The 115,343-nt window shown below is 68.9% G+C and carries 93 protein-coding genes, 1 other RNA gene and 1 riboswitch (1 of these 95 cut by a window edge); of the genes, 46 read left to right on the forward strand and 48 right to left on the reverse strand.

The window, feature by feature from the left end; all coding sequences use genetic code 11:
- The 8 genes from GGR71_RS03765 to GGR71_RS03800 form a co-directional block, all read right to left on the reverse strand.
- Nucleotides 1-204, reverse strand: partial view of a DUF4381 domain-containing protein gene (locus GGR71_RS03765; protein ID WP_160957223.1) — the 5' end (the start) only. 264 nt of this gene lie to the left of the window's left edge; the window shows 204 of its 468 coding nt (coding positions 1-204); the start codon lies at nucleotides 202-204; its stop codon lies beyond the left edge, outside the window.
- Nucleotides 201-1,139, reverse strand: coding sequence for a DUF58 domain-containing protein (locus tag GGR71_RS03770; RefSeq protein WP_160957222.1), 939 nt, complete (start codon nucleotides 1,137-1,139; stop codon nucleotides 201-203). Before GGR71_RS03770 ends, GGR71_RS03765 begins: the two co-directional genes overlap by 4 nt.
- 58 nt (nucleotides 1,140-1,197) lie before the next feature.
- The gene (locus tag GGR71_RS03775; protein ID WP_017914104.1) at nucleotides 1,198-2,217 is read right to left on the reverse strand and encodes an AAA family ATPase; all 1,020 of its coding nucleotides are present in this window, start codon (nucleotides 2,215-2,217) and stop codon (nucleotides 1,198-1,200) included.
- Between the two features lie 152 nt (nucleotides 2,218-2,369).
- Nucleotides 2,370-4,283, reverse strand: a complete 1,914-nt coding sequence (locus GGR71_RS03780) for a type IV pilus secretin PilQ (protein WP_160957221.1) — start codon at nucleotides 4,281-4,283, stop codon at nucleotides 2,370-2,372.
- A gap of 20 nt (nucleotides 4,284-4,303) precedes the next feature.
- Nucleotides 4,304-4,825 carry a pilus assembly protein PilP gene (locus GGR71_RS03785; protein WP_160957384.1) on the reverse strand — a complete coding sequence of 174 codons (522 nt, stop codon included), beginning with the start codon at nucleotides 4,823-4,825 and terminating at the stop codon, nucleotides 4,304-4,306.
- Nucleotides 4,826-4,839: 14 nt separating this feature from the next.
- Nucleotides 4,840-5,514 (reverse strand): type IV pilus inner membrane component PilO, encoded by a 675-nt coding sequence (locus GGR71_RS03790; RefSeq protein ID WP_048491955.1) that lies wholly within the window; start codon nucleotides 5,512-5,514, stop codon nucleotides 4,840-4,842.
- Complete coding sequence (locus GGR71_RS03795; RefSeq protein ID WP_160957220.1) at nucleotides 5,511-6,308, reverse strand: PilN domain-containing protein; 798 nt, start codon at nucleotides 6,306-6,308, stop codon at nucleotides 5,511-5,513. Before GGR71_RS03795 ends, GGR71_RS03790 begins: the two co-directional genes overlap by 4 nt.
- Nucleotides 6,308-7,366, reverse strand: a complete 1,059-nt coding sequence (locus GGR71_RS03800; protein WP_017908825.1) for a pilus assembly protein PilM — start codon at nucleotides 7,364-7,366, stop codon at nucleotides 6,308-6,310. The genes GGR71_RS03795 and GGR71_RS03800 overlap by 1 nt, the downstream gene beginning before the upstream one ends.
- A 218-nt stretch (nucleotides 7,367-7,584) precedes the next feature.
- On the opposite strand from GGR71_RS03800, the gene GGR71_RS03805 reads away from it, so the two are divergent.
- Nucleotides 7,585-10,011, forward strand: a complete 2,427-nt coding sequence (locus tag GGR71_RS03805; protein WP_160957219.1) for a penicillin-binding protein 1A — start codon at nucleotides 7,585-7,587, stop codon at nucleotides 10,009-10,011.
- Between the two features lie 156 nt (nucleotides 10,012-10,167).
- A complete protein-coding gene (locus tag GGR71_RS03810; protein ID WP_048491952.1) occupies nucleotides 10,168-10,812 on the forward strand; it encodes a hypothetical protein in 645 nt (214 codons plus the stop codon).
- Between the two features lie 186 nt (nucleotides 10,813-10,998).
- Here GGR71_RS03810 and GGR71_RS03815 read toward each other — a convergent pair whose 3' ends face one another.
- From GGR71_RS03815 to GGR71_RS03855, 9 genes are all read right to left on the reverse strand, one after another.
- A complete protein-coding gene (locus tag GGR71_RS03815) occupies nucleotides 10,999-12,288 on the reverse strand; it encodes a citrate synthase (RefSeq protein WP_160957218.1) in 1,290 nt (429 codons plus the stop codon).
- 285 nt (nucleotides 12,289-12,573) lie between these two features.
- Nucleotides 12,574-12,816 (reverse strand): type B 50S ribosomal protein L31, encoded by a 243-nt coding sequence (locus tag GGR71_RS03820; protein ID WP_010341537.1) that lies wholly within the window; start codon nucleotides 12,814-12,816, stop codon nucleotides 12,574-12,576.
- Between the two features lie 154 nt (nucleotides 12,817-12,970).
- Entirely contained in the window at nucleotides 12,971-13,909 is a 939-nt protein-coding gene (locus GGR71_RS03825; protein ID WP_160957217.1) for a nucleoside hydrolase, read from the reverse strand.
- Between the two features lie 252 nt (nucleotides 13,910-14,161).
- Entirely contained in the window at nucleotides 14,162-16,309 is a 2,148-nt protein-coding gene (recG, locus tag GGR71_RS03830; protein ID WP_160957216.1) for an ATP-dependent DNA helicase RecG, read from the reverse strand.
- Between the two features lie 9 nt (nucleotides 16,310-16,318).
- Nucleotides 16,319-16,702 carry a RidA family protein gene (locus tag GGR71_RS03835; protein ID WP_010341827.1) on the reverse strand — a complete coding sequence of 128 codons (384 nt, stop codon included), beginning with the start codon at nucleotides 16,700-16,702 and terminating at the stop codon, nucleotides 16,319-16,321.
- Between the two features lie 283 nt (nucleotides 16,703-16,985).
- A complete protein-coding gene (locus GGR71_RS03840; RefSeq protein WP_048491749.1) occupies nucleotides 16,986-19,157 on the reverse strand; it encodes a RelA/SpoT family protein in 2,172 nt (723 codons plus the stop codon).
- Between the two features lie 101 nt (nucleotides 19,158-19,258).
- Nucleotides 19,259-19,558, reverse strand: coding sequence for a DNA-directed RNA polymerase subunit omega (rpoZ, locus tag GGR71_RS03845; RefSeq protein WP_010343101.1), 300 nt, complete (start codon nucleotides 19,556-19,558; stop codon nucleotides 19,259-19,261).
- A gap of 112 nt (nucleotides 19,559-19,670) precedes the next feature.
- Nucleotides 19,671-20,297: a guanylate kinase gene (gmk, locus tag GGR71_RS03850; protein ID WP_160962192.1), complete on the reverse strand. Its 627-nt coding sequence runs from the start codon at nucleotides 20,295-20,297 to the stop codon at nucleotides 19,671-19,673.
- Nucleotides 20,298-20,449: 152 nt separating this feature from the next.
- A complete protein-coding gene (locus GGR71_RS03855; protein WP_160962190.1) occupies nucleotides 20,450-21,310 on the reverse strand; it encodes a YicC/YloC family endoribonuclease in 861 nt (286 codons plus the stop codon).
- A gap of 108 nt (nucleotides 21,311-21,418) precedes the next feature.
- Between GGR71_RS03855 and rph the strand changes: the two genes are divergently transcribed.
- The 7 genes from rph (at nucleotide 21,419) to pepQ (ending at nucleotide 29,023) form a co-directional block, all read left to right on the forward strand.
- Nucleotides 21,419-22,144, forward strand: coding sequence for a ribonuclease PH (gene rph / locus GGR71_RS03860; protein ID WP_160962188.1), 726 nt, complete (start codon nucleotides 21,419-21,421; stop codon nucleotides 22,142-22,144).
- Nucleotides 22,141-22,530 (forward strand): VOC family protein, encoded by a 390-nt coding sequence (locus GGR71_RS03865; protein WP_160962186.1) that lies wholly within the window; start codon nucleotides 22,141-22,143, stop codon nucleotides 22,528-22,530. Before rph ends, GGR71_RS03865 begins: the two co-directional genes overlap by 4 nt.
- Nucleotides 22,527-23,138, forward strand: coding sequence for an RdgB/HAM1 family non-canonical purine NTP pyrophosphatase (gene rdgB / locus GGR71_RS03870; protein WP_160962183.1), 612 nt, complete (start codon nucleotides 22,527-22,529; stop codon nucleotides 23,136-23,138). The genes GGR71_RS03865 and rdgB overlap by 4 nt, the downstream gene beginning before the upstream one ends.
- A gap of 133 nt (nucleotides 23,139-23,271) precedes the next feature.
- A complete protein-coding gene (hemW, locus tag GGR71_RS03875; RefSeq protein ID WP_160962181.1) occupies nucleotides 23,272-24,501 on the forward strand; it encodes a radical SAM family heme chaperone HemW in 1,230 nt (409 codons plus the stop codon).
- An 87-nt stretch (nucleotides 24,502-24,588) separates the two neighbouring features.
- Nucleotides 24,589-26,970, forward strand: coding sequence for a DUF1631 domain-containing protein (locus tag GGR71_RS03880; RefSeq protein ID WP_160962179.1), 2,382 nt, complete (start codon nucleotides 24,589-24,591; stop codon nucleotides 26,968-26,970).
- Nucleotides 26,967-27,308 carry a PilZ domain-containing protein gene (locus GGR71_RS03885; protein ID WP_160962177.1) on the forward strand — a complete coding sequence of 114 codons (342 nt, stop codon included), beginning with the start codon at nucleotides 26,967-26,969 and terminating at the stop codon, nucleotides 27,306-27,308. The genes GGR71_RS03880 and GGR71_RS03885 overlap by 4 nt, the downstream gene beginning before the upstream one ends.
- Before the next feature lie 392 nt (nucleotides 27,309-27,700).
- On the forward strand, nucleotides 27,701-29,023 hold the full coding sequence (pepQ, locus tag GGR71_RS03890; RefSeq protein WP_160962175.1) for a Xaa-Pro dipeptidase: 1,323 nt from the start codon (nucleotides 27,701-27,703) through the stop codon (nucleotides 29,021-29,023).
- Between the two features lie 143 nt (nucleotides 29,024-29,166).
- Here pepQ and GGR71_RS03895 read toward each other — a convergent pair whose 3' ends face one another.
- Nucleotides 29,167-30,513, reverse strand: a complete 1,347-nt coding sequence (locus GGR71_RS03895) for an aminopeptidase P N-terminal domain-containing protein (RefSeq protein ID WP_160962173.1) — start codon at nucleotides 30,511-30,513, stop codon at nucleotides 29,167-29,169.
- Nucleotides 30,513-31,058, reverse strand: coding sequence for a YecA/YgfB family protein (locus GGR71_RS03900; RefSeq protein ID WP_160962171.1), 546 nt, complete (start codon nucleotides 31,056-31,058; stop codon nucleotides 30,513-30,515). Before GGR71_RS03900 ends, GGR71_RS03895 begins: the two co-directional genes overlap by 1 nt.
- Nucleotides 31,059-31,268: 210 nt before the next feature.
- Here GGR71_RS03900 and GGR71_RS03905 point away from each other — a divergent pair, with 210 nt between their 5' ends.
- The 10 genes from GGR71_RS03905 (at nucleotide 31,269) to GGR71_RS03950 (ending at nucleotide 38,898) form a co-directional block, all read left to right on the forward strand.
- Nucleotides 31,269-33,452: a GGDEF domain-containing phosphodiesterase gene (locus GGR71_RS03905; protein ID WP_160962202.1), complete on the forward strand. Its 2,184-nt coding sequence runs from the start codon at nucleotides 31,269-31,271 to the stop codon at nucleotides 33,450-33,452.
- A 67-nt stretch (nucleotides 33,453-33,519) separates the two neighbouring features.
- Nucleotides 33,520-33,741, forward strand: coding sequence for a TIGR02449 family protein (locus GGR71_RS03910; RefSeq protein WP_048491762.1), 222 nt, complete (start codon nucleotides 33,520-33,522; stop codon nucleotides 33,739-33,741).
- The gene (locus GGR71_RS03915) at nucleotides 33,738-34,031 is read left to right on the forward strand and encodes a cell division protein ZapA (protein WP_048491763.1); all 294 of its coding nucleotides are present in this window, start codon (nucleotides 33,738-33,740) and stop codon (nucleotides 34,029-34,031) included. Before GGR71_RS03910 ends, GGR71_RS03915 begins: the two co-directional genes overlap by 4 nt.
- Nucleotides 34,032-34,129: 98 nt before the next feature.
- Nucleotides 34,130-34,314: non-coding RNA, 6S RNA (ssrS, locus tag GGR71_RS03920), on the forward strand.
- Nucleotides 34,315-34,465: 151 nt separating this feature from the next.
- Entirely contained in the window at nucleotides 34,466-35,245 is a 780-nt protein-coding gene (locus tag GGR71_RS03925; protein WP_160962169.1) for an acyl-CoA thioesterase, read from the forward strand.
- Nucleotides 35,246-35,523: 278 nt separating this feature from the next.
- Complete coding sequence (locus GGR71_RS03930) at nucleotides 35,524-36,117, forward strand: 5-formyltetrahydrofolate cyclo-ligase (protein WP_160962167.1); 594 nt, start codon at nucleotides 35,524-35,526, stop codon at nucleotides 36,115-36,117.
- Nucleotides 36,114-36,584, forward strand: a complete 471-nt coding sequence (locus GGR71_RS03935; protein WP_017915860.1) for an EVE domain-containing protein — start codon at nucleotides 36,114-36,116, stop codon at nucleotides 36,582-36,584. The genes GGR71_RS03930 and GGR71_RS03935 overlap by 4 nt, the downstream gene beginning before the upstream one ends.
- Before the next feature lie 93 nt (nucleotides 36,585-36,677).
- Complete coding sequence (rpiA, locus tag GGR71_RS03940) at nucleotides 36,678-37,325, forward strand: ribose-5-phosphate isomerase RpiA (RefSeq protein ID WP_017915859.1); 648 nt, start codon at nucleotides 36,678-36,680, stop codon at nucleotides 37,323-37,325.
- 156 nt (nucleotides 37,326-37,481) lie between these two features.
- On the forward strand, nucleotides 37,482-37,934 hold the full coding sequence (locus GGR71_RS03945) for a DUF192 domain-containing protein (RefSeq protein ID WP_160962165.1): 453 nt from the start codon (nucleotides 37,482-37,484) through the stop codon (nucleotides 37,932-37,934).
- Nucleotides 37,935-37,983: 49 nt separating this feature from the next.
- Nucleotides 37,984-38,898 carry a SirB1 family protein gene (locus GGR71_RS03950; RefSeq protein ID WP_456362584.1) on the forward strand — a complete coding sequence of 305 codons (915 nt, stop codon included), beginning with the start codon at nucleotides 37,984-37,986 and terminating at the stop codon, nucleotides 38,896-38,898.
- A 181-nt stretch (nucleotides 38,899-39,079) separates the two neighbouring features.
- Here GGR71_RS03950 and GGR71_RS03955 read toward each other — a convergent pair whose 3' ends face one another.
- Nucleotides 39,080-39,271 carry a rubredoxin gene (locus tag GGR71_RS03955; RefSeq protein WP_160962163.1) on the reverse strand — a complete coding sequence of 64 codons (192 nt, stop codon included), beginning with the start codon at nucleotides 39,269-39,271 and terminating at the stop codon, nucleotides 39,080-39,082.
- A gap of 72 nt (nucleotides 39,272-39,343) precedes the next feature.
- Here GGR71_RS03955 and thiE point away from each other — a divergent pair, with 72 nt between their 5' ends.
- Nucleotides 39,344-39,967 carry a thiamine phosphate synthase gene (gene thiE / locus GGR71_RS03960; RefSeq protein ID WP_160962161.1) on the forward strand — a complete coding sequence of 208 codons (624 nt, stop codon included), beginning with the start codon at nucleotides 39,344-39,346 and terminating at the stop codon, nucleotides 39,965-39,967.
- A 237-nt stretch (nucleotides 39,968-40,204) separates the two neighbouring features.
- Nucleotides 40,205-41,497, forward strand: a complete 1,293-nt coding sequence (gene hemL / locus GGR71_RS03965) for a glutamate-1-semialdehyde 2,1-aminomutase (protein WP_160962159.1) — start codon at nucleotides 40,205-40,207, stop codon at nucleotides 41,495-41,497.
- A gap of 73 nt (nucleotides 41,498-41,570) precedes the next feature.
- On the opposite strand, the gene azu is transcribed toward hemL, so the two are convergent.
- Nucleotides 41,571-42,002, reverse strand: coding sequence for an azurin (gene azu, locus GGR71_RS03970; protein ID WP_184451693.1), 432 nt, complete (start codon nucleotides 42,000-42,002; stop codon nucleotides 41,571-41,573).
- A gap of 251 nt (nucleotides 42,003-42,253) precedes the next feature.
- Here azu and GGR71_RS03975 point away from each other — a divergent pair, with 251 nt between their 5' ends.
- A complete protein-coding gene (locus GGR71_RS03975; RefSeq protein WP_456362576.1) occupies nucleotides 42,254-42,880 on the forward strand; it encodes an HAD-IA family hydrolase in 627 nt (208 codons plus the stop codon).
- Nucleotides 42,881-42,889: 9 nt separating this feature from the next.
- Here GGR71_RS03975 and GGR71_RS03980 read toward each other — a convergent pair whose 3' ends face one another.
- The gene (locus tag GGR71_RS03980) at nucleotides 42,890-44,122 is read right to left on the reverse strand and encodes an acetylornithine transaminase (RefSeq protein WP_160962155.1); all 1,233 of its coding nucleotides are present in this window, start codon (nucleotides 44,120-44,122) and stop codon (nucleotides 42,890-42,892) included.
- 322 nt (nucleotides 44,123-44,444) lie between these two features.
- Here GGR71_RS03980 and GGR71_RS03985 point away from each other — a divergent pair, with 322 nt between their 5' ends.
- A complete protein-coding gene (locus GGR71_RS03985; protein ID WP_160962153.1) occupies nucleotides 44,445-45,314 on the forward strand; it encodes an ion transporter in 870 nt (289 codons plus the stop codon).
- Nucleotides 45,315-45,318: 4 nt separating this feature from the next.
- Here GGR71_RS03985 and GGR71_RS03990 read toward each other — a convergent pair whose 3' ends face one another.
- The 5 genes from GGR71_RS03990 to GGR71_RS04010 form a co-directional block, all read right to left on the reverse strand.
- The gene (locus tag GGR71_RS03990; RefSeq protein ID WP_048491776.1) at nucleotides 45,319-45,741 is read right to left on the reverse strand and encodes a VOC family protein; all 423 of its coding nucleotides are present in this window, start codon (nucleotides 45,739-45,741) and stop codon (nucleotides 45,319-45,321) included.
- Between the two features lie 117 nt (nucleotides 45,742-45,858).
- The gene (locus GGR71_RS03995) at nucleotides 45,859-47,019 is read right to left on the reverse strand and encodes an ROK family transcriptional regulator (protein WP_184451631.1); all 1,161 of its coding nucleotides are present in this window, start codon (nucleotides 47,017-47,019) and stop codon (nucleotides 45,859-45,861) included.
- 1,926 nt (nucleotides 47,020-48,945) lie between these two features.
- A complete protein-coding gene (locus GGR71_RS04000; protein ID WP_160962149.1) occupies nucleotides 48,946-51,147 on the reverse strand; it encodes a hypothetical protein in 2,202 nt (733 codons plus the stop codon).
- Nucleotides 51,148-51,515: 368 nt separating this feature from the next.
- Nucleotides 51,516-52,331: an SDR family oxidoreductase gene (locus GGR71_RS04005; protein ID WP_160962147.1), complete on the reverse strand. Its 816-nt coding sequence runs from the start codon at nucleotides 52,329-52,331 to the stop codon at nucleotides 51,516-51,518.
- A gap of 154 nt (nucleotides 52,332-52,485) precedes the next feature.
- Complete coding sequence (locus tag GGR71_RS04010) at nucleotides 52,486-53,148, reverse strand: serine/threonine-protein kinase (RefSeq protein WP_160962145.1); 663 nt, start codon at nucleotides 53,146-53,148, stop codon at nucleotides 52,486-52,488.
- Nucleotides 53,149-53,477: 329 nt separating this feature from the next.
- Between GGR71_RS04010 and GGR71_RS04015 the strand changes: the two genes are divergently transcribed.
- On the forward strand, nucleotides 53,478-55,490 hold the full coding sequence (locus GGR71_RS04015) for a bifunctional DedA family/phosphatase PAP2 family protein (RefSeq protein WP_160962143.1): 2,013 nt from the start codon (nucleotides 53,478-53,480) through the stop codon (nucleotides 55,488-55,490).
- Nucleotides 55,491-55,580: 90 nt separating this feature from the next.
- On the opposite strand, the gene GGR71_RS04020 is transcribed toward GGR71_RS04015, so the two are convergent.
- The 4 genes from GGR71_RS04020 to GGR71_RS04035 form a co-directional block, all read right to left on the reverse strand.
- On the reverse strand, nucleotides 55,581-56,057 hold the full coding sequence (locus GGR71_RS04020; RefSeq protein WP_160962141.1) for a protease inhibitor I42 family protein: 477 nt from the start codon (nucleotides 56,055-56,057) through the stop codon (nucleotides 55,581-55,583).
- A gap of 278 nt (nucleotides 56,058-56,335) precedes the next feature.
- Nucleotides 56,336-56,917: an LON peptidase substrate-binding domain-containing protein gene (locus GGR71_RS04025; RefSeq protein WP_048491782.1), complete on the reverse strand. Its 582-nt coding sequence runs from the start codon at nucleotides 56,915-56,917 to the stop codon at nucleotides 56,336-56,338.
- 28 nt (nucleotides 56,918-56,945) lie between these two features.
- Nucleotides 56,946-58,385 (reverse strand): UDP-N-acetylmuramate:L-alanyl-gamma-D-glutamyl-meso-diaminopimelate ligase, encoded by a 1,440-nt coding sequence (mpl, locus tag GGR71_RS04030; RefSeq protein ID WP_160962139.1) that lies wholly within the window; start codon nucleotides 58,383-58,385, stop codon nucleotides 56,946-56,948.
- Nucleotides 58,386-58,924: 539 nt separating this feature from the next.
- Nucleotides 58,925-59,488 carry an adenylate kinase gene (locus GGR71_RS04035; RefSeq protein WP_160962137.1) on the reverse strand — a complete coding sequence of 188 codons (564 nt, stop codon included), beginning with the start codon at nucleotides 59,486-59,488 and terminating at the stop codon, nucleotides 58,925-58,927.
- A 145-nt stretch (nucleotides 59,489-59,633) separates the two neighbouring features.
- On the opposite strand from GGR71_RS04035, the gene GGR71_RS04040 reads away from it, so the two are divergent.
- The gene (locus GGR71_RS04040; protein ID WP_160962135.1) at nucleotides 59,634-60,890 is read left to right on the forward strand and encodes a 6-phosphofructokinase; all 1,257 of its coding nucleotides are present in this window, start codon (nucleotides 59,634-59,636) and stop codon (nucleotides 60,888-60,890) included.
- Nucleotides 60,891-61,133: 243 nt separating this feature from the next.
- Here the strand turns inward: GGR71_RS04040 and GGR71_RS04045 are convergent, their stop codons facing one another.
- Nucleotides 61,134-62,438 (reverse strand): energy-coupling factor ABC transporter ATP-binding protein, encoded by a 1,305-nt coding sequence (locus GGR71_RS04045; protein ID WP_160962133.1) that lies wholly within the window; start codon nucleotides 62,436-62,438, stop codon nucleotides 61,134-61,136.
- 5 nt (nucleotides 62,439-62,443) lie between these two features.
- Between GGR71_RS04045 and GGR71_RS04050 the strand changes: the two genes are divergently transcribed.
- Nucleotides 62,444-62,773, forward strand: a complete 330-nt coding sequence (locus tag GGR71_RS04050) for a DUF6434 domain-containing protein (protein ID WP_237474458.1) — start codon at nucleotides 62,444-62,446, stop codon at nucleotides 62,771-62,773.
- Nucleotides 62,774-63,023: 250 nt separating this feature from the next.
- On the opposite strand, the gene GGR71_RS04055 is transcribed toward GGR71_RS04050, so the two are convergent.
- The gene (locus GGR71_RS04055) at nucleotides 63,024-63,563 is read right to left on the reverse strand and encodes a hypothetical protein (RefSeq protein WP_160962131.1); all 540 of its coding nucleotides are present in this window, start codon (nucleotides 63,561-63,563) and stop codon (nucleotides 63,024-63,026) included.
- Between the two features lie 255 nt (nucleotides 63,564-63,818).
- On the opposite strand from GGR71_RS04055, the gene GGR71_RS04060 reads away from it, so the two are divergent.
- Nucleotides 63,819-65,846: a sodium-translocating pyrophosphatase gene (locus tag GGR71_RS04060; protein WP_160962129.1), complete on the forward strand. Its 2,028-nt coding sequence runs from the start codon at nucleotides 63,819-63,821 to the stop codon at nucleotides 65,844-65,846.
- A 56-nt stretch (nucleotides 65,847-65,902) separates the two neighbouring features.
- Here the strand turns inward: GGR71_RS04060 and GGR71_RS04065 are convergent, their stop codons facing one another.
- A complete protein-coding gene (locus GGR71_RS04065; protein WP_160962127.1) occupies nucleotides 65,903-66,391 on the reverse strand; it encodes a hypothetical protein in 489 nt (162 codons plus the stop codon).
- A gap of 198 nt (nucleotides 66,392-66,589) precedes the next feature.
- Here GGR71_RS04065 and ppa point away from each other — a divergent pair, with 198 nt between their 5' ends.
- The gene (ppa, locus tag GGR71_RS04070; protein WP_160962125.1) at nucleotides 66,590-67,123 is read left to right on the forward strand and encodes an inorganic diphosphatase; all 534 of its coding nucleotides are present in this window, start codon (nucleotides 66,590-66,592) and stop codon (nucleotides 67,121-67,123) included.
- Between the two features lie 158 nt (nucleotides 67,124-67,281).
- Nucleotides 67,282-68,397 carry an HDOD domain-containing protein gene (locus GGR71_RS04075; protein WP_048491792.1) on the forward strand — a complete coding sequence of 372 codons (1,116 nt, stop codon included), beginning with the start codon at nucleotides 67,282-67,284 and terminating at the stop codon, nucleotides 68,395-68,397.
- A gap of 531 nt (nucleotides 68,398-68,928) precedes the next feature.
- On the opposite strand, the gene GGR71_RS04080 is transcribed toward GGR71_RS04075, so the two are convergent.
- The 6 genes from GGR71_RS04080 to GGR71_RS04105 form a co-directional block, all read right to left on the reverse strand.
- Nucleotides 68,929-71,784 carry a TonB-dependent receptor gene (locus GGR71_RS04080; RefSeq protein ID WP_160962121.1) on the reverse strand — a complete coding sequence of 952 codons (2,856 nt, stop codon included), beginning with the start codon at nucleotides 71,782-71,784 and terminating at the stop codon, nucleotides 68,929-68,931.
- Nucleotides 71,785-71,833: 49 nt separating this feature from the next.
- Nucleotides 71,834-72,730, reverse strand: a complete 897-nt coding sequence (locus GGR71_RS04085; protein WP_160962119.1) for a helix-turn-helix transcriptional regulator — start codon at nucleotides 72,728-72,730, stop codon at nucleotides 71,834-71,836.
- Between the two features lie 120 nt (nucleotides 72,731-72,850).
- Nucleotides 72,851-75,166 (reverse strand): winged helix-turn-helix domain-containing protein, encoded by a 2,316-nt coding sequence (locus tag GGR71_RS04090; protein WP_184451634.1) that lies wholly within the window; start codon nucleotides 75,164-75,166, stop codon nucleotides 72,851-72,853.
- Nucleotides 75,167-75,430: 264 nt separating this feature from the next.
- A complete protein-coding gene (locus GGR71_RS04095; protein ID WP_160962115.1) occupies nucleotides 75,431-76,096 on the reverse strand; it encodes a two pore domain potassium channel family protein in 666 nt (221 codons plus the stop codon).
- 188 nt (nucleotides 76,097-76,284) lie between these two features.
- On the reverse strand, nucleotides 76,285-78,162 hold the full coding sequence (gene thiC, locus GGR71_RS04100) for a phosphomethylpyrimidine synthase ThiC (RefSeq protein ID WP_160962113.1): 1,878 nt from the start codon (nucleotides 78,160-78,162) through the stop codon (nucleotides 76,285-76,287).
- 111 nt (nucleotides 78,163-78,273) lie between these two features.
- Nucleotides 78,274-78,374, reverse strand: a riboswitch (TPP riboswitch).
- Between the two features lie 213 nt (nucleotides 78,375-78,587).
- Complete coding sequence (locus GGR71_RS04105) at nucleotides 78,588-80,444, reverse strand: methyl-accepting chemotaxis protein (protein WP_160962111.1); 1,857 nt, start codon at nucleotides 80,442-80,444, stop codon at nucleotides 78,588-78,590.
- Nucleotides 80,445-80,784: 340 nt separating this feature from the next.
- Between GGR71_RS04105 and GGR71_RS04110 the strand changes: the two genes are divergently transcribed.
- Complete coding sequence (locus tag GGR71_RS04110; RefSeq protein ID WP_160962109.1) at nucleotides 80,785-82,362, forward strand: BCCT family transporter; 1,578 nt, start codon at nucleotides 80,785-80,787, stop codon at nucleotides 82,360-82,362.
- A 63-nt stretch (nucleotides 82,363-82,425) separates the two neighbouring features.
- Here the strand turns inward: GGR71_RS04110 and ggt are convergent, their stop codons facing one another.
- Nucleotides 82,426-84,147 carry a gamma-glutamyltransferase gene (ggt, locus tag GGR71_RS04115; RefSeq protein ID WP_160962107.1) on the reverse strand — a complete coding sequence of 574 codons (1,722 nt, stop codon included), beginning with the start codon at nucleotides 84,145-84,147 and terminating at the stop codon, nucleotides 82,426-82,428.
- A gap of 491 nt (nucleotides 84,148-84,638) precedes the next feature.
- Between ggt and ilvC the strand changes: the two genes are divergently transcribed.
- From ilvC to leuB, 9 genes are all read left to right on the forward strand, one after another.
- The gene (ilvC, locus tag GGR71_RS04120; protein ID WP_048491801.1) at nucleotides 84,639-85,646 is read left to right on the forward strand and encodes a ketol-acid reductoisomerase; all 1,008 of its coding nucleotides are present in this window, start codon (nucleotides 84,639-84,641) and stop codon (nucleotides 85,644-85,646) included.
- Between the two features lie 43 nt (nucleotides 85,647-85,689).
- Nucleotides 85,690-87,411: an acetolactate synthase 2 catalytic subunit gene (gene ilvG / locus GGR71_RS04125; protein WP_160962105.1), complete on the forward strand. Its 1,722-nt coding sequence runs from the start codon at nucleotides 85,690-85,692 to the stop codon at nucleotides 87,409-87,411.
- Nucleotides 87,395-87,643: an ACT domain-containing protein gene (locus GGR71_RS04130; protein WP_017910519.1), complete on the forward strand. Its 249-nt coding sequence runs from the start codon at nucleotides 87,395-87,397 to the stop codon at nucleotides 87,641-87,643. The genes ilvG and GGR71_RS04130 overlap by 17 nt, the downstream gene beginning before the upstream one ends.
- 177 nt (nucleotides 87,644-87,820) lie before the next feature.
- A complete protein-coding gene (locus GGR71_RS04135) occupies nucleotides 87,821-88,921 on the forward strand; it encodes a threonine dehydratase (RefSeq protein ID WP_160962103.1) in 1,101 nt (366 codons plus the stop codon).
- Nucleotides 88,918-90,477 carry a 2-isopropylmalate synthase gene (locus tag GGR71_RS04140; RefSeq protein ID WP_160962101.1) on the forward strand — a complete coding sequence of 520 codons (1,560 nt, stop codon included), beginning with the start codon at nucleotides 88,918-88,920 and terminating at the stop codon, nucleotides 90,475-90,477. Before GGR71_RS04135 ends, GGR71_RS04140 begins: the two co-directional genes overlap by 4 nt.
- Before the next feature lie 84 nt (nucleotides 90,478-90,561).
- Nucleotides 90,562-91,977 carry a 3-isopropylmalate dehydratase large subunit gene (gene leuC / locus GGR71_RS04145; protein WP_160962099.1) on the forward strand — a complete coding sequence of 472 codons (1,416 nt, stop codon included), beginning with the start codon at nucleotides 90,562-90,564 and terminating at the stop codon, nucleotides 91,975-91,977.
- Nucleotides 91,977-92,159 carry a hypothetical protein gene (locus GGR71_RS04150; RefSeq protein ID WP_160962097.1) on the forward strand — a complete coding sequence of 61 codons (183 nt, stop codon included), beginning with the start codon at nucleotides 91,977-91,979 and terminating at the stop codon, nucleotides 92,157-92,159. Before leuC ends, GGR71_RS04150 begins: the two co-directional genes overlap by 1 nt.
- A complete protein-coding gene (gene leuD, locus GGR71_RS04155; RefSeq protein WP_160962095.1) occupies nucleotides 92,159-92,737 on the forward strand; it encodes a 3-isopropylmalate dehydratase small subunit in 579 nt (192 codons plus the stop codon). Before GGR71_RS04150 ends, leuD begins: the two co-directional genes overlap by 1 nt.
- On the forward strand, nucleotides 92,727-93,788 hold the full coding sequence (gene leuB / locus GGR71_RS04160) for a 3-isopropylmalate dehydrogenase (RefSeq protein ID WP_160962093.1): 1,062 nt from the start codon (nucleotides 92,727-92,729) through the stop codon (nucleotides 93,786-93,788). Before leuD ends, leuB begins: the two co-directional genes overlap by 11 nt.
- A gap of 448 nt (nucleotides 93,789-94,236) precedes the next feature.
- Here the strand turns inward: leuB and GGR71_RS04165 are convergent, their stop codons facing one another.
- Nucleotides 94,237-97,245, reverse strand: coding sequence for a ligand-binding sensor domain-containing diguanylate cyclase (locus GGR71_RS04165; RefSeq protein ID WP_160962091.1), 3,009 nt, complete (start codon nucleotides 97,243-97,245; stop codon nucleotides 94,237-94,239).
- 232 nt (nucleotides 97,246-97,477) lie between these two features.
- On the opposite strand from GGR71_RS04165, the gene GGR71_RS04170 reads away from it, so the two are divergent.
- The 3 genes from GGR71_RS04170 to GGR71_RS04180 all read left to right on the forward strand — a co-directional run bounded on the left by GGR71_RS04170 (nucleotide 97,478) and on the right by GGR71_RS04180 (nucleotide 100,320).
- Nucleotides 97,478-98,140, forward strand: a complete 663-nt coding sequence (locus GGR71_RS04170) for a TetR/AcrR family transcriptional regulator (RefSeq protein WP_184451636.1) — start codon at nucleotides 97,478-97,480, stop codon at nucleotides 98,138-98,140.
- 134 nt (nucleotides 98,141-98,274) lie between these two features.
- Nucleotides 98,275-98,934, forward strand: coding sequence for a protein-L-isoaspartate O-methyltransferase family protein (locus tag GGR71_RS04175; RefSeq protein WP_160945352.1), 660 nt, complete (start codon nucleotides 98,275-98,277; stop codon nucleotides 98,932-98,934).
- A gap of 18 nt (nucleotides 98,935-98,952) precedes the next feature.
- Nucleotides 98,953-100,320: a TolC family outer membrane protein gene (locus GGR71_RS04180; RefSeq protein WP_160962089.1), complete on the forward strand. Its 1,368-nt coding sequence runs from the start codon at nucleotides 98,953-98,955 to the stop codon at nucleotides 100,318-100,320.
- 528 nt (nucleotides 100,321-100,848) lie between these two features.
- Here the strand turns inward: GGR71_RS04180 and waaA are convergent.
- Nucleotides 100,849-102,168, reverse strand: a complete 1,320-nt coding sequence (gene waaA / locus GGR71_RS04185; RefSeq protein WP_160962087.1) for a lipid IV(A) 3-deoxy-D-manno-octulosonic acid transferase — start codon at nucleotides 102,166-102,168, stop codon at nucleotides 100,849-100,851.
- 103 nt (nucleotides 102,169-102,271) lie between these two features.
- Here waaA and GGR71_RS04190 point away from each other — a divergent pair, with 103 nt between their 5' ends.
- A complete protein-coding gene (locus GGR71_RS04190; RefSeq protein ID WP_184451637.1) occupies nucleotides 102,272-103,219 on the forward strand; it encodes an LpxL/LpxP family Kdo(2)-lipid IV(A) lauroyl/palmitoleoyl acyltransferase in 948 nt (315 codons plus the stop codon).
- Between the two features lie 4 nt (nucleotides 103,220-103,223).
- On the opposite strand, the gene GGR71_RS04195 is transcribed toward GGR71_RS04190, so the two are convergent.
- Genes GGR71_RS04195 through GGR71_RS04205 form a run of 3 tightly spaced genes read right to left on the reverse strand, consistent with a single transcriptional unit; the run spans nucleotide 103,224 to nucleotide 105,880 of the window.
- Nucleotides 103,224-104,579, reverse strand: coding sequence for an O-antigen ligase family protein (locus tag GGR71_RS04195; protein ID WP_160963946.1), 1,356 nt, complete (start codon nucleotides 104,577-104,579; stop codon nucleotides 103,224-103,226).
- Entirely contained in the window at nucleotides 104,560-105,672 is a 1,113-nt protein-coding gene (locus GGR71_RS04200) for a glycosyltransferase (protein ID WP_160963944.1), read from the reverse strand. Before GGR71_RS04200 ends, GGR71_RS04195 begins: the two co-directional genes overlap by 20 nt.
- 10 nt (nucleotides 105,673-105,682) lie before the next feature.
- Nucleotides 105,683-105,880 carry a zinc-finger domain-containing protein gene (locus GGR71_RS04205; protein ID WP_010344507.1) on the reverse strand — a complete coding sequence of 66 codons (198 nt, stop codon included), beginning with the start codon at nucleotides 105,878-105,880 and terminating at the stop codon, nucleotides 105,683-105,685.
- A gap of 193 nt (nucleotides 105,881-106,073) precedes the next feature.
- On the opposite strand from GGR71_RS04205, the gene GGR71_RS04210 reads away from it, so the two are divergent.
- Entirely contained in the window at nucleotides 106,074-106,322 is a 249-nt protein-coding gene (locus tag GGR71_RS04210; protein WP_456362577.1) for a helix-turn-helix domain-containing protein, read from the forward strand.
- Nucleotides 106,323-106,786: 464 nt separating this feature from the next.
- Here the strand turns inward: GGR71_RS04210 and GGR71_RS04215 are convergent, their stop codons facing one another.
- Both GGR71_RS04215 and GGR71_RS04220 read right to left on the reverse strand, forming a co-directional pair.
- Entirely contained in the window at nucleotides 106,787-109,072 is a 2,286-nt protein-coding gene (locus GGR71_RS04215) for an NADP-dependent malic enzyme (protein WP_160963942.1), read from the reverse strand.
- A gap of 150 nt (nucleotides 109,073-109,222) precedes the next feature.
- Nucleotides 109,223-110,563, reverse strand: a complete 1,341-nt coding sequence (locus GGR71_RS04220; protein WP_160963940.1) for a dicarboxylate/amino acid:cation symporter — start codon at nucleotides 110,561-110,563, stop codon at nucleotides 109,223-109,225.
- A 445-nt stretch (nucleotides 110,564-111,008) separates the two neighbouring features.
- Between GGR71_RS04220 and GGR71_RS04225 the strand changes: the two genes are divergently transcribed.
- Nucleotides 111,009-112,181: an OprO/OprP family phosphate-selective porin gene (locus GGR71_RS04225; RefSeq protein WP_048490877.1), complete on the forward strand. Its 1,173-nt coding sequence runs from the start codon at nucleotides 111,009-111,011 to the stop codon at nucleotides 112,179-112,181.
- 320 nt (nucleotides 112,182-112,501) lie between these two features.
- Nucleotides 112,502-115,147 carry a hybrid sensor histidine kinase/response regulator gene (locus GGR71_RS04230; RefSeq protein WP_160963938.1) on the forward strand — a complete coding sequence of 882 codons (2,646 nt, stop codon included), beginning with the start codon at nucleotides 112,502-112,504 and terminating at the stop codon, nucleotides 115,145-115,147.
- Nucleotides 115,148-115,343: the final 196 nt, after the last annotated feature.

Here is a 115,343-nt window from a genome sequence, read left to right on the forward strand (position 1 = left end):
GGGCGGCTCGCCCGTGCGCGTCGCCGCGTCGAACTGGCGTTGCCAGCGCTGCACGCGCTGGCGGCGGCGCAACCACACCAAGAGCACCGCGCCGATCACCAGCAGCAGTACCGCCGCCAGCATCCACCAGCCCGGCGCGGGCGGCCACCAGGCCGGTGCCGGCGGCAGATGCACATCGCGCAGGGGCAGTTGCTGCGGGCTCATGCCGTCGCCCCCCGTTGCACCGGCAGCAACCACGATTCGCTGGGCGCGTCGCTCAGCAGCACCCGCACCTGCACGCCGCGGCCCGGCAGCTCTGCCGCCAGGGTTTCCAACGGCTGCACGAACTGCGCGCGCCAGCGCTGTTGCGCGGCGCTCGCCAGCAGATCCACTTCCACGCGGCGGCCGCTCGCCCAGAACGGCAGGGCCGCGCGCGGCGGCTGCACTTCCAACGGATCGGCGAGCAGCAGCAGTTCCACTTCGTTGTGCAGCGCCAAGCCGGCCCAACGTGCCGCGGGTACCGCCTGCGCGCTGGCAGGATCGGCCAGCACGGTCAAACGCGATCCTGGGCGCAGCAGCTTGGCCGCGTGATCCAGGGCCATGCCCAGGCCGGCGTCGTCCTGCGGCGGCTGCGCGTACCAGCGCACCAACGCATCGAGCACGCGCAGCACGCCGCGCGGCCCGGAGGCGGGCGGCACCGGCGCTTCGCTCCTGCTGCCGCGCAGGGCGGCCAGGCGATCGCCCTGGCGCTGCGCCGCCCACGCCGCGACCGCCCCGGCGCGGGCCGCCTGCACCGACTTGAAGCGGACGCGGGTGCCGAAATACAGCGATGGCGCGGTATCGGCGACGATCAGGCTGAGCCGTTCGCGCTCTGCCTGGAACAATTTGGTATGAGTGCGGCCGCTACGCGCGGTCAGCCGCCAATCGATGTGGCGGACATCGTCGCCCACCACATACTCGCGCGATTCGGCGTATTCCATGCCGCGCCCGCGCATCGGCGACGGGGCAGCCCCACTGAGGCCATGGCGACCGCGCCGCGGCGGCGGCATGCGCGCGACCGCGGCGCGCAGGGCCACCAGCTCGGCCAGGCTGGGACGGATCCCCGCCTCGGCCGGCGCGGCGGCGTGCGGCGTGCCCGGCGCGGTCGGCTGCGGTGCCATCGTCGTTACTCCGCGCGTCGGCGGTCGGCGGGCAACAGCCGTGCTTGGTGACACCCGGTCACGGCGGCGGCACCTTGTCCAGCAGCGCGGCGACCAGGCGATCGCCGTCCCAGCCCTCGGCGGTGGCTTCGTAGCTGGGCAGCACGCGATGGCGCAGCACATCGGCAGCGACCGCGCGCACGTCGTCGGGCGTGACGAAATCGCGCCCGGCCAGCCAGGCCCTGGCGCGCGCGCAGCGTTCCAACGCGATCGAACCGCGCGGACTTGCGCCCCAGGCGATGCGCCGCGCCAACGCGGCGTCGTAGCCGCTGGCATCGCGCGAAGCCAACACCAGCTCGATCAGATAGCGCTCCAGCGGCGGCGCCATGTGCAGCGCCAGCACCGCGCGGCGCGCCGCGAACACGTCTTCCAGCGGCATGCGCGGCGGCGGCGCCTCGCCGGCCTCCAGCGTCTCGCGTGCGCGCTCGCGCGCCAGGCGCAGGATCTCCGCTTCCGCTGCCGCTTCCGGATAACCGATGCGCACGTGCATCAGGAAACGGTCCAGCTGCGCCTCCGGCAGCGGGAAGGTGCCTTCCTGCTCGATCGGGTTCTGCGTCGCCATCACCAGGAACAGCTTCGGCAGCGCATAGGTATGCCGGCCGACGGTGACCTGGCGCTCGCCCATCGCTTCGAGCAGCGCCGATTGCACCTTGGCCGGGGCGCGGTTGATTTCGTCGGCGAGCAGGATCGGATGGAAGATCGGCCCGGGCAGGAACTCGAATCGGCTCTCCTGCGGACGCCACACCTCGGTGCCGGTGAGATCGGCCGGGAGCAGGTCGGGCGTGAACTGGACGCGGGCGAAGTCCGCCTCCAGGCGCGAGGCCAGTGCGCGGATCGCCGTGGTCTTGGCCAGACCGGGCGCGCCTTCGACCAGCAGATGGCCGTCGGCGAGCAGCGCGATCAGCAGGCGCTCCACCAGCGCCGACTGGCCGACGATGGTCTGGGACAGGCCGTCGCGCAGGGCGACGAACGCGGCGTGCAGGCGCTGCTGCTCGGGCGCGGCCGGCGGGGAATCGAGGGTCGGGGATGGCGTGTTCATTTGCGCAGTCTGACCGATCACTGGTGAAAATGGTTCCGCGCGCGGCCGACGCCGCGTGCTGCGAATTCAGGATTTCCTCATCCACGCGGCGTAAACGACGACGGGAGAGGCCTGCGCCTCTCCCGTCGGAGGATCCCGCCTGTCCGCGCCGATCAGCCGGCGCGCTTGGCCACGCGCATCACCTTCGGGGTCACGAAGATCAGCAGCTCGGCCTTGCTCTTGCTGCGGCCGCGCTGCTTGAACAGGTTGCCCAGGAACGGGACGTCCCCCAGGAACGGCACCTTGGACACGCTGCTGCGATCGGTGAACTCGTAGACGCCGCCGATCACCACGGTCTGCCCGTCGTCGACCAGCACCGCAGTATTGATTTCGCGGCGATTGATTTCCGGCACGGTGCCGTAGTTCTGCAGGGTGACGTAGCGCTCCACCTCGTCCTTCTTGACGTTCATGTTCAAGAAGATGCGGTTGTCGTCGGTGATCGTCGGGGTCACCTTCAGCTCCAGCAGCACTTCCTTGAACTGAACGTTCGGGGTGGCGGCGGTGCCGCCGGTACCGCCGGTGATGGTGACGTAGCCGATTTCCTTACCCTGCTTGATCACTGCCTCGCGCTGATTGGAGGTCACGATGCGCGGGTTGGAGATCACCTCGCCACGCCCTTCTTCCTGCAGCGCCGACAGTTCCATGTCCAGCGAGAAATTGGCACCCAGCAAGGTGTAGGCGATGGCACCGGGCGTGCCGGTGGTGAAGGTGCCGGCGGGCATGTTGAAGTTCAGCCCGCCCGGAATGTTGTGCACGTTGTTGTTGATGATCGAGGTGTTGTTGGCCAGGTTGCCGCTGACCACACCGGTATTGCCGCCGTACTGCCGGCGGCCGGCAATGCCGAAGCGCGCACCCAGATCGCGGGCGAAGGTATCGGTGGCGATGACGATGCGGCCTTCGATCAGCACCTGATCGACCGGCCGGTCGATCACGTTGATCAGCTCGCGCATCTGCGCGACCTTCTTCGGGATGTCGCTGATCATCAGCGTGTTGGTGCGCTCGTCGGCGACGAGCCGACCGCGCGGCGACAGGAAGCCGTTGTCGTTCTGGCTGTTGCCGTTGCTGCCGCCATTTCCGCCGCCACCACCGCCACCACCGCCGATGCCCTTGGCCTCGGTCAGCGCCTTGAAGATCGCCGTGGCGCTGTGGTAGTTGATCTGCACGTAGTCGGTGATCAGGTCCTCGCGATTCTCGATCGCGATGCGCGCGTCTTCCTTGTCCTGCTCGAACTTGGCCAGTTCCTGCTGCGGCGCGACCCAGATCACCTTGCCGTCGCGGCGCTTGTCCAGGCCCTTGGCGCGCAGCACGATGTCCAGCGCCTGGTCCCACGGCACGTTGACCAGGCGCAGGGTGACGCTGCCCTGCACGGTGTCGGAGGCGACGATGTTGAGATTGGATTCCTCGGCGATCAGCTGCAGCACCGTGCGCACCGGCACGTCCTGGAAGTTGAAGGTCACCGGCTTGCCGCTGTAGCCACGCTCGGCCACCTGCGCGGCGGCCTGGCTGACCGTGGCCGCGGTGACCGCGCCGACGGCCGGCGCGGCGGCGCGCGGGGTGATCTCGACCACGTACTCGTTGCCCGACTGGTAGGCCAGCGACTCGAACGGGCCATTGGTGCTCAGCGTCAGCTGCGCGCCACCCGCATAGGGCTTGGCATCGATGCGCTGCACCGGGGTGGCGAAATCGGTGACGTTGAGCGGCCGCTGCAGTTCCGGCGGCAGCATCGCGTTGCCGACGTCGACCACCACGTTGTTGCCCTGGGTGCGCAGGTCGGGGCTGGCGCCGGTGCCGTTGAAGGACAGGATCAGTCGTCCCGCACCGCCATCACCGCGCTTGAAGTCGACCTTCGACACCGTGAGCTTGGCCGGCGCCGTCGCGGATGCCGCAGGCGCAACAGCAGGCGCGGCAGGCGGCGCCGCGCTGGCGACGACCGCGTTCCCGAGCATCGCCGCCAACCCCAACGCGCATAGCCGCATCGTCGCGTGGCGCCGGATGGGGCGCAGGCTCAGGGCTTTGGAAAAAGTCATCGTGCTATCCCCATAATCAATCATTGATCGTCCAGCGCGACGGAGGCAGGACGTTCCAGCCAGCCGCCGGCGCCATCCGGCACCAGTTCAATCAAATCGATGCGATCCTCGTGCACCCCGGTCACGCGGCCATCGCTCTGCCCCATGTACACGCCCGGACGCACGCGGTAGGTCACCTTGTCCGGCGCCATCACCAGCGCGACCTGGCCCGCGCCGCTACCCAGCGTGCCCACCATGTTGAGGCTGTCCAGCGGGAACTGCTCCAGCGGCTCCTTGCGGCGGTTCGGATCCGGACGCAGTCCGCTGCTGCCGTCGGGATTGGCCCAGGCATCGCTGAACGGATCGCGCAGGCCCTGCGCGGCGTACTCGAAGGTCTCGAACTGCTGCATCACCGGCAACGGCTCCAGCGGCTGCGCCGGTCGCGCGCGCACTTCCTTCACCCAGTTCTCCAGGTTCGGCGCATCCCCCGGCGTGCTGGTGGTGGTGCGGCCGCAAGCGCCGAGCACGAGCGCCAGCGCGCCCGCGGCGAACATCCTGACCATCCGCTGCTGCCGGCTCATGCGCCACCGCCTTGCTTGCCCGCCTTCTTCGCGGCCGCCGCGGCCTGCTCCTGGTCCGCCATTTCCTTGTCGTCCAGGTAGCGATAGGTCTTGACCGTGCCGGACAGCTCCAGTTCGCCGCGTGCGGTGATGCCGTTGCTCTTGTCGCGCGGTTTCAGATTGATGTCGTGCATGGTCAGGATCACCACCCGCGGCAGCGACGCCACGCCGCTGACGAAGGCGCCGAACTGGTGGTAGCTGCCGACCATGCGCAGGGCGATCGGCTTCTCCGCGTAGAACTCCTTCGGCGACTCCGGACCCGGCTGGAACAACTCGTTGGTCAGGCCGCTGGACAAGGCGGTCTGCGAGATGTCGATGATCAGGTCGGGCATCTCGGTCTTGCTCGGCAGCTGCCGCAGCATCTGCTGCAGCACCTGTTCCATCTGCACCAGTTGCTGCTTCAGCGGCTGCAGGTTCACCGCACGGCTCTGTTCCTTCTCGAAGGTGGCGCGCAGCTCGGTTTCCTTCTGTTCCAGCGCCTGCAGTTCGTCGCTCTTGCTGCTGATCAGCAGGAACCACGACAGGGTCAGGATGAACAGCGTCACCAGCACGCAGAACACGATCTTGGCCTGCTGCGGCCAGTTGCCGATGTTGTTGAAATCCAGCTCTTTGATGTTGAATTTCTTGCTCATGACGCCGGTCCCTGTTGCGCTGGCTTGGCGGCGGGTGCCGGCGGCGCGGCCGGAGCCGGTGCGGCAGAGTTGCCGGGGGCAGGTGCAGCCGCAGGTGCTGCGCCCGGGGCCTGCGCAGGCGATGGCGTGCCAGGCGCGCCACCGGCGGGTACTGCGGCAGGGGTTCCGGACGGAGCGGCTCCGGCCGGTGCCGTCCCGTCGGCCGCCGGATCGGTGCTCTCACCCGGCACCGGCAGCTTGACCCGCAGCGTGAACACATACGGCAGCGCCTTGGTGTCGACGATCGGGCCCTTGGCTTCCTTCTCCTGGGCCTTGGCCTCGATCACCGTCAGTTCCGGATTGGTCATCCAGCCCGAGCCTTCGAGATTGCGCATGTAGGTACTGACCCGCGCGTTGGACTGCGAGCGGCCCTCCAGGGTCAGCATGTCGCCTTCCTGCTTCACCGAGGTCAGCACCACGCCGTCGGGAATGGTCCGCACCAGCGAGTCGAACAGGTGCACCATCTGCGAGCGCTTGGCCTGCAGTTCCTCGATGACCTGCTTGCGCGCCAGCAGCCGACGCTTCTTCTCGTCGAGGGTGTCGATTTCCTTGTTCTGCGCCTGGACCTTCTCGATCTCGGTCTGCAGATACGCGTTGCGTTCGTTCTGGCCGCTGATCTGCAGGTCGTAGTAGAACCAGATCAGCCCCGCCAGCAGCACCCCGGCGAACGCGGCCAGGCCAAGCATCGAATAGAACTCGCGTTCGCGCTGCTTGCGCCGTTCCGCCCGCCAGGGCAGCAGATTGATCTTCGCCATCAGTCGAAGCTCCTCAGCGCCAGGCCGGTGGCGATCATCAGCGCCGGCGCATCCTGGGCCAGCGCATGCGCCTGGACCTTCGGCCCCAGGGTCATCTGCGCCAACGGGTTGGCGACCACCGTGGCCACGCCCAGTTGCTCCTCCACCATCTCCGGCAACCCGGCCAGGGCGGCGCAGCCGCCGGCTAGGACGATGTGGTCGACCCGGTTGAATTCGCTGCCGGCGTAGAAGAACTGCAGCAGGCGGCTGATCTGCTGCACCGTGGCTTCCTTGAACGGTTCCAGCACCTCGACCTCGTAGCTCTCCGGCAGCCCGCCCTGGCGCTTGGCCATGCCGGCTTCCTCGTAGGTCAGGCCGTAGCGGCGCATCACTTCGTCGGTCAGCTGCTTGCCGCCGAACACCTGCTCGCGGCTATACAGACTGCGCCCGCCGCGCAGGACATTGAGGGTGGTCATGGTGGCGCCGATGTCGACCAGGGCGACGATGCCGTCGGCGGCCACCGGCAGCTCGCTGGCCACCAGCGCGAAGGCGTTCTCGACCGCGAAGGCCTCCACGTCCATCACCTTGGCCACCAAGCCGCCCAGCTCCAGGGCCGACTGGCGCAGTTCCACGTTCTCCGAGCGGGAGGCGGCCAGCAGCACCTGCACCATCTCGGGGTTGTTGGGGATGACGCCCAGCACCTCGAAATCCAGGTTCACTTCGTCGATCGGATACGGGATGTAGTTCACCGCCTCCAGCTCGACCTGGGCTTCCAGTTCGCTCTCGTCCAGCTCGGCCGGCATCGGGATCACCTTGGTGATCACCGCCGAACCGGCCACGGCGGCCGCGGCATGCTTGGCGCGGGTGCCGGAACGGGTCACGGCGCGGCGGATCGCCTCGCCCACCGCCTCGACCTCGACGATGTTCTTTTCGACCACGGCATTGGGCGGCAAGGGTTCGACGGCGTAATGCTCGACGCGGAACCGGTTGCCGTTACGCGAAAGCTGCAGCAGCTTGACCGCGGTCGAGCTGATGTCGATGCCGATCAGCGGTTGCTGACTCTTTGGGATAAGCCCCACGGATTTTCCCCTGCCGGCGGGCACTTGGACGCCAATGTTGCGCCAGCGCATTAATAACAAATTTTTTGCAATTGGCAACCGCCCGGTTGCATGTCGCGATCCGTGTCACGGCATGACCTGCGGCAGCAAACCCGTCGCATCCCCGGAACCGGCCCCAGCCGTTCCCCGGCGTACTCTATACTCTGCGCCCAAGAAATCTGCAATCGGAATCTCTCGCGATGCCCCGTTTTCGTCGTTGGCTGCGCTGGGCGCTGGTCATGTTGGTCCTCCTTGGCCTGGTCGGCGCCGCCGTGGCAGGCGGGCTGTACTACGTCGTCTCTTCCAAGCTCCCGGACGTGCAGACCCTGCGCAAGGTCGAGCTGCAGGAGCCGATGTACGTCTACTCCAGCGACGGCAAGCTGATGGCGCTGTTCGGCGAGACCCGGCGCTACCCCATCACCATGAAGGACGTGCCGGAGCGGCTGAAGCAGGCCTTCCTGGCCACCGAGGACGCCCGCTTCTACGAGCATGGCGGGGTCGACTACAAGGGCATCGCGCGCGCGGTATGGCTGCTGGCCACCACCAACGACAAGCGCGTACCGGGCGGCTCCACCATCACCCAGCAGGTCGCCCGCCAGTTCTTCCTGAGCTCGGAGTACAGCTACACCCGCAAGCTGGCGGAGATCCTGCTGGCGCGCAAGATCGAGGCCGAGTTGAGCAAGGACGAGATCTTCGAGCTGTACCTGAACAAGAGTTTCTTCGGCAACCGCGCCTACGGCATCGCCGCCGCCGCCGAGTACTACTACGGCAAGAAGCTCAACGAACTGAGCCTGGACGAGATGGCCTCGCTGGCCGGCATCCCCAAGTTCCCCTCCAGCGGCAACCCGATCAGCAACCCCGAGCGCGCCAAGCAGCGCCGCGACAACTATGTGCTCAGCCGCATGGCCGCGCTGGGCTTCATCACCCCGGCCGAGGCCGAGGCGGCCAAGGCGGTGCCGATGCACGCCGCGCCGCACGAGCGCCCGGTCGAGGTCGAGGCACCCTACGTGGCCGAACTGGTGCGCCAGGAGATGATCGCGCGCTTCGGCGGCGACGTGCTGGACAAGGGCTACCACGTCTACACCACGATCGATGCGACCCTGCAGACCGCCGCCAACCATGCGGTGCGCCAGGGCCTGGTCGTCTACGACCGCCGCCACGGCTGGCATGGGGTTGAGAAGCATTTCGACGTGCCCGCCAATGCCGATGCGGCAGCCCTGGCCAGCCACCTGAGCGGCGTCTACGCGCAGGGCGGGATGCTGCCGAGCATCGTCGCCAGTACCGGCAGCGACGGCAGCGCCACCGTGGTGCTCGCCAACAAGACCGAGCTGGTGCTGCCGGTCGCCGCCAGCCGCTGGACCGGGCGCAGCCCGGCCACCCTGCTCAAGCGCGGCGACCTGGTGCGCATCCAGGCTGGCGACAAGCCGGGCGAATGGGAGATCACCCAGATCCCGCGCGGCCAGGCCGCGCTGGTCTCGCTGGACGCCAACAACGGCGCGCTGCGCGCCATGGTCGGCGGCTTCAGTTATGCCGGCAACAAGTTCAACCGCGCCACCCAGGCGCGTCGCCAGCCGGGCTCCAGCTTCAAGCCGTTCCTGTACGCGGCCTCGTTCGAGAAGGGCTTCAATCCGGCCTCGATCGTGCTCGACGCGCCGGTGGTGTTCCGCGACCGCCGCGGCAAGACCTGGTCGCCGCAGAACGACGGCGGCGGCTTCCGCGGCCCGATGCGCCTGCGCGAGGCGCTGGTGCAGTCGCGCAACCTGGTCTCGGTGCGCCTGCTGGACGCCATCGGCGTGGACTTCGCACGCAAGTACATCAGCCAGTTCGGTTTCCAGGAAGCCGAGCTCCCGCCGAACCTGTCGATGTCGCTGGGCACCGCCTCGCTGACCCCGCTGTCGGTGGCGCGCGGTTACACCGTGTTCGCCAACGGCGGCTCGCTGGTCAACACCTGGATCATCGACAAGGTCACCGACCGCGACGGCAACGTGCTGTTCCAGGAGCACCCGCTGACCGCCTGCCGCAGCTGCGGCAGCCTTGGCGGCAATGCCGCCCCGGTCAGCCAGGTGGTGGACGGCTTCAACTTCGGTGCGGCCACACCCCCGCCGGCGGCCAAACCGGCCGAGACCGCGGCCACGGCGGCCGCAGCGGAGAAGCCTGCCGACCCCGAGGCCAAGGTAGCGCCGCGCGCCATCGACGAGCGCACCGCCTATCAATTGGTGTCGATGATGCGCGACGTGGTCCAGCGCGGCACCGGCACCGCGGCCAAGGTGCTCGGCCGCGAGGACGTGGGCGGCAAGACCGGCTCCACCAACGACCACCGCGACGCCTGGTTCTCCGGCTTCGGCGGCCCATACGTGACCACGGTGTGGGTCGGCCGCGACGACTACCGCTCACTCGGCTACCGCGAGTACGGCGGCAAGGCGGCGCTGCCGATCTGGATCGACTACATGCGCGTCGCATTGAAGGACCAGCCGATCGCCCGCAACGACCCGCCGGGCGGCATGGTCCAGGTCAGCCTCAACGGCGCCACGGAATGGGTCAAGACCGAGGACATGGACCGCATCCAGCAGTTCGACGAAAGCCTGCAGGACCAGAAGACCGACGACGCGGCATTCGACATCTTCTGATCACCCCGCCTCCCCGGCCCCCGGCGCTCGCCGGGGGGCATTGTTCGGCCGGGCGCGCCTCGCTCGACGGACACCGCATCACGCAGTCGTGCCGGGTACACCTGAATTTCGCAAGGCTGCGGTACAGTCGGGTCAGGCTTTGAGGGGAGGCGCACCATGCACCACGCTCGGCAACATGCCCGGACCCGCACGCACGAACGCCGTCGCCGGCTGGCGCACGAAGCCGCCCGCCTGATGGCCGAAGGCGGCATCCGCGATTTCCACCAGGCCAAGCTCAAGGCCGCCGACCGGCTCGGCATCCACGACGATGCCTCGTTGCCGCGCAACAGCGAGATCGAGGACGCCCTGCGCGAATACCAGCGGCTGTTCGCCGGCCCGGACCATGCCGGCGAGCTGCGCCGGCGCCGCGAGGCGGCGCTGCGCGCGATGGACTTCCTGCACGCGTTCGCGCCGCGCCTGGCCGGACCGGTGCACGACGGCACCGCCGACGCCAACAGCCCGGTGCAACTGCACCTGCACAGCGACGACGCCGAGGCGGTGGCGCGCTTCCTCGAAGAGCACCGGATCCCGGCCGAACTGCGCAGCCGCCGTCTGCGCCTGGACCGCGAGCGCAGCGAGGACTTTCCGGTGTGGCTATTCGCCGCCGAGGAACTGACCTTCGACCTGACCGTGCTGCCCTACGACGCGCTGCGCCAGGCGCCGCTGTCGCAGGTGGACGAAAAGCCGATGCGGCGCGCCTCGATGCCGCAACTGCGGCAACTGCTGACCGAGCAGGACATCGCCGACTACCAGTACGGCTAGCGCGTACCGCGCCGCGTCGCGGATGCGGCAGTGGATGCGACGGGCACCGTATGACCGCGTCGAAGCCGGTGCTCCGATGCGCAGCGGACGCAACGAGGCGCCCGCGCCCTCTTTCTGTTTCGGCGCTGCCCAACGAAAAACGCCCCGCGCAAGGCGGGGCGTTCCGGACAACCTGACGGCGATCGATCAGCGCTTGTCGGCGCCGGTGTAATCGCGCTTGTCGTAGCCGGTGTAGATCTGGCGCGGACGGCCGATCTTCATTTCCGGGTCGACCTGCTGTTCCAGCCAGTGCGAGACCCAGCCGGCGGTACGGGCGATGGCGAACATCACGGTGAACATCTCCACCGGGATGTTCAGCGCCTTGTAGATGATGCCCGAGTAGAAGTCGACGTTCGGGTACAGCTTGCGCTGCACGAAGTAATCGTCCTTCAGCGCGGCCTCTTCCAGCTTCAGCGCGACTTCCAGCAGCGGGTCGTTGACGCCCAGCTCGCCCAGCACCTTGTGGGTCATCTCGCGGATGATCTTCGCGCGCGGGTCGAAGTTCTTGTACACGCGGTGGCCGAAGCCCATCAGGCGGAAGCTCGAGTTCTTGTCCTTGGCCTTGGCCACGGCGCTCTCGACGTTGTCGGCGGTGCCGATCTCCTCCAGCATCTTCAGCACGGCTTCGTTGGCGCCGCCGTGCGCCGGGCCCCACAGCGCGGTGATGCCGGCGGCGACCGAGGCGTACGGATTGGCGCCGGTGGAACCGACCAGGCGCACGGTCGAGGTCGAGGCGTTCTGCTCGTGGTCGGCGTGCAGGATGAACAGCAGGTCCAGGGCCTTGGCCACGACCGGGTTCATCTGCAGCTGCTCGCTCGGCACCTCGAACATCATGTGCAGGAAGCGCTCGACATAGCCGAGGTTGTTGCGCGGATAGCGGATCGGCCAGCCGATCGAGTAGCGATAGGCGGCGGCGGCGATCGTCGGCACCTTGGCGATCAGGCGGATCGCGGCCAGACGGCGCTGCTCCGGATCGTTGAGGTCGAGGGTGTCGTGATAGAACGCCGACAGCGAGGCGACGGTACCGGCCATCATCGCCATCGGGTGCGCATCGTGGCGGAAGCCTCCGAGGAAGTTCTTCAGCGACTCGTGCATCATCGTGTGATGCGTCACTTCGTGGTCGAACTTCTTGAACTCGTCGGCGGTGGGCAGCTCGCCGTTCATCAGCAGGTAGGCCACTTCGAGGAAGTTGGACTTCTCGGCCAGTTGCTCGATCGGGTAGCCGCGGTACAGCAGCACGCCGTTGTCGCCGTCGATGTAGGTGATCGCCGACTTGCAGCTGGCGGTCGCGGTGAAGCCCGAGTCGTAGGTGAAGAGACCGGTCTCCTTGGTCAACTTGGAAATGTCGACGCAATCGTTGCCCAGGGTGGGCTTGAGTACCGGAAGAACGACCGACTTGTCGCCGGCGTTCAACGTGACCTGATCAAGATCGGACACAGTGTGCGCTCCTCGATGGAAGGCGCCTGTCCGATTACGTTGCGAACAGACGCGTGAAGGAAGTCCACGGCAATCGCCACGGATCGCGCCATTATCGCACAGCAGCATTTGCGTCGTCGCTCACCACCCACGCTGCACGATGGCGGCAGGAAAGCGACACAGCGTTGCGTCCTCGCCGTATTTTCACGGAAGGATGACACCGGCGCGTCGACGCCGGGAGGAGACAGCGGATAGCAAAACGGCCGCGCAAGCGGCCGTCGCTCTACATCCGTTCGACGGTTCCGATCAGCGCGCGTAGCGCTTCTGGAACTTGTCGATGCGGCCGCTGGTGTCGATGACCTTGTGCTTGCCCGTGTAGAACGGATGCGAAGCCGAGGAGATTTCGACCTTGATCAGCGGATACTCTTCGCCGTCCTCCCACTTGACCGTCTCTTTCGAGGACATGGTCGAACGGGTCAGGATCTTGAAATCGGAGGTGACATCGTGGAACACGACGTCGCGGTACTGGGGATGGATGTCGGCCTTCATGGGCTCGCACCGTAGGTGGCTGCTGGACAAGAGGGAAACTATAACAGCCCTCCTGCCCTGCACGCAACGTTTACGTATCGGCAGATGGAGCGGACGTCACCTGGGACGTCCTGCTCCCGGGAGAGTCCGCCCGAGCACGGGCGGGACTCCAGGCTCAGCCGGCGCCGACCGCCGTGCGGGCCAGGCCCAGGAACCGCGCGTGGTCGTAGCGGATGAGCATGGTCACGTTGTCCGCCAGGCCCAACTGGCGGTTCCAGTCGACCAGGGTGGCGCCGCGGGTGTGCGCCCCGGACAGCTCGATCTGCATCGGCCGCGACTGCACCTCCTGGGCACCCTCGGGCTGCAGCGCCCAGGCCATCGCCAGCGCATCGGCGGCATACCAATGCTCGCCGCGCGCGTCTTCCGACCATAGCCGGGTCTTGCGCGAAATCAGCTCGTAGAAGCGCGCCTTGGGCGCATCCACCGCCAGCCACTGCTCGACCTCGCGGTGCGGCAGGCCATGCGCCACCGTCGCTTCCCAGTCGGCGACCTCGATGTGCGGGAACGCCTTGAACACGATGTGCGCCGCCTCCGGATCGAAGGCGATATTGAACTCGGCAGCCGGAGTGATGTTGCCGTGGCAGGTGATCGCCCCGCCCATCACCAGGAAGCGGCCGACGCGCTGCGGCAGGGTCGGGTCCAGTTTCAGCGCCAACGCGATATTGGTCAGCGGCCCCAGCGCGACCAGCAGCAGGCGCCCGGCGTACTGGTGCGACAGGCGCAGGATCGCCAGCGCGGCATGCTCGGCCTCCGCGCCACGCGCGGCGGGCGGCAGGTCGACGTCGCCGAAGCCGTCCTGGCCATGCACGTGCCCGGCGTCCACCGAGGGATGCAGCAGCGGATCGGCGCAGCCGGCGAACACCGGCACGTCCTCGCGCCCAGCCACTTCGCACAGCTTCAGCGCATTGCGCACGGTGTGGCGCAGCCCGACGTTGCCGGCGGCGATGGTCAGCCCGACCACCTCATGGCGCGGATCGGCGAACGCCATCAGCAGCGCCAGCGCATCGTCCACGCCGGGGTCGGTATCGATCAACAGGGGAATCTTGTCGCTCATGCGTCGCTTCGCTCGTCCGTTCGGCCGCCGAGTCTGGCACTGCGGCGCAGGCATGGGAAGGCGCGGGGATTGGGGAGTCGGGATTGGGGATTCGCAAAAGCGGCATCGCCACGTCTTCGTTCGAAGGGGCGGCTTTAGCCGCGATCGGGTCTCCTGATCACGCCCGGTGGCGACCGAAGCCGCTTCCTACAACAGCAGGCGGACGGCCGCTTCTAACGAATCCCCAATCCCGAATGCCGAATCCCGGCCCCATCACGCCCCGGCGAACCGCACCGCGCCACCGACCCAGCGCGCGACGATGCGGTCGGCCAGGACAGGCGCCTCCTCCAGCAGCCGGTCGGCCAGGGCGTGCACGCGCGGCAGCAGGCCGGCGTCGCGCGCCAGGTCGGCCACGCGGAACGCGGCCAGGCCGGTCTGGCGGGTGCCGAGCAGCTCGCCCGGACCGCGCAGTTCCAGATCCTTCTCGGCGATGACGAAGCCATCGTTGGTCTGGCGCATGGTCTCCAGGCGCTGCCGCGCCATCGCCGACAGCGGCGCCTGGTACATCAGCACGCAGCTCGACGCCGCCGCGCCGCGCCCGACCCGGCCGCGCAACTGGTGCAACTGCGCCAGGCCCAGGCGCTCGGCGTTCTCGATGATCATCAGCGAGGCGTTGGGCACGTCCACGCCGACCTCGATGACCGTAGTGGCGACCAGCAGGTCGATCTCGCCCTGCTTGAACGCGCGCATCGCCGCCTGCTTCTCCGCCGGCTTCATGCGTCCGTGCACCAGGCCCACGCGCAGTTCCGGCAACTGCGCCGACAGCGCCTCGAAGGTGGCCTGCGCGGCGCTGGCCTCGAGCCGGTTGCCGGCACCGCCCTGCGCGGGCTTCTCGCTGTCCTCGGCCTCTTCGATCAGGGTGCAGACCCAATAGGCCTGGCGACCTTCGGCGCAGGCCACGCGGATGCGCTGCACCAGCTCGGGACGGCGATCGGCGTTGAGCACGATGGTCTGCACCGGCGTGCGTCCCGGCGGCAGTTCGTCGATGGAGGAGACGTCCAGATCGGCATACGCGGCCATCGCCAGCGTGCGCGGGATCGGCGTGGCGGTCATCACCAGTTGGTGCGGCACGCCCGCACCGGAAGCGCCCTTGTCGCGCAGCGCCAGGCGCTGGTGTACGCCGAAGCGGTGCTGCTCGTCGACGATGGCCAGCGCCAGGTCGTGGAAGCGCACCGCCTCCTGCATCAGCGCATGCGTGCCGACCACCACCTGCGCCTCGCCCGAGGCGATCTGCGCCAGGGTCGCGCTGCGCGCCTTGCCGGTGACCTTGCCGGCCAGCCAGGCCACGCGCACGCCCAGCGGCTCCAGCCAACCGCGCAGGTTGGCCAGATGCTGTTCGGCGAGCAGTTCGGTCGGCGCCGCCAGCGCCGCCTGCTTGCGCTTGTCCACCGCCAGCATCGCCGCCAGCGCGGCGACCACGGTCTTGCCGCTGCCGACATCGCCCTGCACCAGCCGCAGCATCGGCGCCGGCCGCTCCAGGTCGGCGCGGATCTGCGCGAACACGCGCTGCTGCGCGCCGGTCAGTCGGAACGGTAGCGACTGCTGCAGGCGCTTGGCCAGCAGCCCGCGGCTGCGCAGCGACGGCGCCGGCTGACACTGCATGGCGATGCGCTGGCGCCGCAGGCTCAGGTGATGCGCGAGCAGTTCCTCCAGCGCCAGGCGCTGCTGCGCCGGATGCAGGCCGGCGGCGAGCGCGGCCAGGTCGGCCTGCGGCGGCGGCCGGTGCGCGACCAGCAGCGCGCTGCGCAGCGACGGCAGGCCGAGTTCGGCCAGCAGCGACGCCGGCAGCAGTTCCAGCGCCGCCTCCTCCGGCAGCCGGTCCAGCGCCTGGCCGATCAGCCGGCGCACCGTCGCCGGGCCGACGCCCTCCACTGCCGGGTATACCGGATCCAGGCGATCGCCCAGCGCCGCGGCGTCGTCCTCGCCGAGGATCTGATAGCTGGGATGCACGAACTCCAGGCCGTGCTGGCCCGGCTTGGGCGTGCCGAAGGCGCGCAAGCGCGCACCGACCGCGAACTGCGCCGCCTGTGCGGCACGGAACTGGAAAAAGCGCAGCACAAGTGTGCCGCGCGAGTCGTCGGCCACCGCCACGCGCAGCATCGGCCGATAGCGGAAGCCGCGATCCACCGCCTGCACCCGCCCTTCGACCTGCGCCGGCACGCCCGGCTGCAGCGCCGCCACGGTAGTCAGGCGGGTGCGGTCCTCATAGCGCAGCGGCAGGTGCAGCCACAGGTCCTGCAGGGTGGACAGGCCGCGCGCGGCGAATTTCTCCGCCAGCTTGGGACCGACGCCGGGCAACGTGGTCAACGGCACCTCGCCTGCCGCCGACAGCGCCGGCGCCGGAACCTGCACGCGCGGCACGGCGGGGGATCAGTCCAGCACCATCACCGCATCCACTTCGAAGCCCGCGCCTTTGGGCAGCGCCGAGACTTCGATGGTGGAGCGCGCGGGGAACGGCGCCTGGAAGTAGTCCTGCATCACCGCGTTGACCTGTGCGAACTGCGCCAGGTCGGTGAGGTACAGCCCCAGGCGCACGATGCGATCCAGCGAGCCGCCGGCCGCCTCGGCCACCGCCTGCAGGTTGTCGAAGGCGCGACGCGCCTGCGCGGCGATGTCGCCGGCGACGATCTCGCCGGTGGCCGGATCCAGCGGGATCTGCCCGGAGAAGTACACGGTGTTGCCGGCACGCACGGCTTGCGAATACGGGCCGATCGCGGCCGGTGCACGGTCGGTATGGATGATCTGGCGGGACATGGCGACTCCGTTGGAAGAATGTCCGCCTAGTTTAGCTGGCGTGCGCGGTTGGGGATTGGGGATTGGGGATTGGGGATTGGGAATCGGGAATCGGGAATCGGGAATCGGGAATCGGGAACAGCGTGCCCGCCGGGGATGCCGGCCATGCGCTTCGCCCCTTTCGCAGGAGCGGCTTCAGCCGCGACGCTTCATCGGTAAGGCGTCGCGGCTGAAGCCGCTCCTACGACGACAACGCCAGACCCGCTCCGAATCCCCAATCCCGACTCTCCAATCCCGGCACCACCTATTGACGCCGCACGCTCTGCACCGCGTGCAGGCGCCGCAACCGGCGCATCACCTCGGCCAGGTGGTTGCGGTCGCGCACCTGGATGTTGAAGCGCAGCACCGCGGCGTTGAAGTCGCGGTCCAGGTAGTCGACGCGCTCGATGTTGGACTGGCTCTGCGCGATCGCCGCGGCGAGTTGCGCCAGCACGCCGGTGCGGTTCTCCACGTCCACCACCAGCGCAGTGTCGTAGTCGCCGATGACGCTGCTGTCCCAGCCGATCGGCACCCAGCGCTCGGGCGACTTGCGCAGTTCGGCCAGGTTCGGGCAGTCCAGGCGATGCACCACGATGCCCTTGCCGGCGGTGTGGTAGCCCATGATCTCGTCGCCGGGAATCGGCTGGCAGCAGTTGGCGAAGCTGACCACGCCGCGCTCGGTGCCGTTGATCAGGATCTTTTCCTGCGAGTGCTTGGAATGGCCGCCGCCGCGCAGTTCCGCATACGCCATCAGCGCCTGCGCGGCCTGGTTGGGCATCCAGTTGCCCAGCGCCACGTCGGCCAGCAGCGCCTCCAGGCGCGGATAACGGTGCTCGCTGAGGAACGAATCCAGGCGCCCCTTGGGCAACCGCTCCAGCGAACTGTCCATCGCCTCCAGCGCGCGATCGAGCATGCGATGGCCGAGCTGCACCGCGTCCTCGTGTTCGAGCTGCTTGAGCTGGTGGCGGATCGCGGTGCGCGCCTTGCTGCTGACCACGAACTCCAGCCACTGCGGCTTGGGCGTGGCGGAGCGCGCGGTGATCACCTCGACCGTCTGTCCGCTGACCAGCTTGGTGCGCAACGGCACCAGCTTCTTGTCCACGCGCGAGGCCACCGCGCGGTTGCCGACGTCGGTGTGCACCGCATAGGCGAAGTCCAGCGCAGTCGAATTGCGCGGCAGCGCCAGGATCTTGCCCTTGGGCGTGAACAGGTAGACCTCGTCCGGGAACAGGTCGACCTTGACGTTGTCCAGGAACTCCAGCGACGAGCCGGCGGCACGCTGGGATTCGATCAGTTCGACGATCCACGCATGCGCGCGGCTCTGCGCGCTGTTGGGCGAATCGCCGCCGAACTTGTAGGTCCAGTGCGCGGCGACGCCGCGTTCGGCGATCAGGTCCATCTCCTCGGTGCGGATCTGCACTTCGATCGGCGAGCCGTAGGGCCCGAACAGCACCGTATGCAGCGACTGGTAGCCGTTGGCCTTGGGAATGGCAATGAAGTCGCGGAAGCGCGCATCCAGCGGCTTGAAGGTGGCATGCACCGCGCCCAGCGCGTGGTAGCAGTCGGGCACGCCGCGTACCACCAGGCGGAAGCCGAACACGTCCATCACCTGGTCGAAGGATTTGTTCTCGTCGCGCATCTTGTTGTAGATGCTCCACGGCGTCTTGATCCGGCTCACCAGCCGGTGCTCCAGCCCCTCCTTGGCCAAGCGCTGCGACAACTGCACTTCCACCTGCGCCATCGACTCGCGGCGCACTACCGGCTGGCTGCGGATGTGCTTTTCGATGATCGCGTGTCGCCACGGATGCAGCGCGCGGAAGCCGAGGTTCTGCAGCTCGGACTTCATCAGGCTCATGCCCAGGCGCTGGGCGATCGGCGCGTAGATCTCCAGGGTCTCGCGGGCGATGCGGCTGCGCGCCTCGGCGCTCTGCGCGCCCAGCGTGCGCATGTTGTGCAGGCGATCGGCGAGCTTGATCATGATCACGCGCAGGTCGCGCGACATCGCCAGCAGCATCTTGCGGAAGCTCTCGGCGGCCGCTTCCTGGCGATCGCGGAACTTGAGCTTGTCCAGCTTGGTGACGCCGTCGACCAGTTCGGCCACCGCCTCGCCGAACTCGGCGGCCAGCTCGGCGCGGGTCAGCGGGGTGTCTTCGATGGTGTCGTGCAAGATCGCCGCGATCAGCGCTTCCACGTCCAGGCCGAGCTCGGCCAGCACGCCCGCCACCGCCACCGGATGGGTGATGTAGGGTTCGCCGGACTTGCGGGTCTGCCCCGCGTGCGCGGCCGCACCGACCTCCCAGGCGCGGCGCAGCAGCGGGATCTGCTCGGCGGGCAGATAGCTGGCGCTGCGTTCGAGCTGCAGGACGTAGTCGGGGACCGCCTCGTCGGCCGACGACGGCGCGGCGTGGGCGACCTGGGCAGAAGGGCCTGGGTTCATGCGGAAAGACTATGCCAGCGGCGCGTGGACGGCAAACCCGCAAAACGAAACAGCCCGCAGATGCGGGCTGTTCGCAGGACGATCGCGACGCGGGGACGCGATCAGTCGTCGTTCTTGGACATGTCCTCGTCGGCGACGACTTCGGCCGCGGCCCATTCCAGGGCCTCGCGCTCGGCGCGCTCGCGCTCGGCCTTCTCGACCTCGTCGATCAGGGCGTTGTCGATCTTGCGCGCAGCGATCTCGCGCAGCGCCAGCACGGTCGGCTTGTCGGCCGATTCGGTGTTGTCGAGGGTGGCCTGCACGCCGTTGGCGAGCTGGCGGGCGCGCTTGGACGCCATCATGACCAGTTCGAAACGGTTGTTAACGACTTCCAGGCAATCTTCTACGGTGATGCGGGCCATGCGGGCTCCCGGCGGGCCGGCGGCGGCCACGCGTTCGAATGAGGGAAAGGGCGGGGATTGTAGGGCGGCAACCGCCCGAGAGCAACCCCACCCCATTCAGTTCCCTTTGGAATCAGCCAGTTGGCTGTTCCTGCAGGAGGGTGTCGATCAGCCCGGCGTGGCGCTGCTGCTGCGGCAGCCGGCGCAGGCGGCTGGCGACGAAGATCGCGCACATCTCGTCCACCGCGGTGTCGAAGTGCTCGTTGACGATCACGTAGTCGAAGTCGGCGTAGTGCGACATTTCCTCGCGCGCGGCGGCCAGCCGCTGCGCGATCACCGCCTCGCTGTCCTGGCCGCGCTTGCGCATGCGCTGCTCCAGCGCCTCGCGCGAGGGCGGCAGGATGAACACGCTGACCGCGTCCGGCACCTTGGCCCGCACCTGCCGCGCGCCCTGCCAGTCGATCTCCAGCAGCACGTCGTGGCCGGCGGCCAGTTGCGGCTCCACCGACTGCCGCGCCGTGCCCTTCCAGTCGCCGTGGACGCGGGCGTACTCGAAGAAGTCGCCGGCATCGATCATCCGCTGGAACTCGTCGGCGGAGACGAAATGGTAATGCTCGGCATGGCGTTCGCCCGGGCGCGGCGCGCGCGAGGTGAACGAGATCGACAGCGCGATCTGCGGGTCGCGCGCCAGGGTGGCGTTGACGATGCTGCTCTTGCCGGCGCCAGAGGGGGCCGCCACGATGTAGAGAGTGCCGCGCATAGGATCAGGGATTCGGAATTGGGGAGTCGGGACTCGCGAACGGAGCCGCGGGCCGATACCCACGGGGTCGATATGCTACCCGGTATGGACGTGACCCGCCCGGCGCCCGGGTCCGCCGCGCCAATCCCCACTCTCGAATCCCGCCATCCCGGCTACTCCAGGTTCTGCACCTGCTCGCGGATCTGGTCGATCAGCACCTTCAGTTCCACCGCGGCGTTGGAGGTGCGGCTGTCCACCGACTTCGAGCCCAGGGTGTTGGCCTCGCGGTTGAATTCCTGCAGCAGGAAGTCCAGGCGCCGGCCCGCCGGTTCCGGCTGGCGCAGCACCCGCCGCAATTCCTTGATATGGCTGCCGAGCCGGTCCAGTTCCTCATCCACGTCCAGCTTCTGCAGCCACAGCACCAGTTCCTGCTCGGCACGGCCGGGGTCGACCGGATGCGGCAGGTCGGCCAGGCGCGCCGCCAGCTTGGCGCGCTGGCCATCGCGGATGGCCGGGATCAGCGTGCGCACCTGGCCGGCGATGCGTTCCACCGCATCGACCCGCTCGACGATGGCCGCGGCCAGCTTGCCGCCCTCGCGCTCGCGCGCGGCGACGAACTCGGCCAGCACCTCGTCCAGCAGTTCCAGCGCCTGCGCCTGCAGCGCCGCCGGATCGGCGCTCTGCCCCTGCAGCACGCCGGGCATCTGCAGCAGGTCGACGAACTGCACCTGCATCTGCGGGAAACGCACACCCAGTCGCTGCGCGAGCACGCCCAACTGTTCGACCAGGGCCTCGTTCACCGCCAGGGTCTGCGCCGCCTCCGGCGCGCGCAGGCGCAGCATCAGGTCGAGCTTGCCGCGGCTGATGCGCGCGGCCACGCGTTCGCGCAGTTGCGGCTCCAGCGCGCGCAGTTCCTCGGGCAGGCGCACGCCCACTTCCAGGAAACGGTGGTTGACCGAGCGCAGCTCGCACCCCAGCGTGCCCCAGGGAGTGATGCGCTCGGCGCCGGCGTAGGCGGTCATGCTGCGGATCATGCGGTGTTCCAGTGCGGGCAAGGGGCGGATGTTAACCTAGCGCCCTTTCCTGCCTTGCCGAACGCGGTCACATGCCGCGCACGGCCCCGCCCTTCCCGGAACCCCTGCATGTCCTTCTCCCGTCCCAGCGGCCGCACGGCCGATCAGTTGCGCCCGGTCCGCATCGAACGCGCCTTCACCCGCCATGCCGAAGGCTCGGTCCTGATCAGCTTCGGCGACACCCGCGTGCTGTGCAACGCCAGCGTCGAGAACCGCGTGCCGGGCTTCCTGCGCGGCAAGGGCGAAGGCTGGGTGACCGCCGAATACGGCATGCTGCCACGTGCCACCCATTCGCGCTCCGATCGCGAGGCCGCGCGCGGCAAGCAGGGCGGACGCACCCTGGAGATCCAGCGCCTGATCGGCCGCGCGCTGCGCGCGTGCGTGGACCGCACCGCGCTGGGCGAGCGCACCATCACCCTGGACTGCGACGTGCTGCAGGCCGATGGCGGCACCCGCACCGCCGCCATCACCGGTGCCTACGTGGCACTGGTGGATGCGGTGAACTGGCTGCAGAAGCGCGGCGACCTGAAGAAGCCGGTGGTGCTGGGCGCGGTCGCCGCGGTGTCGGTCGGGGTCTACCGCGGCGTGCCGGTGCTGGACCTGGACTACGCCGAGGACAGCGACTGCGATACCGACATGAATGTGGTGATGAACGACGGTGGCGGTTTCATCGAGCTGCAGGGCACCGCCGAGGGCCACGCCTTCCGCCGCGACGAACTGGACGCGCTGCTCGGCCTGGCCGAGCGCGGCATCGGCGAGTTGCTGGCGGCGCAGCGCGCGGCCCTGGCGCAATGAACCGGCGCCTGGCCCTGGTCACCCTGGTGGTGGCCGACTACGACGAGGCCATCGCCTGGTACACCGGCAAGCTGGGCTTCCAGTTGCTGGAGGACGTGGACCAGGGCCACAAGCGCTGGGTCGTGGTCGGGCCTGGCGATGCGCGCGGCGCGGCGTTGCTGCTGGCGCGCGCCAGCGACGACGCCCAGCGCAGCCGCATCGGCGACCAGACCGGCGGTCGGGTCGGCTTCTTCCTGCACACCGACGACTTCCAGCGCGACCACGCGGCGATGCTGGCCGCCGGCGTGGAGTTCCTGGAAGCCCCGCGTCACGAACCCTACGCCACGGTCGCGGTGTTCCGCGATCTGTACGGCAACACCTGGGATCTCCTGGAGCCCACCGCATGAAACTGGTTCTGGCCAGCAGCAACGCCGGCAAGCTCGAAGAACTGCACGCCCTGCTCGACGACGTCGGCGTCGAGCTGATCGCGCAGTCCACGCTCGGCGTCAGCGATGCCGACGAAACCGGCCTGACCTTCGTCGAGAACGCGCTGCTCAAGGCGCGCCACGCCGCCCGTGTCACTGGCCTGCCGGCGCTGGCCGACGACTCCGGCATCTGCGTGGACGCGCTGCACGGCGCGCCGGGGTTGTACTCGGCACGCTACGCCGGCGAACACGGCAACGCGCAGGCCAACATCGACAAGCTGCTGGACGCGCTGCGCGATGTCCCGGACGCGCAGCGCGGCGCGCATTTCTACTGTGTGCTGGTGCTGCTGCGGCATGCCGAGGATCCGCAGCCACTGCTGGTGGAAGGCCGCTGGCGCGGCCGCATCGCGCATGCGCGTGCCGGCACCGGCGGGCATGGTTACGACCCGGTGTTCCTGGATCCGGACCACGGCCAGACCGCGGCCGCGATGCCGTTGGCGCTGAAGAACCGCATCAGCCATCGCGCCCTCGCCCTGCAGCAGCTCAAGCAGCGCCTGGCGGACCTGCTGGCGGCGCAGCCGGCCGGATGAACGCGTCGCGGGCGGGCGCCGGGTCAGTCCAGGCACCGCGGCGCGCGCAGACTGCCCTGCGCCGCCGCGCCAAGCCCTGAGCCATCCAGCGCCCGCACCGCCCGCAATCTCTGTTTCCAGATTCCCACCCGCCATGCCGCACGCCCACGACCATTGCCAGCATCCGCCCGGCACCGCCTGTCCGGACCCGTCCGCGCACGCCGACGGCCCGTCGCTGGTGCCGCCGCCGCTGTCGCTCTACGTGCATCTGCCGTGGTGCGTGCGCAAATGCCCGTATTGCGACTTCAACTCGCACGCGGCCAAGGGCGCGCTGCCGTTCGACGCCTACGTGGATGCGTTGATCCGCGACCTGGACCAGGACCTGCCGCTGGTCTGGGGCCGGGTGGTCAACAGCGTGTTCTTCGGCGGCGGCACGCCCAGCCTGTTCCCGCCCGAGGCGATCGACCGCTTCCTGCAGGCGGCCAGCGCCCGGCTGCGCTTCGCGCCGGGCCTGGAGATCACCCTGGAGACCAATCCCGGCACCGCCGAGCACGGCCGCTTCGACCGCTACCTGGCGGCCGGGGTGAATCGCCTCAGCTTCGGCATCCAGAGCTTCGACGATGCGGCGTTGCAGCGGCTGGGCCGCATCCACGACGGCGCCGAGGCCGAGCGTGCGGTGAAGCTGGCGCAGGATGCCGGCTACACCAACTTCAACCTGGACCTGATGTACGCGCTGCCGCAGCAGACCCTGGCCGAGGCCGAGCGCGACATCGTGCGGGCGCTGGCGCTGCAGCCGACCCACATGAGCCATTACCAGCTCACCCTGGAACCGAACACCGTGTTCGCCGCGCGGCCGCCGCAGGGCATTCCCGAGGACGACGACGCCTGGGACATGCAGGAGCGCTGCCAGGCGCTGCTGGCCGAGGCCGGCTACGCGCAGTACGAGGTCAGCGCCTACGCGCGCGCCGGCTACCGCTGCGCGCACAACCTCAACTACTGGACCTTCGGCGACTATCTCGGCATCGGTGCCGGCGCCCACGGCAAGATCAGCTCAGGCGCCGAGCAGAACATCCTGCGGCGCTGGAAGCACAAGCATCCGCAGGCGTTCCTGGACGCGGCGGGGACACCGGCGGCGATCGGCGGCGACGAGTGGATCGCGCCGGAGCGGCGCCCGTTCGAGTACATGCTCAACGCGCTGCGCCTCAACGACGGCTTCGCGCTGCGCGACTTCAGCGCCCGCACCGGCCTGCCGCTGCAGGCGATCGCCCCTGCCCTGGACACCGCGCAGGCCCGCGACTGGCTGCGGGTGGACGCAGGCCACGCCGTGCCGACCGAGCTGGGACGGCGTTTCACCAACGACGTCGTCGCCCTGTTTCTGCCCTGAGGTACGCCCTGGTGAATGCCGCCCGCCTTGGTTGCGGCGGCGGATCGTGCTACATACCGCGCAGAAAAGTATAACGGCGATCACAGGATGCCCCTGTCTGCGACCATGTCGGCCCCACCGGCGACGCTTGCCAGCGCCGCCCTGCCGGCGCGCGTGCGCGATCTCCTGCTGGCCCTGAACGACCTGCTGTGGCAGGCCCTGGAGGCGCCGTTGCAGGCGACCCTGGACGACCTGGAGCAGACCCTGTTCGAGCAGGCCCAGCGTGCCCGCAACGGCCAGGTGCAGCAGGACATCTACCAGGAAGCGCAGCGCCTGCGTGCGCAGCGCGCGCGCTTCGCGCCGTTCTATCAGGCGCACCTGGAGGCCGAGTTGGCCGGCATCCGCAGCCCGGCAGCGGCCGCCGCCGCGCCGCGCGCGGCCAGAGCCGGTGCCGCCGCGCAGATGCTGACCCTGGTCGCCGACGTGGATATCGACCGCGACATCGTGCTGCACGAAATCGCCCGCCGCGAAGCCACCCGCTGCAATATCCCGCTGCAACTGCTCGGCCAGCGCTTCGGCGTGCTGGCGGCGCGGCCGGCCTTCGAGATCGAGCAGTTGCCGCTGGGGCCGCACACGCTGTGCCGGCTGCTGCGCGATGCCGGCGAAATACTGGGCCTGGGCCTGGACACGCAACTGGCGCTGTACCGCGCCTTCGAACGCCACGCGCTGTCGCGCTACGGCGAGATCGTGGAACGGGCCAACGTCATGCTCACCCACGCCGGGGTATTGCCGGGCCTGATCTACCTGCCCTACGTGGCGCGCAGCACCAGCGTGGAACCGGGCGCGCGCCGCGTCGCGCGCATGCCCGCAGGAGCCGATCCAGCCGCTGCCGCAAACGGGCCCAGGGATCACGGCACCGCCCCCGGCCAGGCCATGCCCGCCATGGGCAGCGCGTCGCCGCCGGCCGCCGCGCCGCCGCTACCGCCATTGGGTGCGGCGGCGGCCGCTGCCGAGCCAGGCGCCAGCGGCCCGGATCTGGCCACGCTGCGCCAGTTGCTCACGGCCGCACGCGCGCATGCCACACCCGCCGCCACGTCCGCGGCCCCGGCCGCCGGTACCGCCACGCTCCCGCCGCTGCCGGCGAACGCCGCCGGCACGGCGCCAGTCCCGACCGCCAGCCTGCTGGAGGCCCTGGGCGAACTGCAGGCGCAGCCGCCGGCGCACAGTACGCTCGGCGGGTTGCGCGGACGCCGCCACCTGCGCGACGTGCAGACCGCCCTGCTGCAGGCGCTGCGCGCCACCCATGGTGCGCAGGCGACGCTGGCAGCGCAGCAGGCCGACACCTTCGACCTGCTCGGCCTGCTGTACGGCGAGATCGAACGCGAGGTGCGTCCCGATGCGCCCGCCGCGGCACTGCTGGAACGCCTGCAGGTGCCGCTGGTGCGCGCCGCATTGCAGGATCCGGCGTTCTTCGCACGCAGCAGACACCCGGCGCGGGAACTGCTCAACGCCGTCGCCGAATCGGGCGCGACCTGGCTGGGCGAAGAGGACAGCGACCCGACACTGCTGCTCAAGCTCAACCAGGCCGTGGACCGCGTGGTCGAGGAATACGAAGGCGACGAGGTCGTCTTCGAACAGGCCCACCAGGACATCCAGGCGCAGCAGCGCAGCCTGGCGCACAAGGCCGAGATCGCCGAGCGCCGGCACGTCGAGGCCGCCCGCGGCAAGGAACGTCTCGAACTGGCCAAGCAGACCGCGAACGCCACCCTGGAGGCGCTGTGCAGCGCCCGGCAACCGCCCGGCTTCGTGCAGACCCTGCTGCAGCAGGCCTGGTCCGACGTGCTGGTGCTGACCCTGCTGCGCCAGGGCGAGGACTCGGAGACTTGGCGCGAGCGCATCGCCCTGGCCGAGCGCATCGCCGAGGTCACCTGCCGCAGCGAGGGCGCTTCCGATGCCGCCCTGGCCGAGCGCGTCTGCCAGGCGCTGCTGCAGGTGGGCTACCACCAACAGGAAGCCGAGGCCATCGCCCGGCGTCTGTCCACGCCCGGCGGCACCGACGCCACCACCTCGCGCACCGAACTCAGCGTGCGGCTGAAGGCGCGCACCCGCCTCGGCGACCAGGGCGAGGACGGCGAACGGCCGGCGCTGCCGCCGCGCAACGAGACCGAACAGGCGGCGTATGCGCGGCTGCGCACGCTGGCGTTCGGCACATGGTTCGAATTCGTCGTCAATCAGCAGGGCGACCTGAAGCGGCAGCGCCTGTCCTGGTACAGCCCGATCACCGATCGCGCGCTGTTCGTCAACCAGCGGGGGCAGAAGGTCGCCGAGCACACCCTCGACGGGCTGTCGCGGCTGCTGGCGCAGGGCCAGGTCCGCATCGTCAGCGAAGACCGCGCCCGCCTGATCGACCGCGCCTGGCAGGCCGCGGTCCGCGCGCTGCGCACCCTGGCCGGGGCGCCCGCGGCCGACGACGCGATGGAGGGCGCATGAGCGTCGACGCCCGCCGTTCGCCTCGCCGCCAGGTCCCGGAGATGGTGCCGGTGCTGGACCTGATGGAAGACGCCGTGGTCGGCCGCCTCGGCAACGTCTCCGAACAGGGCATGCTGCTGCTGGCCTCGGCGCCGCTGCACGAAGACGCGCTGTACCAGTTGCGCTTCGCGATGCCACACGCCGACCGCGAGGTGCAGATCGACGTCGGCGCGCACCTGTTGTGGAGCGAACCCTCGCACGCACCGGGCCAATCCTGGGCTGGCTTTCGCTTCCTGACCATTTCCCCTGCGCATCGCGAGCTGCTGCGGCAGTGGATCAACGCCGCTCCCGGCGGCTAACGGCGGCCACCGCCCAGGAGTGGCTGCCGTCCCACTTTCGGGATCAGCCGCGCCCCTCCCGGGAACGCCTCGGTCGCGGCTGAAGCGGCCGCCACAGGGATGGGCTAGGCATCCTTGTGGGAGGGACTTCAGTCCCGACGACGGAGCGTGTCAGTCGGCTTTCAGCGTCGCTTGTCGCGGCCGCATGACAGTTGACTCTCACAGTGGCCATCTCACCTGCGTGGCGCGGCCGGACGGAACGAAGATCCGACGCAATCGCAAGGACCGCCGCGGTGCCAATGCGGCGTCACGGCGTGCGCGCGCATGCGCGTCGTGCACGCATGTCCGCACGCCCGTACCGTTTCCGGCAAACTGGGCGTCCACGTTTCCGCATCGCCGAACGAGCCACCGCCATGTCCCAGCACGACCCGAGCGCCCTGTATGCCGACCACCTGCGCACCCTGACCCGACGCGCCGACGAGGCGCTGGCGCGCGGCGGCTTCGACCACCTGGTGGTCCCCAGCGGCAGCCTGCACTACCAACTGTTCGACGATCGCGACTATCCGTTCGCGGTCAACCCGCAGTTCAAGGCCTGGCTGCCGCTGACCCGGGTGCCGAACAGCTGGCTGGTGTACACGCCCGGGCGCCGGCCGCAGGTGATCTTCCACCAACCGCGCGACTACTGGCACGTGGTGCCGGACGCGCCCAGCGGCTGGTGGGTGGAGCACTGCGACATCCACCTGATCCGCGCCCCGGACGAGGCGCTGGCGCTGCTGCCGGATGTGGCGCGCAGTGCGATCCTGGGCGAGCCGCAGAGCGCGCTGGGCGCCTACGTGCCGAATAATCCGGAAAGCGTGCTGCAGTATCTGGAGTACCACCGCGCCTACAAGACGCCCTACGAGCTGGCGCTGATGCGCCAGGCGCAGCACTCGGCAGTACGCGGCCATCGCGCCGCCGAGGCCGCATTCCGCGACGGCCGCAGCGAGTTCGAGATCCATATGGCCTACTGCGCGGCAGTCGGCCAGGACGCGAACGAACTGCCCTACGGCAACATCGTGGCCTTGAACGAGCACGGCGCCGTGCTGCACTACACCGAACTGCGGCGGCAGGCGCCGACGCCGCTGCGCAGCTTCCTGATCGACGCCGGCGCCTCCGCGCACGGCTACGCCAGCGATATCACCCGCACCTACGCCGCCGATCCCGGCAGCGACTTCCAGGCGCTGATCGACGCGGTGGACGCCGCGCAGCAGCGCATGGGTCAACAGGTACGCGCCGGCGTCGACTACCGGCAATTGCACCTGGATGCGCACCTGGCGCTGATGGGCGTGCTGAAGGACGCCGGCGTGCTCACCGTGTCGCCGGAAACCGCGGTCGCCACCGGGGTCAGCGCCGCGTTCTTCCCGCACGGCCTGGGCCACCCGATCGGCCTGCAGGTGCACGACGTCGCCGGCTTCGCCGCCAGCGACCGCGGCGGCCGCATCGAACGCCCCGACGGCCACCCCTACCTGCGCATGACCCGCACCCTGGAACCGAGCATGGTGGTGACGATCGAACCCGGCCTGTACTTCATCGACATGCTGCTGGACGACCTCAAGCAGGCCGGCCATGGCCACAGCGTCGACTGGGCGCGGGTGGAGCAGTTCAAACCCTACGGCGGCATCCGCATCGAGGACGAAGTGGTGTGCACCGAGGACGCCCCCGAGAACCTGACGCGGCCGGTGTTTGCGGCGGCCTGAATGGCCGCCGCTGGGATTGGGGAATCGGGATTGGGGATTGGCTACAGCGGGCAGCGCCACGCCGGCAAGAAACGCCAGGGGTCCGGCTCGTTCTGCGTCTAGGAGGATGGGTCCGCGCGCTGGCCATCGCGGTTACCTCATCCCTAATCCCGAATCCCCAATCCCGGCTCCTCAGCCATCAAACCCTCGATCTCCTCGGCGCTGCGCGCCAGGGCATCGGTGAGCACGCGGTGGCCGTCGTCGGTGATCAGCACGTCATCCTCGGTGCGGATGCCGATGCCGCGCCACTTCGGGTCCACGTCCTTGTCGTCCGGCGACACGTACAGGCCAGGTTCGATGGTGAACACCATGCCCGGCTCGAGCAGGCGCGATTCGCCGGCCAGCCGGTAGTCGCCGACGTCGTGCACGTCCAGGCCCAGCCAGTGCCCGGTCTTGTGCCGATAGAAGCGTCGGTAGTCGCCGCTGGCCAGGTTCTGCTCCAGGCTGCCCTTGAGCAGGCCCAGCCGCAGCAGGCCTGCGGTGAGGGTCCGTACCGCGGCTAGGTGCCCGGCCTCGTAGGCCACGCCCGGGCGCGCCTGCGCCAGTGCCGCGGCGTGGGCGGCGCCGACCAGGTCGTGCAGCGCGCGCTGTTCGGCGCTGAAGCGGCCGTTGGCCGGGAACGTGCGGGTGATGTCGGCGGCATAGCCACGGTACTCGGCGCCGGCGTCGACCAGCACCAGCTCGCCATCGCGCAGGCGCGCGGCATTGGCGCGGTAATGCAGCACGCAGGCGTTGTGGCCGCTGCCGACGATGCTGCCGTAGGCCGGCCAGGCGTTGCCGGCGCGGAATTCGCGCTCGATCTCGGCCTGCAGTTGGTATTCGTGCACGCCCGGCCGCGCCAGCCGCATCGCCGCGCGGTGCCCGGCCACGCTCAGGTCGGCGGCCACCTGCATCAGCGCGATCTCGTCGCGCGACTTGAACAGGCGCTGTTCGTGCAGCAGATGGCCCAGTTCCAGGAACTCGTGCGGCGGCTGCGCGCCATGCCGCACCTGCTCGCGCACGCGCTTGACCCAGCCGATCAGTTTCAGGTCGAAATCGACATCGCGGCCGAAGTGGTAGTACACCCGCGAGCGGCCTTCCAGCAACCCGGGCAGGATCTCGTCGAGGTCGTCGATCGGATAGGCATCGTCCATGCCGTAGCGCTCGACCGCGCCTTCCTGGCCCGCCCGCGGGCCGTCCCAGGCTTCGCGTTCGGGGTCGCGTTCGCGGCAGAACAGCAGCGCCTCGCCGTGGCGGCGCCCGGGCACCAGCACCAGCACCGCATCCGGCTCGGGGAAGCCGCACAGGTACCAGAAGTCCGAATCCTGCCGGTACGGGTAATGGGTGTCGTGGCTGCGCACCCGCTCCGGCGCACTCGGCAGCACCAGGATGGCCTGCTCGCCGGCCATGTCCATCAGTTGCCGGCGCCGGCGCGCGTACTCGCCGGCGGAAATCCCGGTGAGCCGCTTCATCAGTTCAGGCGCTGCCGGTGGCGTGGGCCGAGCACGCAGTCGCTGTGCAGCAGCAGCACCGCCACGCGCACGAACTCCTCGATCTCGGCCAGCGCGTCCTCGTCCTCGTCGCCGCTGTCGAAATCGTCGGCGCTGGCCTGGGCCAGCCGCGCCACGTCCTGCAGCGCCTCCTGCCCTTCCTCGGACAGCGGCGGCGCGGCGCCCGCGGCCAGGCCGAAGCCGCCGAGGAAGCCGCGGCACCAGTCGAACAGCGCGTCGGCGCGCTCGGGCAGCGGCGCGCCGGCATCGGCCAATACCAGGTCGAAGCCGAAATCGCGGTCGTTCAGTTGCGCAGTCGTGGCCTCGCGCAGGCGGTCCAGCGCGTCGCCGGGGCGGGGCGTGGCGACGCTGGCGTCGGCCAGCACGGCGGCCGGCCATGCCGGCAACTCGGCGCCGCCGCCGGCCAGCCAGCCGCACAGGGCGCCGTGCAGTTCGGCCGCCGACGCAGCCAGGCCAAGCGTCCGGCTGGCATCGGCGATCTGGTCGGCAGTGGGAAGTTCGGTCATGGAGCAAAGCCTGTCGGGCGCTGGCCACGGGCCTGTCGAGGCCTGCAGCGGAATCGGGACTGCGCAGTGTAGCAATCGCGTGCGCGCCGCCGCTTGTGGAGGCTTCCGGCACGCGCCTACACTCCACCACCCGTTCTTTGACAGAAGTCACTTTCCGCCATGCCATTGGAGCACGTCGCTGCAGGAGCTGCGGAAGGGACTGGTCTGGCCTTGTTCGGCCAGACGCTGCTGGCCGCATGGCCGCTGGTGGCGCTCGCCGCGCTGGCCGCCGGCGGGGCGGCGGCGCTGTTCGCATTGCGATCCCGTCGGCGCCTGCGCGAGCAATTGCAACGGCAAGCGCAACTGCAGCAGCGCGACCAGCACCTGAAGCTGGCGCTGTGGGCCTCGGGCGAGCACTTCTGGGATTACGACCTGCAACAGCGCACGCTGCGGCTGATGCGCGCCGACGAGGCCACGCCGCACGCGCAGGACATCGGCCTGGTGATCCGCGAGAACGAGCCGCTGCGGATCCATCCCGACGACATGGAACAGGCGCGGCAGGTGCTGCAGGAACACCTGCAGGGCCTCACCGCGATCTACACCGCCGAGTACCGGGTGGATCTGGCCGGCGACGGGGTCTGGCACTGGGCGCGCGTGCGCGGCCGCGTGGTCGACTACGACGCCAGCGGCGCACCGCGCCGGCTCGCCGGCACCGCACGCGACATCACCTCGCACCGCCAGGCCGACCTGGAACGGCGCATCGCCGCCGAGGTGCTGCGCAGCATGGGCGAGGCGGTGGCCGTGTTCGACGAGGACCGCCGCTTCATCTCGGTCAACCCGGCCTTCACCCGTATCACCGGCTACAGCGAGCGCGAGGTGCTGGGCCAGTCGATGACCCTGATCGACCACGCACCGGAAACGCCGGCGGCGCCGGTAGCCGACCACGGCCGGCATTGGCGCGGCGAGGCCTGGAAACGGCGCAAGGACGGCCAGGAGATCCTCTGCCACCTGCGCCGCAACACCGTGGTCGACGCCGACGGCCGCCAGAGCTTCCAGGTGGTGGTGCTGGAAGACATCACCGAACAGAAGCGCGCCGAGCAGGAACTGCGCTACCTGGCCAACTACGACACGCTGACCAGCCTGCCCAACCGCGCACTGCTGTCCGAACGCCTGGCGCGGGCGATCGTGCGGGCGCGGCGCCAGGCCGGCTCGGTCGCGGTGCTGTTCCTGGACCTGGACCGCTTCAAGGACATCAACGACTCGCTCGGCCACGCGGTCGGCGACCGCGTGCTGCGCGCGGTGGCCGAACGCCTGCAGCAGGCGGTGGGGCCGCAGCACACGGTGGCGCGCCTGGCCGGCGACGAATTCACCGTGGTGGTCGAGGACATCGTCAGCCAGGGCGAGGCCGAGGCGGTGGCCGCACGTGTGCTGGCCGCGTTCGAGGCACCGCTGCGGCTGGACGAACGCCGCGAGGTCGCAGTGTCCACCTCCATCGGCATCTCCCTGTTCCCGCAGCACGCGCTGCTGCCGAGCGAACTGCTCAAGCACGCCGACACCGCGATGTACCAGGCCAAGGCCGCCGGGCGCCGCAACGCGCAGGTGTACTCGGCGCGCATGGACGAGGCCACCCGCCACCGCGCCACCCTGGCCAGCACGCTGCGCAAGATCCCGCTGGACCAGGAACTGAAGCTGGTCTACCAGCCACGTTACTCGCTGCGCACGCAGCGGGTGGTCGGCGTGGAAGCGCTGCTGCGCTGGCACAGCGCCGATTTCGGACCGGTCTCGCCCAGCCAGTTCATTCCGCTGGCCGAGGAGACCGGGCTGATCCTGGAGATCGGCGAGTGGGTGCTGCGGCAGGCCTGCGGCGCGTTGCGCGACTGGCGGCGGATGGGGCTGACCGACCTGTGCATGTCGGTGAACGTCTCGGCGATCCAGCTCGAACGCGGCAATCTGCCGGAATTGATGGCCGGCATCCTCGCCGAGACCGGCGTGCCCGCCGCCAACATCGAACTGGAACTGACCGAAAGCGTGGTGATGTCGCAGGTCGGCAAGAACGCCGAGTTGCTGCGCGCCTGCCGCGCGCTGGGGCTGACCCTGGCGATCGACGACTTCGGCACCGGCTACTCGTCGCTGGCGTACCTGAAGCGGCTGCCGATCAACACCCTGAAGATCGACCAGGAATTCATCGGCGACCTCACCCGCGACCCGGACGACGAGGCGATCACCAGCACGATCATCGCGATGGGCCACTCGCTGGCGCTGAAGGTGGTGGCCGAAGGGGTCGAAGAAGCCGGCCAGTTGGCGTTCCTGCGCGCGCATGGCTGCGACGAGATCCAGGGCCATCTGGTGGCGCCGGCGCTGGAGCCCGACGCCTGCCTGCGCCTGTTGCAGCAACCGCTGCGGCTGCCTGCCTGAGCGCCGGCCATGGCGCCGCCGCGCGGCGTCTTGACCGCCCCTCGGGCGCATGCCTATCGTGAGCGCCATGGACAGCCCTGACACCCTCGCCGAGCTTCGCGCCCTTGCCGCGCGCGTGGAAACGCTGGTCGAGCGCTGCCAGCGCCTGTCCGACGAGAACCGCAGCCTGCGCCAGCAACAGGAACACCTGATCGGCGAGCGCTCGCAGTTGCTGACCAAGAACGAACAGGCGCGTTCGCGCGTGGAAGCGATGATCGCCCGACTGAAGTCCCTGGAGCAGCACACGTGAGCGAGCCGGTCAGCGTCCGCATCCTCGACCGCGAATACACCGTCGGCGTCGAGGCCGAGGAGCGCGACGGCCTGCTCGCCGCGGCGCGCCTGCTCGACGCGAAGATGCGCGAGGTGCGCGGCAGCAACCGCATGGCCGCCGTGGATCGCGTCGCCGTCCTGGCGGCGCTGAACCTGGCGCACGAGTTGCAGCAACTGCGCGACGAACAAGCAAAGCGCGACCGCGAGATGGCGCGCACACTCGCCGATCTCAACCGGCGCCTGGACAGCGTCGTCGATACGACACGCTGATCCGTCATTGGCGCTGCGATCATCAACGTGAATTGCACCGCACCGAAACACCGACGAACGGACTAGCCAAGCGCGATCACGGCGCTATACTGCACTCGCGTTCTCTGCTGTGAACGACAGCGTGTGCAAACATTCGCCTTGTCCCTTAATGACGACCACGGGGTGGCGACGGAATCGGGAGTGCAGGTCCGCCTCGTAGCGGGAAGCCCGATGATTCTCCAGCCATCCCACTTGAACCCCGGGTTCAAGGTCGTTTCGCACGCATCGTCACGGCGGAGAATGCAATTTTTCCAGGAAGCGGCGCCGCAAGGCGCCGTTTCCTTTTTGCGCGTCCGCAACTTGCGCGTCCACCACGCCAGCGCAGTGCATGCGCCACGCGTTCTCGCACCGGCCGAAACCCGGGATACTGGTCTCCCCACCACGGAGATCCCGGATTGCCGACGCTCGCCCAACTCCTCGACCGCTTCGACCCCGCCGCGGGATTCGACGTGCCCGCCAGCTGGCGGCAAGGCCGCACCGCGTTCGGCGGGCTGTCCGCGGCGCTGGCGCTGCAGACCGCGCTGCGCACGCCGCCGTCCGCATTGCCGCCGCTGAAGTCGGCGCACATCGGCTTCATCGGCCCCGCCGACGGCATCCTGCGCTTCGATGCGCAGGTGCTGCGCCAGGGCAAGTCCGCCACCTCCGTGGGCGTCGACTGCCTGGCCGACGGGCAGGTCGCGCTGCGCGCAGCATTGCTGTTCGCGCAGCCGCGCCCAAGCCGCATCGCCCACGACTTCCTGCCGGCGCGGCCGGCGGTGGTCGGCCCCGACGACGCGACGCCGATCGCCGACAGTCCGGCAACTCCGGCCTTCGTCGCCAACTTCGACATGCGCCTGGCCGGCGGCGCGCTGCCGGTGTCCGCCGCGACCGACCCGGAATTGCTGGTCTGGGCACGCCATCGCGATGCCGGCGGCGTGGACCCGAGCGTGGCCCTGGTCGCGCTGGGCGACTGTCTGCCGCCGGCCGCGATGACCTGCTTCACCGAGCCCGCGCCGGTCAGCTCGATGACCTGGACCCTGGACTTCCCGCAACCGGCCAGCGCCGGCGACTGGTTCCTGCTGCGCTCGGCCAGCCGCCATGCCGGTGACGGCTACTCGCTGCAGGACATGCAGATCTGGGACACGGCCGGGCGGCTGGTGCTGTGGGGCCGGCAGACGGTGGCGCTCTACGCGTGATCGCCGCAGCAGCGACCGGGCCCGGGGCGTGTCCTCCATCCCTAGGGCCTGTCGTCACCAATTCCCGGACAGGTCGCGCCGCGATTCCGTGTGCCCGAGCCAAGGAAGCGCGAGGAAGTGGACATGCGTCCACGCCCGAGCGATGACGCGGCCATGGGCGCGCGCAACCGCGGCCCGTCGGGTGGCCCGACGCGGCGTACTCGGGGAATGGAGGACACCCGCTGGTCAGTACGCGCGCCGACGCCGACAATAGCGCCCTCCCTCGCCCCGCCTGCCCGATGACCGCCGACGACCGCGACTCCCTGCGCCAGGATCTGCGCGCCCGCCGCCGCGCGCTCTCGGCGTCCGTCCGCCTGGCCGCCGCCGATGCGCTGGCGCAGCGCTTGCTGGAGCTGCCGTTCGCGCCGCAGCAGGGCCATGTCGGCGGCTACTGGGCGATGGATGGGGAGATCGCGCTGCACCGCTGGCAACTGTCGCTGCCGGACGCGGTGCAGTACTGCCTGCCGGTGCTCAGCGGCACGACCTTGCGCTTCGCGCCGTGGCGCCCTGGGCAGCCGTTGCGCGCCAATCGCTACGGCATCCCCGAGCCCGACGTCGACCCGGCCACGACCCTGGCGCCGGCGCAGATGGCGCTGGTGGTGACGCCGCTGGTCGGCTTCGACACCGCCGGCGGCCGCCTGGGCATGGGGGGCGGCTGGTATGATCGCAGCTTCGCTTTCCGCCAGCGGCAGGCACCGCCGCCCTGGCTGGTCGGGGCCGCCTTCGACGCACAGCAGGTCGCGGCCTTGCCGCTGGCGGCCTGGGACGTAGCGCTGGACGCGGTCTGCACCGAATCCCTCACCCTGTCGACCGCGCACGATTCTCCCGCATGACCGCACGCACCCGCTATTGGCTGATGAAGTCCGAACCGGACGCCTTCTCGATCGACGACCTGCAGCGCGTCGGCACCGAACCCTGGAACGGCGTGCGCAACTACCAGGCGCGCAACTTCATGCGCGACGGCATGAAGGTCGGCGACGGCATCCTGTTCTACCACTCCAACTGCAAGGTGCCGGGCATCGTCGGCGTGGCCCGCGTGGCCAGCCAGGCCTATCCGGACGCCACCCAGTTCGACCCGTCTTCCGACTACCACGACCCCAAGGCCACCCCGGAGCAGCCGCGCTGGTACCTGGTGGACGTGGCGTTCGAGCGCAAGCTGGCGCGCACCATCGCCCTGGACGAGATCAAGCAGCACGCCGACGCGCTGGGCGAGGGCTTCCCGCTGGTCGCCCGCGGCAACCGCCTGTCGGTGTTCCCGGTCAGCGCCGCGCAGTGGAAGCTGCTGCTGTCGCTCGAGTAGCCGGGATTGGGGATTCGGGATTCGCCCAGCCCCATCCGCCGACCCGCTTTTCACGAATCCCCAATCCCGAATCTCCAATCCCGAGTTCCCCCAATGTCAGAAGCCAAACGTCTTGCTGCCGAGAAAGCCATCGACTACGTCCAGGATGGGATGATCGTCGGTGTCGGCACCGGTTCCACCGTCGCCTACTTCATCGACGCACTGGGCCGCATCGGCCACCGCATCAAGGGGGCCGTGTCCAGTTCCGAGCAGAGCACCGCGCGCCTGCGCCAGCACGGCATCGAGGTGCTGGAACTGAACCACACCGGCAACCTGTCGCTGTACGTGGACGGCGCCGACGAGTGCGATCCGAACAAGTGCCTGATCAAGGGCGGCGGCGCCGCGCTGACCCGCGAGAAGATCATCGCCGAAGCCAGCGAGCGCTTCATCTGCATCGTCGACCCGAGCAAGCAGGTGCAGACTTTGGGCGCGTTCCCGCTGCCGATCGAGGTGATCCCGATGGCGCGCAGCCTGGTCGCCCGCGAGATCCTGGCGCGCACCGGCGGCCAGCCGGTGTGGCGCGACGGCGTGATCACCGACAACGGCAACGTGGTGCTGGACGTGCACCACCTGTCGATCACCGATCCGGTGGCGCTGGAGCGCGAACTGAACCAGATCCCGGGCGTGGTCTGCGTCGGCCTGTTCGCGCGCCGCCCGGCCGATGTGGTGATCGTCGGTGGCGAGCCCCCGCGCGTCTTTTGACGCGCGGCGGGATTGGGCATTCGGGATTGGGGATTCGTAAAAGCCGAGATCCCTGCTCTTGCGAATCCCCAATCCCGACTCCCCAATCCCCGCACTCTTGACTCGTCACGCACCATGCAACAAGGTGCGCGCTGTCCTCTCTGCCCTGGCACGCCCATGTCCCTCTTCCGCGCGCTCTGCGTCCTTCTCCTGCTCGCTCTCAGCGGTTGCGCCAGCGCCGGTGCGGACCATTGGGTGGAACTGGGCGGACACCGCTACGACGTGGAACTGGCGCAGAACGATGCGACGCGCGCGCGCGGGCTGATGTTCCGCGACCAGATGGAAGCCGACCACGGCATGCTGTTCATCCACGACCGCGAGGAACCGCAGGCGTACTGGATGAAGAACACCAAGATCCCGCTGGACATCCTGTACTTCGACAACCAGCGCAAGCTGGTGGCGCAGCAGCGCGACGTGCCGCCGTGCTCGGCCGGCGATGCCTGCCCGCCCTACCCGAGCAACGCGCCGGCGCGCTACGTGCTCGAACTCAATGCCGGCCAGGCCGAGCAGTTGAAGCTGCAGGACGGCACCGAACTGCGCTTCGGGCCGGGGATTCCGCAGGGCCGCTGATCGCCCGCAACACCGGCCGGGGTCGGGAAAACGCCTCGCCACCACGGCGCTGAACCCGACACCGTTGTCGGGAACGGCCGGACTTGATCGGGCTCGGCTTTGCCGCCAGTCTTGGGCCATGGCCGCCCGATTGACATTGCCGAGCTGGAATACCCTGGCCGCTCTGGACGACGATGCCCTGCCGCTGCTGGCGACCGCGCTGCTGATCGCCCGCGACGAGTATCCGGAGCTGGACGCCGCCCATTACGACACCCTGGCGCAGAGCCACGCCGACCACCTGCGGCACGAGGTGGCGATGATCGAGCCCTGGCCACTGAAGATGGCGGCGATCAATCGCCATCTGTTCGAAGAACTGGGCTATAGCGGCAACCACGACGAGTATTACGACCCGCGCAACAGCTACATGAACCAGGTGTTCGAGCGGCGTCTGGGCAACCCGATCTCGCTGGCCTTGGTGCAGATGGAAGTGGCGCGGCGCCTGGACATCCCGCTCGACGGCGTGTCCTTCCCCGGGCATTTCCTGGTGCGCCTGCCGGTGGACGACGGCCTGCTGGTGATGGACCCGTTCAACGGCGGGCGTCCGCTGGCGGTGGAGGAACTGCGCGAGCGCGCGCGGCCGCACATGGGCGGCGAAAGCCCGGACGACCGCGCCCTGTTGCAGATCCTGGACCCGGCGCCGCACCGCGCGATCCTGACCCGGGTGCTGCGCAACCTGCACGGCGTGTATGCCGAGCGCGACGAGTGGGACCGCGCCGCACGCAGCGCCGACCGCGTGCTCAAGCTGATGCCCGACCAGCCCGAAGCCCTGCGCGACCGCGGCATGGCCTACCTGCAGATGGACTACGTGCCCGGCGCGCGCCGCGACCTGGGCCGCTACCTGCAACTGAACCCCGAGGCCTCCGACGCCCTGCCGATCCGCGAGCGCCTGGTGGAACTGAGCGCCCGTGCGCAGCGAATGCATTGACGGCGGGGATTGGGAATTCGGGATTGGGGATTCGCAAGAGCGGCTGCGGCGTGGCCTGACGCGTCGCTGAGCAACGCTGCTTTCTCTTGAGGGCTTCCGGGCTGAAGCCGCTCAGTAGTGTCTGCACATTGCGGATAGCCGCTTTTGCGAATCCCCAATCCCGAATCCCTAATCCCAGCCTTCAATCCATCTCCACCATCTCGAAATCGTCCTTGGTCACGCCGCAGTCCGGGCAAGTCCAGGTGTCGGGCACGTCGTCCCAGCGGGTGCCGGGGGCAATGCCTTCTTCGGGCAGGCCGTCGGCTTCGTTGTAGATGAACCCGCAGACGACGCACATCCAGGTGCGATAGGTGGTGGCGGTGGCGTCGCTCATTGGATAATCGCAGGTCACAGTCGGACGGAACGGCATTGTCCCATCGCCGTCGACGCATCGGAAGGCTTGGCCATGAACGCATCCCCGGCGCCGCGCGGCGTGTACCTGATCACTCCCGACGAGGCCGACGGCGCGCGCCTGCTGGCGCGGGTGGCACCGCTGCTGGACCAGGGCGTGACCTGGCTGCAGTACCGCAACAAGCGCGCCGACGCGGAGCAACGGCAGCAGCAGGCCGCGGCGCTGCAGGCGTTGTGCGCGCAGGCCGGGGTGCCGCTGATCGTCAACGACGATGTCGCGCTGGCGCAAGCGGTGGGTGCGGCCGGCGTGCACCTGGGCGAGGACGATGGCGACCTGGCCGCGGCCCGCGCCGCATTGGGGCCGCAGGCGCTGATCGGCGCGTCCTGCTACGACGACCTCGCGCTGGCCCACAGCGCCGCGGCGGCCGGCGCCAGCTACGTCGCCTTCGGCGCGTTCTTCCCCACCCGCAGCAAGGTCACCACGCGCCGCGCCGCGCCCGAGCTGTTGCGCAAGGCGGCGACACTGGGCCTGCCGCGGGTGGCGATCGGCGGCCTTACGCCGGACAACGCCCGCTCGCTGGTCGCGGCCGGCGCCGATCTGCTGGCGGTGATCAGCGGCGTGTTCGATGCGCCCGATCCGCGCGTGGCGCTGGCGGCGTACCGCGCGTGTTTCGACTGAAGCGCCTCCCCTCTCCCGGCGGGAGAGGGACTTTCGCTTCTCCCTTCTCCCACCGGGAGAAGGTGCCCCGAAGGGGCGGATGAGGGTACGGGCGCAGCCTCATGCACCCAAACGTCGCGCAGCGCCGGCCGCGACGGGTCGGCAACATGGCGCACACCGGCGGCAGCCGCGACAATAGACGGCCTCGCTCCGCGCCCGGCCGGTCGGCCTGGCCAGCATCGCCAAGGATTTCCGCTCATGACCCATTCCCGCTCGCACGCCCTGTTCGCCCAAGCGCAGTCGCTGATTCCCGGCGGCGTCAATTCGCCGGTGCGCGCCTTCAAGTCGGTGGGCGGCGAGCCGTTCTTCGTGCAGCGCGCCGATGGCCCCTACCTGTACGACGTCGACGACAACCGCTACATCGACTACGTGGGCTCGTGGGGCCCGATGATCGCCGGGCACAACCATCCGGCGGTGCGCGAGGCGGTGCAGCGCGCGATCGGCGACGGGCTGTCGTTCGGCGCGCCGTGCCCGGCCGAGGTGACGATGGCGCAGACCATCACTCGGCTGGTGCCGTCCTGCGAGATGGTGCGCATGGTCAACTCCGGCACCGAAGCCACGCTGTCGGCGGTGCGCCTGGCGCGCGGCGCCACCGGGCGCAACCGCATCGTCAAGTTCGAAGGCTGCTACCACGGCCACGGCGACTCGTTCCTGGTCAAGGCCGGCAGCGGCATGCTGACCCTGGGCGTGCCGACCTCGCCGGGCGTGCCGGCCGGCCTGAGCGAACTCACCGCCACCCTGGCCTACAACGATGCCGAGGCCGCCACCGAACTGTTCGAACGGATCGGCCACGAGATCGCCGCGGTCATCATCGAACCGGTCGTCGGCAACGCCAACTGCATTCCGCCGCGTCCGGGCTATCTGCAGCACCTGCGCGACCTGTGCACGCAGCACGGCGCGCTGCTGATCTTCGACGAGGTGATGACCGGATTCCGCGTCGCCCTGGGCGGCGCGCAGGCGCACTACGGCGTGGTGCCGGACCTGACCACCTTCGGCAAGATCATCGGCGGCGGCATGCCGGTGGGCGCCTATGGCGGACGCGCCGAACTGATGCGGCAGGTGGCCCCGTCCGGGCCGATCTATCAGGCCGGCACGCTCAGTGGCAATCCGGTGGCGATGGCCGCGGGGCTGGCGATGCTGGAGCTGATCCAGGCTCCGGGCTTCCACCAGCGCCTGGACGCGGCCACCGCGCAGCTGTGCGCCGGCCTGGAAGCCGCCGCCGCGGCGGCCGGCGTCGCAGTCACCACCAACCAGGTCGGGGCGATGTTCGGGCTGTTCTTCACCACCGAGAAAGTCGAGACCTATGCGCAGGCCACCGACTGCGACACTGCCGCGTTCAACCGCTTCTTCCACGCGATGCTGGCGCGCGGCGTGTTCCTGGCGCCCTCGGCCTACGAGGCCGGCTTCGTCTCCAGTGCGCACGACCAGGACGTGCTGGAGGCCACCCTGGCCGCGGCGCGCGAGGCGTTCGCGGTGGTCGCCGCCGGCTGAGATGCCGGCGCAGCGGCCATGGCAGGACGACAACGCGCGGCACCGATCGCTGGCGCCGCGTCGCCACGCTGGATCAACCGAACACGAACTTGCCCTTCATCACCGCCCAGTGCCCCGGGAACGAGCAGAAGAACGTGTAGTCGCCGCCCTTGCTCAGCTTGGCGGTGGAGAACTTGACCGTGTCCGACTGCCCCGCGCCGATCACCTTGGTGTGGGCGATGATCCGCGGATCGTTCTTGGGCAGATAGTTGTCGGCCAGGCTGGAACTGGTGCCGGCATTGGCCACCGCCTGGAAATCCGGGGTCTTGGTCAGCACCCAGTTGTGGCCCATCACCGCGGCGGCGAGCTTGCCGCTGTGCTTGAGCGTCACCGCCACCTCGGTGCAGTCGGCCGCGACCTTGATCTCCTTCTGGTCGAAGGACATCTGGTCGGTGCCGGTGATGGTCACCGCGCAGGTCTTGGCCCAGGCGGCGGGCGCGAACGCGAGACCGGCAAGGACGAGCAGCAGGGACGGAAACTTGGTGTTCAAGATGGATTCCTCGACAAGAAAGACAACACTGCGCCGCGCCAGGTCGCGCGCGCGGCGGGGTGTCCCGACTGTCCGCTCGCGCACAATGGCTTGTCAACGACAAGCGATGGCGCATTGCATCATCGGCACGCGCCAAGGCGCGCGGCGATGACGGCGAGACGCTGCTCGATCGGCGCCGATCCCGCGCCATGCCAACTGCACTCGGCGCCGTCCACGCAGGCCCACGCATGTCTGCACTGATCCGTGCTCGACCGACGCTGCTGTTGCTCGACTTCGATGGCGTGCTGGCGAACTACACGCGCGCCGCCCGCCTCGCCGCGCTGGCTGCGCACTGCCGCTGCGAAGCGGCGCAGGTGCGCGAAGTGCTGTTCGGTTCCGGGCTGGAGACCGCCTACGACGGCGGCGAACTGGATACCGCCACCTACCTGCAGCAACTGAGCGCAGGCCTGGGCGCCCCGGTCGACACGGCCGCGTGGATCGCCGCACGCGTCGCAGCCAGCCGCGCCGATGCGGGCGTGGTCGCGCAGGTGCTGGCACTGGCCGAGCGCGTGGCCATCGGCGTGCTGACCAACAACGGCGCGCTGATGGCGCAGGCGATGCCGCAGATCGTGCCGGCGCTGTTTCCGCTACTGCACGGGCGCGTGCTGTGCAGCGGCCGCCTGGGCGGGCGCAAGCCGGATGCCGCGGTGTACCGGCGGGCGCTGGCCCACTTCGATGTCGCGCCGCGGCACGCGCTGTTCATCGACGACCTGTTCGTCAACGTGCGCGGCGCCCGCGCGATCGGCATGGCCGCGGAAACCGCCAGCGGCGCGCGCGCCCTGCGCCGCGCGCTGGCGCGGCACGGGCTGCGGTGAACCGCTGTTTCAGCGCGCGGCGAGGTAGGCGCGCAGCGCGCGGCGCAAGCGCGCAAGGCCTTCGCTCAGTTCGGCATCGGTGAGGTTGAGCGCCGGCACGAAGCGCAGCACGTCCGGGCCGGCCTGCAGGGTCAGCAGGCCGTGCGCGGCGGCGTGGTCGAGGATCGCACCGGCCTGGCCGGCATGCGCCGGCGCCAGCACCGCGCCCAGCATCAGGCCGCGGCCGCGGACCTGCGCGAACAGTGCGAATTCGTCGTTGAGCGCCGCCAGGCCCTTGCGCAGCGCCGCGGACTGCCGCGACACGTTGGCGGCGATCGCGGTCGAGGACAGCTTGCGCAGCGCCACCCGCGCCACCGCCGCGGCCAGCGGGTTGCCGCCGAAGGTGGTGCCGTGCGCGCCGAACTGCATGGTCTCGGCGACCTTGGGCCCGGCCAGCAGCGCGCCGATCGGGAAGCCGCCGCCCAGCGCCTTGGCCAGGGTCACGATGTCCGGCTTCACCTGATCCTGCCAGTGCGCGAACAACGTGCCGGTGCGGCCCATGCCGCACTGGATCTCGTCCAGCACCAGCAGCGCGCCGTGGTGATCGCACAGCGCCCGTACCTGCGACAGGAAGCCCGGCGCCGCCGGCATCACTCCGCCCTCGCCCTGCACCGGCTCCAGCATCACGGCGGCCACGTCGCCGCCGGCCATGGCCGTTTCCAACTGCACGATGTCGTTGAAGTCGACGTAACGGAAACCGCCGGGCAGCGGCTCGTAGCCTTCCTGGTACTTGGGCTGCGCGGTGGCGGTCACCGCGGCCAGGGTGCGGCCATGGAAACTGCCGCGGAAGGTGACGATCACCCGCTGCTGCGGCGGACGGCCCTGGGCGCTGGCCCACTTGCGCACCAGCTTGATCGCCGCCTCGTTGGCCTCGGCGCCGGAATTGCACAGGTACGCCTTGTCGGCGAAGCGCGAGGCCACCACCAGTTCCTCGACCAGGCGCAGCGGCGGCTCGCTGTAGAACACGTTGCTGGTGTGCCACAGCTTGCCGGCCTGTTCGAGCAGCGCCGCCTGCAGGTCCGGATCGTTGTGGCCGAGCCCGCACACGGCGATGCCGGCGGACAGGTCGATGTAGTCGCGTCCCTCGCTGTCCCACACCCGCGCGCCCTGGCCGCGCTCCAGCACCAGTTGGCGCGGACGGTAGATCGGCAGGGCATAGCGTTGACCGAGGGCGATCAGGTCCGCGGCGGAGGAAGCGGTCATCGGGGAAACATCCTGCGGGAGAGCATTCGATTATAAGACCGCCGGCAGCGCACGGCCGGGACTGCCGACCGCCGCCTGGACCGACGAGGCGGCCAGCTGCTGTGCCACACCGCCGCCGCCCGCGCGCGTGCCGCAGCAACCTCACCACGCCGTTGCTCGACCTGTGGGAGGGACTTCAGTCCCGACGCTTCAGCGCTACGGCGTCGGGGCTGACGCCCCTCCCACAGGGGCTTCTTGAGCAGTTGCGTCGCATCCGATCAGGGCGCCGCCTGCCGCGCCGGGTGGGCCCGCGACCGCCATGCGGCTCGGGTAGCATGGGCGCATGCGATTTTTCCTCGATTCCCAGCTCGCCCCGGCGACCGAACACGGCTGGCGGCGCCGCTGGTTCGACATCATCTACCGGCACGACACCAAGCCTTCGCGCAACTTCGACCTGTTGCTGGTCGCGGCGATCCTGGCCAGCGTCGCGGTGATCCTGGCCGACAGCGTGCCGGCGCTGCATACCCGCCACGCAGGCACCCTGTACGTGCTCGAATGGGGTTTCACTGCGTTGTTCACCGCCGAGTACGCATTGCGCCTGGCCACGGTGAAGCGGCCGCTGCGTTACGCGCTGAGCTTCTGGGGCGTGATCGACCTGTTGTCGATCCTGCCCACCTACATCTCGTTTCTGCTGCCCGGCGCGCAGACGCTGCTGGTGGTGCGCGTGCTGCGGGTGCTGCGGCTGTTCCGCATCCTCAAGCTGACCCGCTACGTTGAGGAAAGCAGCCTGCTGGTGGACGCCTTGTGGCGCAGCCGGCGCAAGGTGTTCGTGTTCCTGTTCACGGTGATCACCCTGGTGGTGATCTTCGGCGCGTTGATGTACGTGGTCGAAGGCCCGGCCAACGGCTTCACCAGCATCCCCACCGCGATGTACTGGGCGGTGGTGACGATGGCCACGGTCGGCTTCGGCGACATCGCCCCGCTCACGCCGCTGGGGCGCGCCATCACCTCGGTGCTGATCCTGATCGGCTACAGCATCATCGCCGTGCCCACCGGCATCTACACCGCCGAACTGGCCAACAGCCTGCGCGACGCCGACCGCAGCCGAGCGCCGGATCGACGCACCTGCGCACGCTGCGGCCTACACGGCCACGACCGCAACGCCGGCTATTGCCGGGGCTGCGGCCAGGCGTTGCCCGAGACCGCGCCCTGAGTCCTCACCAGACGCCGGTGTTGGGCATCGACGCCCATGGCTCGGCCGGGGCCAGCGCTTCGCCCTTCTGCAGCAGTTCGATCGAGATCAGGTCGGGGCTGCGCACGAAGGCCATGCGCCCGTCGCGCGGCGGACGGTTGATGGTCACGCCGAGCGACTGCAGGTGCGCGCACAGCGCATAGATGTCGTCGACCTCGAAGGCCAGGTGGCCGAAGTTGCGGGCGCTGCCGTAATCCTCGTCCGAACCCCAGTTGTAGGTCAGCTCGACCTCGGCTTCCGGGTTCTCCGGGGCGCCGAAGTACACCAGGGTGAACTTGCCGGCTTCGTTCTCGATGCGACGGGTTTCGTGCAGGCCCAGGCCTTCGGTGAAGAACGCGCTGGTCTTCTCCAGGTCGTGGACGCGGATCATGGCGTGCAGGTATTTCATCGTGACAGCTCCGAGGGTGGGGGATGGGACGCGCGCCGTGCCGCGGTGGCGCGCGGAAAGGGCGCATAGGGTAGCGCCGGCGGCGTGCAGGCATGGCGACGCCGTGGCCGGACCGGCTCAGCGGAAATAGCAGGCCTTCAACGGCAGCGCCGCCGCGCCCACCGCGCTGGCATCGGCGGTGGCGGCGGCCGGCAGCAGCAGCGGCAACGGCCGCGCCTGGCCGCGGCGCGGCTGGTTGTCGATGCGTACGTGCGGAATGAGCCGCGTGGCCAGCTCGCGCGGCATGCGCCCGCCGAACACCACCGCCTGCGGATCGAAGATCGCCACGATCGCCGACACGATCAGCGACAGGCCGGGCGCCACCCGCGCGATCCAGCGCTCGATCGCCGGCCACGCCGGATCGTAGGCCGCCAGCAGCGCGCGGATGTCGGGCAGCGCGATGCCGTCCTCGGCCAGCAGTTGCCGCAACAGTTCCAGCGTGCCGCGCTCCAGGCCCTGCTGCGGCAGCATGCCGGCGAACTCGCCGGCGTTGCCGTGCGCGCCGCGCAGGCAGGTGCCGTCGATCACCACGCCGCCGCCCAGGCCGTAGTTGAAGTGCAGATAGGCGAAATCGCGGTACTGGCGGCCGATGCCGAGCAGGCTCTCGCCCGCCGCCGCCACCGTGCCGTCGTTGTCCACCCACACCGGCAGCCCCAATGCCTCGGCCAGCCAGTCGCCGATCGACAGTTCGCCGAGCGCGCGCAGCGGCTCGGGCGGGTTCATGTGCACGCCGTCCTCGACGAAGAAGCCGGTCATCGCCACGCCGGCGCCCAGGCGCGGACCGAGCCCGGCACCCGCCGCGGCCGTCAGCGTGGCGTCGGCCTCGCGCAGTTGCGCCAGCAGTGCGGCCGGTTCGGTCGAGCGCAGCGCATGCTCGGCGGTGGCGCGGATCTGCCCGCTGAAATCCAGCAGCGCCAGCGACAGCGCATCGGTCGCGATCGCATAGCCGACGGTGTGGCCGTAGCCCGGATTGAGCGCGATGCCCGCACCCGGTTTGCCGCGGCCCGCGTGCGCCAGCGAGGCGCCGAACGCGACCAGGCCGCGCTCGGCCAGCGCGTCGACCAGGCGCACCGCCGACTGCACGGTCAGCCCGGTGCTGCGGCTGAGGTCGGCGCGCGTGGCCGTGCCGGCCAGGCGCAGGCGATCGAGCATGTGCCGCTCGTTGTCGCTGAGATCGGCATGGACGGCGTGGCGGGACTCGGGAAGACGCGGCAAGGCGACGGCGACTGGAGCGGGCATGGGCGGTGCTGGCATGAAGACCCCGGCAGCATAGCCGCGCCGCGCGCCGTCATTGCGGCACCAACCGCGATCGGATGGAACAGAGCGTTTTCGCACCGCGCCGCCGCGCGCATGCAGCGCGCGCGATCGTCCGATCCATGTCGTCGTTGCCCGCGGCGCGCAGCCGCATCGCGGTCCGGTCATCCGGCAACGCCGGGCCTCAGTGTAGGGTTCGACACAAACCGAGAACTTATCTCCTTATAAATCAATAGCTTGAAAAAGTTCGGATAGCTAACGAGGATCAATGTAGCGGGAAGATGCGACTTTCGATGCTGTCGCCCCAAAATGGCAGGTATTTCGCGCATGTCGCTTGGTCATAGCCGCTAAGTCCACAGCAAAGGTCCCGACGGATGGCGGAGCACATAACTCGCACGGGTCAATCCCGCTAGGCAGCGGAACGGCCACCCGTTCGCCGCAAAGAGCTCACTTTGCCATTGTTATCGGGCCGCGTCTTCGGACTTGCATCAACTCGGTCGCCCCAAGCTTCTATCTACCGTCATATGAGACACCCTAGTTAAACGCAGAAGATTCGACAAACTAACCGAACGGATGTCTCGACTGCACCGCATACCCAAATCCCGTTGCTGCTTTGGCTAATCATTTACGCTTTTGGACCGCACATTGGTTACCACCCGGCGATGAGAAGGCCTCGCTGGAACGGCGGATCACCGCCGCGCTCCTCGATTCCACGAACTATCGACCGGACGGCCGGGGAAACTGGGAGTTCACCGCACCCTGCCTGCTCGTGGACGAAATCAAGCCTGCCAACATGCGCACGCGCCTTCGCGCATCCAATTGACGATCCCACGTCAGTGCCAACAGTGGTTTGATAACACGGTTTCCATTGGTAATGAAGATGCGAGTACGCTGTATGAATCGCTTGCACTTCCACCGCACAATGAGCCTTGGATACAACAGCGATTTGAACGCGCGATCGCTGCCACTCTCATGGCACTCGCCCCGGTTTGGCTGGCCCAGAACGCCCAGGCTAAAGCGCCTATCACGTTCATAGTCGAATCTGCCTTAGTGTCGCTATCGGATACCGCGCAGGACATGAGCAAGGCGCGATTCCCGACATCACATACGAGAATGGATTTCGTTGCCCTAGCGCTCACCCGACGGTGGGCTTTAGACCCAGTTGACGGCGTTGATCATTACATCATCCAGTTGCTGACCAGCAATGACCGATCTGCGATCCAAGCTGTCATTGCCGAGGCTTATCGGCACCGTGAGGCGCTCGCGGAGCGCTGGTGGCGGTTGCTCTACGTCGGCATGCTTTGGAGCGGCCTGAGTATGTTAGCGCCCTGCTACGGCGATGCCGATGTGGTCGAACGGGCGTGGAGACGTTGGCGTGGAAGCCTTCACAGGATGTCGTTGAGTGCAGCGTGTACGCCGCAGGCACTGAGAATCGGCCGCATCGACGTGGGTTGCTTGCGGCTGTTGTACCGCCGCAAGCTGCGATACTACCTTGAGGACTCGTGGCGACGACGTCCGGATTTGATGGGCGCGCTTGTTTTGCAGGATCGATGCGCACCCTCGTGTGACTCGCTGGCTAGGCAGAACACTCGACTTTTTAACAGTAATTGCAAACACCGATCAAGACCAAATATCCTATCAGTAGCGTGAGCACGAGCCTCACCGCTCGGTCAGGCATATATGCTGCCACATACTGCCAAGATCGCACACGATCTACGCTTCGCAAGGCATGGCACCCGTCCGCGTCGCGTGCCGTGCATCGCCAGACCGCTTAGAATCGTTCTAATTCCCCCGCGCCTTTTCGCGACACATCCCTTGGCGAGGTCGTTTCGAATGTTTACTTTCCACTTTTCTCATCAGTGCGCCCTCTAAATATAGGTCATTTAGCCCATTTTCCATGGAGCGTGCACGTCAAACGTGCATATCATTTATCCTTTTAAGCTCATCAACACCATCCAAGTAGATCCCAATGGCTTCAGGGCGCCCAACTTGGCAATAGTACATAGTTTCCTGTAGCGGGCACTCTTTTTCGACAACCTCTTTGATATCCGAAGTATTTCTCCCAGAAGCATCGGCTAATCTATTTAAGAAGAACTCATGCCACCGCGGCTCCATTTGGTTAATTTCACTGTTAGCTTGCACGCCCAATTCTTCATGCTTACTTATATCTATCCATTTTTTATCATAGATAAAGAAATGCAGCAAATCACTTGCATAAGACATCCGGAAGAAAGTACTAACCAAGGTGCGCCATGTCACTATATTCATTCCCAGTGCCTTTAGCGCAGGCAAAAAGGCCTCAATTCTGTAAAGAAGACGCGCAACAAATATTGCCGATAGAGCTGCATTTACAGGAAGAAAAGTTCCCAAGACTGTTATAGCACCAGATCGGATGAGGCCATTCGACACTGATGCATGTGATCCGGCTAGTGCGAATGTGGAGCAGGCGCTCAGAATCACAATAGGTGGTATGCGCGTTTCACCAGCAAGATCCCAAGGATCAACCCTCTCATTGCCGATCGTTAACCATCCATGACTGTCGCCACCGCCATGATCGCCGTGACAGTCAAAAATCACCAGCATCCCATCATATTGCTTCAGTTCGCAAATAAGAGACGCACGATCATCAACATCCACAAACTTGACCTTTAGACGCTCAAGTTCAAAACTTTTAATCGCCGTTTCCAAGGAGAACTTTATTGGATCGTTGTGCGCGAAGGATCGCAGCACTAGCACTTCTTCTAGCTGCTCTGCCCCAATAATTGACATGCCCGAGTTTATACATTGCTGCAACATTAGGTTGCCAGGTGTCATGCCGATACGAGAAGTCTCATGTCGAATCATGAGAGGTATTCCATCTATCCGAATCCACTCAACCGGAACGTCAGATACAACTGTGATTGCTTCAGAATGCGAGCGAATTTCCTCAAGAATTCTAGGACTTATACTCCGTGTTAAATCAGATTCCAAATTAATGTAACTCCGCTGCAAAAGCCGCCGCGCCCTCGCATCGTCCTTCATCGCATGACGTTCTACTTCACGGAGCGAAGATGCACAGAAGTTTATAGAATTTGGCAGTCTAATGGCCGGCTGTAAGCCGTTGGCGGCCAAAGCAGCTATAGCACTTGCAACAAGGCGCAGCTCAATTTGGCGAATGGCCAGCAGGCTCGACACTGCTGGGTCCTTAAATATATCCTCTATCTCACTCTTGTTTTCAATGTGAACGGAATAGCCTGAATAGGCTTTATTGCGAAATACACCATCCTTCAAAAATACCCTGGCTTTACGACTTTTTATGGATCTGATTATACCATTCCAAAAATGACTATCGAATGAGTAAAACTGCCGGTGAATCGATGGCGCAAACAGGACGACGTTTGTAGACGACTCTCCAATCAAGCTTCTAGCGCGCTGGACCGATGAAATTATTGCGCTTACATATGGATCCGCATCACCTGCCGAGATTGGCTTAGCTCCGCTGTAGGAATAGCCTAAAGATACGCATAGGGCTTCGTTAGGAATAGTTACACCTGAGACCCGGGAATGCTCTGTACCGTCAGGAAACTTTTTCCTAAGAGGAAGAGACAAAATAGTGTCCCTTAAATTATCTGAGGAAGTGCTCACTAGCTTGTCCCTGATAGCCACATCGAGAACTTGAGCTGGATGACCATGATAGCCCGCAAGACAAACCGCCCCCTTTGTTTTATCGTTGGTCACCAATATTACGTTCGGGTGAACGCAGCTAGCATTGACTAGGGCGATTTCCTTAGCCATTCCAATAACAATGGGTATGCGGCGTGACCAGTCAAGGGATGCCTGAAGCTTCAAAAATCCATTAGGGCTTATAATGGATGCCCTTTTAATTCTAAATTCACCTCGGAACTCATGGATATCTTTTATTTCACAAAAGATTTCCTGCGGCGAGACTGGCAAAACAGCCATCAACTCTACAAGAAGCGAAAACATGGGTTGTGCAATACCACTGCCGAAGCCCTGAAAAGGGGTATATTCGCCCTCGCCATCTGATGCCAAGACAAAATATTCTAACCGCACATTTAGCAACGGACCTCTTTTGTAGGCACTCAAGATATTTTCATCCAATAGTTCCAGCACGCCCAGCCTTCCAAGTTTCGTCAACGTCCACGATACTCTATATTCCACACTTATCCTGTCCACTACCAGCAGGACTTCTCCGCAGGCCGCGCACTTCCACCTAGACTATGCTATTTAAGAGCGGCCGATCAGGCTCCTAGATTAGATTCCGCCTTTTCACTTAGAGAGGCTTAATCTGTACCGGCAACTCTGGTATCAATGCTTCGTTCTCAGTGAAGAAGCGCCTTCAACTGAGCACGCCGTTGTCAAGCAACTACGATCTGAGCTAATCACGGTACCTCTTAGCTCAAAGTCTCAGTTCAACCTTGCCTTACCACCGTGCGCTGGAACATCTAGGACGTCACCGCTTTGGCAACAGCCAGTCATACTCAGTCCAGGAACAGGTCCGGCAGCAATGGCTGCGACGGATCCAGCGCATAACCGGACAGATCGTGCACGCCGGCCTCCGCCAGCACCGCGTCGTCGATCAGGAACTGGCCATGAAAGCCGGCGGCCGGCCGGGTCAGCACGGCGTGCGCGGCGTCGGCCATGATCTCCGGGCGGCGGCCGTTGCCGGCATCGACCCCGGGGATCATGTTCAGCGCCTCGGTGGCGATCAGCGTGCGCGGCCACAGCGCATTGACGGCGACGCCCTGCGGGCCGAACTCGCCGGCCAGGCCCAGGGTGACGAAGCTCATGCCCATCTTGGCCAGGGTGTAGCCGGTATGCGGCGCCCACCACTTGGGATCCAGCGACGGCGGCGGCGCCAGGGTCAGGATGTGCGGATTGGCGCTACGCAGCAGATGCGGCAGGCAGGCCTGCGCGCACAGGAAGCTGCCGCGCGCGTTGACCTGCTGCATCAGGTCGAAACGCTTCATCGGCGTCTCCAGCGCGCCGCGCAGCCAGATCGCACTGGCGTTGTTGACCAGGATGTCGATGCCGCCGAAGGCCTCCACCGTCGCCGCCACCGCCGCACGCACCTGCTCCTCTTCGCGGATGTCGCACTTCAGCGCCAACGCGCGCCCACCGGCAGCCTCCACCGCCGCCGCCGCACTGTGGATGGTGCCGGGCAACTTGGGATTGGGCACCGCCGACTTCGCCGCGATCGCCACGTTGGCCCCATCGCGCGCCGCACGCAGCGCGATCGCCAGCCCGATGCCGCGCGAGGCACCGGTGATGAGGAGGGTTTTACCTTTTAGAGTCACGGGATTGGGGATTCGGGATTCGGGATTGGGGATTGGGGATTGGGGATTGGGGATTCGCCAAAGCTTAGCGCCTTGCCGTCCCCGCCATGACAGCGTCAGACACCCGCCGCCCGCTTTTACGAATCCCCAATCCCGAATCCCCACTCCCGGCTCTTCAGGGCTTCGGCCCCTGCCCCTCGTTGTCTTCCCACTTGAGCAGGCGACGGGTGACGAAGCGGTACACCGGCTTGCCGCTGGCGAACCAGAGTTCGCGCACCCAGGAGTGGCGCTTGAGCAGGCGCCGCTCGACCGGGGTCAGCGCGTGCGCACAGTACATGCGCTTGTGCTTGAGCAGATGGCGAAGGTCTTCGCGCGCCAGCAGGCGCATCCAGCGCGAGCGTGGTGCGCCGCGCACGGCGAGCTGGAAATCGATCAGCGCCGGGCTGCCGTCCGCCAGCACCAGCCAGTTCGCTTCCTTGGCCAGGTCGTTGTGCGCCACGCCGCGCCGATGCACCTGCTGCAGCAGGCGTCGCGCGGCGCGGAAATAGGCCAGGTCGCCGCGCGGCGGCCGCTGGTACATGGCTGCGCCGTCCAGGTAGCTGCGGTCCAGGAAGGTGCCGTCCCAGCCGCGCAGCTGCGGCGTCGCCGGCATGCCGTCCAGCTGCCGCAAGGCGAGCGCCTCGCGCCGTGCCAGCCACCACGCCGGCAGCCGCAGCCACCACGGCGAGGCGGTGAGGTCGCGGCGCACGAAGCGCGCGTCGCCCTCGCCCAGCAGCAGGATGCGGCCGAAGCTGTCGGCCTTGAGGATCTGGACGGTGCGGGGAGCGGCGGCAGGCATCCGGCCAGTGTAGAGGGTGCGACGCGGTTTGACGGGTCTGCGCGGTCGCCCGCACCTCCAGGCAGGCACCTGGTCCGGTGCGAGCCACCTGGGCGTCGTGCCAGGCGCCACGGCAGGCTGCGCCGGCGGATCGGCTACCGCCCTGGAAAGCGGCGGCGCCACGCACAGGCCTCGGCGCGGCGGCGCCGACATGACCGGCGCGGGACGGCGACCACGAGGTGCCGACGGCGGACCAGGCCTGCCCGGCAGCCCGGTTGCGCAAGGCCGGTCGCCCGACACGGCACCCCGGCGCTAACGGACCGTCATCACGCTCCCTCTATACTTGCCCGATGAATGCCTCATGGACCGATGCCACGCTGGAGTGGATCGCAGCACACCCCATCCTGGCCGGCGCGGTCATCTTCGCCATCGCGTTCTGCGATGCGGTCATCATCCTCGGTACCCTGGTGCCGGCGCTGCCCTTGCTGTTCGCGATCGGCGTGCTGATCGGCCTGGGCCAGATCTCCGGCCCGTACGCGGTGGTCAGCGCCGCGCTCGGCGCCCTGATCGGCGATGCGCTCAGCTACTGGGTCGGCTACCGCTGGGGCCATCAGCTGCGCAACTACTGGCCGTTCAAGCGCTATCCGCAGTTGCTCGACCGCGGCGAAGCGATGTTCCGGCGCAACGCGTTCAAGAGCATCCTGGTGGCACGCTACGTCGGCGCCATCCGTCCGTTCGTGCCGGCGGTGGCGGGCATGATGAAGATGCCGCTGCGGCGCTATCTGCTGCCCAGCAGCGTGGCCGCGGTGACCTGGTCGCTGCTGTTCCTGGGGCCGGGCTGGCTGCTGGGCCAGGCCTACGACGCGGTGGCCGCGGTCGCCGGGCGCCTGTTCCTGGTGCTGGGCCTGCTGGCGCTGGCGCTGGGCCTGGTGTGGGCGATCGTGCTGTACGGCTACCGCTGGTCGGCCGGGCACATGGACGCATTGCTGGCGCGGGCGCTGGACTGGTCGCGCCGGCATCCGGTGCTGGGCCGCTATTCGATCGCGGTGTTCGACCCGCAGCGGCGCGAGTCGGTACCGCTGGCGATGCTGGCGGTGATGCTGCTGGCGCTGGGCTGGGGCTGGTTCGCGCTGTTGATGGTGGTGGTCGCGCACGGCGAGCCGCTGCGCCTGGACCTGGCCGTGCACGACCTGATGCTGGCCTTGCGCAACCCGCTGGCCGACTACCCGATGACCGCCCTGGCCTCGCTCGGCAACTGGCAGGTGCTGGTGCCGCCGACCGCGCTGGGACTGCTCTACCTGGCCTGGCGTCGGCGCTGGATGGCCGCGGCGCACTGGCTGGCGGCGCTGGCGTTCGGCCTGGCCCTGACCAAGCTGCTCGGCGCCACCGTGCACGTGGTGCGCCCGCCGGCGGCCAGCAGCGGTTTCGGCTTCCCCTCGGTGGCGGTGACCATGGCCACCATCAGCTTCGGTTTCTTCGCGGTGCTGATCGCGCGCGAACTGCCGGGGCGCTCGCGGGTGTGGCCGTACCTGCTGTCCGGCGCGGTGGTGACCCTGATCGGCTTCGCCCGCCTGTACCTGGGCGCGCACTGGCTCAGCGACGTGGTCGGCGGCATGCTGTTCGGCATCTTCTGGCTGCTGGTGCTGGGCATCGCCTACCGCCGCCGCTTCAACCGCGGCTTCTGGATGAAGCCGCTGGCCTGGCTGTTCTACGGCGGCTTCGCGATCGCCGCGCTGTGGTACGCGCCGCGCCAGCTGGAACGCAAGCTGGCGAAGTTCGAACCGCCGCCGCCGCAGGTGACGCAACTGGCCGACGCGGCTTGGTGGCAGCGCGACTGGCGGCAATTGCCGTCGCGGCGCAACGAGTTCGACGACGACCAGCGCTGGCCGCTGGACATCCAGGTGGCCGGGCCGCTGGCGCCGCTGCAGCGCCAGCTCGAAGCGGCTGGCTGGCGGGTGCAGCCGCAGGCCGGGTGGCAGCAGGCGCTGCAGTTGCTCGACTACAAGGCCAAGCCCGCGCAGGTGCCGGTGCTGCCGGCGACGCTGGACACGCGGGTGGAATCGCTGCTGATGCTGCGCCCCGGCCCGAATCCGGACGAGCTGTACGCGCTGCGCCTGTGGCCGGCGCCGGCGCGCCTGCAGCCGGGCAACGTGCCGCTGTGGCTGGGCAGTGCGCAGAGCCTGCGCTACGAACGCCACTTCAACCTGATCGGGCTGTGGCGGCCGCTGCGCGGTGCCGATCCTGCGCTCAACGCGGTGACCGAGGCGCTGCACGCGCTGCCCACGCGCAAGGACATGCACCGCCGCAGCGAGATCCCGGTGCTGCTGGTGCGCAGCGACGGCGACGCACCGCCGTCGCCCTGAGCGGCGGCGGCCCGCCTTCGCTTCGGACCGATCAGCGCTGCGCCGACGTAGCGTTCATGCAGGCACCGGCGGGTAGCGATGCGATGTCGCTTATTTCACCTCGACCCGGATCGAACGCGAGTCGGTGGCGCGATCCTCCCAATGCCGGGAGTAGACGAGATCGATCGTGCCGCTGCCGTGATCGGTGGCCTTGAAGGTGTAGGTGACATTGCTCGGGCAGCCCATTCGGCCCGTTGCGCAGTCCGTGCCGGGTGCATGCTCGATGTCGAGCAGCGACAGCGGCGCGGGCAGGCTGCGCAAGGCCCAGGCGCTGCCGGTCGACCCGTTCTCCGAGAGGGTGATCGCGAACAGTTGCCCGCGCTGCAGGGCGAACGGCTTCATCGACGGCGCCAGGCAGGTCTTGGGCGACACTTGGTCGGCATTGCCGGTGACCAGGGCGATGGAGCCGCGCGGGCAGTCGGCCTGACTGGCTGCGGCAGCGGGCGCGGGTGCCGTCTCGGCGGCGATGGCAGGCAGGCTCAGACAGCCGCCGGCGGACAGCAACAACAGCAGGAAGGAACGCCTCATACGAAGTCCTCGATCATGCGTGGATAGGACGTCAGGCCGCCGTGGCGGGATGCCGTTGCCGGCGGCCGGGCGTGGCCGCCGATCACTGCCAAGCGTGGCCTGCGCCTGCTAGCGGCGCGCTGAATGCCGTCTGCGGCACGCGCGTGGGCCGCCTGGGGCGTGACCAACCGAGAACAGCGCGCGGCGATCGTGGCGGATGATGGCGCAGCGCCGCACGGATAGTGGCCGCGGTGCTCTACGTCAGACCAGGACGGCGACACCGCCCTCGCCTGCCTCGATCAGGGAATCCAGGCCAGCAGCTGGTCCAGCCGCGCGTGCGGGTCGTCTTCCTGCAGCAGCGACAGGCGCTGGCGTTCGTCCAGCGGCAGCAATTCGGCCATGCGCCAGCCGACCCAGGCGGCCTGGTCGAGCTGGCGCGGACCGGCCAGCGGATACACCGCGGCGGCCTGGTCGAGGATGCTGTCGAGCACGGTCGCCAGGAGCGCATGCTGCGGACGCAGTTCGTCGTCGCCATCGGCCTCGCGCCATTCCACGTCGCCGACCACCAGGCCGTTGTCGCGGACCCGGCTGCGCAGCACGTGGAAGCGCCGCGCGCCGCGCAGGCTCAGCACCAGCACGCCATCGGCGCCGACATCGAAATCGACGATGCGCGCCTCCGTGCCAAACGCCGCCGGCACCGCCGGGGCGCCGGTCTCGCTGCCGTCGAGGATCAGGCAGACGCCGAAGCCGCTGTCGGTGCGCCCGCATTCGCGGACCAAGTCCAGATAGCGGCGCTCGAACACCCGCAGCTTGATCGAGGCGCCGGGCAGCAGCACCGCGTGCAGCGGGAACAGCGGCAGCGTGGTCCGCTGCGCGCTCACGCGCCGGCTCCGCCGTGCGCGGCCAACCTCATTGCAGCGCCGCCAGGAAGCGGCGGGGTGCGCCATCGAAGCCGCCGTTGGACATGAACACCACATGGTCGCCAGCGCGCGCCTGCGCCTGCAGCGCCGCCAGCAGGGCGTCGACGTCGGCCGCCGCACAGGCATCGCCGCGCACCGCAGCGATCACCTTGCCCGCATCCCAGGCCAGTTCCGGCCGCTGCAGGAAGACCACCGCGTCGGCGGCCTCCAGCGACGGTGCCAGCGCCTGCGCATGCGCGCCCAGCCGCATCGAATTGCTGCGCGGCTCCATCGCCACCACGATGCGCGCCGCACCGACCTTGGCGCGCAGGCCTTCGAGCGTGGTGCGGATGGCGGTGGGATGGTGGGCGAAGTCGTCGTAGACGGTGATGCCCTGCGCCTGGCCGAGCACTTCCAGGCGCCGCTTGACGCTGCGGAAGCGCGCCAGCGCCGGCATCACCTGCGCCGGCGCCACGCCCACCGCATGCGCCGCCGCCAGCGCGGCCAGCGCGTTCATCACGTTGTGGCGGCCGAGCAGCGGCCATTCCACCTCGCCCAGTTCGCGGCCCTGGTGCAGCACCACGAAGCGGCTGCCGTCGGCGGCAAGCAGGCGTGCACTCCATTCGAAGGCCGGATCGAAGCCGAAGCGCTCCACCGGCGTCCAGCAGCCCATCGCCAGCACCTCGCGCAGGTGCGCATCCTCGCCGTTGACGATCAGCCGGCCGCGGCGCGGCACGGTCCGCACCAGATGGTGGAACTGGCGCTGGATCGCGGCGACATCGGGGAAGATGTCGGCGTGGTCGTACTCGAGGTTGTTGAGGATCGCCACCAGCGGCCGGTAGTGCACGAACTTGCTGCGCTTGTCGAAGAACGCGGTGTCGTACTCGTCGGCCTCGACCACAAACAGCGGCCGGCCCGCTAGGGCCGGCTCCTGATGTCCTTCTCCCTCCGGGAGAAGGTGGCGCGCAGCGCCGGATGAGGGTTCGGCCGCCGCCGCCCCCAGCCGAGCGGACACGCCGAAATCCTCGGCCACCCCGCCGATCAGGAAGCCAGGCTCGCGCCCGGCGGCCTGCAGCAGCCATGTCAGGATGCTGGTGGTGGTGGTCTTGCCGTGGGTGCCGGCCACCGCCAGGGTGTCGCGCCCCGGCAGCACCTGCTCGCTCAGCCACTGCGCGCCGGAGGTGTAGGCGCGCCCGGCGTCGAGCACCGCCTCGACCGCGGCATTGCCGCGCGACAGCGCGTTGCCGACGATCACCTGGTCGCAGTCCGCGGCGATGTGCTCGGGCAGGTACCCCTGCTTCAGCGCGATGCCCAGGCGCTCCAGCTGTGTGGACATCGGCGGGTAGATCGCCTGGTCGCTGCCCTCGACCGCATGGCCGAGTTCGCGCGCCAGCGCGGCGACACCGCCCATGAACGTACCGGCGATGCCGAGAATATGGATCTTGCTCATGGCCGGATTGTCGCCGATCCCCCGGCGCACGCAAACCGGCGGCGTCATGGCCGCTGGGCCTGGCAGACACCGCATGGGGTGGAGTCGGAGACGTCTCGCCACTGCGCAGTCAAGTAGGGAATCCCCCACACGGGCTGGGGAAAGTTCCCGATAGGCAAGTCGGGAGTGGCCGCCGAAAATGAACGGGCCAGCCTCGACACCCTGTGGTTCTACTCCCCAAGAGACCATCCCCAAGGGAGCTCATGTCGTGGGGCCCTGAGCAAGCCCGCTCGCTGGCACCTTCTTTTCCTGATCCCGGCTCTCAAGGGCATGCGGGACGCGCGCCCATGGATAGGGCTCGCTGTGCTGCAGCTCAGCGGGACACGTCTTTACCGTCATGGAATCGGCTTCAGCCGCGACGGGCTATACCGGGAATGCGCGTCGCGGCTGAAGCCGCTCCTACGGGCGCTTCGTGTCGTGACTGGAAACGCACGACCATGCGGGATGCCATGCCGTCTGCACGTCCGGCGCCGCTGCGGGCGCCGGCGTGCCGTGCCGCCTCAGCGGCCGATCGCCGCCAGGATGCGGGCGAGCACCTCGTCCTGCGAGCCGACGCCATCGACCCGCGCCAGGGTGCCGCGCTTGTCGTAGAAACCGATCACCGGCGCGGTCGAATCGGTGTAGACCTGCAGGCGCTTGCGCACCGACTCGGGGTTGTCGTCCTCGCGGCCTTCGGCCTTGGCGCGGCCGGCGATACGCTCGACCAGCAGTTCATTGGCCACGTCCAGTTGCACCACCGCGTCCAACGGCTGGCCGAGCTTGGCCAGCAGTTCGTCCAGCGCACCGGCCTGGGCCAGGTTGCGCGGGTAGCCGTCGAGGATGAAGCCGTTGCGTACGTCGTCGCGGCCGAGGCGCGATTCGAGCATGCCCAGCAGGATGTCGTCGGAGACCAAGTCGCCGCGCGCCATCACTTCCTTGGCCTGCACGCCCAGCGGGGTGCCGGCGGCGACTTCGGCGCGCAGCAGATCGCCGGTGGAGATGTGTGGAATCTGCAGCTTGTCCTTCAGGCGGGCCGCCTGCGTGCCCTTGCCCGATCCGGGCGGTCCCAACAGAACCAATCGCATCAACCTGACTCCTCGAGGAAAGTACCGTGCGCGGCCGGCGGCGTTAGACTCGGGGGCCACGCCTGCGCTGCACCGCAAGATCCCCAGCTTACCGCATCCAGGCAATGTCCCGGCAATGTCCCCACCCCAGGAGCGAACCCCGACCATGGCCCAAGGCACCCTGCTGTACGCCCAGTCCGGCGGCGTCACCGCCGTCATCAACGCCAGCGCCGCCGCCGTCATCGGCGAAGCGCGGGCGCGCAAGGTCAAGGTGCTGGCCGCGCGCAACGGCATCCTCGGCGCGCTGCGCGAGGACCTGATCGACACCTCCAAGGAGTCGGCGGCGGCGATCGCCGCGCTGGCCCACACCCCCGGCGGCGCATTCGGCTCCTGCCGCTACAAGCTCAAGTCGCTGGAAGCGGACCGCGCCAAGTACGAGCGTCTGCTGCAGGTGCTGCAGGCGCACGACGTGCGCTACTTCCTCTACAACGGCGGCAACGATTCGGCCGACACCGCGTGGAAGGTCTCGCAGCTGGCGCAGGCGTTCGGTTATCCGCTGCACTGCATCGGCGTACCCAAGACCATCGACAACGACCTGGCGGTCACCGACACCTGTCCGGGCTTCGGCTCGGCGGCCAAGTACACCGCGGTGTCGGTGCGCGAGGCGGCGCTGGACGTGGCGGCGATGGCCGAGACCTCGACCAAGGTATTTGTCTACGAAGCCATGGGCCGCCATGCCGGCTGGCTGGCCGCCGCCGCCGGGCTGGCTGCGCAATCGCCGGACGACGCGCCGCAGATCATCCTGTTCCCCGAACGCGCCTACGACGAAGCCGCCTTCCTGGCACAGGTGCGCAAGGTGGTGGACAAAGTCGGCTGGTGCGTGGTCGTAGCCAGCGAAGGTATCCAGACCGCCGACGGGCGCTTCGTCGCCGATGCCGGCGGCGGCACCGATGCGTTCGGGCACAGCCAGCTCGGCGGCGTGGCCTCCTACCTGGCCGGCAAGGTCAAGGCCGAACTCGGCTACAAGGTGCACTGGACCCTGCCCGACTACCTGCAGCGTTCGGCACGCCACATCGCCTCGCGCACCGACTGGGAGCAGGCGCAGGCGGTCGGCAAGGCCGCGGTGCAGTTCGCGCTGAAGGGCATGAACGCGGTGATGCCGGCGATCGTGCGCAGCAGCGACGCGCCGTACCGCTGGAAGATCGAGGCCGCACCGCTGGCCAAGGTCGCCAACCACGAGAAAAAGATGCCGGCCGGCTTCCTGCGCAAGGACGGCTTCGGCATCACCGAGAAAGCGCGCCGCTACCTGCAGCCGCTGATCCGCGGCGAGGCGCCGCTGCCGTACGGCAGCGATGGCCTGCCCAAGTACGTGGCGCTGAAGAACGTGGCGGTGAAGAAGAAGCTGCCGGCCTGGGAGGGGTGACCCGGCCTGCGCGCACCGGCCACTGCGGCGCAGCGGCGCAAGCCGAGGCGTGCGTGGCGCATGGAGGATGGCGCCACCGCCAGCGAACCCGTTGCCGAACGCCGCAGCGAACGCAGCGGCTTCACTTCATCGCGCTTGCCGTCCCCGCCATGCCGTTCTGGGCGCCCGCGCCGCGCATCCTTGCGACTGCCTGGCACCGGTTAACGCGGATGCAATGGATCCATTCCAATCGGGTCGTCAGCCCTAGCGCGCGTCGCGTTCCTGGACGGCATAGCGAACCGACACCGACGGCAGCATCAACGCAGGGGCTGCGGTGCCCGGCGTGACCAGCGCCTGGTCCACCGCGATCGCGTCGTCGCCCTCGCGCTGGACGAAGGCCTGGACCAGGCGCGTGCTAGCCGTCGGCAATAACGCCTGCGGGATCGGACTCGGCTTGCGGCCCATTCCCTCCAGCCATTGCGGACGCCCGGCGACGAGCCTCGTGCGCGGGTGCACCACCTGCAGATCGACCGAACCCGCGAGCAGGCCTACCGTCAGCGGCTTGCCGTGCCGCATCAGCACCACGGATCGGCCATGGGTCTTGGGCTCGGCGATGGCATACAGGTCGGCATCGGGCCGATTCATCGGGATCGGCGACAAGCCCGCCTGGTCGATGGTCAACGGGTCGATTCCCGTGGCGCGCTTGAGCCGCTGCGCCATCATCTCGACCTTTCCGCCCTCGGCCGCGATCGGCCGTTCCGCGACATGGTGTTCGCCGGCGTAGATCAGGATCTTGCCGGCGGGAGCCTGCTTGAGCGCGCGCCGGACCAGATTGTCGGCCTGATCCTGTTCCCGCTGCGCCTGCGCCTGGCCGGGATCGTCGGCATACTCCGTGCGCGTGGTTTCGTACGACACCGGGCGGTAGCCCAGTGCAAGCGACTGGCGCAGGAAATCGGCAAAGACCGGATCGTGCAGGTAATAGCCGCTCGGCTGCCGCACATAGCCGTCTTTCGAGAGCGCCGCCATTTTGTCGCGCGACACGGCATCGTCGGCATCGCGCTTCAACGCCTCCACCGCCAGCGTCGTGTAGCCGAGCGGACGCAAGGCTCGCGCGACCTCCAGCGCGAACGCGCGGCCGCGCGGATCGAGATGATTCTCGTCGAGGATCACGATGCTGGTCCGGCGCGCGCGGCGGACGATCTCCGCAAGCGCGGAAACGCCGTGCGCGCCACGCAGGTCGGCGAGTTGTTCCTTGGGCACGTGGAAGTCCGCCGTCTTGGCCGGATTGAACGTCGGCATACCGGTCATGCACGACATCACCTGCGTCCATTGGTCGAACACGTCCGCATCCTTGATGTCGGTCGCCGATGCGACACCGAGATGCGCCAGCAGGCCGAACGAGGCATCCAGATAGCGGCCATGCATGGCATCCTGCACGGATTGGTCGTTGGCGGCTTGAACACGCTTCGCTTCATCGGCCTCATCCGCCGCCGGCGAGGCCGCCGCGGAAGGCATCGCGGCTGACGCCGTCATCAGGAGCAGGCTACCGACGATCGATTGAAACCGCATAATGGATGCTCAGGTTTCTGGCGCGTTCGTCACTATTGCGGGGAACCTCGCGGAAGGCAAGAGCGGAAACGGCGCACACGATCGGCCGGAAACGAGAAGGCACCAGAATGCGCTTCGATTGGCACAACGGCCCGATCACCCGCGCAACGCCGGTGGACGACAGCTATCGCACTACGCAGGCCGTGCGCCGCTTCCTCGCTGGCGCATGCGTGGCCAACGTCAGGTTCGATCGTGTCTTCATGGCGTGGATCAAGGACGGCGCGCCCAAGAACATGGGCGAGGTCGCCGACGAATGGCTGCGCCGGCGGCAAACAGGATCGGAACCGACTCGATAAGTCTGCATGCAACTGCATGCTGCATACGTTCGATGAAAACCAGAGACGGCCCACGGCAACATGCATCAGCGGCTGAGAAACCTACGTTCGGCGACGCCGCTAACGGCGCCGATGATGGCGACCGATACGAGCGTGCAAGCGATCGAGCCGGTCAGGGAAACTCGCCCGACCAGCCGATGTCACTGCCCCGCATCGGCAACGCGGCATGCGCAGCGGCTGATTCCGCAAGGAATGTCGCTACGCATCCGGCTCAACGGCAGGCATTGCCTTCCAGCGTCATCTGCGCGGTGAACTGCGGCACCTGCGGGACCTTGCCGGCGGCCGCCTGCTGCTTGGCCTCTTCCAGATAGATCCGCGACTGGCCCTGGCCATCGCGCTCGGTGTTCAGCGCGACCGGCTTGCGCCACACCCGCACCACCGCCTGTTGCGACGGACAGGCGACGCTGGGCACGCGGATCAGGTCGTTGAACTTCCAGCCGGTAGCCTCGCTGGGCTTGGCCTGATCGAACTCGACCAGCTTGGCGCGCGGCTGGCAGGTCGGGCTGCTGCGCACCGCGGAGAAGCGGTAGGGCTGCGCCGCATCGCCGGTGTACTCGCCTTCGAAACGCACGCAGGCCTCGGGGATCTGGCGGATGGTATGCACCACGCCCACCGCCTGTGGCGCACTGGCCGGGCGCTGCAGTTCCGGCGTCGGGTCGGCGGCCGCGGCGGCCAGCGGCGCCAGCGCACACAGGCCGAGGGCAAGGAGCGAAGCGCGGAAGCGCAGCCGCGGGGAAATCGTCGAGTGCATCGGATGGCTCCTGGGAGGCGATGCGCCACGCTGCCACGCACAGACTGAACCGCACGCCAAAAGTGCGATGGCGTGCCGGTCGCTGGCGGCATCACGGCGCCAGGCGCATACTCGCCGCGTTCAGGCCAGTCGACATTGCGATACGCACCAGCGGCGCGCGTTGTGGCCGCGGAGTCGTTGCATGCTTCAGCTCCTCCGGTGTGATCCCAGGGTATGTCCAGCGCTTGGGCGCCATCCACATCCTTGGGAGGGGTCATGCTGGAACGATATGCAGTCACGGTGGCATTGGCGTGCGCGGCGCTGGCGGTGCTCTACGGCATCGTCTCCACGCGCTGGATCCTGGCGCAACCCGCCGGCAACGAACGCATGCGGCAGATCGCCGATGCGATCCAGGAAGGCGCCCGCGCCTACCTCAACCGCCAATACCTGACCATCGCCATCGCCGGCGTGGTGCTGCTGGTGCTGGTCGGGGTGTTCCTGAGCTGGTACACCGCCGGCGGCTTCGCGATCGGCGCGGTGCTGTCCGGGGTCGCCGGCTACATCGGCATGAACCTGTCGGTGCGCGCCAACGTACGCACCGCCGAGGCGGCGCGGCGCGGGCTGGCGCCGGCGATGGCAGTGGCGTTCCGCGGCGGCGCGATCACCGGCATGCTGGTGGTGGGACTGGGCCTGATCGGCGTGGCCGGCTACTACGGCCTGCTGCAGTGGCTGGGCCACAGCGTGGGCGACAGCCTGCATGCGCTGGTCGGCCTGGCCTTCGGCAGTTCGCTGATCTCGATCTTCGCGCGCCTGGGCGGCGGCATCTTCACCAAGGGTGCAGACGTCGGCGCAGACCTGGTCGGCAAGGTCGAGGCCGGCATTCCCGAGGACGACCCGCGCAACCCGGCGGTGATCGCCGACAACGTCGGCGACAACGTCGGCGACTGCGCCGGCATGGCCGCCGACCTGTTCGAGACCTACGCGGTCACGGTGATCGCGACGATGCTGCTGGGCGGGCTGATGGCCGCCGAGGCCGGACGCAACGCGGTGCTGTATCCGCTGGTGCTGGGCGGTGTGTCGATCGTCGCCTCGATCGTCGGCACCTTCTTCGTGCGCGTGCGCCCGGGTGGCTCGATCATGGGCGCGCTGTACAAGGGCGTGGTGGTCTCGGCGGTGCTGGCGGCGCTGGCGTTCTGGCCGGTGACCCAGCAACTGATGGGCGATACCGCCGCGGGCGCCGGCAAGCTCTACGGCTGCGCGCTGATCGGGCTAGCGTTGACCGGCCTGATCGTCTGGATCACCGAGTACTACACCGGTACCCAGTACAAGCCGGTGCAGCACGTGGCCGCGGCCAGCACCACCGGCCACGGCACCAACATCATCGCCGGCCTCGGCATCTCGATGAAGTCCACCGCGCTACCGGTGATCGCGGTGTGCGCGGCGATCTGGGGCGCGTTCGCGCTGTCGGGCCTGTACGGCATCGCCATCGCCGCCACCGCGATGCTGTCGATGGCCGGCATGATCGTGGCACTGGATGCCTACGGCCCGATCACCGACAACGCCGGCGGCATCGCCGAAATGGCGGAACTGCCGCCGGAGGTGCGCGCGGTCACCGACCCGCTGGACGCGGTCGGTAACACCACCAAGGCGGTGACCAAGGGCTATGCGATCGGCTCGGCGGCGCTGGCCGCGCTGGTGCTGTTCGCCGACTACACCCACAACCTGCGCGCCGCACACCCCACCGACACCTTCGCCTTCGACCTGTCCGACCACACGGTGATCATCGGCCTGCTGATCGGTGGCCTGATTCCCTACCTGTTCGGCGCGATGGCGATGGAGGCGGTGGGCCGCGCCGCCGGCGCGGTGGTGGAGGAAGTGCGGCGGCAGTTCCGCGAGATCCCCGGCATCATGCAGGGCACCGGCAAGCCGCAGTATGACCGCGCGGTGGACATGCTGACCCGCTCGGCGATCCGCGAAATGATCGTGCCCTCGCTGCTGCCGGTGGCGGTGCCGATCGTGGTCGGCCTGTTGCTGGGCCCGCGCGCGCTCGGCGGCCTGCTGATCGGCACCATCGTCACCGGCCTGTTCGTGGCCATCTCCATGACCACCGGCGGCGGCGCCTGGGACAACGCCAAGAAGTACATCGAGGACGGCCATTTCGGCGGCAAGGGCAGCGAGGCGCACAAGGCCGCGGTGACCGGCGATACCGTCGGCGACCCGTACAAGGACACCGCCGGCCCGGCGATCAACCCGCTGATCAAGATCATCAACATCGTGGCGTTGCTGCTGGTGCCGCTGCTGTAGCCACACGCGCAGCGGGCGTCGGCGACATGCTGGCGCCTGCTGCGCGTCCTCTGCCGCTACAGGCAGTCGATCAAGCCATCGTTGATGCTTTGCTCGCTGCGCGGCAGAGGCGCGAACAGCGGTCGCTCGCCCGACAGCGCCGCATACAGCGCGTGCAGCCGGGTCTGCGGCTGCAAGGGCGTGCGGCAGTGCCACAGCCGCGCGTCGACCACGACCCGGCCGGTGTCGGGGTCGACGCTGGCCTCGCTGGCGCCGAAGCTCCAGATGCACTCACCGATCACCCCGTCGCGCTGGCGCACCGAGCAGCGATAGCGCAGCGGCCGGTAGTCGCTGTAGTCGCCTTCGCAGAAGGTGTCGCCGCAGAGTTGGTCGAAGTCGTGCGCCAGCCGCCGCTCCAGGTCGGCAAACGCCTCCCAGCCCTCGCCCGCGGCGGGATAGTCCATCGCATCCACGTAGGCCGGTTGCGCCTGTTGCGCCTGCGCACCGCTGCAGGCCAGGACCAGCACCGCCAGCAACGGCAGCTTCGATCGCCGGATTCCGTTCATCGTCTTGCTCCTTGGGTGGGGACAGTGAGCACAGGATCGCCGCCGCCCGCGGCCGGCACCATCGGAATGCGCCCCATGCGGGCTGGTATGGAGTCCGAAACCGCTGTAGGAATCCCCCGAACCGCCGTGCGCTGCATTGCAACAGCCAACCGACTAGAATGCCTGCCTCTTTAGAAGCCACTCCACTGGAGCTAGCGCATGGGTCTGGAACTGGTCACCTCCGGCAAGAACCTGCCGGAAGAAATCAACGTCGTCATCGAAATCCCCAAGGATTCCGAGCCGGTCAAGTACGAAGTGGACAAGGCCAGCGGCGCCATCTTCGTCGACCGTATCCTCTCCACCCCGATGCGCTACCCGTGCAACTACGGCTACGTGCCCAACACCCTGTGCGGCGACGGCGACCCGGCCGACGTGCTGGTGGTGCTGCCGTTGCCGCTGGTGCCCGGCTGCGTGGTGCGCTGCCGCCCGGTCGGCGTGCTGAAGATGAGCGACGAGGCAGGCAGCGACGAGAAGATCCTGGCGGTGCCGGTGGCCAAGGTGTTCGAAGGCTACGGCCACATCGAGGACATCGCCCAGGTATCTGGCCACTGGATGGAGCGCATCGGCCACTTCTTCGAGCACTACAAGGACCTGGAAAAGGGCAAGTGGGTCAAGCTCGACGGTTGGGGCAACGCCGAAGAGGCCAAGCGCATCCTGCGCGAGTCCGTGGCTCGCTTCGAAGCCGGCGCCTGAGCCGCACGGCCGTGGCGGGGCGCCTGCCCCGCCGCGGCTGATCCGTTTCACGTTTTGCCGTTGCCGGGACGCCGCGCTTCGGGGTTTGCGGTACATTGCGTCATGGCATCACCGAGCCCGGTCCGTCCGCGATCCGGCTCTTCTTGGGGGACAGTCTCTTGCGCATCCTGTTCGTCGGCGACGAAGCCAGCCTTCCGTCCGAAGTCACTGAATACATTCGCGATCTGGGCGACGACTGGCAGGTCCAGAGCGTCGCCGACGGCAATGCCGCGATCGCCGCGGCGGCCACGGTGCGGCTGGATGCGGTGATCGCCGCGCCGACGCTGCCGGACCTGACCACCGCCACCTTGCTCGGCCAGATCCGCACGCTGAGCCCGGAAACCATCCGCATCGCGCTGATCGAGGCCGAGCAGAGCAACCGTGCACCGCCGGCGCGGATCATCGGCGTGGCGCATCGGTTCCTGCCGCTGCCGCTGTCGCCGGAAATGCTGTTGGAGGCGGTGACCAGCCTGGAAGAACTGCAGGAACTGCTGGGCAACCCGCGCCTGCGCTCCAGCATCGGCCGCATCGAGAAGCTGCCCTCGCCGCCGCATCTGTACCTGAGCCTGATGCACGCGCTGGAGCAGGACGAAGGCAGCAACGCCGCCGACCTGGCCAAGCTGGTTTCGGCCGACCCGGCGATCGCGGCCAAGGTGCTGCAGCTGTGCAATTCGGCGTTCTTCTCCAACGGCCGCACCATTTCCGACCTGCGCACCGCCGTGACCCGCCTGGGCACCGCTACCCTGCGCGACCTGGTCCTGGCCAGCGAAGTGTTCTCGGTGCAGGCGCTGTCCAACGCCGAGCGCAACGCGCTGCAGCAGCGCTCGCTGCTGGCGTCCAAGCTGGCCGCGAAGATGCTGCCGGCCTCCAGCGTCGAGCTGGGGTCGACCGCGGCACTGCTGGCCGACATCGGCCTGCTGCTGCCGGGCGTGCGCGACGAGCGCGAGCCGCCCACCGATGCCGACGACACCCGGCCGGGTCACGCCGAGGCCGGTGCCTACCTGCTCGGCCTGTGGGGCCTGCCGATGCCGATCATCGAGGCGGTGGCCTTCCATCGCCAGCCGCAGCGCTCCAGCACCCGCAGCTTCTGGGTCACCGGCGCGGTGCACGTGGCGATGGCCCTGGCCAGCGGCTCGGAGGTCGACGAGGAGTATCTCTCCAAGACCGGCATGCTCGGCAAACTGCCGACCTGGCGCGAGCACGCCGAAAACCTGATGGGGCTGACGTCGGCGTAAGTCCATCGTGGCGCGCACGGCCTGCTGCCGTGCGCGATGAATGGTGCTTGCACTTCGCCGACCTTCTCGCTGCCGTTAGCCAATGTCTTCGGCGCATCTCGCGCCGGCATCGTGGCTCGCCCATCGCCCAATCCACACGACGGTCCGCCGCGCGCCCTTGCAGCGGCGCGACGACTGTGCCATCCCGAGAGCCCCTCACCGGTGAGCGCGTAGCGGCAGCAACAGCAACGGCTTCAGGGCATTCGTAACTACGCGAAGCGCGCAGCGGTAGGAGCGGCAACTGCATTCGGTCGGCTGGTGTGCACAGCAAGTTCTCGGAGCGCCCCTAACGCCGCGACCGCAGGCGCTCGATGCCAAAACACTTGCGTCGCGTCGCCACCAGTTGCCGGGCCGCGGACGCGAAGATGCGCCGGCCATATCACGGCAACCGCCTATCCGCCGTCCGGCACGGCACGACACGTCACAAGCGCCGCGCAGACACAAAAAAAGACGGGCCTTGCGGCCCGTCTTCGTGTCACGCGAACAGCTCGATCAGAAGCGCTGGGTGTACTTCATGTACACGTAGCGACCGATGTCGAAGCCGCCGTAGTAGGCGAAGCTGCTGTCCGGGGCCGAGTACATCAGCGGACCGCGGTGGTCGAACACGTTGTTCGCACCGATGGCGATCGTCGCGTCCCACGGCGCCTTCCAGTTGACCTGCAGGTCGTGGAAGGTGTTGGAACCGGTGTGACGCAGCGGATCGGATTCGCCGTTGGCGAAGTGGTCCGGCGCATCGCAGTAGTCCGTGGCCAGCGAGATGCAGCTTTCCTTCATGCCGGAGTAGTAGCGCAGGGTGTAGTTCACACCGAAGTCGCCCATCGTCCAGTTCACGCCCAGGTTGGAGCGCACGCGGAAGATGCCCGGCTCGCCGACGCGACCGATCGTGATGTTGTCGCCCGCGGCGTTCTGGCCGGCTTCGTCGTACTTGCTGACGTAGCTGGTCTGCCAGTCGATCATGATCTTGCCGAACGCCATTTCCGGCAGACGGTAGCGGATGCCCAGATCGTAGCCTTCGGTCTCCATCTGGCCGAGGTTGGCCACGCCGTAGGTCATCGCCGAGATGTGGCCGTCGGCGGCGCGGGTCACGCCGGCGCAGCGCTCGGCATTGCCCAGCACGTAGCAGTCGCGCAGGATGCGGTCCACGCTATCGGCGATGATCATGTCCTTGATCTCGTAGCGGTACCAATCCAGCGAGATGTCCAGGCCCTGCACCCAGCGCGGGCTCCACACCAGACCGGCGGTCTTGCTGGTGGAGGTCTCCGGACGCAGGTTCGGGTTGGAGCCGCTGATGAACTCGTCCGGGGTCTGGCACGGATAGGTGGTGCACGGCACGTAGCCCTGGCCCAGCTGGGTGTAGCCGACCGGCACGCCGGCCGCGGTGCACGCCGCATTGCCGTTGACGCTGTTCGGGGCGCCCACGCCGCACGGATCGACGTACGACTCGAAGCTGCTGCTCAGGCCGCCGTACAGGTCGCTGATCGTCGGGGCGCGGAAGCCCTCGGCGTAGGTGCCGCGGACCAGCAGTTCGTCGATCGGCTTCCAGGTGAAACCGAACTTGGAGTTCACCGTGTCGCCGAAGTTGCTGTAGTCCGAATAGCGGCTGGCCAGGTTCAGGGTCAGCTGCTTGGCGAACGCCATGTCGGCCAGGATCGGCACGTTCAACTCGAGGTAGAACTCGTCCAGATCGTAGTTGCCGGCGGTGGTCTTGGCGCCCAGGCCGGTGCTCTCACCCGACTGCGCGAAGGCGTCCGGCGAGAAGCGGCCTTCTTCCTTGCGGTGCTCGTAGCCGACCGCGATGCCGAGGTCGCCCGCCGGCAGCGTCGCCAGCGTGCCGCTCAGGTTGGCGGTGTAGCTGGTGGTCTTGGTCAGGCCCGTGTCGGTGAAGTACGGGAACAGGAAGGCCTGGGTTTCCGGGTCGGCCAGCGAGCCCGGGCCGGCCACGCCGAACGGCAGCAGCGGGTTCCACGGACGGCAGGCGCTCAGCGACACCGGCGCGGCGGCGGTGCCGCACTGGGCGACGCCGCTGGCGTTGATGAAGGACGAACCCAGCGCCTGGCGCGCCGCGATCAGGCTCATGTCGCCGTGACCGGTCTTGGTGCTCTCGTTGCGGTTCCACAGCGCACCGACGTCCCAGTCCCAGGTCTTGTCGGCGAACTCGAAGGAGCCGCTGATGGTCGGCGCGAAGCGCGTGGTCTTCAGCTTGCTTTCGGTGGTGCGCGGCACTTCCCACAGGCGGCGGCGGAAGTCGATGTCCTGGCCGATCGGGTTGAACGCGCTGTCGCCGGCCAGCGGGGTGCCGAACGCGGCGGACTGGTACGGATAACCGGCGATCTGCTGATCGGTGGTGCGCTCGTTGTAGAGCATGTCGGCATTGAAGACGATCGAGTCGGTCAGGTCGTAGTTCGCGTTGGCGAACACCGACTTACGCTCGATGCCGGTCTGCACCATCATCTGCTGGTTGGAGTTGGCGCGCTCGGCCGCCGTCAGCGGGTGGTAGTCGGCCGGGTTGTTCGGGTTGCCGCCCTGGTTCAGGGTCTGCCACACCGCCACGTCCGGATCCGAGCAGTCCACGGTCAGCGGGTTGCACCAGCTGCCGTTCTGGCTGATCGGGCTCCAGCTGCCCGGGGTGGAGTTCGGGCCACGGCTGCCGTCGCGGCTGAACCAACGGTTCTTGGCGAACACCGGATCCTGCTTGGAGTACTCGGCGGTCAGCGCCACGCCACCGCGCTCGCCCTGGGTGCCGATGGTGAAGGAGTACTGCGAGGTCTTGCCGTCGCCTTCGCCGAACTGGCCGAACTCGGCCGAGACCTCGGCGCCGTCGAAGCGCTTGCGGGTGATGATGTTGACCACGCCGGCGATGGCGTCGGAGCCGTAGATCGACGAGGCGCCGTCCTTCAGCACTTCGATGCGCTCGATCGCCGCCATCGGGACCTGGCTCAGGTCCTGCAGACCCGAGGTCGTCGCGCCCAGGCGCTTGCCGTTCAGCAGCACCAGGGTGCGCTCGGCGCCGAGGTTGCGCAGGTCGACGTAGTAGCCGCCGACGTTTTCGCCGGAGGCAAGCGCATCGGCGCGCGAAATGGCCGGGGAGCCGGCCGAGGTCAGGTTCTGCAGCACGTCGGCGACCGAGGTGTAGCCCTGGCGCTCCAGCGCCTGGCGGTCCAGGGTCAGGATCGGCTGCTGGGTTTCGACGTCGGCGCTGCGGATGCGCGAACCGGTGATCTCGATCCGGTCCAGCGTGGTGGTGGACGAGGCGGCGGCTTCTTGCGCGCCGGCAATCGCCGGCGTCAACGCGATCGCGATGCTGGCGGGCAGCAAGCCCAGCCGCACTGCGGGAGTGCGAAGGTTCATCAATCTCTCCAGGGTAACGTTAGGGGCGTGTTAAGACGCCCTCGGCACGTTACGTTCCGGTGAGCGCGGCTGCTTTGCCGCTGTCGCCTGCAGACTTTGCCGATTCTGGCGGCACGGTACCGCCATGCCGATATTGCGAGGCGGAGACACCGAAGCGCGCACGAAACGCCCGCGCGAAGCTGCAGCAGTTGTCGAATCCGCTGGCGGCGGCCACCTCGCCGATCATCATCGTGGTCTCGCGCAGCAGGTCCGCTGCGCGTTCCAGGCGCAGGCGCGCCGACAGCGCCTGCGGACTTTCCTCGTACAGGCTCTGGAACGTCTTGGACAGATACCAACCGGAGAAGTTGGTCAGTTCGGCCAGTTCGCTGATCCGCACCACGCGGTCGCGGTGGCCGTCCAGGTACAGCCGCGCGCGCTGCATGCGTCCGAACACCTGGCGCTTGCGCATCCGCGAGCGCCCGGGACAGCGCTGCACGCGGCGCGACAACTCGCCTTGCATGGAGGCCAGATGCAGCAGGACCGGCCGCATCGCCAACGCATCGCCGGGCCGCGCCGCCGCCTGCCGCCACAGGCGCAGGGCGGTCCGCGTCTCGCGCAACGACAGTTCGCCGCGCCCCGCATACAAGGTTTCGTCGGCCATCCGCCCCAAGGCCTTCAGCGCCTCGCCGTCCAGGCTCAGGCCGATGCACAGGCCATCGCGGTCGGTCTGCAGCAGCGGCCGCGAATCGCGTTCGAAGGCCAGCCACTGGCCGCGGCGCAGGGCGAAGCGTCCCTCCTTGGCTTCGATCCAGGCACTGCCGCGCAACTGCAGCCAGACCGTGAAGGCGTTCGCCGACGCCTGCACACTGGCCAGGCGTGCCGCGCCCAGACAGGCGGGACCCGCCGGCGCGTCGTCCGCGTCCAGCACCAGTTGTTGTCCATGATCGACCAGGAAAGATTGCCGCATCCGAGCACCTGCTTGACGTAAACCGGTGCGCAGTCTTTGCCGAATGTGGCGACAGGTCAGGAAGACTTGGCGATATTTGTCCGAATTCGCCACGATGCCATTACGAACAACTTACGAAGCCTAATTCTCCTTTCTGAACAACCAGTTGTGCGAGATCGTGGAGAACCACTCGGGCTGATCGTGGATGCGGATGAAGCCGATCTCGCTGCCGTCCTCGACCGCCAGGGCGACATAGGCGTCGCCGCTGCGCAGGTCGATGCTGAAGCCGTTGACCGCGCTGAAGTGATCGCGGTCCAGGCACACGCTGGCGTCGAGGCCACCGCCGATCCGTGCCATCCGGCTGGCGCATTCGCCAGTCTGGAACAGGTAATGCACCGCGCCATCGGGGCCGAGCGCCCAGCTGCGGTAGCGCCACAACGACGGCAGGCTGTCATCCACGGCACGCACGCTGGCCAGGTCCAGGCTGGCATCGGCGCGCCATAGGCCACTTCTCGCGAGCCGGGTGAACAGGATCTGCCCACTGGCCGGATCGGTGCGGACCTGGGACACGTCCGGCAAGGTCGCCAAGGGCCGCCAGGGCACCGCGCGCCGGTCGTACAACTGCAGGCGGGTACGCCCGTTCTCGCCCAGCAGCACCAGCAACTGACCGGGATCGGCGGTGTACGACGCCTGCAGCGGTTCGCCGGCCGGCACCGGCAAGGCCGTCACGCTGCCCGACTGCGGCCGCACTTCGTAGATCGCCGATCGCCCCTGCGCGTCGCGCCCACTGACCAACAAGGCCTGGCTGTCGGCCGACCACGACAGCGGCTGCCGGGTCTCCGGCCGCACGCCCTCGATCAGCCGCAACGACGTCGGCTGGCTCACATCGCCCCACCACAGTGCATAGCTGCCGTCGCGATCGGAGGTGAAGGCGAGTTGGCGCCCGTCGGGCGCGATGCTCGGCTGGCCGTCGCGGCCGGTGGACGCGAACAGCCGCTGGCGCTCGCGGCGCACATCCGCCGCGCCGGCCGGGATGCGGTACACGGCGAACTGCGGGCGCCGGTGCACGAACGCCAGGCTGCCGCCGTCGCGGGCCAGGCGTGGCGCCTGCGCGTCGCTCAGGCCCAGGTCGCGCAAGCGCCGGGTCTGGGTGTCCAGACGATACAGCCGGGTCTCGCCATCGACCCGGCGCCCGAACACGATGCCGCGCCCGTCGCGCGCCCAGTCCCAGCCGCGGATCTCGGCGAACTCATGGGTCAGCGGCTCGGCGGTGCCGCCTGCGGCCGGCATCCGCCACAGCCCGCCCATCTGCGGATTGCGCACGAAGGCGATCCACTTGCCGTCCGGCGAGTAGCGCGGCGCGTAGTCGAAATCGCCGGCAGCGACCGGATAGTCCAACGCCCTCCAGCGCCCGCTGCCCAGATCCAGCACGCGGATGCCGCGTGCTGCCGGCCGCCCATTCATGCTGCCGAATACCAGGCCATGGCCGTCCGGCGTCCAGTCGAAGCTCAGCAATTCGCTGTCGTCGCAGCGCGCGACCTCCTGCGCGGGCGCGTGCCCGTCGGCCTGCACCAGCATGACCCGGCACTGCCGATCGGCACCCAGCCGGGCGAAGGCGATGCGGGTACCGTCGGGCGACCAGGCCGGCAGGCGGTCGGACTCGCCGCGGGCCGGGACGCCCAGCGAACGCGGGGGCGTGCTGCCGGCGGCGCCGCTGGTCGGCTGCACCAGCAACTGCGTGCCGTCACTGCCGGTGGTACGTGCGGCATAGGCCACCTGCGCGCCGTCCGGCGACAGCGCCGGCTCCAGTTTGAACCCGGACAGCGCGGTGATCAGCCGATAGGGGCGTTTCGGGCTGCCCAGCACACGCTCCTGCTCGGCGCTGTCGGCGGACGTCGCCGGATCGCGCGCGAACCACCACCAGAAAGCCAGCGCCAGCACCAGCATCGCGGCCGCACCGGCGGCGGCGGCCAGCCACGAGGGCGGACGCCGCCGCGCGGCAGGGGCGACGGCCGGGGCAACGGTGACGAGCGTTTCCGCTGCGGCGTCCGTCGTCACGAGCGAGGCCGAGGTCGTGCCTGCCTCGGCCTCGCCATCGGGCAAGGCCTGCACCGGCGCCACCAGGCGGTAGCCGGTCTTGGCCAGGGTTTCGATATATACCGGCGCCTCGCCACGCACGCCGGCCGCGAAGGCCTTGCGCAACTGGGTGATGGCCTGGGTCACCACGTCGTTGGTCGGCTGCGTGTCCGGCCAGACCTGCGCCAGCAATGCCTCGCGTTCCACCACCTGTCCCGGTTGCGCCAGCAACACGCGCAGCACGCCCATCGCCTTGGGCGTGAGCCGTTGCGGCCGGCGCGCGCGCGGCGCGTGCACTTCCCGCAAGGACAGCAGCACCAGGCAATCGCCGACCTGCATCCGGTGCGGAAGCGTCGGTGTGGCGGACGATGGAGAAGACATGTAGGACAACGAAGAAAATGCCGTGACGAAAGTGTCGCAAATGCGGCGACGACGCAGCCGCGTGTGGCTCTGCAGCGAGGGCCAACGAGCAAACTCGGCAAAACGAGGCAGCGGATGCCGCCAAGCGCGACATGTCACCGGATTCTACTCTAGTCATCGCCGCCGCCAACCGCGACGACGCATTCAGGCTCTCTCTCCGCCGACGAAATTCACATAATCGCTCCATGACTGCGCGCCTTCTGGCGCGCTTTTTTTACATCCCGTTCAGCGCTGCATATTTCGTGTGACGCTCAATCCAATCAGGCGCGAGACCACCAGCGCGATATACATCACGCCGGCGAACTGTTCGATCATCACCAGCGCCCGCGCGAACGGCTGCACCGGCACCACGTCGCTCAAGCCCACGCCCGAGAGCACGCTGAAGCTCAGATACAGCAATTCCATCCAGGTCCGCGGCGAGGCCGCATCCAGCGCCGCAGTGAAGCTGCCCGGCAACCATTGCTGGCACGCCGCGAAGACGAACGCAAAGGCCCACGCCAGCAGCGTGAAGGTGGCGCCGGCGGCATAGAGTTCGTCGCGGGTGACCACGTGGTCCTGCAGCATGTAGGCGATCAGGCTGCCGGCGGTATAGAAGTACAACAGGCTTTCCAATAGCTGCGCCCAGGCGGTCATCGCCGGATTGCCGAGCAGGGCCGCGGCGATCGACAACGCCACCGACGGCAATGCCAGGCAACAGGCGATCCACAGCGCCGCGGGTCCGCGATTGACCACCCAAAGCGCCAGCGCCAGCACCACGATGCCGAATGCACCGAACAGCGCGCGACCGGCGGCGGTGTCCTCCATCCATGGATACAGCAGCACGCCCAGCAGTTGCACAGCGAGCAACAGCGCGGACGGATGGCGACGCAGCGCGAACGCATAGCGCAGCATGAGACATTCCCTGTGGCGACCAGCGCGCATCATAGACGCGAGTGCGGCTTGCCTCCGTCGTGATGACGTCGGACGCAAGCCGCACCTGTCGTGCGTGTGCGTGTGCGACAGGTGCGGCATCCCCAGGCGCGCGGCGACTTCCACTTCGCAGCGGCGGTGGCCGCCCTGCGGCGCCGTCCAGCGTCCACTCACTCGGGGCGATACACCTGCGCGCCGGCTGCCAGGAACTGCGCCGACTTCTCCGCCATGCCGGCCTGCAGCGCCGCTTCCGCATCGACCCCGTGCTCGGCCGCGTAGTCGCGCACGTCCTGGGTGATCTTCATCGAACAGAAATGCGGTCCGCACATGGAACAGAAGTGCGCCAGCTTGTGCGCATCCTTGGGCAGGGTCTCGTCGTGGAACTCGCGCGCCTTCTCCGGATCCAGGCCGAGATGGAACTGGTCGTCCCAGCGAAACTCGAAGCGCGCCTTGGACAAGGCGTTGTCGCGCACCTGTGCGCCGGGGTGGCCCTTGGCCAAGTCTGCGGCATGCGCGGCGATCTTGTAGGCCATGATGCCGTCGCGCACATCGGCGCGGTTGGGCAGGCCCAGATGCTCCTTCGGCGTGACGTAGCACAGCATCGCGGTGCCGAACCAGCCGATCATCGCCGCGCCGATCGCCGAGGTGATGTGGTCGTAGCCCGGGGCGATGTCGGTGGTCAGCGGCCCCAGCGTGTAGAACGGCGCCTCGCCGCACTCCCGCAGTTGCTTGTCCATGTTCTCCTTGATCAGTTGCATCGGCACGTGGCCGGGGCCTTCGATCATGGTCTGCACGTCGTGATTCCAGGCGATCCTGGTCAACTCGCCCAGCGTCTCCAGTTCGCCGAACTGGGCGGCGTCGTTGGCGTCGGCGATGCAGCCCGGGCGCAGGCCGTCGCCCAGCGAGAAGGCCACATCGTAGGCCTTCATGATCTCGCAGATCTCTTCGAAGTGGGTGTAGAGGAAGTTCTCGCGATGATGCGCCAGGCACCACTTGGCCAGGATCGAGCCGCCGCGCGAGACGATGCCGGTGACGCGCTTGGCGGTCAGCGGCACGTAGCGCAGCAGCACCCCGGCGTGGATGGTGAAGTAGTCCACGCCCTGTTCGGCCTGCTCGATCAGGGTGTCGCGGAAGATCTCCCAGGTCAGTTCCTCGGCTCGGCCATCCACTTTTTCCAGCGCCTGGTAGATCGGCACGGTGCCGATCGGCACCGGCGAGTTGCGCACGATCCATTCGCGGGTCTCGTGGATGTGCTTGCCGGTGGACAGGTCCATCACCGTGTCCCCGCCCCAGCGGATCGCCCACACCAGCTTCTCCACTTCCTCGGCGATGCCGGAACTGACCGCACTGTTGCCGATGTTGGCGTTGATCTTGGTCAGGAAGTTGCGGCCGATGATCATCGGCTCGCTTTCCGGATGGTTGATGTTGCACGGTAGGATCGCGCGGCCACGGGCGATCTCGGCGCGCACGAACTCGGGCGTGATCTGCTGCGGGATCGCGGCGCCGAACGCCTCGCCGGGATGCTGCGTGCGCAGTTGCGCATCGTGCAGTTCATGCAGGCGCTGGTTCTCGCGGATCGCCACGAACTCCATCTCGGGTGTGACGATGCCGCGCCGTGCGTAGTGCATCTGGGTGACGTTGGCGCCATCGCGGGCGCGCCGCGGCAGGCGCCGTGCCGGGAAGCGCACCGCCTGCAGGCGCGCATCGTCCTCGCGCGCGCGGCCGAACTGCGAACTGAGCCCAGCCAGCGTCACGCTGTCGCCGCGCTCGGCGATCCAGGCGGCGCGTAGCGGCGCCAGGCCGGCGCCGAGATCGATCCGCGCCTGCGGGTCGGTGTACGGCCCGGACGTGTCGTAGACGGTGATGGGGGCGTTCGCCTCGCCGCCGAACACGGTGGGCGTGCGGGTCAGCGCGATCTCGCGCATCGGCACCTGCAGGTCGGCGCGGGAGCCCGGCACGAAGATCTTGCGCGAGCCGGGGATCGGGCGGGTCACCGCCGCGGACAAGGTATCGGTCTGCTGCTGCAGCGGATTGGGTACGGCGTTCATCGGCGTTCGTCCTGGTTCAAGTGACCCGCGGGGGACGCGGGACGGGTGCGAGCGGACTCGCATCTCGGACGAAGCGGCGGCGCGGGCCCGCCACGGACGCACACGCGCCCGCCGCGGACTTGCGAAGCTTCCCTACGCCGGTATCAACCGGATCAGGTTCGAAGGGACTGTCTCAACCGCGGCCTGCGCCGACGGTACCCCCGCTTCTGCGGCTATTAGACCCGTTTCCGCCACTGGCCGCCAACCGACGCGGCTGAACGCCGGCACAGCCACCATGCGGATGTGTCAGCACCGCCACACGCCGCGCCGCCGGCGACAAACCGCGGCCACGTGGCCGGCCTAGCCTGAACGCACAAGAATCAAGGCTCTCTCTCAACGCCGTCGGCCCTGCCGGCGGCATTTTTTTGCCCGCGCGCCAGGCTCGCTCACTCGAGCACGTAGGCCACGCGCAAGCCGCCCCAGTGGCGCCCGCGCACCTGCACCGGCACCGACAGGTCGAACAGGATCTGCCCGGTATCGCGCCGGTACACCTGCAGCAGGTACGGTTCGGTGTGGCGGCCAACGTTGCGGCCGACCCGGTCGCTGAAGATGCGCTTGGTGCGGTTGCCGACCAGATCGCGCGCACGGTCGCCACTGAGCGGCTGGCTGAAGCGCAGGTTGTGGGTCGGCACGTAGCCATCGACGTTCGCGCAGATCGCGAACACGATCCAAGGATGCGCGGCCAGCAGCGGCTCCTGCAGCGGCGGCAACAGTTCGTCGCACAGCGCATCGAAGGCGGTACGGTACTTGGGCGGGTCGATGCCCGGGATCGGGACGTACTCGGTGGCGAACAGCGCATCCTCGGCGATGCGCCCACGCGCCAGCGCTGCCTCGAACGCCAGGCCGATGCTGGTGGCGGCAGCCTGGGCCAGATCGCGTACCCGCGCATGCCGCGGCTGGTGCATCGGATCGGCGGGCAAGCGGAACAGGTTCACGCAGTCGTGCAGGGTGTCGCTACCAGCCGCCAGGTCGGCGCTGCGCTGTACCACGCTCGCGGCGTGCTCCAGGTTGCTGCGACTGAGTCCGACCACGTGCTCGACCGCACGATCGATGCCACCGATCTCCGCGCTCTGGGTGGCGATGCGGCCGGCCACCGCGTCCATCGCCGCGCTGGCGCGGCCGAGCAGTTCGCCGATGCCGCCCAATACCTGTTCGGTGCGCTGGGCGGAGGCCGCGCTCTCCTGCAGCGCGGTACCGGTCTCGCCGATGATGCCGCGCACGTCGCGCGCCGCGGTGGCGGCGCGTTCGGCCAGTTGTCGGATCTCGGTGGCGACCACCGCGAAGCCGCGTCCGGCGGGGCCGGCGTGCACCGCTTCGATACTGGCGTTGATCGAAAGGATATTGGTCTGGAACGCGACCGCATCGATCACCTCGATGACCTGGTTGGCGCGCGCCGAGCGTCGCGCCACCTCCTGCATCGCCTGACCCAGGGTGCGCGCCGCCTCCACGCCTTCGCGGGCGCTGGCGTCGGCACTGGCCGCCACCGCGATCACCGCGCGCAGGTCGCGGTCCATCTCGTGCAGGCCCTGCAGCAACTGCCGGGTGGTGGCGAGCACCGTCTGCAGCGCATCCAGCTGGGTCTGCGACTGCCGTGCCAGTTCGTCGTTCTCGGCCACCACGTGCGGCACGTCGGCGGCGATCTGCAGCGACAGCGCCACCGCCTGGCGGATCGCCTCGGCCAGGTTGCCGAATCCGGCGGACAGGCGCCGCCCCGGCATCGCCTCGGTCTCCTGCGCCGACAGCGGCGTCTGCAGCCCCAGGTCCAGATCGCAGCCGGTCAGCCGCTCGCCGACCCGCTCCAGCAGCGCCTGCGCCGCCGTGCCGTCCTGGATCCGTTGCGCCAGTGCCTGCAGCGCCGGACTGATGGCGCCCTGCGCCTGGCCGGCACTGAGTAGGGCGACATCGCGCAGCAGCGCGGCGGTTTCCGGATGCGGCAGCGACAGCAGCCAGCCCTGGCCGCCGCGATCGCGGTCGCGCTGGTAGCGCACGCGGCGTGTGGGGTCGGCACCCGGCGCCAGCCAGCTGCCTTCGGCGCCGACCAGGGCGGTCAGCGGCAGACCCCAGACTGCCTCGCTGGCGGCGCCGAGCAGCGCCTGCGGCGTCACCCCCAGCAGGTCCACGGCGGCGCGGTTGGCGGCACTGACGCGGCCGTCCGGTTCCAGCCGCAACAGGGCGATCGGGGCATCCGGCAAGCCGGCGGCGGGCACGGCATCGGCGTCCGGACTGCGTGAGAACAAGGCCATCGTCGTCTCCCTCGGTGCTGCGCCCATGGTATCGGCTCCCGCCTTGCGCTCGCCGTCACGGCCGCCGCAATCGGAATCACCATCATGCGCCGCGGCGTGCCCGGCAGACACGACCACGACGCCGCCATGACGCCATCTTCGCGAGGATCCGATCACGCAAGCCCCAGCCCGACGCGCGATCGGGTGCCGAACGCCAGGCGTGGCGCGAACCGGCGGCGCGCCGGCACTGCGGTCGGCCGCGACAGTCCACAGCAAACGCTTCGGCGTCGGCACCGACCTCCCTGCCCGCCTGCGCGACTGCCAGCGCGCGCTACCCGTTCCACGACCGGAGACGCTCCACATGGTGTTCCGCATTTCCATCGCCCTGGTGGCCCTGCTGGTCCTGATCGCCGGCATCGCGCCAAGGCCATTCAACACGGTGGTGCAGGCGGCGCTGGTGGAGGTCGTGCGCGGCGCCGGCTGGATGTACCTGTTGATCGTGTTCCTGACCTTGAGTTTCCTGATGTACCTGGCGTTCGGCCGCTTCGGCAACCTGCGCATCGGCGGCGAAGACGCCGAACCGGACTTCTCGCGCGGCAGCTGGCTGTCGATGCTGTTCGCCGCGGGCATGGGCATCGGCCTGGTGTTCTGGGGCGCGGCCGAACCGATCTCGCATTTCCTCGAGCCGCCAGAGGGCCTGGCGCCGCAGAGCATGGAGGCGGCGCGCGCGTCGATGCGCTATGCCTTCTTCCACTGGGGCCTGCATCCCTGGGCGATCTACGGGCTGATCGGCCTGGCGATGGCCTGGTTCCAGTACAACCGCAACGGCCGTGGCCTGGTCAGCGACATGCTGCAGCCGGTCATCGGCCGCCACCACCGTGGCTGGATCGGGCAGAGCGTGAACATCGCTGCCGTGGTCGCCACGGCGGTCGGCGTGGCGACCACGCTGGGCTTCGGCACCATCCAGATCGCCGCCGGCCTGCAACGCGTGTTCGGCATGCACGCCGGCCTCCCGGTGCAGATGGCGGTGATCGCGGTGGCCTTCGTGCTGTACATGGCCTCGACCAGCAGCGGCGTGGAGCGCGGCATCAAGTGGCTGTCCAACGTCAACCTGGTGCTGGCGGCGCTGCTGCTGGCCGCGGTGCTGGTGCTCGGCCCTACCGGCTTCATCTTTGACACCTTCACCACCACGCTGGGCGCCTACCTCAACCAGCTGGTGACGATGAGCCTGCGCATGTCGCCGTTCTCCGGCAGCCGCTGGGTGGCGGACTGGACCATCTTCTACTGGGCGTGGTGGATCGCCTGGGCGCCGTTCGTCGGCGCGTTCATCGCCCGCGTCTCGCGCGGCCGCAGCGTGCGCGAATTCGTCGTCGGCGTGGTATTGGCGCCGACCCTGCTGGGCTTCCTGTGGTTCTCGGTGTTCGGCGGCACCGCGCTGTGGTCGCAGTTGTTCGGTCACGTCGACATGCTGCAGGCGCTGCGCAACGGCTACGAGACGGTACTGTTCACGCTGTTCGACAGTCTGCCGGGGTCGCTGCTGCTGTCGAGCGCGGCACTGTTGCTGCTGATGATCTTCTTCGTCAGCTCCGCCGACTCGGCAGTGCTGGTGCTGGCCAGCATGTCCACCGACGAGGCCGGCGACCCGCCGCTGTCACGCAAGCTGGTGTGGGGCGTGGCGGTGGCGCTGATCGCCGCGGTGCTGTTGCTGGCCGGCGGCCTGGATGCGCTGCAGGGCATGATCACCATCGCCGCGCTGCCGTTCGCGCTGCTGATGGTGCTGGTGATCGTGTCGCTGTACCGCGTGCTCGATGCCGAGTCCAACCGCCAACGCCGCCAGGCGCAACGCGCCCGGCACATGGTCGAGGCCTGGATCGCGCGCGAGCAGGCCGCGCGCGACGCCACCGGCGATGAGGCGGCAAGCGCGCAGGAGCCGCGCTGATCGCAGGCGCCGCTCGCAGCCGGCCGCGGCATTGGGCCGCCTGCGCCGGCGCGCCGGCCGGACTCAGTAACCGGCGGCCTGCCCGTCCTTGCGGCTTTCCGAGGCGCCGTAGTACACGCCGCTGTCCGGGTCGCGCGCGATCGCCTGGTAGCCGCCGTAGGGACCGTCGGCGAAGATCACCCGATGGCCCTTGCGCATCAGTTCGCGGATCGTGTCGTAGGCAAAACCGGTTTCCAGGTTCAATTCGCCGCCGTCGCGCATCGCCGTGGCCTGCCCGGTCGGCTCGGTGGAGCCGTCGTGCTGGATGCGCGGCGCGTCGCCGGCCTCCTGCAGGTTCATGTGGAAGTCGATCAGGTTCATCAGGATCTGCACATGGCCCTGCGGCTGCATCGCCCCGCCCATCACCCCGAAGCTCAGCCACGGCTTGCCGTCCCTGGTGACGAACGCGGGGATGATGGTCTGGAACGGGCGCTTGCCCGGCGCGTAGCCGTTGGGATGGTTCTTCTGCAGCACGAACATCTCGCCGCGGTCCTGCAGGATGAAGCCCAGCCCCGGCGGCGCCATGCCGCTGCCCATGCCGCGGTAGTTGGACTGGATCAGCGACACCATCATGCCGTCGGCATCGGCGACGGTCAGGTAGATGGTGTCGCCCTCTTCCAGTTGCTTCGGCGTGCCCGGCTGCACTTCCTTGAGCGCGCGGTCCATCGAGATCAGCGCGCGCCGCTGTGCGGCGTAGTCCTTGGAGATCAGCCGTGCCAGCGGCGCCGGCTGGAACGCCGGGTCGGCGTAGAACCGCGCGCGGTCGGCGAACGCCAGCTTCTTGGCCTCGGTGAACAGGTGCACGTGCTCGGCCGAGCCGAACGGGATCCTGGAGAAATCGTAGCCTTCCAGGATGTTGAGCATCTGCAGCGCGGCGATGCCCTGGCTGTTGGGCGGCAGTTCCCACACGTCGTAGCCGCGGTAGTTGGTGGAGACCAGCTCGACCCATTCGCCGTGGTGGCTGGCCAGGTCCTCGTAGCGCAGGAAGCCGCCATTGGCCTTGAAGTAAGCATCGATGGTGCGCGCGATCGGCCCCTTGTAGAACGCGTCGCGGCCGCCGTCGGCGATCTGCTGCAGGGTGTTGGCCAGGTTCGGGTTCTTCCACAGCTCGCCCTTGCGCGGGGCGTGGCCGTCAATGGTGAACTGCTCCTTGAAGCCGGGGTACTGCGACAGCCGCGGCACCGAGCGATCCCAGTAGTAGGCGATGGTCTCGGCCACCGGATGGCCGTCGCGGGCGTAGCGGATCGCCGGCGCCAGGTTCTGCGCCATGCTGCGGCGGCCGAAGCGTTCATGCAGCGCGAACCAGCCATCCACCGCACCCGGCACCGAGACCGGCAGCGGGCCGGTGGCCGGGATCTCCTTCAGCCCGCGGCGCTGGAATTCGGCCAGGGTCAGCGCCTTCGGCGAGCGGCCGGAGCCGTTGTAGCCGTACAGCTTCTGCGTCTTCGGGTCCCAGACGATGGCGAACAGGTCGCCGCCGACGCCGTTGCCGGTCGGCTCCATCAGCCCCAGCGCGGCGTTGGCGGCGATCGCCGCATCCACCGCCGAGCCGCCGTCGCGCATCGTCTCCAGCGCAATCTGCGTGGCCAGCGGCTGCGAGGTGGCGGCCATGGCGTGCGGGGCGATCACTTCCGAGCGGGTCGCGAACGGCTGGCCGGTGATGCGGTCGGCGGCCTGCGCCGGCAGCGAGGTCGCCAGCGCCAGCGCGAGCGCCAGGCGCGCCAGGGAAGGAAGCGAAACGGACATGCGCGACTCTCCGGAAAACAGGGGATGCCCACCGTACCCGAGTGCGGCCGGCGCCGCCGCGCACGCGGGCACATCGCGTCATCGACAACCGCAGGATTTCCGCGCAATTGGCGCTATTCGCCGCCTGCGCCACCTCCGTTTCATGCGTAACCATGCAGCGCTGGCGCGGCTTTCGGCACATTCGCCCACGCAGGCCCGCAACACAGTTGACAGTCGCGCAAAGCCCATGGTTATCTCGCTGCATGTTGCAGCGCCACACCCGCCCGAAGTCGACCCACCAGCCCGCCGCCTTGCGCGCGGACGCTGCCGCGTCGCTCCTCGTACTCGTGCTTATTACCTCGCCCACAAGTGCGGGACGAACCGGCGTGTAAGCGACAAGCAGCCAGGATTCGATCAGACCCCGCACCGGCAACGGCGCGGGGTTTTTCGTTTCAGTGACCGCAAATGCAAGAACCCCCTCCACTCCAACACCGTTCAAGGACATCCGCCCCATGACCAGTTCCGCCCAGCCCACCACCAAGATCGCCATCGTCGGTTACGGCAGCCAGGGCCGCGCGCACGCGCTGAACCTGCGCGAGTCCGGCTTCGACGTCACCATCGGCCTGCGTGCCGGCGGCCCGACCGAAGCCAAGGCGCAGGCCGACGGCTTCGTGGTGAAGAGCCCCGCCGAGGCGGTCAAGGACGCCGACCTGGTCGCGGTGCTGACCCCGGACATGGTGCAGAAGAAGCTGTACGAAGAGGTGCTGGCGCCGAACATGAAGCAGGGCGCGTGCCTGCTGTTCGCGCACGGCCTGAACGTGCACTTCGACATGATCAAGCCGCGTGAGGACCTGGACGTGGTGCTGGTCGCGCCGAAGGGCCCGGGCGCGCTGGTGCGCCGCGAGTACGAGATCGGCCGCGGCGTGCCGTGCATCTGGGCGGTGTACCAGGACAAGAGCGGCAAGGCCGAGCAGTTCGCGCTGGAGTACGCCGCCGGCCTGGGCGGTGCGCGCGCCAACCTGATCAAGACCACCTTCAAGGAAGAGACCGAGACTGACCTGTTCGGCGAGCAGGCGGTGCTGTGCGGCGGCGCCTCGTCGCTGGTGCAGGCCGGCTTCGAAGTGCTGGTGGAAGCCGGTTACCAGCCGGAAATCGCCTACTACGAAGTGCTGCACGAACTGAAGCTGATCGTCGACCTGTTCTACGAAGGCGGCATCACCCGCATGCTCGAGTTCGTCTCCGAGACCGCGCAGTACGGCGACTACGTCAGCGGCCCGCGGGTGATCGACGCGGCGACCAAGGAGCGCATGCGCGACGTGCTGACCGACATCCAGAACGGCACCTTCACCAAGAACTGGGTGGCCGAATACGACGCCGGCCTGCCGAACTACAAGAAGTTCAAGCAGGCCGACCTGGACCACCCCATCGAAACGGTCGGCAAGCAGCTGCGCGCCAAGATGGTGTGGCTCAACGGCGACGCCGCTGCCGCGCCGGCCGCCGGCGGCACCAAGGCCGCGTAACCCGCGGCTCCCCCACCCGCTTCCACCGAAAGGTCGCCACCGTATGAACTCCTCCGCTCACGGCACGCCCCGCAACGGCGCGCGCTGGCTGACGCAGGCCCTGGAAGCCGAAGGCGTGGACACGCTGTTCGGCTATCCGGGCGGCACCATCATGCCGTTCTACGACGCGCTGGTAGACAGCCAGCTCAAGCACATCCTGGTCCGCCACGAGCAGGGCGCGGCGCTGGCCGCCAACGGCTACGCCCGCGCCAGCGGACGGGTCGGCGTGTGCGTCGCCACGTCCGGCCCGGGCGCCTCCAACCTGGTCACCGGCATCGCCGATGCGATGCTCGACTCGGTGCCGATGATCTGCCTGACCGGACAGGTCGCCACGCCGCTGCTGGGCACCGACGCGTTCCAGGAGCTGGACGTGTTCGGGCTGACCCTGCCGATCGTCAAGCACAGCTTCCTGGTGCGGCACGTGGACGACCTGCCGCAGGTGCTGCGCGACGCGTTCCGCATTGCCCGAGAAGGCCGTCCGGGACCGGTGCTGATCGACCTGCCCAAGGATGTGCAACTGGCCGATGCCACGCATCTGCCGGCGCACGTGCCGGCGGCGGTGCCGACCCCGCCGGCGCCACAGGACGCGGTGCTGGCCGAGGCGCTGGCGGCGATCGCCGGCGCCGAGAAGCCGGTGATCTACGGTGGCGGCGGCATCGCCCTGGGTGATGCGGTGGAGGCGTTCCGCGCGTTCGTCGACGCCACCCGCATCCCCACCGTGCTGACCTTGCGCGGCCTGGGCGCATTGCCGCATGCGCACCCGCATTACCTGGGCATGCTCGGCATGCACGGCACCCGCGCCGCCAACATGGCGGTGCAGGAGTCGGACCTGCTGATCGTGGTCGGCGCCCGCTTCGACGACCGCGCCACCGGCAAGCTCGCCGAGTTCGCGCCGTTCGCGCGGGTCATCCACCTGGACGCCGACGCCTGCGAGATCTCCAAGCTGCGCCAGGCCGACATCGCCGTGCCCGGCGACGTGGCGCAATCGCTGCGCGCGCTGGCCGCAGCCACCAGCACCTGCGAAGCCTGGCACACGCGCTGCGTCGGCCATCGCGAGAAGTTCGGCGCGCGCTACGACGCGCCCGGGCAGGACATCTACGCGCCCGGCCTGCTGAAGCGGCTGAGCGAACTGGCCCCGGCCGACACCGTGATCGCCTGCGACGTCGGCCAGCACCAGATGTGGGTCGCCCAGCACTGCCGCTTCAACCACCCGCGCAACCACCTGACCAGCGGCGCGCTGGGCACCATGGGCTTCGGCCTGCCGGCGGCGATGGGCGCGCAGTTCGCCTGCCCGGACCGCACCGTGGTGCTGGTCAGCGGCGACGGCAGCTTCATGATGAACGTGCAGGAGCTGGTCACCATCGCCCGCTGCAAGCTGCCGGTGAAGATCGTGCTGCTGGACAACAGTTCGCTGGGCATGGTGCGGCAGTGGCAGGAACTGTTCTTCGCCGAGCGCTACAGCGAGATCGACCTGTCCGACAATCCGGATTTCGCCGCGCTGGCGCAGGTGTTCGGCATCCCGGCCAAGCGCATCACCGCGCGCGGCCAGGTCGAGGACGCACTGGCCGAACTGCTGGCGCAGCCGGGTCCGGCACTGCTGCACGTGGCCATCGACGCACGCGCCAACGTGTGGCCGCTGGTGCCGCCGAACACCGCCAACAGCACCATGCTGGAAAGCAATCCCGCTGCCCAGCGCCAGGAGACGACACATGCGTTACCAGCTTGACCTGGTGCTGAAACCGATCGACGGCGCCCTGCTGCGCGCGATCGGCATGGCCGAACGCCGCGGCTTCGCGCCGATCTCGATCAGCGGCGCACCGGTGGCCGAGGACGCCGGCCGCTGGCACCTGCAACTGGTGGTGGACGGCAACCGCCCCGGCGAGACCCTGCGCCTGCAGATGGAGAAGGTCTACGACTGCGAATCGGTGCGCGTGACCGCGCTGGATGGGGTGGTATGAGGCGGTCGGGACCCGGGACCCGGGACCCGGGATCCGTGGCGGTCGCCGCGGGCGTCAGGCGCAGCGCGAGGCGTGCGAAAGCGAGGGCTGCACGGAGGTGTCTTCTTCCATGGAGGTCTCTTCTCCGGGAACCCGCTTTTCCCGGGACCCGGGTCCCGGGCCCCGGGTCCCGACCGCATGTCTAACATCCCCGCCCCGCAGGAGCCAGATGTAGGCCACGTCGCCGTCAGCGTGGCCGACGTGCTGGCCGCGCAGGCGCGGCTGCGCCGCTACCTGCCGCCGACGCCGGTGCATTACGCCGAGCGCTTCGGCGTCTGGCTGAAGCTGGAAAACCTGCAGCGCACCGGCTCCTACAAGGTCCGCGGCGCGCTCAACGCGCTGCTGGCCGGGCTGGAACGCGGCGACGAGCGCGCGGTGATCTGCGCCTCCGCCGGCAACCACGCGCAGGGCGTGGCCTGGGCCGCGCACCGTCTGGGTGTGCAAGCCATCACGGTGATGCCGCACGGCGCACCGCAGACCAAGATCGCCGGCGTCGCCCACTGGGGCGCCACCGTGCGCCAGCACGGCAACAGCTACGACGAGGCGTTCGCCTTCGCCCGCGACCTGGCCGAGCAGAACGGCTACCGCTTCCTGTCCGCCTTCGACGATCCGGACGTGATCGCCGGCCAGGGCACCGTCGGCATCGAGCTGGCCGCGCACGCCCCGGACGTGGTGATCGTGCCGATCGGCGGCGGCGGCCTGGCCTCCGGCGTGGCGCTGGCGCTGCGCTCGCAGGGCGTGCGCGTGGTCGGCGCCCAGGTCGAAGGCGTGGATTCGATGGCGCGGGCGATCCGCGGCGACGTCCGCGCCGTGGATCCGGTGCCCACCCTGGCCGACGGCGTCAAGGTTAAAATCCCCGGGTTCATCACCCGCCGGCTGTGCGCCAGCCTGCTCGACGACGTGGTGATCGTGCGCGAGGCGGAACTGCGCGAAACGCTGGTCCGCCTGGCGCTGGAAGAGCACGTCATCGCCGAGGGCGCCGGCGCGCTGGCCCTGGCGGCCGGGCGCCGCGTCGCCGGCAAGCGCAAGTGCGCGGTGGTATCCGGCGGCAACATCGACGCCGGCGTGCTGGCGACGCTGCTGTCGGAGGTGCGCCCGCGCCCGCCGCGCAAGCCGCGCCGCCGCAGCGCCGAGCGACTTCGCAGCCAACGTCCCGCCCCACCCGCTCCCGCCCGCACCACCTCGCCCACGCATCCCCATCCGCAAGCCACCGCCGCCGTAGAGGAACCCATCTGGTGAACACTTCCGTTTCTTCCCAGACCCCCCGCATCCGCATTTTCGACACCACCCTGCGCGACGGCGAGCAATCCCCCGGCTGCAGCATGACCCCGCCGCAGAAGCTGGTGATGGCGCGCGCCCTGGCCGAACTCGGCGTGGACATCATCGAGACCGGCTTCCCGGCCAGCTCGCAGTCCGACCGCGAAGCGATGGCGCTGATCGGCCGCGAACTGCGCACGCCGACCCTGGCGGTGCTGTCGCGCTGCCTGGCCGCCGACATCGAAACCTCGGCACGGGCGCTGGAAGCGGCGGCCAATCCGCGCCTGCACGTGTTCCTGTCGACCAGCCCGCTGCACCGCGAGCACAAGCTGCGGATGAGCCGCGAGCAGGTGCTGGAGTCGGTGCGCAAGCACGTGTCGCTGGCGCGCCAGTACGTGGACGACGTGGAGTTCTCGGCCGAGGACGCAACCCGCACCGAGGAGGATTTCCTGGCCGAGGTCGCCAGCGTGGCGATCGCCGCCGGCGCCACCACCATCAACCTGCCCGACACGGTCGGCTTCACCACCCCGGAAGAGATCCGCGGCATGTTCGCGCGGATCATCGCCAGCGTCCCAGGTGCCGACCGGGTGGTGTTCAGCGCGCACTGCCACAACGACCTGGGCCTGGCCGTGGCCAACTCGCTGGCCGCGGTGGAAGGCGGCGCGCGGCAGGTGGAATGCACCATCAACGGCATCGGCGAGCGTGCCGGCAACTGCGCGCTGGAAGAGATCGCGATGGCGCTGAAGGTACGCAACGCGTTCTACGAACTGGACACCGCGATCCACACCCCGCGCATCGTCGCCACCTCGCAATTGCTGCAGCGACTGGTCGGCATGCCGGTGCAGCGCAACAAGGCGATCGTCGGCGGCAACGCCTTCGCCCACGAGTCGGGCATCCACCAGCACGGCATGCTGCGCCACCGCGGCACCTACGAGATCATGCGCCCGGAAGACGTGGGCTGGGAGTCCTCGCAGATGGTGCTGGGCCGCCACAGCGGCCGCGCCGCGGTCGAGCAGCGCCTGCGCGCGCTGGGCTACGTGCTGGACGAAGCCGAACTGAACATCGCCTTCGACGCGTTCAAGGCCCTGTGCGAGCAGCAGCGCGTGGTCAACGACACCGACCTGCAGGCGATGATGCAGGACGCGCCGGAGAGCCAGGGCTACCGGTTGTCGTCGATGACCGTCAGCGACCGCGGCCAGCGCGCCAGCGCGCAGGTCGAGCTGTCCGATCCGGACGGCCAGCGGGTCAGCGAACGCGCCGAGGGCGACGGCCCGGTCGACGCGCTGTTCGCCGCACTGTCGGCCGCCACCGGCGTGCAGCTGGTGCTGGACAGCTACCAGGTGCACAGCGTCGGCATCGGCGCCGACGCGCGCGGCGAGGCCAACCTCAGCGTGCGGCACGGCGACATCGAATACGACGGCACCGGCACCAGCCGCGACATCATCGAGGCCAGCGCGCTGGCCTGGCTGGACGTAGCCAACCGCGTGCTGCGCCAGCGCCAGGGCGCGCCGGCCGGCACCGCCGACGCGCTGGCCTGAGCGGCCACAACGCGGTCATCGTCGTCGTGCACGCTCGCCCTCGCTCCCCTTCCCCGCCCAGCTTTCCTGCCAGGTAGTTCCGCAATGTCCGCCACTCCCCGCACCCTGTACGACAAGCTGTGGGACGCGCACGTCGTCGTCCCCGAAAGCGCCGCCGCCCCGGCGGTGCTGTACATCGACCTGCACCTGATCCACGAAGTGACCTCGCCGCAGGCGTTCACCGAACTCAAGACGCGCGGCCTGGCGCCGCGCCGGCCCGACCGCACCAAGGCGACGATGGACCACTCCACGCCGACCCTGCCGCGCGGCGCCGACGGCAAGCTGCCGTACTACACCCCGGCCTCCGAGGCACAGGTGGACATGCTCGCGCGCAACTGCGCCGACTACGGCATCGAACTGTTCGACATGGGCTCGGACAACCGCGGCATCGTCCACGTGATCGCGCCGGAACAGGGCTTCACCCAGCCCGGCATGACCATCGTCTGCGGCGACAGCCACACCTCCACGCATGGCGCGTTCGGCGCGCTGGCGTTCGGCATCGGCACCAGCGAGGTCGGTCACGTGCTGGCCACCCAGTGCCTGCTGCAGCGCAAGGCCAGGACCATGGCGATCAGCGTCGACGGGCCGCTGGCGCCGGGCGTCGGTGCCAAGGACGTGATCCTGCACATCATCGGCGTGATCGGGGTCAACGGCGGTACCGGCCACGTGCTGGAGTACCGCGGCTCCACCATCGAAGCGATGGACATGGAGCAGCGCATGACCCTGTGCAACATGTCGATCGAGGCCGGCGCGCGCGCCGGCATGGTCGCGCCGGACCAGGTCACCTTCGACTGGGTCGCCAAGACCCCGCGCGGCCCCAAGGGCGCCGACTTCGACGCCGCCGTGCAGCGCTGGTCGCAGCTGCGTAGCGATCCCGGCGCGCGCTTCGACGCCGAGGTGCGCATCGACGCGCGCGACATCCGCCCGACCCTGACCTGGGGCACCCACCCCGGTACCGCGATCGCGGTGGACCTGCCGATCCCGGCCGCGCAGGATCCGGCGGCGCAGAAGGGTTTGAACTACATGCACCTGGAAGCCGGGCATGCGCTGATCGGCACGCCGGTGGACGTGGTGTTCGTCGGGTCCTGCACCAACGGCCGCCTCAGCGACATGCGCGACGTGGCGCAGGTGCTGCGCGGGCGCAAGGTGGCGCCGCACGTGCGCATGCTGGTGGTGCCGGGCTCGGAGATCGTCAAGCGCCAGGCCGAGGCCGAGGGCATCCACGAGGTGGTGCGCGCGGCCGGTGCGGAGTGGCGCGAGTCCGGCTGCTCGATGTGCATCGCCATGAACGGCGACCTGGTCGCGCCGGGGCAACTGGCGGTGAGCACCAGCAACCGCAACTTCGAGGGCCGCCAGGGCCCGGGCTCGCGCACCCTGCTGGCTTCGCCGCTGACCGCGGCCTGGGCCGCGGTGAACGGCCAGGTCAGCGATCCGCGCGCGCTGTTCGCGGAGGTCGCGTGATGGCGCCGCACATCGCCGCATTCGCGGCCACGCTGACCTTCGTCGCCACCACCACCCGCGCGTTCGCGCACCGCCACCAGCCGCTGCTGCCGCCGCACGTGCCGCCCGCGGCGCTGCCGTCGCCAGCGGCCGACGCCGCGGCGCCCGCCCCCGACTCCGTCGCTTCCCAGGAGACCCCGTGATGGCCGGCTTCGCCACCCTCACCTCGCGCAGCGTGGTGCTGCGCCAGACCAACATCGACACCGACCAGATCATTCCGGCGCGGTTCCTGTCCACCACCGAGCGCGCCGGCCTCGGCCGCCACGCCTTCAACGACTGGCGCTGGCAGGCCGACGGCACGCCGAACCCGGAGTTCGCCTTCAACCAGGCCCACAACGCCGGCCGCCAGATCCTGCTGGCCGGGCGCAACTTCGGCTGCGGCTCCTCGCGCGAGCATGCGCCATGGGCGCTGACCGACCTGGGCCTGCGCGCCATCGTCAGCAGCGAGATCGCCGACATCTTCCGCAACAACAGCCTCAAGAACGGCCTGCTGCCGATCGTGCTGGCCGAGGACGACGTGCAGGCGCTGATGCAGCGTCCGGACGACGAATTGACCGTGGACGTAGCCGCGCGCGAGCTGCGCACGCCCGACGGCCGCGTCTACGCCTTCCCGCTCGATGCGTTCTCGCAGACCTGCCTGCTCGAGGGCGTGGACGAGATGGGCTACCTGCTGCTGCGCCAACCCGACATCGAACGCTACGAGGCCACCCATGCACGCTGACATCGTCGTCCTGCCCGGCGACGGCATCGGTCCGGAAGTCGCCGCCGCCGCGGTCGCGGTGCTGCGCGCCGTGGCCGCGCGCCACGGCCACGACGTCCAGTTCCACGAACACGACATCGGCGGCATCGCCATCGACCGCCACGGCGAGCCGCTGCCGGCGGCCACGCTGACCGCCTGCCAGGGCGCCGACGCGGTGCTGCTGGGCGCGGTGGGCGGGCCGAAGTGGTCCGATCCCAACGCCAAGGTGCGCCCCGAGCAGGGCCTGCTGGCGATCCGCCGCGGCCTGGGCCTGTTCGCCAACCTGCGCCCGGTCAAGCCGCATCCGGCGGCACTGGACGCCTCGCCGATCAAGCCGCACCTGCTGCAGGGCGTGGACATCGTGGTGGTGCGCGAACTGACCGGCGGCATCTACTTCGGCGACAAGACCCGCAGCGCCAGCGACGCCAGCGACCTGTGCCGCTACACCGTCGCGGAGATCGAGCGAGTGCTGCGCAGCGCATTCCGGCTTGCGCAGCAGCGCCGCAACCACGTCGTCTCGGTGGACAAGGCCAACGTGCTGGAAACCTCGCGACTGTGGCGCGACGTCGCCGCGCGGATCGGCCGCGAAGAGTTCCCGGACGTGCGCCTGGAACACCAACTGGTCGATTCGATGGCCATGCACCTGCTGGCCAAGCCGCGCGAGTACGACGTGATCGTCACCGAGAACATGTTCGGCGACATCCTCACCGACGAAGCCTCGATGCTGGCCGGCTCGCTCGGGCTGCTGCCGTCGGCCTCGCTGGGCGAAGGCCGCATCGGCCTGTACGAGCCGATCCACGGCTCGGCGCCGGACATTGCCGGCAAGGGCATCGCCAATCCCTACGCGACCATCCTCAGCGCGGCGCTGCTGCTGCGCCACTCGCTGGGCCTGGAAGCCGAAGCGGCGGCGATCGAGCAGGCCGTGAATGCCGCGCTCGACGCCCAGGCGTTCACCGCCGATCTCGCCGCGCCCGGCCAGGGCATTTCCACCGAGGCCGCCACGCAGGCAGTGCTGGAGCGGCTGCAGGCGTAAGGGCACCCACCGAAAACGCGCGTTCGCCGCAGCCAGGCGGCGCGCGTTGTTGCGTTGCAGGAGAACCCCGACTCGGCGCATGCGCACAGCGCTGGCTGTACGGTGCTGGGATCACGCGGTATTGATTGGCGGAACTCAGGATGTTGCAAGTTCGCGGCAGTTTTGCCTTGCTGTGAGAGGGGCTTCAGCCCCGACGCTTGAAGCGGTGAGGCGTCGGGGCTGAAGCCCCTTCTCACAAGGGCAGCAGCGGTGCCCCGGTTGCATGCATCGCCCGGTGCTTTGTCGCGGCTCTTGTTCCCGTTGCGAAATCCGCCGCTCCACACCGGTAGATCGCGAACACGAAGACGCGTGCGACCTCGCCACCCACGGCCAGACGCCATAGTCCCAGGTGAGCGCGGCATCAGGGCATATCCCGCAACGCCGCATGCTCGGGAATGGATGACACGCGCTAGCCCATCACCCGATCGCGGCCTTCGCGCTTGGCCTGGTACAGACGCTTGTCGGCCTGCACCAGCAGGTCGCGACGCGTGCGCTGGGTCGGCGACAGGCAGGCGAAGCCGATGCTGGCGGTGAAACGCACCGCGCGGCCGTCGTCGTCGTACAGCACCAGATCGGACAGGTGCACGCGCAGCGCGTCCAGGCGCGCGCGTGCCGGCTCCTGGTCCAGGCCCGGCAGCACCAGCAGGAATTCCTCGCCGCCATGGCGCGCGGCGAAGGCCTGTTCGCCGAGGCTGGCGCGCAGCGCCTCGCCGACCCGGCGCAGCACCTCGTCGCCGATCTCGTGGCCGTAGGCGTCGTTGATCTTCTTGAAGTGGTCGATGTCCAGCAGCGCCACGCACAACGGCGTGCGTGTGTTCAACGCCCGCTCCAGCGCCGCGTTGAGGTAGGGATCGCCGGTGCGTCGGTTGGGCAGGCCGGTCAGCGCATCGTGCCCGGCCTGGTAGGCGAGCTTGCGCACCAGGTCCTCGCGTTCGAGGTTGGCCAGCTTCAACGCCAGGTTCTTCGCCTTCAGTTCGTGGGTGCGCTCGGCGATGATGGTGTTGAGGCGGCGCTGGCGACGCCGGTAGCGCTGGCTGCGGCCGCGGTACCACCACAGCAGCAGGCCGGTCACGCACAGCGCCGCCAGCACCACGAACGGCCAACGCTCCCAGAACGGCGGCACCAGTTGCAGGCGCAGCGAGGCGCTGCCGATGCGCTCGCTGCGCGACCAGTCCAGCGGGCTGGTCATCGCCTGCACGTCCAGGCGATAGCGACCGGAGGGCAGGTTGGTGTAGACCGCTTCTTCGCTGCTGCCGGCGTCGACCCACTGCCGATCGAACCCCTGCAGGCGGTAGCGGTAGCGCACCTTGTCCGGCGAGCGGAAACTCAAGCCGGCATAACCGATCGCGAGCCGGGCGACACCACCGTGCAGGCGGTAGTCGCCACGCAGCGGCTGCGCCACGCCATCCACCTGCACATGCGAGATCACCAGCGGCGGCGCACGCACGTTGCGCCGGCTCGGCAGCGCCGGATCGATCAGCGCCAGCCCGGCCGAGGTCGGGATCAGCAGCGTGCCGTCGCGGCTGCGCCAGCCGGCCGGTGCGCTGCTGCCGTTGCCCTGACCGCCGGGCATGCCGTCGCTGCGGTCGACCACGTCCACCGCCAGCGTGCTGCGCTGGCCGGCATCCAGTTCCGCCAAGCGCGCACGCGCGATGCGCAGCACGCCGCGATTGCTGTTCGCCCAGAGGTTGCCGTTGCCGTCGTCGAGCAGCCGGAACAGCTTGTCGCGCGGCAGGCCGACGCGGTGGTCGTAGATGCGCCACTGCCCGCCGCGCCACCGCAGCAGGCCGCGGTCGCTGGCGACCCACAGGGTGCCGTCGGCATCTTCGAGGAAGTCGAACGCGTTCTGCGCCGGAAAACCATGCCCGCTCGGCCGCGCCTGCAGCGCGCCGTCGGCAGCGAGCGTGGCGATGCCCTGGTTGGTGCCGATCCACAGCACCCCGGCGCGGTCGCGGTACAGCGCCTGCACCTGCCGCCCGGGCAGGCCGTCGGCGGTGCCGTAGGCATGCGTGCGATCGCCCTTGCGATACAGCAGGCCCTCGTTGCCGCCGATCCACAGGCCGCCATCGGCGTCGGCCAGCAGCGCGCGCACCATGGTTCGCGGCACGCCCGCGGCCACGCCCAGGCGTTGCCGGATCGTGCCATCGGCCGACAGCAGCAGCACGCCCTGATCGTAGGTGCCCACCCACATGCCACCGTCGCGGGCGGCGGCCAGCGCCAGCACCGACGGATCGCGGCCCGGGCGCTCGCTCAGCCGCACCGCGCGGATGCGGCCGCCCTGCCAGCGGTCCAGGCCGGCGGCATGGCCGATCCAGATCGTGCCATCGGCGTTCTGCTGGACCACCCGCACGTAGTCGCTGCCGAGGCCGTCCTGGCGGGTCAGGCCACCGGCGTCGCCCTTGGCGACGCGGAACAGGCCGTCGGTACTGCCGGCCCACACCAGGCCCTCGTGGTCCTCGATCAACGCCGGGCTGACCACGCCGGAGATCGACAGCATTTCCTCGCTGGCACCGTTGGAAGCGCGCCGCAGCAATTGGCCGCTGGACAGGCTCATCCACAGCTGCCCGTCCTGGTCCTGCAGCGCGGCATCGACGCGCTGGCCGCGCCGCAGCCATTGCAGGCCACCGTCGGCACCGAGCCAGAACACGCCCTCGTCGCTGGCCACCAGCAGGCCGCCGTGGCGGTCGGGGGTCAGCCGCCGGATCGACGCCGTGCGCATCGCCGCCATGCCCCAACGCTGCGCGCGCGTGGCGTGCGCGGTCAGCCGGAACAGTCCCTGCGGGGTGCCCACCAGCACCGCATCGCGGTAGCGCAGCAGCGCGGCGATGCGGGTCCTGCCCAATCCCGCGGCGGCGCCGGCATCGACCAGGCGGCCGTCGGCCTCGATCCGGAACAGGCCGTCCTCGCTGCCGACCCACAGCCCGCCATCGGCATCGCGCAGCATCGCAGTGACCCGCAGCCGCCGCGCACGCGCATCGCCCAGATGCTCCCAGCGCCCGGCGGCATAGCGGAACACGCCGTCGTAGGCGGTGCCGACCAGCATGCCGCCATCGGCTTCGGCGAGCAGCGCGAACACCCCCGACAATTCCATGCCGGGGGTGTTCTGGCGATCGAAAACGGTGAAACCGCGGCCGTCGAAGCGCGCCACACCTTCCCAGGTGCCGACCCAGATCATGCCGTCGCGGTCCTGTGCCAGCGCGTGCACGAGGTTGTGCGGCAGCCCCTCTTCCATGGTCCAGCGCGCGATCACCGGACGGTCGAGCACGGCGCGCTCGGTCAGCGGCGCGGGCGGTTCGGCAGCGCGCGCGGCGACACTGGCGCAACACAGCGCCAAGACCAGGCACAGCATCACACCCACGCGGCGACACAGCGCATACGCGCCGTCGCGATTCTCGTGACGCCGATCCCCTTGTTCCATCCCTTCCCGAATCACACCGGCAACGGCGCGCGGCACCCCCTGTGGGCCAGATGGCTAATCTATCACCGCCTGTTCGCCGCCGATGTCAGGGACTTCCTGACGCCGGGGACGCGACGGAGATGGCCGACGCATGCATCCCCCAGCCCCGCCATACCCGCCAAACGCAGCGTCACAATAATGAACCAACGGGTCTAGTATAAATATCGAACCGACTGGTCTAGTATTGCCACCCATGGTCAGCAAATCGCCCGCCGCCTCCGCCAAATCCTCCTCGCGTCCTGCCGGGCCCGGTCGCCCCAAGGACATGGGCAAACGCGCCGCGATCCTGGAGGCGGCGCGAGAGATGTTCACCGAACTGGGCTTCGGCGGGGTCAGCATGGACGGCATCGCCGCCCGCGCCGGCGTCTCCAAGCTCACCGTCTACAGCCACTACGGTGACAAGGAGACCCTGTTCGCCGAGGCGGTGCGCGCGCAATGCCAGGCGCTGCTGCCCGACGACCTGTTCGGACACGCGCTGAAGGGGCCGCTGCGCACGCAACTGGTGGAGATCGGCCTGGCCTTCTTCGCCATGATCAGCAGCGAGGCGGCGATGGCCACCCACCGCATGATGCTGACCCCCGGCACCGGCGACGACCACGTTCGCGAGATGTTCTGGAACGCCGGTCCCAAGCGCACCCAGCAGGACCTGGCGACGCTGCTGCAGGCGCACGTCGCCGCCGGCGAACTGGACATCGCCGACCTGAACCTGGCCGCCTCGCAGTTCTTCTGCCTGGTCAAGGGCGAGCTGTACTCGCTGATGATGTGCGGCCTGTGCCGCGACGCCGGCCAGGAGCGGATCCGCGCCCATGTCGAGGCCAGCATCGACTTCTTCCTGCGTGCCTATGCGGCGCGCTAGCCCGGCCGCGGAGCCGTCCGTGCCTGCCGATGACTTCCGGCACTGCGCGCCGGGCCGTCCGGCGGCGATGCTGCGGCATACGCCCGGCCTCCGTGCCGGCTAAAATGCCCGGCCCTCCGCGTTGGATGCCCGAAATGACGATCGACTACTCCCAAGCCCGCGAAAAGATGGTGGAACAGCAGGTCCGTCCCTGGGACGTGCTGGACCTGCGCGTGCTCGACGTGCTGTCGCGGCTGCCGCGCGAGACCTTCGTGCCGCCGGCGCACCGCGCCGTGGCCTACGCCGACCTGGAGATTCCGCTGGGCCACGGCCAGTACATGATGAAGCCGGTCATCGAAGGCCGCATGCTGCAGGCCCTGGACCTGCAGCCGGGCGAGGACGTGCTGGAGATCGGCACCGGCAGCGGCTTCGTCAGCGCCTGCCTGGGCGAACTCGGCCGCGAAGTGGTCAGCCTGGAGATCGAGCCGGCCCTGGCCGCCGCCGCGCGCGCCAACCTGGACGCCGCCGGCCTGGGCAGCAATGTCCGCATCGAGACCGCCGACGCCTTCGCCTGGAACAGCGAGCGCCGCTTCGACGTGGTCTGCGTCACCGCCGCGGTCACCGAGATCCCGGCGCAGTTCCTGGCCTGGCTGCGCCCGGGCGGGCGCCTGTTCGCGATCCGCGGCCGCGCGCCGGTCATGGAAGCGGTGCTGGTGCATGCCGAAGCCGGCGCGCCGCGCACGGAATCGCTGTTCGAAACCGACCTGGCGTACTACCTGCGAGGCGCAGCGCCAGTCCCCCAGTTCACATTCTGATCCATCAAGGAAGCCGCAATGATCCGCCGATCCCTCGTCCTGGCGCTGGCCGCCGCGCTGTTTCCGCTGGCCGCCAACGCCACGGACCTGCTGCAAGTCTACGAAATGGCCCGCAACAGCGACCCGCAGTTGGCCTCCGCGGAATCGACCCGGCTGTACGACAAGGAAGGCGAGGTGCAGGCGCGCGCCGCCCTGCTGCCGCAGATCAACGGCACCGCGTCGCTGCAGCGCAGCCATAGCGAAGTCGAGCGCAGCGGCGCCGAACTGGCCGGCACCGGCAAGAGCCGCAGCTACGCCGTGCAGGGCCAGCAGACCCTGGTCAACTTCGCCCAGTTCTCCAACCTGCGTGCGCAGAAGGCGCGCAGCCTGGCCGCCGACTACACCCTGGATTCGGCCAACGACGACCTGATCGTGCGCACCTCGGCGGCCTACTTCAACGTGCTGGTGGCGATCGAATCGCTGGTCGCCGCCGAGACCAACGAAGCCGCCGCCAAGAAGCAGTTCGACTACGCCGACAAGCGTCTGGAAGTGGGCCTGGCGCCGATCACCGACGTGCACGAAGCCCGTGCCGAGTACGACCAGGCCCGCGCCGACACGATCACCGCGCGCAACTCGCTGCAGGACCTGTACCAGGCGCTGACCCAGATCACCGGCCAGCCGGTGCGCGACCTGCGCGGCCTGCCGGAAGATTTCCGTCCGCAGCTGCCGGCCACCGGCGGCGATATCGACAGCCTGATCGCCTCGGCGCTGGACAAGAACCCGTCGCTGCGTTCCTACCAGTACCAGGTCCAGGCGGCCGAGGCCAGCGTGTCGGCAGCGCGCGCCGGGCACCTGCCGACGCTGAATCTGTCGGCCAGCGCCGGCCGCGACGCGAACTGGGGCGACAGCGTCTCCGGCAGCGGCAGCACCCCGCGCGCCGACAGCAACACCATCGGCCTGACCCTGAACATTCCGATCTTCGCCGGCGGCGCCACCCAGTCGGGCGTGCGCCAGGCCCTGGCGCAGCGCGACATCGCCCAGGACACCTACGAACTGCAGAAGCGCGCGCTCGACCGCAACACCCGTAACGCCTACCAGACGGTGGTGGCCGGGATCAGCGAGATCGAGGCGCGGCGCCTGGCGGTGGTTTCGGCGCAGGCCGCGTTCGACGCCTCGCAGGTCGGCCTGGAAGTGGGTACCCGCACCGTGCTGGACGTGGTGCAGAACCAGCGCACCCTGTACCAGGCGCAGTTGGCCTACGCGCAGGCGCGCTACAACTTCCTGCAGAACCGCCTGCTGCTGAGCCAGGCGCTGGGCTCGCTGGACGTGGCCGAGGTGCAGTCGATCAACGCACTGCTGACCCAGAGCGCCGAATCCAAGCTCAACTCCGCCAACAGCACCCAGTAAGCGCACACGCACGCTTGTCGCCGGAACGGCGGGCCTTCGGGTCCGCCGTTTTGTTTTGGGCAAGGCTTCGCGGAAGTTCCCCTGTGGGAGGGACTTCAGTCCCGACGCGCTGCGCGACGGGATGAGAGGGACGGCGAGTGCCAGACGTCGCAGCTTGAAGGGCACCTCAAGTAACGACGAATGTCACGTGTAAGAGCGGCTTCAGCCGCGACGAGGCGCTACCGATAACGCCTCGTCGCGGCTGAAGCCGCCCCTGCACGTGTGCGCATCGCACTGCGCCATGTGGCGTGCAGTGTGCAGGGTCGGACCATGCCATATGACGTGGCGGACATCCTCCTGTGCACTGGCGCAGTGATCCGGGAGTTCCCTGTGGGAGGGACTTCAGTCCCGACGCGCTGCGCGATGGAATGGACGGAATGGGCGAACGGAGAGTGTCATGCGTCGCGACTGAAGTCGCTCCCACAAGGGGGGTTCTACACATCTGCAGGCGCTCCTGCGGGCACGTACATCTCGAAGCGCCGGTGTGCGCTACTCCTCCGCGCTCGCCTCGCCCGCCAGCGGCGGCAGGTGCGGCGCGATCAGCTGCAGGGTCCGCTGCAGCGCACCGCGGCCGTTTGCGACCAGCGCGCAGCCGGCCTCGGCCATGCGCTTGCGTGCCTCGACGTCGGCCAACAAGGCCTGCAGCGCTGCACACACGGCGCCGGCATCCTCGCAGATGGCCACCGCGCCGGCTTCGCGCATGCGCCGCGAGATCTCGGAGAAGTTGTGCAGGTGCGGGCCGGTGACCGACGGCGTGCCGACCGCGGCCGGCTCGAGCAGGTTGTGCCCGCCGATCGGCTGCAGGCTGCCGCCGACGAAGGCGACCTGGGCGCAGGCATAGAAGCCCATCAGTTCGCCCAGCGTATCGATCACGAACACCGCATCGTCGGCGCCCGGCCACTGCTGCTGGCGGCGCGTGGCCACGCGCCAGCCCTGGTCGCGCGCCAGCACCTCGACCTTGGCGAAGCGCTCCGGATGCCGCGGCGCCCACAGCAGCAGCAGGTCCGGCCAGTGCCGGCGCAGTTGCCGGTGCATCTCGATCACCGCCGCTTCCTCGCCGTCATGGGTACTGGCGGCGATCCACACCGGACGCGTCGCCGGCACGCGCTCGCGGAACGCGGCGACGACCTCCGGCAGGTGCGCAGGCGCGGCGATGTCGAACTTCAGATTGCCCAGCGCGCGCACCTGCTCGGCGCGCGCGCCCAGCGCGACGAAGCGCTCGGCGTCTTCCTGCGATTGCGCCGCCACGCAGGTGACGGTGCGCAGCGCACGTCCGATCAGCGGCCGCAGCACGCGATAGCCGCGCAGCGAGCGCGCCGACAGCCGTGCATTGAGCACGTACACCGGGATGCCGCGGTCGCGGCAGCCGAACAGCATGTTCGGCCACAGTTCGGTCTCCAGGATCAGCGCCAGGCTGGGGCGGAAATGCTGCAGGAAGCGGCCGACGCTGCCGGGCACGTCGTAGGGCAGATACACATGATCCAGCGCGTCGCCCCACAGCGCCCGCACCCGCTCCGAGCCGGTCGGGGTGATGGTGGTGATCACCCAGCGGATGTCCGGGCGCTGCGCGCGCAACGCATTGACCACCGGCGCGGCGACGTTGACCTCGCCCACCGAGACCGCATGCAGCCACACCCGCGGACGCCCGCGCGCCTGCGAATACGAGGCGTAGCGCTCGTCCCAGCGCTGGAAGTACTGGCGCACGCGGAAACCGCGCCAGACCAGGTGATAGACGGTGACCGGCAGCAGCAGATAGAGCACGGCCGAGTACAGGCCGCGCAGCAGCCGCTCGATGAAATCGTTGCGCATCCGGACAGCATAGCCGGTTGCACGCGGCCGGCGGCAGACGATCCGCATGCACGCCACAGGGCGCGCCGACGCGGTCGTGCGCGTGCCCGGCTAAACTTGGCGCATGTCTGCCGCCCCCACCCCGCCCGCCTCCGCCACCCACGCCACACCGCCGCCGCGCTCGCCGCGCCACTGGCTCACCTGGCTGCTGCTCGGCCTGGCGGTGATCGCCGCACGCCTGCCGTGGCTGTTGCAGCGCGCCCTGGGCCGCGGCATCGGCTGGCTGGCGCTGCGCCTGGCCGGCACCCGCCGCCACGCCGCCGAGGTGAACCTGACGCTGTGCTTCCCGGAGCAGAGCGATGCCTGGCGCGAGCGCCTGCTGCGCGACAGCTTCGATGCGCTGGGCGTGGGCGTGTTCGAATTCGCCCGCGCCTGGTGGGGTGGGATCGGCGCGATTCGCCGGCGCACCCGCATCGAGGGCCTGGAACACCTGCAGGCGCTGCAGGCGCAGGGCCGTGGCGTGCTGCTGGTGTCCGGCCACTTCATGACCCTGGAGATCTGCGGCCGGCTGCTGTGCCAGTACGTGCCGCTGGCCGGGATGTACCGGCGCCACCGCAATCCGGTGTTCGAATGGGCGGTCAAGCGCGGCCGCCTGCGCTACGCCACCGCCATGTTCGCCAACGAGGACCTGCGCGGCAGCGTGCGTCACCTCAAGCGCGGCGGCTTCCTGTGGTATGCGCCGGACCAGGACATGCGCGGCAAGGACACGGTGTTCGTGCCGTTCTTCGGCATGCCCGCCGCCACCATCACCGCCACCCACCAGTTGGCGCGGCTGACCGGCTGCGCGGTGGTGCCGTACTTCCATCGCCGCGAAGGCGCCAACTACGTGCTGCGCATCGCGCCGCCGCTGGAGGACTTCCCGTCGGAGGACATGGTCGCCGATACCGCGCGGGTCAACGCCGCCATCGAGGCGATGGTGCGCGAGGCGCCGGCGCAGTATCTGTGGATCCACCGCCGCTTCAAGCGCCAGCCCGGCGGCCGCAGTGATTTCTACGAGCGCAAGCGCGGCTGAGCGCTCACCCCGGCATCGCGGCGCCCGTGCGTTCACCCTGCTCGGGTTCGTTCGCCAGCAAGGCGCCGGCGTACAGGCCGATCAGCAGCATGGTCAGGCCACCCCAGAACGACGAATAGAACGCCAGATGGGTGTTGAACGGGAACACCGTGATCAGCAGCGCCTGCATCGCCGGACGCGCCCGCTCGCGCGCCTGCGCCGACGCGTAGCGCCACGCGCGCCACGCCTGCGCGGCCCCGGCCAGCCACAGCAGCAGCCCGATCACGCCGGTCTCGGCGAGCACCTCGAGCACGATCTGGTGGGCATGGAAGGCCGGCTCGCGGCCCCATTCCCCGGCATGGGTCGGATCCGGGTCGCAACTGGCGTAGGCCTCGCGGAAGCCGCGCACACCGACGCCGTTGACCGGATGCTGGCGGATCATGCACCAGGCCGCGGTCCAGATCTGCGCACGCCCGGTCAGCGCCGCGTTGAGGTCGGCCGGATGCCCGCTGAGCGCGCGCGCGGTGCGTTCGAAGCGGTCATGCACCTGCGGCGACACCACGCCCAGCACCCCGGCCCCCAGCAGCGCGGCCACGCCGAGGGCCAGCAGCTTGCGCGCGCCGAGCAGCCGCCAGCCCGACAGCACCAGCAGCACCGCGTAGGTGACCCATGATGCGCGCGAACCGGCCAGCACCAGCACCACGCCCACCGCGCCCGCCGCGAGCAGCCAGCCCCAGGCGCCGCCGCGGCGCGCGGCCAGCCACAAAAGGAACGGCGACACGCTGGCCAGCACCTGGCCGAACTTCAGATTGCAGGGGCCGAACACACCGCTGAGCCGATCGGCCAGGGCGATCTCCTGCGGCGTACACAGGCCATGGTGGTTGATCGCCCACTTCAGCTGGTCCATCGACCAGAACAGCGGGCTGGTGCCGCACAGCGCCTGTGCCAGCGCATCCAGGGTCCAGATCGCGGCGATCACCGCCAGGCCGTTGAAGGTGGTGCGGCGTCCGCGCGGCGTTGCCACCGCCATCGCCACCAGCCACAGGAACGGCAGGAAGCGCAGGTCCACCGCCGATTCGCGCAGGGCCAGCGGCACGTCCACCGCACCCAGCGCCGACAGCGGCTGCGGCAGCCAGTAGGCGAAGAACAGCAGCGTGGTCAGCGCCCACGCCGGCCCGCTGAGCAGGCGCGCGCCGCCGCGGAAGCGGCTGTGCAGCAGGCGCGCCAGGGTGACCAGGGCGCCCAGCGCCAGCACCCCGGCAGCCAGGCCCGGCGCCGGCCACAGCGCCACGAACAGCAGCACCCAGACCGGCGCCCAGCGTTCGCGGACCTCGGGCAAGGCGGGAGCGGACAGGGAAGTGTCAGGGCCGGAGTTCGTCATAGATCGCCAGAGTGCTGCGCTGCATCGCCTGCAGCGTATAGGGAAGCGTCGCCGGCGGCGCCGGCGGCTGCGCCAGCAGCGCACGCGCGGCCGCCAGCAGGGCTGCGGCATCGAAAGTCGCCACCGCGCCGGCGGGCTGCAGTTGTGCCAGCAATTCGCCGACCCCGCCATGCGCCCAGCCCAGGACCGGACGCCCGACCGCCAGCGCCTCGACCACGGTGCGGCCGAACGCCTCGGGCTTGCGCGAGAGCTGCAGCACCAGGTCGCTGGCGGCGTAGGCCTCGGCGATGCGCGTGGTCGGCGGCGTGAACGCCACCGCGTCGGCCACGCCAAGCGTCGTCGCCTCGGCTTCCAGTTCCCGGATGTAGGCCTCGCGTCCGGCCTCGCGCGCGCCCGGCAACCACAGCCGTGCGTCGCTGCCCTCGCCGCGCAGCGCGGCCAGCAGGCGCAGCGCGTCGGCGTGGCCCTTCAACCGGGTACCGCGCCCCGGCAGCAACAGCAGCGGCCCGCTCCCGGCCAGCGCCGGCGCCTGGCTGACCGCCCAGGCCCGCGCCTGCGCATCGGGCCACGGACGCCGCGGGAACTGCGCCGGATCGATGCCGCGCGGCACCACCCGCAGGCGCGCCGGATCGGTCTGCGGATAGTGTTGCAGCACGTAATCGCGCACGGTCTCGGACACGCAGATGACCCGCTCGCCGCGGGTCATCACCGCGCTGTAGCGGCTGGGCGAGTTGAGCCCGTGCATGGTGGTGACCCAACGCGGGCGCTGCGCTGCCGGCATGCCCTGCAGCGCGCGCCAGCCCAGCCAGGCCGGCAGCCGTGAGCGCGCATGCACGATGTCGGCGTGCTCGCGCGCGAACAGCCGCCGCAGTGCCGGCACGTGGCGCAGGGTCAGCAAGGATTTGCGGCCGATGTCCAGGGCGATGTGCTCGGCGCCGGTGGCGGCCAGCGCCGGCAGCAGCCGCCCGCCGGCCGAGACGACCACGGCGCGATGCCCGGCGTCGACCAGGGCCTGGGCGATTTCCAGCGTGGACCGCTCGACGCCGCCGGACTCCAGCGCCGGCAGCAGCTGCACCACGGTCAGGCGGTGCATCGAATCCGGATCAGTCGACCAGCACGAAGACCGCGCCGCAGTACGGGCACTTGGCTTCGAGACCGGGCTCGTCCTCGATCGGCAGGTAGACCCGCGGGTGCGAGTTCCACAGCGCCATCTCCGGCGTCGGGCAGCTCAGCGGCAGATCGGCGCGGCGCACCTCGTAGCGCGTCTGGGCATTGGCGGGCGCGGTGGCGGTATGGCTCATGGCGGTGGGGACACGGCGAAAAGGGACAGGCGATTCTAGCAGCCCGTCCCGAAGCGGGCGCGACCGGCAACTGCCGCCTGCGGACCACCCCTTCACGCGCCTTTCCGGTCCGCTTGATACGGAACCAACGCACCACTATGCTGGCATCACGCGGCGCCGACATGCCGCTTTGAGGTGTCTCGTGGATATAGGTGTGCGTTTGATGCAGGCGCGGCGAAATCCCGGTTTCACACTGCGCGAGCTTGCCGCCTTGTTGGGCGTGGCGCATAGCACCCTGGGTCATTGGGAGAACAACCGTTCGGTCCCCAATGCCCGGCATTTGCTGAAGATCGCCGAACTTACCGGCGTCGACGCGTATGTGCTGCTGACCGGCAAGCCTTCCAAGCTGAACCAGACCGACAGCGACAGCCTGCCGTTGCCGGTGGGCAAGCGCATGGCCTGAGCGCGGCACGGCGCCGCTGGCGCCGTTCCCGTGCCTGGCTTGACCCCGCGCAGCCTGCGTGCCGGCGGCGCGTGATGACGCGAATGGCACTACGACACTTGCTGTCGCCCACATATGAAACCGCTTCCAGTCCCGGCTTTTCGCTGACTCCGCCGCAAGGCGGTGCCGCTCGTCGCGACGCCCAGGCCGCTTTGGCGCCACTACCGCACTGACTGCGCGCAATCCCGCCCTTCTCCGTCGGCGATCCAGCCTGCTACGGCTCCCGCCTTTCACGCACAGCACCGAACACGACCTCGCGCCTGGGCATCGCGCGCAGCGCGCGGCCGCACTCGTTGAGACATCCGGGTGGCAGCCATGCTGCCGACTGTGCGGTTTGCGTGCTCCGGCAGTGCCGCCGGAGCACGTGCTGCAACACCAGCGCCGCGGTCGCGCGGGCCGGTGCGCTGCAGAGGCCGCGCGGCGGCTTACTTCTCCGCTTCGAGCTGCTTGCGGATCTGCGCGTCGACCGCGGCGATCGCGGTCATGTTCATCACCCGGCGCGAGGTGGCGCTGGTGGTGAGGATGTGCACCGCCTTGGAAATGCCCATCAGGATCGGGCCAATCGCCACGCCGTCGGTGAACACGCGCACCAGGTTGTAGGCGATGTTGGCCGCTTCCAGGTTCGGCAGCACGAACAGGTTGGCGCGGCCCTTCAGTGTGCTGTTGGGCATGATCTGCTTGCGCAGCGCCTCGTCCCACGCGGTGTCGCCCTGCATCTCGCCGTCGATGTTGAGTTCGGGCTTGCGCTTGAGCAGCGCCTCGCGCACCTGGCGCATCTTCAGCGCGTCGCGCGAATCGTGGCTGCCGAAGTTGGAGTGCGACAGCAACGCGATGTTCGGCTCGATCCCGAACAGCTTCAGGCGATAGGCGGCTTGCAGCGTGGCTTCGACGATCTGCTCCACGCTCGGATCTTCCTGCACGTGGGTGTCGACGAAGAAGAACGCGCCCTGCTGGTTGATCACGCCGGTCATCGCCGAGGTCGAGCTGACCTTCGGCTCCAGCGGGATCACGCTGCGTGCGTAGCCGAGCTTCTTGTGGAAGCGGCCGACCACGCCGGTGAGCAGCGCATCGGCTTCGCCGCGCGCGACCATCACCGCTGCGATCAGCGTCGGCCGCGAGCGCATCAGTTCCTTGGCCGCGGTGACGGTGACGCCGCGGCGTTCGGTGAGCGCGTGGTAGTACTGCCAGTAGTCGTTGAAGCGCGGATCGTCGTGGATGTTGGTGATCTCGAAATCCACGCCGGCGGTGATGCGCAAGCCCAGGCGCTGGATGCGCGCTTCGATCACGTCGGGGCGGCCGATCAGGATCGGGAACGCCAGGCCCTCGTCGATCACGCTCTGCACCGCGCGCAGCACTACCTCTTCCTCGCCCTCGGCATAGACCACGCGCTGCTTGTCGGCGCGCGCACGGTCGTACACCGGCTTCATCATCAGGCTGGTGCGGTAGACGAACTGGCTGAGCTTGTCGCGGTAGGCGGCCATGTCGGCGATCGGCCGCGTGGCCACGCCCGAATCCATCGCCGCCTGCGCCACCGCCGAGGACAGCTCGACCAGCAGGCGCGGATCCAGCGGCCGCGGGATCAGGTAGTCGGGGCCGAAGCTCGGCGTCTCGCCGCCATAGGCCGCACCCAGATCGGAGGCCTCGCGCCGCGCCATCGCCGCGATCGCCTTGACGCAGGCGATCTTCATCTCCTCGTTGATGCCGGTGGCGCCGACGTCGATGGCGCCGCGGAACAGGTAGGGGAAGCACAGCACGTTGTTGATCTGGTTCGGATAGTCCGAACGGCCGGTGCCGATGATCGCGTCCGCGCGCACCGCCTTGGCCGCCTCCGGGGTGATCTCCGGATTCGGATTGGCCAGGGCGAAGATCACCGGCTGCGGCGCCATGGTCGCCACCATCTCCGGCTTGAGGATGCCCGCGGCCGACAGGCCCAGGAAGATGTCTGCGCCCTCGACGATCTCGGCCAGGGTGCGCTTGTCGGTATCGCGGGCGTAACGCGCCTTGTCCGGATCCAGGTCGGTACGGCCGGTGTGGATCACGCCGTCGCGGTCCAGCGCCAGGATGTTCTCCGGCTTCAGGCCCAGCGAGACCAGCATGTTGACGCAGGAGATGCCGGCCGCGCCCATGCCGGTGGTGGCCAGCTTGACCTCTTCGATCTTCTTGCCGGTGACCACCAGCGCATTGAGCACGGCCGCGCCGACGATGATCGCGGTGCCGTGCTGGTCGTCGTGGAACACCGGGATGTTCATGCGCTCGCGCAGCTTGCGCTCGACGATGAAGCACTCCGGCGCCTTGATGTCCTCCAGGTTGATGCCGCCGAAGGTCGGCTCGAGGCTGGCGATGATGTCGACCAGCTTGTCCGGATCGTTCTCGTTGATCTCGATGTCGAACACGTCGATGCCGGCGAACTTCTGGAACAGCACGCCCTTGCCTTCCATCACCGGCTTGGACGCCAGCGGGCCGATGTTGCCCAGGCCCAGCACCGCGGTGCCGTTGCTGATCACCGCCACCAGGTTGCCGCGCGCGGTCAGCTCGCTGGCCTGTTTCGGATCGGCGACGATGGCCTCGCAGGCGAAGGCCACGCCCGGCGAATAGGCCAGGGAGAGGTCGCGCTGGGTCAGCATCGGCTTGGTCGCGGAGACCTTGATCTTGCCCGGCGGCTGCTGGCGGTGATAGTCGAGGGCGGCCTGTTTGAAATCGTCGTTTGACATCGAGGGCTTCTTTTGTCGAAAGGCGCGGAGGCCCGGAATTCTACCCCCAGCAGCAGGAGCGGTCCTGTCTGGTGGCTGTCGCCAGGGCCGCGGGGACCGGGAAAAACGCGACGCGCCGGCGAGGCCGGCGCGTCCAAGCTGCAACTAGATTCAGCGGATCGGGGTAGTGACGGGATCGACCGTCACATCCGGCAGCGTCTCTTCACCGCCGTTCAAGGCGATGCGCAGGCGGTCGCGATCCAGCGCGTTCTCCCAGCGCGAGACCACCACCGTGGCCACCGCATTGCCGATGAAGTTGGTCAGCGAGCGGCATTCGCTCATGAAGCGGTCCACGCCCAGGATCAGCGCCATGCCGGCCACCGGCACTTCCGGCACCACCGCCAGCGTCGCCGCCAGGGTGATGAAGCCGGCGCCGGTCACGCCGGCCGCGCCCTTGGAGCTGAGCATCGCCACCAGCAGCAGCGCGATCTGGTGGCCGAGGGTCAGCTCGGTGTTGGTCGCCTGGGCGATGAACAGCGCCGCCAGGGTCATGTAGATGTTGGTGCCGTCGAGGTTGAACGAATAGCCGGTGGGCACGACCAGGCCGACCACGGACTTCTGGCAACCGGCCTTCTCCATCTTCTCCATCAGCGACGGCAGCGCCGATTCGGACGAGGAGGTACCCAGCACGAGCAGCAACTCGGCCTTCAGGTAACGGATCAGCTTGAGGACGGAAAAGCCGCACAGGCGCGCCACCGCGCCCAGGATCACCAGCACGAACAGCAGCGAGGTCACGTAAAACGACCCCACCAGCCAGGCGAGATTGATCAGCGATTCGACGCCGTACTTGCCGATGGTGAAGGCGATCGCGCCGAACGCGCCGATCGGCGCGGCCTTCATCAGGATATGCACCAGCTTGAACACCGGCGCCACCAGCGCCTCCAGCAGATTCAGCACCGGCTTGCCGCGCTCGCCGACCAGGGCCAGCGACAGGCCGAACAGCACCGCCACGAACAGCACCTGCAGGATGTTGTCGCCGACGAACGGGCTGAGCAGCGTCTTCGGGATGATGTCCATCAGGAAGCCGACCAGGGTCAGCTCGTGCGACTTCTCCACGTAGCTGTGCACTGCGCTCTGGTCCAGGTCGGCAGCATTGATGTTCATGCCCGCGCCGGGCTGCACCACGTGCGCGACGATCATGCCGACGACCAGCGCCAGGGTGGAGAAGAACAGGAAGTACACCATCGCCTTGGCGAACACTCGGCCCACCGTCTTCAGGTGGGTCATGCCGGCGATGCCGGTGACGATGGTCAGGAAGATCACCGGCGCGATGATCATCTTCACCAGCTTGATGAAGGCATCGCCCAGCGGCTTGAGCTTCTCGGCGAACGCCGGCTCGTAGTGGCCGAGGATGGCGCCAAGGACGATGGCGACCACCACCTGGAAGTACAGCTGCCGGTAGAACGGCAGATGCCGAGGCGCGTGGCCCGCCGGCGAGGTTGGGATATGCATGGCTTGCGCTCCGGGACGGTCCGCCCACCCGACGCGGGTCGCGGAATGCTGCCTTTGTACGCGTCGCCGGCGTCTAAGCAGATAACCTATTGGTACTAGGCCCGGCGCCTGGCCATGTCGACGCGGTTACAGTGCCGCGGTACGCTCACGGAAGGGCCGAACGCAACGCCGCATACAGACGCCGCCCTTGCGGCCCGTCGCGGCGCCGTCGCCATCGCAGCGCGCGCCTTCAGGGGGAGGCGCCGCCGCAGGACTGCAACATCGCCGTAAAGAACGGCCGGGCGCGTCCGCTATTGCATGCAGGGGGCAATACGTCCGGCACCGTGTCCGCATCGCGGCGGCATCGCCGTTCGCGTGCGGCCCGCCACCGCACTGCCCGCGCCATCGCACCACCAGCCCGGCCGGGGACTGCCGTGCCTTCATTCCTTACCGAGACGACTCCATCATGCGCCACACTCTTCTTTTCGCTGCGCTGGGCCTGACCGCCGCCGCTCCCGCCGTCGCCGCCAATAACTTCGACAACTGGCCGACCAAGGTCGCCTTCAACGACGGCACCGAACTGGCCGTGACCGGCAACTACGCCTACGACTGGAACAACTTCTCCAACGACGATGGCCGCCTGGAGGACGACAACGCGTTCCGGCGCAAGGAGTTCGGCGCCACGCTGAAGAAGAAGGGCGTGTACGACGCGATGGTGTACTTCGACTTCGAATCCAAGCTGTGGCTGGACGTGTTCTTCCGCTTCGAGACCAAGGCCCTGTTCGGCGCCGACTACGGCAAGGTGCGCCTGGGCTACATCAAGGTGCCGGTGGGCCTGGAAGGCGTGACCAGCTCGCGCGCGGACAGCTTCATGGAAGTCGCGCTGCCGGTGCAGGCGATCTACCAGGGCCGCCGCACCGGTGTGGAATGGACCTTCGAGCGTCCGCAGTACCTGCTGCAGGCCGGCGCGTACGGCGGCAAGGACCTGCAGGGCGACAACCCCGGCACCACCCAGGCGGTGCGCGGCGTGTGGACCCCGTTCAAGGCCGACGGCGACGTGCTGCACCTGGGCCTGGCCTATTCGCAGGAGAATCCGCGCGGTTACCACAACGGCCTGGACGTGAGTTTCAGCCCGCGCGCGCGCTTCCGTGCGCGTCCGGAAGCCGGCCTGACCGACGTGCGCCTGATCGATTCGGGCACGCTGGTCGACGTCGACCAGGTGCGCCGCACCGGGCTGGAGGCGATCTGGATCAAGGGCCCGTTCTCGATGCAGGGCGAGGCGCTGCGCGCCGACGTAACCCGCGACAACGGCCGCCCCGACTACACCGCCGATGGCCAGTACGTGTTCGCCAGCTACGTGCTGACCGGCGAGTCGCGGCCGTACAGCGCCGGCAATGTCGGCAACATCAAGCCGGCCAACGCCTACGGCGCGGTCGAACTGCTGGCGCGCTACAGCCGCCTGGACCTGGACGACGGCACCGTGCTCGGCGGCCGCCAGCACGACTGGACCTTCGGCGCCAACTGGTACCTGACCAGCCACTTCAAGTTCCAGGTCAACTACGTGCGTGCCGATGCCGAGCGCGCCGGCGTGCGCCTCAAGCCGAACTCGCTGGACGTGCGCGCCCAGGTCCAGTTCTGAGCCAGTGCACGCCGGCCGATCCGATGCGATCGGCCGGCGTGCGTCCTGCGGCGCCAACCGCAGGGGCTGTGCAACGAACCGCCGCAAGGCCGCCGGCGACGCCGTCGGCCCTTGTACGTTCTGACCTCGCCACCTGCAGCCCGCTCGCGGCATCTCCGTGGGACGGCATTGGCGACGCTGTCTGGCACGTCGCTATCCGAGCCCGACCCGGTCGTTCGCTCTCGTCTGGCGATCCACAACACCGACCATCGTCGCTCGCATGCCGCAAACGGCATCGCACCCTCTAAGCTGATGCGGCCCCGGTCGCCGCGTTCTTCCGCATGCCCTCGCTCCTGCGCCATCGCCGCCTGATCCTGCTGCTGATCGTCATCGTCGGCGGCATGCTGCTGGCGATGCTGTCGGCGCAACACGTCGCCGAACAACGCGCGCTGCGCGCCGAAAGCGTGCAGCTGCGCCAGCAACTGGATCTCTATGCGCAGACCCTGCAGCAGCGCATCGACCGCTACCGCACCCTGCCGCAGGTGCTGGCACTGGATCCGGAACTGCGCGACGCCCTGACCCACCCGCTGGACCCGGCCACGCAGCGGCAGCTGAACCTGAAGCTGGAACGCGCCAACGACGTCACCCGCTCTTCGACCCTGACCCTGATCGACGCCAACGGCGTGGCCCTGGCCGCCAGCAACTGGCGTCTGGCCAGCAGCAACGTCGGTGCCGACTACAGCTTCCGCCCGTACGTGAAGCAGGCCTTGGCGCAGGGCAAGGGCCGCTTCTACGGCATCGGCATGACCACTGGCGTGCCCGGCTACTTCCTCTCGCAGGCGATCCTCGACGCACACGGGCGCCCGCTCGGGGTGATCGTGATCAAGATCGAGCTGGCTGCGCTGGAGCACGAATGGCTGCGCGTGCCCGACGTGGTGCTGGTGAGCGACGGCCACGGTGTGGTGTTCCTGTCCAGCCGCGACGTCTGGCGCTATCGTCAACTGCAGCCGCTCAGCGCACACGAGCGCGACGAACTGCTGGCCACCCGCCAGTACGCGCAGCAGACGCTGCTGCCGGCGCGAAGGCGGGTGCTGGAGACGCTGGACGACGGCGGCCAGGTAATGCGCATCGACATGCCCGCGCAGCCGGCGCCGCTGCTGTGGCAGAGCATGGCGCTGCCGGAGAGCGGCTGGCGCCTGCACCTGCTGCACGACATCGGCGGCAGCCGCGCCGCCGGCCGTGCCGCCGCGCTGGCCGCGGCCGGGATCTGGCTGGCGCTGTCGTTCCTGGGCCTGCTGTTCCAGCAGCGCCAGCGCCTGGCGCGGCTGCGCCAGCGCAGCCGACGCGAACTGGAGTCGCTGCTGCAGCAGCACGCGCAGGAACTGCGCACCGCCCAGGACGGCATCGTGCAGGCCGCACAGCAGGCCGACACCGGCCTCAGCCGCAGCCTCGAGCACCTGCCGCAGGGCGTGGTGATCATCGATGCGCAACTGCGCCTTGTCGCCTGGAATTCGCGCTATCTGGAGATCTTCCGCTTCCCCCCGGAACTGATCCGGGTCGGCCGCCCGATCGAGGACGTGTTCCGCTACAACGCACGCCGCGGCCTGCTCGGCCCCGGCCCGGTCGAGGCGGCGATCCAGCGCCGCCTGGACCACCTGCGCAGCGGCCGTCCGCACATGCGCGAGAGCGAGAAGGACGACGGCACGGTGCTGGAGATTCGCGGCAATCCGCTGCCCGACGGCGGTTTCGTCACCAGCTACGCCGACATCACCAGCTACAAGAACGCCGCGCGCGAACTGCGCTCGCTGGCCGACGCGCTGGAGCACCGCGTCGCCGAACGCACCCGCGACCTGGCCGAAGCCAAGCGCGAGGCCGAGAACGCCAACCGCTACAAGACCCGCTTCGTGGCCTCGGCGGTGCACGACCTGCTGCAGCCGCTCAACGCCGCGCGCATGTTCGTCTCGGCGCTGCGCGGCAAGCTGCACGAAGCCGATGCGCGGCAGATCGCCGACCACGTCGACAATGCGCTGGCGGCGCAGGACGCGATCCTCAACAGCCTGCTGGACATCTCGCGGCTGGAAGCGGGCACGTTGAAGACACAGGTGCAGGATCTGGCGCTGGACCCGCTGCTGCAGACCCTGGCGCGCGAGTTCGGCATCGTCGCCGAAGGCCGCGGCCTGCGCCTGGACTACGTGCCGACCCGCGCCACCGTGCGCAGCGACGCGACCCTGCTGCGGCGCATCCTGCAGAACTTCCTGTCCAACGCGGTGCGCTACACCCCGCGCGGGCGCGTGCTGCTGGGCTGCCGCCGCGATGGGGCGCAGTTGCGCATCGAGGTCCACGACCAGGGGCCGGGCATTCCCGACGCCCTCCAGCAGGAGATCTTCGAGGAGTTCCGCCGGCTCGGCGACGGCGTCGCCAACGACCGCGGCGCCGGTCTGGGCCTGGCGATCGTGGAACGCATCGGCCGCCTGCTCGGCCATCGCATCGGCCTGCGCTCGCAACTGGGCCGCGGCAGCGTGTTCTCGGTGACCGTGCCACTGGGCGATGCCGCTGCGGCGCAACGCCAGGCGCCGGCGGCGATGGCCAGCGACAACGGCGACGACCCGATCCTGCACGGCTGCCGGGTGTGGTGCATCGACGACGACCCGCGGGTCTGCGAGGCCAGCCGCACCCTGCTGACGCGCTGGGCCTGCCAGGTGGAACTGGCTGCCGGCCCGGACCAGGCGCTGGCCGCGGCGCAGCCGGCGCAGGCGCCGGAACTGGTGCTGCTGGACGTGCGCATGGGCGAGTGCGACGGCCCGACCCTGTTCGCGCAGCTGTGCGCACGCTGGCAGGCCGAGCCGCGCGTGATCCTGGTCACCGCCGAAGCCGATCCAGCGCTGCGCGCCCTGGCGCAGGAACGCGGCTGGGGCTTCCTGGCCAAACCGGTCCGGGCTCCGGCCCTGCGCGCGCTGATGACGCAGATGCTGCTGCGGCGTGGCTGAGGTTGAGCCCCTCTCCCACCGGGAGAGGGGTTGGGGTGAGGATCCGGGGCGCGCAGCGCAACGCAAGACCTCGTGCGCAGTTGGCTAGCCAATCCCCGCCATTGTCCTTGAGAGAGGAATCCCTGGCGGCCGTCCCCTCATCCGCCCCTGCGGGGCACCTTCTCCCGACGGGAGAAGGAAGAGCGCTGGCCCCTCT

The organism is Xanthomonas sp. F1, from assembly GCF_014199855.1.

Coding starts and splice junctions, on each gene's coding strand:
- GGR71_RS03770 (WP_160957222.1), bottom strand. CDS start 1,139: ATGGCACCGCAGCCGACCGCGCCGGGCACGCCGCACGCCGCCGCGCCG.
- GGR71_RS03775 (WP_017914104.1), bottom strand. CDS start 2,217: ATGAACACGCCATCCCCGACCCTCGATTCCCCGCCGGCCGCGCCCGAG.
- GGR71_RS03780 (WP_160957221.1), bottom strand. CDS start 4,283: ATGACTTTTTCCAAAGCCCTGAGCCTGCGCCCCATCCGGCGCCACGCG.
- GGR71_RS03785 (WP_160957384.1), bottom strand. CDS start 4,825: ATGGTCAGGATGTTCGCCGCGGGCGCGCTGGCGCTCGTGCTCGGCGCT.
- GGR71_RS03790 (WP_048491955.1), bottom strand. CDS start 5,514: ATGAGCAAGAAATTCAACATCAAAGAGCTGGATTTCAACAACATCGGC.
- GGR71_RS03795 (WP_160957220.1), bottom strand. CDS start 6,308: ATGGCGAAGATCAATCTGCTGCCCTGGCGGGCGGAACGGCGCAAGCAG.
- GGR71_RS03805 (WP_160957219.1), top strand. CDS start 7,585: ATGCCCCGTTTTCGTCGTTGGCTGCGCTGGGCGCTGGTCATGTTGGTC.
- GGR71_RS03810 (WP_048491952.1), top strand. CDS start 10,168: ATGCACCACGCTCGGCAACATGCCCGGACCCGCACGCACGAACGCCGT.
- GGR71_RS03820 (WP_010341537.1), bottom strand. CDS start 12,816: ATGAAGGCCGACATCCATCCCCAGTACCGCGACGTCGTGTTCCACGAT.
- GGR71_RS03825 (WP_160957217.1), bottom strand. CDS start 13,909: ATGAGCGACAAGATTCCCCTGTTGATCGATACCGACCCCGGCGTGGAC.
- GGR71_RS03835 (WP_010341827.1), bottom strand. CDS start 16,702: ATGTCCCGCCAGATCATCCATACCGACCGTGCACCGGCCGCGATCGGC.
- GGR71_RS03840 (WP_048491749.1), bottom strand. CDS start 19,157: ATGAACCCAGGCCCTTCTGCCCAGGTCGCCCACGCCGCGCCGTCGTCG.
- rpoZ (WP_010343101.1), bottom strand. CDS start 19,558: ATGGCCCGCATCACCGTAGAAGATTGCCTGGAAGTCGTTAACAACCGT.
- gmk (WP_160962192.1), bottom strand. CDS start 20,297: ATGCGCGGCACTCTCTACATCGTGGCGGCCCCCTCTGGCGCCGGCAAG.
- GGR71_RS03855 (WP_160962190.1), bottom strand. CDS start 21,310: ATGATCCGCAGCATGACCGCCTACGCCGGCGCCGAGCGCATCACTCCC.
- rph (WP_160962188.1), top strand. CDS start 21,419: ATGTCCTTCTCCCGTCCCAGCGGCCGCACGGCCGATCAGTTGCGCCCG.
- GGR71_RS03865 (WP_160962186.1), top strand. CDS start 22,141: ATGAACCGGCGCCTGGCCCTGGTCACCCTGGTGGTGGCCGACTACGAC.
- rdgB (WP_160962183.1), top strand. CDS start 22,527: ATGAAACTGGTTCTGGCCAGCAGCAACGCCGGCAAGCTCGAAGAACTG.
- hemW (WP_160962181.1), top strand. CDS start 23,272: ATGCCGCACGCCCACGACCATTGCCAGCATCCGCCCGGCACCGCCTGT.
- GGR71_RS03880 (WP_160962179.1), top strand. CDS start 24,589: ATGCCCCTGTCTGCGACCATGTCGGCCCCACCGGCGACGCTTGCCAGC.
- GGR71_RS03885 (WP_160962177.1), top strand. CDS start 26,967: ATGAGCGTCGACGCCCGCCGTTCGCCTCGCCGCCAGGTCCCGGAGATG.
- pepQ (WP_160962175.1), top strand. CDS start 27,701: ATGTCCCAGCACGACCCGAGCGCCCTGTATGCCGACCACCTGCGCACC.
- GGR71_RS03895 (WP_160962173.1), bottom strand. CDS start 30,513: ATGAAGCGGCTCACCGGGATTTCCGCCGGCGAGTACGCGCGCCGGCGC.
- GGR71_RS03900 (WP_160962171.1), bottom strand. CDS start 31,058: ATGACCGAACTTCCCACTGCCGACCAGATCGCCGATGCCAGCCGGACG.
- GGR71_RS03910 (WP_048491762.1), top strand. CDS start 33,520: ATGGACAGCCCTGACACCCTCGCCGAGCTTCGCGCCCTTGCCGCGCGC.
- GGR71_RS03930 (WP_160962167.1), top strand. CDS start 35,524: ATGACCGCCGACGACCGCGACTCCCTGCGCCAGGATCTGCGCGCCCGC.
- GGR71_RS03935 (WP_017915860.1), top strand. CDS start 36,114: ATGACCGCACGCACCCGCTATTGGCTGATGAAGTCCGAACCGGACGCC.
- rpiA (WP_017915859.1), top strand. CDS start 36,678: ATGTCAGAAGCCAAACGTCTTGCTGCCGAGAAAGCCATCGACTACGTC.
- GGR71_RS03945 (WP_160962165.1), top strand. CDS start 37,482: ATGTCCCTCTTCCGCGCGCTCTGCGTCCTTCTCCTGCTCGCTCTCAGC.
- GGR71_RS03955 (WP_160962163.1), bottom strand. CDS start 39,271: ATGAGCGACGCCACCGCCACCACCTATCGCACCTGGATGTGCGTCGTC.
- thiE (WP_160962161.1), top strand. CDS start 39,344: ATGAACGCATCCCCGGCGCCGCGCGGCGTGTACCTGATCACTCCCGAC.
- hemL (WP_160962159.1), top strand. CDS start 40,205: ATGACCCATTCCCGCTCGCACGCCCTGTTCGCCCAAGCGCAGTCGCTG.
- GGR71_RS03975 (WP_456362576.1), top strand. CDS start 42,254: ATGTCTGCACTGATCCGTGCTCGACCGACGCTGCTGTTGCTCGACTTC.
- GGR71_RS03980 (WP_160962155.1), bottom strand. CDS start 44,122: ATGACCGCTTCCTCCGCCGCGGACCTGATCGCCCTCGGTCAACGCTAT.
- GGR71_RS03985 (WP_160962153.1), top strand. CDS start 44,445: ATGCGATTTTTCCTCGATTCCCAGCTCGCCCCGGCGACCGAACACGGC.
- GGR71_RS03990 (WP_048491776.1), bottom strand. CDS start 45,741: ATGAAATACCTGCACGCCATGATCCGCGTCCACGACCTGGAGAAGACC.
- GGR71_RS03995 (WP_184451631.1), bottom strand. CDS start 47,019: ATGCCCGCTCCAGTCGCCGTCGCCTTGCCGCGTCTTCCCGAGTCCCGC.
- GGR71_RS04010 (WP_160962145.1), bottom strand. CDS start 53,148: ATGCCTGCCGCCGCTCCCCGCACCGTCCAGATCCTCAAGGCCGACAGC.
- GGR71_RS04015 (WP_160962143.1), top strand. CDS start 53,478: ATGAATGCCTCATGGACCGATGCCACGCTGGAGTGGATCGCAGCACAC.
- GGR71_RS04020 (WP_160962141.1), bottom strand. CDS start 56,057: ATGAGGCGTTCCTTCCTGCTGTTGTTGCTGTCCGCCGGCGGCTGTCTG.
- mpl (WP_160962139.1), bottom strand. CDS start 58,385: ATGAGCAAGATCCATATTCTCGGCATCGCCGGTACGTTCATGGGCGGT.
- GGR71_RS04035 (WP_160962137.1), bottom strand. CDS start 59,488: ATGCGATTGGTTCTGTTGGGACCGCCCGGATCGGGCAAGGGCACGCAG.
- GGR71_RS04040 (WP_160962135.1), top strand. CDS start 59,634: ATGGCCCAAGGCACCCTGCTGTACGCCCAGTCCGGCGGCGTCACCGCC.
- GGR71_RS04045 (WP_160962133.1), bottom strand. CDS start 62,438: ATGCGGTTTCAATCGATCGTCGGTAGCCTGCTCCTGATGACGGCGTCA.
- GGR71_RS04050 (WP_237474458.1), top strand. CDS start 62,444: ATGCTCAGGTTTCTGGCGCGTTCGTCACTATTGCGGGGAACCTCGCGG.
- GGR71_RS04055 (WP_160962131.1), bottom strand. CDS start 63,563: ATGCACTCGACGATTTCCCCGCGGCTGCGCTTCCGCGCTTCGCTCCTT.
- GGR71_RS04060 (WP_160962129.1), top strand. CDS start 63,819: ATGCTGGAACGATATGCAGTCACGGTGGCATTGGCGTGCGCGGCGCTG.
- GGR71_RS04065 (WP_160962127.1), bottom strand. CDS start 66,391: ATGAACGGAATCCGGCGATCGAAGCTGCCGTTGCTGGCGGTGCTGGTC.
- ppa (WP_160962125.1), top strand. CDS start 66,590: ATGGGTCTGGAACTGGTCACCTCCGGCAAGAACCTGCCGGAAGAAATC.
- GGR71_RS04080 (WP_160962121.1), bottom strand. CDS start 71,784: ATGAACCTTCGCACTCCCGCAGTGCGGCTGGGCTTGCTGCCCGCCAGC.
- GGR71_RS04085 (WP_160962119.1), bottom strand. CDS start 72,730: ATGCGGCAATCTTTCCTGGTCGATCATGGACAACAACTGGTGCTGGAC.
- GGR71_RS04090 (WP_184451634.1), bottom strand. CDS start 75,166: ATGTCTTCTCCATCGTCCGCCACACCGACGCTTCCGCACCGGATGCAG.
- GGR71_RS04095 (WP_160962115.1), bottom strand. CDS start 76,096: ATGCTGCGCTATGCGTTCGCGCTGCGTCGCCATCCGTCCGCGCTGTTG.
- thiC (WP_160962113.1), bottom strand. CDS start 78,162: ATGAACGCCGTACCCAATCCGCTGCAGCAGCAGACCGATACCTTGTCC.
- GGR71_RS04105 (WP_160962111.1), bottom strand. CDS start 80,444: ATGGCCTTGTTCTCACGCAGTCCGGACGCCGATGCCGTGCCCGCCGCC.
- GGR71_RS04110 (WP_160962109.1), top strand. CDS start 80,785: ATGGTGTTCCGCATTTCCATCGCCCTGGTGGCCCTGCTGGTCCTGATC.
- ggt (WP_160962107.1), bottom strand. CDS start 84,147: ATGTCCGTTTCGCTTCCTTCCCTGGCGCGCCTGGCGCTCGCGCTGGCG.
- ilvC (WP_048491801.1), top strand. CDS start 84,639: ATGACCAGTTCCGCCCAGCCCACCACCAAGATCGCCATCGTCGGTTAC.
- ilvG (WP_160962105.1), top strand. CDS start 85,690: ATGAACTCCTCCGCTCACGGCACGCCCCGCAACGGCGCGCGCTGGCTG.
- GGR71_RS04130 (WP_017910519.1), top strand. CDS start 87,395: ATGCGTTACCAGCTTGACCTGGTGCTGAAACCGATCGACGGCGCCCTG.
- GGR71_RS04135 (WP_160962103.1), top strand. CDS start 87,821: ATGTCTAACATCCCCGCCCCGCAGGAGCCAGATGTAGGCCACGTCGCC.
- leuC (WP_160962099.1), top strand. CDS start 90,562: ATGTCCGCCACTCCCCGCACCCTGTACGACAAGCTGTGGGACGCGCAC.
- GGR71_RS04150 (WP_160962097.1), top strand. CDS start 91,977: ATGGCGCCGCACATCGCCGCATTCGCGGCCACGCTGACCTTCGTCGCC.
- leuD (WP_160962095.1), top strand. CDS start 92,159: ATGGCCGGCTTCGCCACCCTCACCTCGCGCAGCGTGGTGCTGCGCCAG.
- leuB (WP_160962093.1), top strand. CDS start 92,727: ATGCACGCTGACATCGTCGTCCTGCCCGGCGACGGCATCGGTCCGGAA.
- GGR71_RS04165 (WP_160962091.1), bottom strand. CDS start 97,245: ATGGAACAAGGGGATCGGCGTCACGAGAATCGCGACGGCGCGTATGCG.
- GGR71_RS04170 (WP_184451636.1), top strand. CDS start 97,478: ATGGTCAGCAAATCGCCCGCCGCCTCCGCCAAATCCTCCTCGCGTCCT.
- GGR71_RS04175 (WP_160945352.1), top strand. CDS start 98,275: ATGACGATCGACTACTCCCAAGCCCGCGAAAAGATGGTGGAACAGCAG.
- GGR71_RS04180 (WP_160962089.1), top strand. CDS start 98,953: ATGATCCGCCGATCCCTCGTCCTGGCGCTGGCCGCCGCGCTGTTTCCG.
- waaA (WP_160962087.1), bottom strand. CDS start 102,168: ATGCGCAACGATTTCATCGAGCGGCTGCTGCGCGGCCTGTACTCGGCC.
- GGR71_RS04190 (WP_184451637.1), top strand. CDS start 102,272: ATGTCTGCCGCCCCCACCCCGCCCGCCTCCGCCACCCACGCCACACCG.
- GGR71_RS04195 (WP_160963946.1), bottom strand. CDS start 104,579: ATGACGAACTCCGGCCCTGACACTTCCCTGTCCGCTCCCGCCTTGCCC.
- GGR71_RS04200 (WP_160963944.1), bottom strand. CDS start 105,672: ATGCACCGCCTGACCGTGGTGCAGCTGCTGCCGGCGCTGGAGTCCGGC.
- GGR71_RS04205 (WP_010344507.1), bottom strand. CDS start 105,880: ATGAGCCATACCGCCACCGCGCCCGCCAATGCCCAGACGCGCTACGAG.
- GGR71_RS04215 (WP_160963942.1), bottom strand. CDS start 109,072: ATGTCAAACGACGATTTCAAACAGGCCGCCCTCGACTATCACCGCCAG.
- GGR71_RS04220 (WP_160963940.1), bottom strand. CDS start 110,563: ATGCATATCCCAACCTCGCCGGCGGGCCACGCGCCTCGGCATCTGCCG.
- GGR71_RS04225 (WP_048490877.1), top strand. CDS start 111,009: ATGCGCCACACTCTTCTTTTCGCTGCGCTGGGCCTGACCGCCGCCGCT.
- GGR71_RS04230 (WP_160963938.1), top strand. CDS start 112,502: ATGCCCTCGCTCCTGCGCCATCGCCGCCTGATCCTGCTGCTGATCGTC.